This is a genomic window from Rhizobium sp. KNZ2-6A (assembly GCF_056755475.1).
Genome location: NZ_JBNDIC010000002.1, coordinates 57,672 through 172,316, shown reverse-complemented (window position 1 = coordinate 172,316; position 114,645 = coordinate 57,672). Strand labels below are relative to the sequence as shown.

The 114,645-nt window shown below is 60.6% G+C and carries 105 protein-coding genes and 1 pseudogene (2 of these 106 running past the window's edge); 72 read left to right on the top strand and 34 right to left on the bottom strand.

The annotated features are described in order from the left end of the window. The 5 genes from ACPYOP_RS02275 to ACPYOP_RS02255 all read right to left on the bottom strand — a co-directional run. Positions 1–255 carry the 5' end (the start) of a class I SAM-dependent methyltransferase gene (locus tag ACPYOP_RS02275; protein ID WP_481408762.1) on the bottom strand. Its footprint begins 339 nt before the window's first position, so 255 of the gene's 594 nt are visible here — the first part of the coding sequence; it begins with the start codon at positions 253–255; its stop codon lies beyond the left edge, outside the window. A gap of 55 nt (positions 256–310) precedes the next feature. Beyond that, positions 311–1,660 (bottom strand): c-type cytochrome, encoded by a 1,350-nt coding sequence (locus ACPYOP_RS02270; RefSeq protein ID WP_481408761.1) that lies wholly within the window; start codon positions 1,658–1,660, stop codon positions 311–313. A 125-nt stretch (positions 1,661–1,785) separates the two neighbouring features. Beyond that, positions 1,786–4,050, bottom strand: a complete 2,265-nt coding sequence (locus tag ACPYOP_RS02265; RefSeq protein WP_481408760.1) for a xanthine dehydrogenase family protein molybdopterin-binding subunit — start codon at positions 4,048–4,050, stop codon at positions 1,786–1,788. Next, positions 4,047–4,508, bottom strand: coding sequence for a (2Fe-2S)-binding protein (locus tag ACPYOP_RS02260; protein ID WP_112342471.1), 462 nt, complete (start codon positions 4,506–4,508; stop codon positions 4,047–4,049). The genes ACPYOP_RS02265 and ACPYOP_RS02260 overlap by 4 nt, the downstream gene beginning before the upstream one ends. Positions 4,509–4,778: 270 nt before the next feature. After that, positions 4,779–5,498 (bottom strand): CDP-diacylglycerol diphosphatase, encoded by a 720-nt coding sequence (locus tag ACPYOP_RS02255; RefSeq protein ID WP_481408759.1) that lies wholly within the window; start codon positions 5,496–5,498, stop codon positions 4,779–4,781. A gap of 273 nt (positions 5,499–5,771) precedes the next feature. On the opposite strand from ACPYOP_RS02255, the gene ACPYOP_RS02250 reads away from it, so the two are divergent. From ACPYOP_RS02250 to ACPYOP_RS02240, 3 genes are read left to right on the top strand one after another with little or no spacing between them, the layout of a single operon-like run. Next, positions 5,772–6,245 (top strand): (2Fe-2S)-binding protein, encoded by a 474-nt coding sequence (locus ACPYOP_RS02250; RefSeq protein WP_481408758.1) that lies wholly within the window; start codon positions 5,772–5,774, stop codon positions 6,243–6,245. Further along, entirely contained in the window at positions 6,245–7,228 is a 984-nt protein-coding gene (locus ACPYOP_RS02245) for an FAD binding domain-containing protein (RefSeq protein ID WP_481408862.1), read from the top strand. The genes ACPYOP_RS02250 and ACPYOP_RS02245 overlap by 1 nt, the downstream gene beginning before the upstream one ends. Further along, the gene (locus ACPYOP_RS02240; RefSeq protein WP_481408757.1) at positions 7,225–9,513 is read left to right on the top strand and encodes a xanthine dehydrogenase family protein molybdopterin-binding subunit; all 2,289 of its coding nucleotides are present in this window, start codon (positions 7,225–7,227) and stop codon (positions 9,511–9,513) included. Before ACPYOP_RS02245 ends, ACPYOP_RS02240 begins: the two co-directional genes overlap by 4 nt. A gap of 61 nt (positions 9,514–9,574) precedes the next feature. Here ACPYOP_RS02240 and ACPYOP_RS02235 read toward each other — a convergent pair whose 3' ends face one another. Next, positions 9,575–10,663 (bottom strand): DJ-1/PfpI family protein, encoded by a 1,089-nt coding sequence (locus tag ACPYOP_RS02235; protein WP_481408756.1) that lies wholly within the window; start codon positions 10,661–10,663, stop codon positions 9,575–9,577. 89 nt (positions 10,664–10,752) lie between these two features. Here ACPYOP_RS02235 and ACPYOP_RS02230 point away from each other — a divergent pair, with 89 nt between their 5' ends. Then, positions 10,753–11,751, top strand: a complete 999-nt coding sequence (locus tag ACPYOP_RS02230; protein WP_481408755.1) for a GlxA family transcriptional regulator — start codon at positions 10,753–10,755, stop codon at positions 11,749–11,751. A gap of 165 nt (positions 11,752–11,916) precedes the next feature. Then, entirely contained in the window at positions 11,917–12,960 is a 1,044-nt protein-coding gene (gene mgrA / locus ACPYOP_RS02225; protein WP_481408754.1) for an L-glyceraldehyde 3-phosphate reductase, read from the top strand. A 62-nt stretch (positions 12,961–13,022) separates the two neighbouring features. On the opposite strand, the gene ACPYOP_RS02220 is transcribed toward mgrA, so the two are convergent. The 7 genes from ACPYOP_RS02220 to ACPYOP_RS02190 form a co-directional block, all read right to left on the bottom strand. Continuing rightward, positions 13,023–14,276, bottom strand: coding sequence for an LVIVD repeat-containing protein (locus tag ACPYOP_RS02220; RefSeq protein WP_481408753.1), 1,254 nt, complete (start codon positions 14,274–14,276; stop codon positions 13,023–13,025). Positions 14,277–14,349: 73 nt separating this feature from the next. Continuing rightward, the gene (locus ACPYOP_RS02215) at positions 14,350–15,393 is read right to left on the bottom strand and encodes a substrate-binding domain-containing protein (protein ID WP_481408752.1); all 1,044 of its coding nucleotides are present in this window, start codon (positions 15,391–15,393) and stop codon (positions 14,350–14,352) included. A 40-nt stretch (positions 15,394–15,433) separates the two neighbouring features. Continuing rightward, on the bottom strand, positions 15,434–16,465 hold the full coding sequence (locus ACPYOP_RS02210) for an ABC transporter permease (protein ID WP_481408751.1): 1,032 nt from the start codon (positions 16,463–16,465) through the stop codon (positions 15,434–15,436). Further along, a complete protein-coding gene (locus ACPYOP_RS02205) occupies positions 16,465–17,946 on the bottom strand; it encodes a sugar ABC transporter ATP-binding protein (protein WP_481408861.1) in 1,482 nt (493 codons plus the stop codon). The genes ACPYOP_RS02210 and ACPYOP_RS02205 overlap by 1 nt, the downstream gene beginning before the upstream one ends. Before the next feature lie 564 nt (positions 17,947–18,510). Continuing rightward, positions 18,511–20,394, bottom strand: a complete 1,884-nt coding sequence (locus tag ACPYOP_RS02200; RefSeq protein WP_481408750.1) for an MFS transporter — start codon at positions 20,392–20,394, stop codon at positions 18,511–18,513. A 385-nt stretch (positions 20,395–20,779) separates the two neighbouring features. Then, the gene (locus ACPYOP_RS02195; protein WP_481408749.1) at positions 20,780–21,979 is read right to left on the bottom strand and encodes an MFS transporter; all 1,200 of its coding nucleotides are present in this window, start codon (positions 21,977–21,979) and stop codon (positions 20,780–20,782) included. Between the two features lie 50 nt (positions 21,980–22,029). Continuing rightward, on the bottom strand, positions 22,030–22,311 hold the full coding sequence (locus ACPYOP_RS02190) for a hypothetical protein (RefSeq protein WP_481408748.1): 282 nt from the start codon (positions 22,309–22,311) through the stop codon (positions 22,030–22,032). Here ACPYOP_RS02190 and ACPYOP_RS02185 point away from each other — a divergent pair. The 6 genes from ACPYOP_RS02185 (at position 22,311) to ACPYOP_RS02160 (ending at position 28,249) form a co-directional block, all read left to right on the top strand. Beyond that, positions 22,311–23,870, top strand: a complete 1,560-nt coding sequence (locus tag ACPYOP_RS02185; protein WP_481408747.1) for a B12-binding domain-containing radical SAM protein — start codon at positions 22,311–22,313, stop codon at positions 23,868–23,870. The two genes, ACPYOP_RS02190 and ACPYOP_RS02185, sit on opposite strands and share 1 nt — an antisense overlap. A gap of 456 nt (positions 23,871–24,326) precedes the next feature. Further along, positions 24,327–24,569: a YjiS-like domain-containing protein gene (locus tag ACPYOP_RS02180; RefSeq protein ID WP_481408746.1), complete on the top strand. Its 243-nt coding sequence runs from the start codon at positions 24,327–24,329 to the stop codon at positions 24,567–24,569. 352 nt (positions 24,570–24,921) lie between these two features. Further along, complete coding sequence (locus tag ACPYOP_RS02175; RefSeq protein ID WP_481408745.1) at positions 24,922–25,596, top strand: response regulator transcription factor; 675 nt, start codon at positions 24,922–24,924, stop codon at positions 25,594–25,596. Next, a complete protein-coding gene (locus tag ACPYOP_RS02170; RefSeq protein ID WP_481408744.1) occupies positions 25,593–26,951 on the top strand; it encodes a sensor histidine kinase in 1,359 nt (452 codons plus the stop codon). The genes ACPYOP_RS02175 and ACPYOP_RS02170 overlap by 4 nt, the downstream gene beginning before the upstream one ends. Positions 26,952–27,041: 90 nt before the next feature. Then, on the top strand, positions 27,042–27,632 hold the full coding sequence (locus ACPYOP_RS02165) for a class I SAM-dependent methyltransferase (protein ID WP_481408743.1): 591 nt from the start codon (positions 27,042–27,044) through the stop codon (positions 27,630–27,632). Next, entirely contained in the window at positions 27,629–28,249 is a 621-nt protein-coding gene (locus ACPYOP_RS02160; protein ID WP_481408742.1) for a DedA family protein, read from the top strand. The genes ACPYOP_RS02165 and ACPYOP_RS02160 overlap by 4 nt, the downstream gene beginning before the upstream one ends. Positions 28,250–28,271: 22 nt before the next feature. Here ACPYOP_RS02160 and ACPYOP_RS02155 read toward each other — a convergent pair whose 3' ends face one another. Next, positions 28,272–29,303, bottom strand: a complete 1,032-nt coding sequence (locus ACPYOP_RS02155; RefSeq protein WP_481408741.1) for a class I SAM-dependent methyltransferase — start codon at positions 29,301–29,303, stop codon at positions 28,272–28,274. A 256-nt stretch (positions 29,304–29,559) separates the two neighbouring features. Here ACPYOP_RS02155 and ACPYOP_RS02150 point away from each other — a divergent pair, with 256 nt between their 5' ends. Then, positions 29,560–31,500, top strand: coding sequence for a putative bifunctional diguanylate cyclase/phosphodiesterase (locus ACPYOP_RS02150; protein ID WP_481408740.1), 1,941 nt, complete (start codon positions 29,560–29,562; stop codon positions 31,498–31,500). 43 nt (positions 31,501–31,543) lie between these two features. After that, positions 31,544–31,948, top strand: a complete 405-nt coding sequence (locus ACPYOP_RS02145; protein WP_481408860.1) for an ester cyclase — start codon at positions 31,544–31,546, stop codon at positions 31,946–31,948. Between the two features lie 207 nt (positions 31,949–32,155). Here the strand turns inward: ACPYOP_RS02145 and ACPYOP_RS02140 are convergent. The 4 genes and pseudogenes from ACPYOP_RS02140 to ACPYOP_RS02125 all read right to left on the bottom strand — a co-directional run. Then, positions 32,156–32,560 (bottom strand): annotated as a pseudogene (locus tag ACPYOP_RS02140) (cation:proton antiporter domain-containing protein); the annotation flags it as partial. 369 nt (positions 32,561–32,929) lie between these two features. Beyond that, positions 32,930–34,135, bottom strand: a complete 1,206-nt coding sequence (gene pcaF, locus ACPYOP_RS02135) for a 3-oxoadipyl-CoA thiolase (RefSeq protein WP_481408739.1) — start codon at positions 34,133–34,135, stop codon at positions 32,930–32,932. Between the two features lie 93 nt (positions 34,136–34,228). Next, the gene (locus ACPYOP_RS02130; protein ID WP_481408738.1) at positions 34,229–34,918 is read right to left on the bottom strand and encodes a CoA transferase subunit B; all 690 of its coding nucleotides are present in this window, start codon (positions 34,916–34,918) and stop codon (positions 34,229–34,231) included. After that, positions 34,915–35,622, bottom strand: a complete 708-nt coding sequence (locus tag ACPYOP_RS02125) for a 3-oxoacid CoA-transferase subunit A (RefSeq protein ID WP_481408737.1) — start codon at positions 35,620–35,622, stop codon at positions 34,915–34,917. The genes ACPYOP_RS02130 and ACPYOP_RS02125 overlap by 4 nt, the downstream gene beginning before the upstream one ends. Before the next feature lie 144 nt (positions 35,623–35,766). On the opposite strand from ACPYOP_RS02125, the gene ACPYOP_RS02120 reads away from it, so the two are divergent. Beyond that, positions 35,767–36,522, top strand: coding sequence for an IclR family transcriptional regulator (locus tag ACPYOP_RS02120; RefSeq protein ID WP_481408736.1), 756 nt, complete (start codon positions 35,767–35,769; stop codon positions 36,520–36,522). Positions 36,523–36,737: 215 nt separating this feature from the next. Here ACPYOP_RS02120 and ACPYOP_RS02115 read toward each other — a convergent pair whose 3' ends face one another. Then, on the bottom strand, positions 36,738–37,625 hold the full coding sequence (locus ACPYOP_RS02115) for a helix-turn-helix domain-containing protein (protein ID WP_481408735.1): 888 nt from the start codon (positions 37,623–37,625) through the stop codon (positions 36,738–36,740). A 113-nt stretch (positions 37,626–37,738) separates the two neighbouring features. Between ACPYOP_RS02115 and pobA the strand changes: the two genes are divergently transcribed. Then, positions 37,739–38,911 (top strand): 4-hydroxybenzoate 3-monooxygenase, encoded by a 1,173-nt coding sequence (gene pobA / locus ACPYOP_RS02110; RefSeq protein ID WP_481408734.1) that lies wholly within the window; start codon positions 37,739–37,741, stop codon positions 38,909–38,911. A gap of 222 nt (positions 38,912–39,133) precedes the next feature. On the opposite strand, the gene pcaQ is transcribed toward pobA, so the two are convergent. Further along, a complete protein-coding gene (gene pcaQ, locus ACPYOP_RS02105; protein ID WP_481408859.1) occupies positions 39,134–40,060 on the bottom strand; it encodes a pca operon transcription factor PcaQ in 927 nt (308 codons plus the stop codon). A gap of 94 nt (positions 40,061–40,154) precedes the next feature. On the opposite strand from pcaQ, the gene pcaD reads away from it, so the two are divergent. The 13 genes from pcaD (at position 40,155) to ACPYOP_RS02040 (ending at position 53,439) form a co-directional block, all read left to right on the top strand. Then, positions 40,155–40,961 (top strand): 3-oxoadipate enol-lactonase, encoded by an 807-nt coding sequence (gene pcaD, locus ACPYOP_RS02100; RefSeq protein WP_481408733.1) that lies wholly within the window; start codon positions 40,155–40,157, stop codon positions 40,959–40,961. Then, complete coding sequence (gene pcaC, locus ACPYOP_RS02095) at positions 40,961–41,365, top strand: 4-carboxymuconolactone decarboxylase (RefSeq protein ID WP_120669032.1); 405 nt, start codon at positions 40,961–40,963, stop codon at positions 41,363–41,365. Before pcaD ends, pcaC begins: the two co-directional genes overlap by 1 nt. 12 nt (positions 41,366–41,377) lie before the next feature. Next, positions 41,378–42,127, top strand: coding sequence for a protocatechuate 3,4-dioxygenase subunit beta (gene pcaH, locus ACPYOP_RS02090; RefSeq protein WP_481408732.1), 750 nt, complete (start codon positions 41,378–41,380; stop codon positions 42,125–42,127). Next, entirely contained in the window at positions 42,127–42,741 is a 615-nt protein-coding gene (gene pcaG, locus ACPYOP_RS02085) for a protocatechuate 3,4-dioxygenase subunit alpha (protein WP_481408731.1), read from the top strand. Before pcaH ends, pcaG begins: the two co-directional genes overlap by 1 nt. Positions 42,742–42,744: 3 nt before the next feature. After that, positions 42,745–43,797 (top strand): 3-carboxy-cis,cis-muconate cycloisomerase, encoded by a 1,053-nt coding sequence (locus ACPYOP_RS02080; RefSeq protein ID WP_481408730.1) that lies wholly within the window; start codon positions 42,745–42,747, stop codon positions 43,795–43,797. Between the two features lie 144 nt (positions 43,798–43,941). After that, positions 43,942–45,114, top strand: coding sequence for an ABC transporter substrate-binding protein (locus ACPYOP_RS02075; protein WP_481408729.1), 1,173 nt, complete (start codon positions 43,942–43,944; stop codon positions 45,112–45,114). 92 nt (positions 45,115–45,206) lie between these two features. After that, entirely contained in the window at positions 45,207–46,070 is an 864-nt protein-coding gene (locus tag ACPYOP_RS02070; RefSeq protein WP_481408728.1) for a branched-chain amino acid ABC transporter permease, read from the top strand. A gap of 1 nt (position 46,071) precedes the next feature. Beyond that, a complete protein-coding gene (locus ACPYOP_RS02065; RefSeq protein WP_481408727.1) occupies positions 46,072–47,076 on the top strand; it encodes a branched-chain amino acid ABC transporter permease in 1,005 nt (334 codons plus the stop codon). Further along, positions 47,073–47,837 carry an ABC transporter ATP-binding protein gene (locus tag ACPYOP_RS02060; protein ID WP_481408726.1) on the top strand — a complete coding sequence of 255 codons (765 nt, stop codon included), beginning with the start codon at positions 47,073–47,075 and terminating at the stop codon, positions 47,835–47,837. Before ACPYOP_RS02065 ends, ACPYOP_RS02060 begins: the two co-directional genes overlap by 4 nt. Next, positions 47,818–48,534, top strand: coding sequence for an ABC transporter ATP-binding protein (locus tag ACPYOP_RS02055; protein WP_481408725.1), 717 nt, complete (start codon positions 47,818–47,820; stop codon positions 48,532–48,534). Before ACPYOP_RS02060 ends, ACPYOP_RS02055 begins: the two co-directional genes overlap by 20 nt. A 138-nt stretch (positions 48,535–48,672) precedes the next feature. Continuing rightward, complete coding sequence (locus ACPYOP_RS02050) at positions 48,673–49,065, top strand: GFA family protein (RefSeq protein ID WP_481408724.1); 393 nt, start codon at positions 48,673–48,675, stop codon at positions 49,063–49,065. A 136-nt stretch (positions 49,066–49,201) separates the two neighbouring features. Further along, positions 49,202–52,828, top strand: coding sequence for a hydantoinase B/oxoprolinase family protein (locus ACPYOP_RS02045; RefSeq protein WP_481408723.1), 3,627 nt, complete (start codon positions 49,202–49,204; stop codon positions 52,826–52,828). Positions 52,829–52,911: 83 nt separating this feature from the next. Continuing rightward, entirely contained in the window at positions 52,912–53,439 is a 528-nt protein-coding gene (locus ACPYOP_RS02040) for a winged helix DNA-binding protein (protein WP_481408722.1), read from the top strand. A gap of 48 nt (positions 53,440–53,487) precedes the next feature. Here ACPYOP_RS02040 and ACPYOP_RS02035 read toward each other — a convergent pair whose 3' ends face one another. Then, positions 53,488–53,979: a GFA family protein gene (locus tag ACPYOP_RS02035; RefSeq protein ID WP_481408721.1), complete on the bottom strand. Its 492-nt coding sequence runs from the start codon at positions 53,977–53,979 to the stop codon at positions 53,488–53,490. Positions 53,980–54,233: 254 nt separating this feature from the next. Here ACPYOP_RS02035 and ACPYOP_RS02030 point away from each other — a divergent pair, with 254 nt between their 5' ends. After that, the gene (locus ACPYOP_RS02030) at positions 54,234–55,064 is read left to right on the top strand and encodes an MBL fold metallo-hydrolase (RefSeq protein WP_481408720.1); all 831 of its coding nucleotides are present in this window, start codon (positions 54,234–54,236) and stop codon (positions 55,062–55,064) included. 138 nt (positions 55,065–55,202) lie between these two features. Here the strand turns inward: ACPYOP_RS02030 and ACPYOP_RS02025 are convergent, their stop codons facing one another. After that, a complete protein-coding gene (locus tag ACPYOP_RS02025; RefSeq protein WP_481408719.1) occupies positions 55,203–55,949 on the bottom strand; it encodes a polysaccharide deacetylase family protein in 747 nt (248 codons plus the stop codon). After that, positions 55,939–57,036, bottom strand: a complete 1,098-nt coding sequence (locus tag ACPYOP_RS02020; RefSeq protein ID WP_481408718.1) for a glycosyltransferase family 4 protein — start codon at positions 57,034–57,036, stop codon at positions 55,939–55,941. The genes ACPYOP_RS02025 and ACPYOP_RS02020 overlap by 11 nt, the downstream gene beginning before the upstream one ends. A gap of 201 nt (positions 57,037–57,237) precedes the next feature. Here ACPYOP_RS02020 and ACPYOP_RS02015 point away from each other — a divergent pair, with 201 nt between their 5' ends. Together ACPYOP_RS02015 and ACPYOP_RS02010 are read left to right on the top strand one after the other, a co-directional pair. Continuing rightward, a complete protein-coding gene (locus ACPYOP_RS02015) occupies positions 57,238–58,962 on the top strand; it encodes an adenylate/guanylate cyclase domain-containing protein (RefSeq protein WP_481408858.1) in 1,725 nt (574 codons plus the stop codon). Between the two features lie 81 nt (positions 58,963–59,043). After that, the gene (locus tag ACPYOP_RS02010) at positions 59,044–59,922 is read left to right on the top strand and encodes an FkbM family methyltransferase (RefSeq protein WP_481408717.1); all 879 of its coding nucleotides are present in this window, start codon (positions 59,044–59,046) and stop codon (positions 59,920–59,922) included. A 33-nt stretch (positions 59,923–59,955) separates the two neighbouring features. Here ACPYOP_RS02010 and ACPYOP_RS02005 read toward each other — a convergent pair whose 3' ends face one another. Beyond that, a complete protein-coding gene (locus tag ACPYOP_RS02005) occupies positions 59,956–60,435 on the bottom strand; it encodes a class I SAM-dependent methyltransferase (protein WP_481408716.1) in 480 nt (159 codons plus the stop codon). 145 nt (positions 60,436–60,580) lie between these two features. Between ACPYOP_RS02005 and ACPYOP_RS02000 the strand changes: the two genes are divergently transcribed. The 21 genes from ACPYOP_RS02000 to ACPYOP_RS01900 all read left to right on the top strand — a co-directional run bounded on the left by ACPYOP_RS02000 (position 60,581) and on the right by ACPYOP_RS01900 (position 86,671). Next, positions 60,581–61,756, top strand: coding sequence for a DUF3095 domain-containing protein (locus ACPYOP_RS02000; protein ID WP_481408715.1), 1,176 nt, complete (start codon positions 60,581–60,583; stop codon positions 61,754–61,756). Between the two features lie 351 nt (positions 61,757–62,107). Then, positions 62,108–63,445 (top strand): adenylate/guanylate cyclase domain-containing protein, encoded by a 1,338-nt coding sequence (locus tag ACPYOP_RS01995; protein ID WP_481408714.1) that lies wholly within the window; start codon positions 62,108–62,110, stop codon positions 63,443–63,445. 160 nt (positions 63,446–63,605) lie between these two features. Beyond that, positions 63,606–65,516 (top strand): ABC transporter ATP-binding protein, encoded by a 1,911-nt coding sequence (locus tag ACPYOP_RS01990; protein WP_481408713.1) that lies wholly within the window; start codon positions 63,606–63,608, stop codon positions 65,514–65,516. Continuing rightward, positions 65,510–67,432: an ABC transporter substrate-binding protein gene (locus tag ACPYOP_RS01985; RefSeq protein WP_481408712.1), complete on the top strand. Its 1,923-nt coding sequence runs from the start codon at positions 65,510–65,512 to the stop codon at positions 67,430–67,432. The genes ACPYOP_RS01990 and ACPYOP_RS01985 overlap by 7 nt, the downstream gene beginning before the upstream one ends. Next, the gene (locus ACPYOP_RS01980) at positions 67,425–68,423 is read left to right on the top strand and encodes an ABC transporter permease (RefSeq protein WP_481408711.1); all 999 of its coding nucleotides are present in this window, start codon (positions 67,425–67,427) and stop codon (positions 68,421–68,423) included. Before ACPYOP_RS01985 ends, ACPYOP_RS01980 begins: the two co-directional genes overlap by 8 nt. Beyond that, entirely contained in the window at positions 68,420–69,595 is a 1,176-nt protein-coding gene (locus tag ACPYOP_RS01975) for an ABC transporter permease (protein ID WP_481408710.1), read from the top strand. Before ACPYOP_RS01980 ends, ACPYOP_RS01975 begins: the two co-directional genes overlap by 4 nt. 100 nt (positions 69,596–69,695) lie before the next feature. After that, entirely contained in the window at positions 69,696–70,910 is a 1,215-nt protein-coding gene (locus ACPYOP_RS01970; RefSeq protein WP_481408709.1) for a glycosyltransferase family protein, read from the top strand. A 17-nt stretch (positions 70,911–70,927) separates the two neighbouring features. Then, on the top strand, positions 70,928–72,187 hold the full coding sequence (locus ACPYOP_RS01965; protein ID WP_481408708.1) for a glycosyltransferase family 4 protein: 1,260 nt from the start codon (positions 70,928–70,930) through the stop codon (positions 72,185–72,187). Further along, positions 72,169–73,329, top strand: coding sequence for a glycosyltransferase family protein (locus ACPYOP_RS01960; RefSeq protein WP_481408707.1), 1,161 nt, complete (start codon positions 72,169–72,171; stop codon positions 73,327–73,329). The genes ACPYOP_RS01965 and ACPYOP_RS01960 overlap by 19 nt, the downstream gene beginning before the upstream one ends. A gap of 236 nt (positions 73,330–73,565) precedes the next feature. Beyond that, positions 73,566–76,280 (top strand): ABC transporter transmembrane domain-containing protein, encoded by a 2,715-nt coding sequence (locus ACPYOP_RS01955; RefSeq protein ID WP_481408706.1) that lies wholly within the window; start codon positions 73,566–73,568, stop codon positions 76,278–76,280. A 53-nt stretch (positions 76,281–76,333) separates the two neighbouring features. After that, complete coding sequence (locus tag ACPYOP_RS01950; RefSeq protein ID WP_112342423.1) at positions 76,334–76,810, top strand: cyclic nucleotide-binding domain-containing protein; 477 nt, start codon at positions 76,334–76,336, stop codon at positions 76,808–76,810. 501 nt (positions 76,811–77,311) lie between these two features. Continuing rightward, positions 77,312–78,130, top strand: coding sequence for an SDR family NAD(P)-dependent oxidoreductase (locus ACPYOP_RS01945; RefSeq protein WP_481408705.1), 819 nt, complete (start codon positions 77,312–77,314; stop codon positions 78,128–78,130). An 81-nt stretch (positions 78,131–78,211) separates the two neighbouring features. Then, positions 78,212–79,507, top strand: a complete 1,296-nt coding sequence (locus ACPYOP_RS01940; RefSeq protein ID WP_481408704.1) for an ABC transporter substrate-binding protein — start codon at positions 78,212–78,214, stop codon at positions 79,505–79,507. 101 nt (positions 79,508–79,608) lie between these two features. Then, a complete protein-coding gene (locus ACPYOP_RS01935; protein WP_481408703.1) occupies positions 79,609–80,334 on the top strand; it encodes an ABC transporter ATP-binding protein in 726 nt (241 codons plus the stop codon). A 5-nt stretch (positions 80,335–80,339) separates the two neighbouring features. Further along, positions 80,340–81,062 carry an ABC transporter ATP-binding protein gene (locus ACPYOP_RS01930; protein WP_481408857.1) on the top strand — a complete coding sequence of 241 codons (723 nt, stop codon included), beginning with the start codon at positions 80,340–80,342 and terminating at the stop codon, positions 81,060–81,062. Continuing rightward, positions 81,049–81,906: a branched-chain amino acid ABC transporter permease gene (locus tag ACPYOP_RS01925; RefSeq protein WP_481408702.1), complete on the top strand. Its 858-nt coding sequence runs from the start codon at positions 81,049–81,051 to the stop codon at positions 81,904–81,906. The genes ACPYOP_RS01930 and ACPYOP_RS01925 overlap by 14 nt, the downstream gene beginning before the upstream one ends. A 4-nt stretch (positions 81,907–81,910) precedes the next feature. Beyond that, entirely contained in the window at positions 81,911–82,960 is a 1,050-nt protein-coding gene (locus tag ACPYOP_RS01920; RefSeq protein ID WP_481408701.1) for a branched-chain amino acid ABC transporter permease, read from the top strand. After that, positions 82,957–83,970 carry a zinc-dependent alcohol dehydrogenase gene (locus ACPYOP_RS01915; RefSeq protein ID WP_481408700.1) on the top strand — a complete coding sequence of 338 codons (1,014 nt, stop codon included), beginning with the start codon at positions 82,957–82,959 and terminating at the stop codon, positions 83,968–83,970. Before ACPYOP_RS01920 ends, ACPYOP_RS01915 begins: the two co-directional genes overlap by 4 nt. Before the next feature lie 24 nt (positions 83,971–83,994). Further along, complete coding sequence (locus ACPYOP_RS01910) at positions 83,995–84,774, top strand: alpha/beta fold hydrolase (protein WP_481408699.1); 780 nt, start codon at positions 83,995–83,997, stop codon at positions 84,772–84,774. A 59-nt stretch (positions 84,775–84,833) separates the two neighbouring features. Further along, positions 84,834–86,060 (top strand): acyl-CoA dehydrogenase family protein, encoded by a 1,227-nt coding sequence (locus ACPYOP_RS01905; protein WP_481408698.1) that lies wholly within the window; start codon positions 84,834–84,836, stop codon positions 86,058–86,060. Continuing rightward, the gene (locus tag ACPYOP_RS01900) at positions 86,057–86,671 is read left to right on the top strand and encodes a flavin reductase family protein (RefSeq protein WP_481408697.1); all 615 of its coding nucleotides are present in this window, start codon (positions 86,057–86,059) and stop codon (positions 86,669–86,671) included. The genes ACPYOP_RS01905 and ACPYOP_RS01900 overlap by 4 nt, the downstream gene beginning before the upstream one ends. A 33-nt stretch (positions 86,672–86,704) precedes the next feature. On the opposite strand, the gene ACPYOP_RS01895 is transcribed toward ACPYOP_RS01900, so the two are convergent. Continuing rightward, entirely contained in the window at positions 86,705–87,655 is a 951-nt protein-coding gene (locus ACPYOP_RS01895) for a LysR family transcriptional regulator (RefSeq protein ID WP_481408696.1), read from the bottom strand. Positions 87,656–87,735: 80 nt separating this feature from the next. Here ACPYOP_RS01895 and ACPYOP_RS01890 point away from each other — a divergent pair, with 80 nt between their 5' ends. From ACPYOP_RS01890 to ACPYOP_RS01850, 9 genes are all read left to right on the top strand, one after another. Further along, the gene (locus ACPYOP_RS01890; protein ID WP_481408695.1) at positions 87,736–88,596 is read left to right on the top strand and encodes a dioxygenase family protein; all 861 of its coding nucleotides are present in this window, start codon (positions 87,736–87,738) and stop codon (positions 88,594–88,596) included. Further along, positions 88,593–89,657, top strand: coding sequence for a maleylacetate reductase (locus ACPYOP_RS01885; protein WP_481408694.1), 1,065 nt, complete (start codon positions 88,593–88,595; stop codon positions 89,655–89,657). The genes ACPYOP_RS01890 and ACPYOP_RS01885 overlap by 4 nt, the downstream gene beginning before the upstream one ends. A 24-nt stretch (positions 89,658–89,681) precedes the next feature. Then, positions 89,682–90,959: an ABC transporter substrate-binding protein gene (locus tag ACPYOP_RS01880; protein ID WP_481408693.1), complete on the top strand. Its 1,278-nt coding sequence runs from the start codon at positions 89,682–89,684 to the stop codon at positions 90,957–90,959. 172 nt (positions 90,960–91,131) lie between these two features. Next, on the top strand, positions 91,132–91,851 hold the full coding sequence (locus tag ACPYOP_RS01875; RefSeq protein ID WP_481408692.1) for an ABC transporter ATP-binding protein: 720 nt from the start codon (positions 91,132–91,134) through the stop codon (positions 91,849–91,851). After that, entirely contained in the window at positions 91,851–92,561 is a 711-nt protein-coding gene (locus ACPYOP_RS01870) for an ABC transporter ATP-binding protein (protein WP_481408691.1), read from the top strand. Before ACPYOP_RS01875 ends, ACPYOP_RS01870 begins: the two co-directional genes overlap by 1 nt. Continuing rightward, positions 92,558–93,421 (top strand): branched-chain amino acid ABC transporter permease, encoded by an 864-nt coding sequence (locus ACPYOP_RS01865; RefSeq protein ID WP_481408690.1) that lies wholly within the window; start codon positions 92,558–92,560, stop codon positions 93,419–93,421. Before ACPYOP_RS01870 ends, ACPYOP_RS01865 begins: the two co-directional genes overlap by 4 nt. 1 nt (position 93,422) lies before the next feature. Next, positions 93,423–94,532, top strand: coding sequence for a branched-chain amino acid ABC transporter permease (locus ACPYOP_RS01860; protein WP_481408689.1), 1,110 nt, complete (start codon positions 93,423–93,425; stop codon positions 94,530–94,532). Then, positions 94,505–96,259, top strand: coding sequence for an FAD-dependent oxidoreductase (locus ACPYOP_RS01855; protein ID WP_481408688.1), 1,755 nt, complete (start codon positions 94,505–94,507; stop codon positions 96,257–96,259). Before ACPYOP_RS01860 ends, ACPYOP_RS01855 begins: the two co-directional genes overlap by 28 nt. Before the next feature lie 7 nt (positions 96,260–96,266). Next, positions 96,267–97,154 carry an intradiol ring-cleavage dioxygenase gene (locus ACPYOP_RS01850; RefSeq protein WP_481408687.1) on the top strand — a complete coding sequence of 296 codons (888 nt, stop codon included), beginning with the start codon at positions 96,267–96,269 and terminating at the stop codon, positions 97,152–97,154. A gap of 9 nt (positions 97,155–97,163) precedes the next feature. Here ACPYOP_RS01850 and ACPYOP_RS01845 read toward each other — a convergent pair whose 3' ends face one another. Then, the gene (locus ACPYOP_RS01845; protein WP_481408686.1) at positions 97,164–98,159 is read right to left on the bottom strand and encodes a LysR family transcriptional regulator; all 996 of its coding nucleotides are present in this window, start codon (positions 98,157–98,159) and stop codon (positions 97,164–97,166) included. A 168-nt stretch (positions 98,160–98,327) separates the two neighbouring features. Here ACPYOP_RS01845 and ACPYOP_RS01840 point away from each other — a divergent pair, with 168 nt between their 5' ends. Together ACPYOP_RS01840 and ACPYOP_RS01835 are read left to right on the top strand one after the other, a co-directional pair. Next, the gene (locus ACPYOP_RS01840; protein WP_481408685.1) at positions 98,328–99,284 is read left to right on the top strand and encodes a VOC family protein; all 957 of its coding nucleotides are present in this window, start codon (positions 98,328–98,330) and stop codon (positions 99,282–99,284) included. A 9-nt stretch (positions 99,285–99,293) separates the two neighbouring features. Next, complete coding sequence (locus ACPYOP_RS01835; protein ID WP_481408684.1) at positions 99,294–99,938, top strand: alpha/beta hydrolase; 645 nt, start codon at positions 99,294–99,296, stop codon at positions 99,936–99,938. 204 nt (positions 99,939–100,142) lie between these two features. Here the strand turns inward: ACPYOP_RS01835 and ACPYOP_RS01830 are convergent, their stop codons facing one another. From ACPYOP_RS01830 to ACPYOP_RS01800, 7 genes are all read right to left on the bottom strand, one after another. Beyond that, positions 100,143–100,475: a cytochrome C oxidase subunit IV family protein gene (locus ACPYOP_RS01830; protein ID WP_481408683.1), complete on the bottom strand. Its 333-nt coding sequence runs from the start codon at positions 100,473–100,475 to the stop codon at positions 100,143–100,145. Positions 100,476–100,485: 10 nt separating this feature from the next. Then, the gene (locus tag ACPYOP_RS01825; RefSeq protein WP_481408682.1) at positions 100,486–101,208 is read right to left on the bottom strand and encodes a heme-copper oxidase subunit III family protein; all 723 of its coding nucleotides are present in this window, start codon (positions 101,206–101,208) and stop codon (positions 100,486–100,488) included. Between the two features lie 12 nt (positions 101,209–101,220). Beyond that, positions 101,221–101,925, bottom strand: a complete 705-nt coding sequence (locus tag ACPYOP_RS01820) for a cytochrome c oxidase subunit 3 (protein ID WP_481408681.1) — start codon at positions 101,923–101,925, stop codon at positions 101,221–101,223. Then, positions 101,922–103,700, bottom strand: a complete 1,779-nt coding sequence (locus ACPYOP_RS01815; RefSeq protein WP_481408680.1) for a cbb3-type cytochrome c oxidase subunit I — start codon at positions 103,698–103,700, stop codon at positions 101,922–101,924. Before ACPYOP_RS01815 ends, ACPYOP_RS01820 begins: the two co-directional genes overlap by 4 nt. 56 nt (positions 103,701–103,756) lie before the next feature. After that, positions 103,757–104,560, bottom strand: a complete 804-nt coding sequence (locus ACPYOP_RS01810; RefSeq protein ID WP_481408679.1) for a cytochrome c oxidase subunit II — start codon at positions 104,558–104,560, stop codon at positions 103,757–103,759. Between the two features lie 161 nt (positions 104,561–104,721). Then, positions 104,722–105,108, bottom strand: coding sequence for a c-type cytochrome (locus ACPYOP_RS01805; protein WP_481408678.1), 387 nt, complete (start codon positions 105,106–105,108; stop codon positions 104,722–104,724). Positions 105,109–105,557: 449 nt separating this feature from the next. Then, a complete protein-coding gene (locus tag ACPYOP_RS01800) occupies positions 105,558–105,917 on the bottom strand; it encodes an SPW repeat protein (RefSeq protein ID WP_481408677.1) in 360 nt (119 codons plus the stop codon). A 461-nt stretch (positions 105,918–106,378) separates the two neighbouring features. On the opposite strand from ACPYOP_RS01800, the gene ACPYOP_RS01795 reads away from it, so the two are divergent. From ACPYOP_RS01795 to ACPYOP_RS01785, 3 genes are all read left to right on the top strand, one after another. Continuing rightward, positions 106,379–106,816 carry a curlin gene (locus tag ACPYOP_RS01795; protein WP_481408676.1) on the top strand — a complete coding sequence of 146 codons (438 nt, stop codon included), beginning with the start codon at positions 106,379–106,381 and terminating at the stop codon, positions 106,814–106,816. Between the two features lie 68 nt (positions 106,817–106,884). Further along, the gene (gene csgH, locus ACPYOP_RS01790; protein WP_481408675.1) at positions 106,885–107,289 is read left to right on the top strand and encodes a curli-like amyloid fiber formation chaperone CsgH; all 405 of its coding nucleotides are present in this window, start codon (positions 106,885–106,887) and stop codon (positions 107,287–107,289) included. Positions 107,290–107,563: 274 nt separating this feature from the next. Beyond that, positions 107,564–107,980 carry a curlin gene (locus tag ACPYOP_RS01785; protein ID WP_481408674.1) on the top strand — a complete coding sequence of 139 codons (417 nt, stop codon included), beginning with the start codon at positions 107,564–107,566 and terminating at the stop codon, positions 107,978–107,980. Between the two features lie 93 nt (positions 107,981–108,073). Here ACPYOP_RS01785 and ACPYOP_RS01780 read toward each other — a convergent pair whose 3' ends face one another. After that, the gene (locus ACPYOP_RS01780; RefSeq protein ID WP_481408673.1) at positions 108,074–110,080 is read right to left on the bottom strand and encodes an ABC transporter ATP-binding protein/permease; all 2,007 of its coding nucleotides are present in this window, start codon (positions 110,078–110,080) and stop codon (positions 108,074–108,076) included. 136 nt (positions 110,081–110,216) lie between these two features. Between ACPYOP_RS01780 and ACPYOP_RS01775 the strand changes: the two genes are divergently transcribed. The 6 genes from ACPYOP_RS01775 to ACPYOP_RS01750 all read left to right on the top strand — a co-directional run. Continuing rightward, entirely contained in the window at positions 110,217–110,507 is a 291-nt protein-coding gene (locus tag ACPYOP_RS01775) for a hypothetical protein (RefSeq protein WP_481408672.1), read from the top strand. 315 nt (positions 110,508–110,822) lie between these two features. After that, positions 110,823–111,260 carry a helix-turn-helix domain-containing protein gene (locus tag ACPYOP_RS01770; RefSeq protein ID WP_481408671.1) on the top strand — a complete coding sequence of 146 codons (438 nt, stop codon included), beginning with the start codon at positions 110,823–110,825 and terminating at the stop codon, positions 111,258–111,260. A gap of 69 nt (positions 111,261–111,329) precedes the next feature. Further along, positions 111,330–113,078: a hypothetical protein gene (locus ACPYOP_RS01765; RefSeq protein ID WP_481408670.1), complete on the top strand. Its 1,749-nt coding sequence runs from the start codon at positions 111,330–111,332 to the stop codon at positions 113,076–113,078. 12 nt (positions 113,079–113,090) lie between these two features. Further along, positions 113,091–113,309 (top strand): hypothetical protein, encoded by a 219-nt coding sequence (locus ACPYOP_RS01760; protein ID WP_149635211.1) that lies wholly within the window; start codon positions 113,091–113,093, stop codon positions 113,307–113,309. A 14-nt stretch (positions 113,310–113,323) separates the two neighbouring features. After that, entirely contained in the window at positions 113,324–114,496 is a 1,173-nt protein-coding gene (locus ACPYOP_RS01755; RefSeq protein ID WP_481408669.1) for a YcaO-like family protein, read from the top strand. Continuing rightward, on the top strand, positions 114,493–114,645 hold the start of the coding sequence (locus tag ACPYOP_RS01750; protein WP_481408668.1) for a TfuA-like protein. Its footprint extends 552 nt past the window's final position; 153 of the gene's 705 nt are visible here — the first part of the coding sequence; it begins with the start codon at positions 114,493–114,495; the stop codon falls past the right edge of the window. The genes ACPYOP_RS01755 and ACPYOP_RS01750 overlap by 4 nt, the downstream gene beginning before the upstream one ends.

Here is a 114,645-nt window from a genome sequence, read left to right as displayed (position 1 = left end):
CCGCACGGATACCCGTTGTCGCGCGGCTTCTGCTCTCGCCATCTCGATCATGCTTTCATCCAGATCGAGCGCATAGACCTTTCCTTCGACGAGTTTTGCCAGCGGCGCCGTAAAATATCCATCGCCGCAACACAGATCGAGGACAGTCATGCCAGGCGTGATGCCGAGCGCTTGAAGCATGCCGTGCGGATCGGGCCAGAGTGCCGACCACCAGTCGCGGTCGGGCATCGATGTGGCGGGAAATGCTTCACCCATGACCGGCCTCCGCAAGGCTTCAGTTGGCCGCAATCGGCCGGCTTGCAACATGAAACTACCGCATCTGCAATATGATGGGGCTGCTGCTTGCCGGATCGGTATGCTCGCGCAGGGATTTTACGTCAACAGGCGCGACCGCCCCTCCGTGATTTCCCCAGGAGGAGCGCACGAATGTCAGGACATCGGCGATCTGCTGGTCCGAAAGCTGCTGCCTGAATGGCGGCATGCGATAGGCGTCCGGAACGCCGTTCGCCACCACGCGGCTGGAGCCGTTCAGCGTCACGTTGATTTGAGAGGCGTTTTCCTTTGCGAGCGATGCGGCGGAGCCGGCCAGCGGCGGGATCCATTGTTCCTTTCCGCGACCATCGACGCCATGGCAGAAGCTGCACTTAGCGACGAATGTCTGGGCGCCGGGTATTTGCTGACGGGCGGGCAGGGCGACGTTCTTCGCCGTGGCCTCGTCATATTGCCAGGGGGTGCCGTCGCGTGCTGGGTCGCCGGGCAGCGACTTCAGATAATGGCTCATCGCCCTGAGATCATCATCGCTCATGAACTGGGTCGAATTGTTGAAGGCATCCGCCATGGAGCCGAAGACGACGGCATGGCCGTTTCGGCCGTTCTTGAGGAAGGCGTATATGTCCTCCTCGCTCCATCGGCCGAGGCCGGTATTGGCGTCGCCGCGCAGGCTTGGGGCATACCATCCGTCGAGAAGAGCGCCGGAGAGATAGAGCGGGCTGCTTTCATCGAGCGCTTTTTCCGCCATGGTGATGGCGCGCGGCGTGTGACAGCTGCCGCAATGGCCCAGTCCCTGGACGAGATAGGCGCCTCGGTTCCACTGATCATCGCCAGCGGTTTTGGACTGATACGTTCCGCTTTCGGTGAAGACCGCGTTCCAGAGTGCCAAAGGCCAGCGCATGTTCATCGGCCATTTGATATCGGAAGGCTTGTTCGCCTGCTGGACGGGCTCGACCCTGCTCGTGAAATAAGCATAGAGCGCGCGGATATCGTCGTCGCTCATTTTCACATAGGAGGGGTAGGGCATTGCCGGATAGAGGCGATGTCCGTCGCGTGCAACGCCCTGGCGGACGGCGCGGTCGAAATCGGCCAACGTATAGTTGCCGATGCCGGTTTCCTTGTCCGGCGTTATGTTGGTCGCGAAGATGGCGCCGAGCGGCGTCCCCATCTCCAGCCCTCCGGCAAAGGGTGCGCTCTTCGGCGTGCTGTGACAGGCAACGCAGTCCCCCAGACGCGCGACATATTCGCCACGTTGGAGCAGTTCCTCAGAAGGTGTCTGCGCCGGGGCGACGCTATCGAAGGGAGATGCCGGCTTGCGCGTTACGAACCACGCTACAGCGCCGGCCACAAGCACGACAATCAAAAGAAGAACCAGAAGAAATCTCTTCAAGGATGTGCCCTCATGTCTTTGCTTCGGGATTTCGGACTCGGCTATTGAAGGAGGCAGCCACGCCGGCTCTCGATCCGGGATGGACCGAGAGCCGGAGCTGTGCCCGGCGCAGCGTTTGCCGCGCCTCAGCTTTCAAAGGTGTAGTTGGAGAGAGGCATGCTGCGTATCCGCTTGCCGGTCAGCGTGGACACCGCATTGGCGACCGCTGGCGGGATAGCCGGCAGTCCCGGCTCGCCGATGCCACCCATCTCGGCTCCGCTTTCGACGATACGGACATGGACCCGGGCCATGCGATCCGGCGGCAGGATCGGATAGAGGTCGTAGTTGCGGGCGACGGGCTCGCCGTTCTTGTAGACGGCTTCCTCCATCAGCACCTGCGACATTCCGAGCGCGGTTGCCGATTTGACCTGTGCCTCGATGATCGCCGGATTGACGATGCTGCCGGGGTCGATCGCTTCCCAGACATCGTGCACGACGACCTGGCCGCTGCGGATCGACACTTCGGCGATCGCTGCCGTATGGCTGCCGAAGGGAGAGGCCATGGCGACGCCCCGCGCTCGCCGCGAGCCATCCTCCGCTGTGAATGGACCCCGCTTCCAGCCGCCCGAGAGATCGCCGGCGGCTTTCAGCAGGTTGCTCAGCCGCTCGTTCTTCTGCAGCAGTTTGAGGCGCATCTCATAGGGATCTTGCCCGCCCTTGTCGGCCAGCTCGTCCAGGAACGTCTCATAAAAGAAGTCGTTCATGGAGTTGCCGACCGAACGCCAGTAGGCGAGCATCGTCGGGTTTTTCACATAGATCTGGGCGATGCGGTAGTTCGGGATGCCGTAGGACTTGCCGGTCAGGCCCTCGAGAGCCGTCGGATCGAGCGAATCCTCCTTATGACCGTAAACGCCTTCCGTCGGACCCTCGCAAGCGCTGATGGCCTCGAGTGCCACCGGCATGCCGCTGGCGTCGAGTGCGCCACGGAAGCGCACCGCCGCCATCGGACGCATCGGATCGCGCAGAAACTCCTCCTCGCGGCTCCAGATGAGCTTGACCGGCCGCCCGACTTCCTTTGCAAGCTGGATGGCCTGCGGATAGGGATTGGCGGATGGATAGAGGAAGTGCCGTCCGAAGAAGCCGCCGAGGATGGGACTGTGCACCGTTACCCTCGACGGATCGAGCCCGGTCAGCTTGGCAATGTCAGCCTGGAATTGTTCGGGCGCCTGGTTGGGCATCCAGACTTCCAGACCGCCGTCCGGATTGAACCGGGCCAAAGTCGATGGCGGCTCCAGCTGCGCATGATGCAGATACTGGCTCTTGTAGGTGGCGGAAACGACGGTCTTGGCACCGTCGAATGCTTTGGCAATATCACCGACATTCTCCGCCTCCTTGCCGTTACCGGGCTCGTTGGCGAGCTGATCGTTGAAGGCTGCGGTCGAGAAATCGGCGGGCATATAGCGGAAGGCGGGATTGGCGTCCGGGCCGGGTTCGCGCCAATCGACCTGCGCTGCCTCGGCCGCGCGCTTGGCATTCCACCAACGCTCGGCGACGACGGCGACGGCGCCCGGCAGGCTGTGGACCGAATGAACGCCCCGCATCGCCTTGAGCTGGTCTTCGTTGCGGATCTTGCCGATGGTGAGGCCAAGGCGCGGTGCGTGCTGGACGGCGGCATGCAGCATGCCGTCAACCTTGCAGTCTATTGCGTAGATTGCCTTGCCCGTCGACTTGTCGTGCATATCCAGCCGCTCGACCGGCTTGCCGATCCAGCGGAACTTGCGCGGGTCTCGAAGCGTCACGCTCTCAGGGGCGGGAACCGGCAGATCCAGTGCCTCGGCAGCGACGTCGCCATAGGCAAGGCTGCGTCCCGATGTGGCGTGGATCACGCGGCCCGGCTCGGTGGTCAGCTCGGCAATGGGCGCATCCAGGCGCTTGGCGGCGGCCTGCAGGATCATGTTGCGCGCCAGAGCGCCGAGCCGGCGCATGGTCTCGTAACTCGTGCGCACCGACATGCTGCCGCCGGTGATGCGCATCTTGCCATGGATGACCAGGTAATCGCTGCCCGTCGGCGCATTGTCGACGATGAAGCTTTTCGGGTCGGCATCGAGTTCCTCGCCGACGATCTGGGCCATTGCGGTGAAGACACCCTGGCCGCCTTCGACGAAGGGGCTCATCAAGCGGATGGTATTGTCTGGACGGATTTCCAGAAATGCGGGAACGCGGGTGCCCGGAGGCATGGCGCCGGCCGCCTGCTGGGCCCGTGCGGGGACGACCGGAACGCCGAAGCCGAGCACGAAGGCACCGGCTGCGGCCCCGGCGGAGGTCAGGAGAAAATGCCGGCGCGAGATGTTGACCGGAGATCCGGTCGGAAATTCATCTTCGGGAACAAGATTGCGGCTGGTCTCGGTCATAGCGTTTCTCCTTCTTTCGAGGAGAGGTCTTTGACCGCCGCTTCGATCGCGTTGTAGGTTCCGCATCGACAGAGATTGATCATCGCCGCGGCAATCTCGTCATCGGAAGGATTGGGTGTCTGCTTAAGGAGCGCGGTCGCCGCGACGACCTGCCCCGATTGACAGTAGCCGCATTGCGGAACCTGATGCTTGACCCAGGCAGCGACCACCCGCTTGCCGACGGGATCCGTTTCGATCGCCTCGATCGTGGTGATCTGGCGCCCGACAACGCTGTCGAGCGGCGTCACGCATGAGCGCACCACTTCGCCATCGACAAGGACCGAACAGGCGCCGCATTGCGCCAGCCCGCAGCCATATTTCGTGCCGGTCATGCCCAGCTCGTCACGGATGATCCAAAGGAGCGGCGTGTCTCCGTCCGAGTTGACCTGATAGGACTGGCTGTTGATCTGAAGATTCATGAGGCGCCTCCTGGGGCTTTCGATCGTGAACCTTCCATGCCAGGCGCCGCGCGATGATCTGAATGCTCAACAAGCGGATGACGCAGTGACTCAGGCTCACAACCCGGGACTATAACATTGAATTCGTTTCCCCTAAAAGATTGGTGCGTGAATCGTGATAGCTGTTAGAGGCTGGGTTCATAAATCGGCCGCTCGCTCCCGATCGGTAAGGGAGCGGTCTCTCATCGGCGAGCCCGGGTCTGCGGCCTTAAAGGTGGCATCTCTTTGTTTTTAATACATGATCGCGCAGCTGTGATCCTGCACGTCCTCACCGCCCATGCCGGGCAAAGCCACATCCGTCAACACGACAAAGCCGGGGCCATCGGCGAAATTGGCGCCTGCGACCACGAGATTGTGATCGCCCATTTCCTTTGCCGGATCCTTCAACGTTTTGGCGAGAGCCAGGAACGGATTGAAGTCGCCCAGCGCCTCGCCCTTGACGCGGATCGCCGCGAACCTGTGGCCGGCAATGGCATCGGGAAGCGGCGCCCAGGCCGGTCCGATCTTGTCGGCGTTCGCCTTCAGGACGGCCCGCGCATCGGCGCTCAGGCAATCGACATGGATATGCAGTTGGTTCTGCGAGCGGGCCTGCAGCGCGTTGACGGCAAGGCTCATGCCGTCGCGCGGGACCGCATGCGGCAGGCGGGCATCGACATCGCCTTGTTCGGCCCAGGCATCGGCGAAGAAATTAGGCGTTGCCGGATCGAGAAGCGTCGGGCTTTCCATACCGGTGATCTTGTCGGTGGGGATCAGGAGAAATTGCGCAGCGCCTCGCAGATCCTTCAGCATCGCATAATGCTCGGCCGTATTCACCGAAATGCAGGGCGCAGTCTGCACGACACATTTGTCATGCACGATCTTCCACAGCACGTCGGAATCGGCAAAAGCCGGTGCGACAAGCAGGGGAAGAAATGATGCGGCAAGAGCCGTAACGCGGCGAGAGAATGTCATCGCATGAAATTTCCCTGGTTCAGACAATTCTGGCTCCGCCTCTCATTCTCATCTCAGGGTCAGGGCTTGACGAAAACAAACGAGGCGGTAATTTAAACGGAGGCGCCTCCGCTTATCGGCGCGCGCCTCACATCCAATTTCGATCAGCCGGCTATTGTGAGGACATGCCGGCGGTTCGCCTTCCTGAAAAATCATATAGCAACCGGTAGACCGACGAATAGACGCTACTAGATTTCGTAGGTCTCATTTTCGTGACGATGGCAGGAGCTTATCATGACACGAACCATCCATATCGCGCTTGACATCAATGGAGAGCGTCGCGAACTCGATCTCGAGCCGCGCGTGACACTGCTCGATGCGCTGCGCGAGCATCTCTCCCTCCCAGGCACCAAAAAGGGCTGTGATCAGGGCCAGTGCGGCGCCTGTACCTGCCATGTCGACGGCAAGCGCGTGCTCTCCTGTCTGACGCTTGCCGCGCAGGTCGAGGGCCGCGAGATCACGACGATCGAAGGACTGGCCGGAGACGCCGGCGACCTGCATCCGGTGCAGGCCGCGTTCATCGAACACGACGCCTTCCAATGCGGCTATTGCACGCCAGGCCAGATCATGTCGGCGGTCGCCTGCATTCGCGAGGGACATGCCGGCTCGGACGCGGAGATCCGCGAATACATGTCCGGTAATCTCTGTCGGTGCGGGGCGTATAATAGCATCGTTGCGGCGGTGCGCCAGGCAGCGGAGGTGGCATGATGCGAAACTTTTCCTATCTGTGCGCCACATCCACGGCCGAAGCCGGTCAGGCGGCCCAACAGGCCGGTGCGATGATCCTTGCCGGCGGCACGACGCTGCTCGATCTCGCCAAATGCGGGGTGAGCGAACCGGACACGGTCGTCGATATTACCCATCTTTCCGGCATGAGCGGCATCGCGGTCGATGCAGCCGGCGCCAGGATAGGCGCGCTTGCCAGGATGAGCGAGGTGGCCGACCACGAGGATATCCAAATGGCCTTCCCGGCGGTTTCAGAATCGCTGGCACTGGCTGCGTCCGCTCAGCTTCGCAACATGGCAACGATCGGCGGCAATCTCCTGCAACGGACGCGCTGCCCCTATTTCCGCGATCCGGGTACCTTTTCGGCTTGCAACAAGCGCAATCCCGGTTCCGGCTGCGCGGCGATCGGCGGCGTCACCCGCAATCACGCCGTGCTTGGAACGAGCGAGGCCTGCATCGCCTCGTATCCCGGCGATCTGGCGGTTGCTCTGGTCGCGTTCGACGCCATCGTGGAGACGGATAGCCGCAAGGTGACCGTCGACGATTTCTTCCTTGCGCCCGGCGATACGCCGGACAAGGAAACCGTCTTGCAGCGCGGCGAAATCATCACCACCATCACTATCCCTGCTTCCGCTGCTGCGCGGAACTCGACCTATATCAAGATCCGCGACCGGCAGTCCTATGAATTCGCCGCAGCAAGCGCCGCCGTTGGCCTGGAGCTCGAAGCCGACGGCAGGACCGTGCGCGATATCCGCGTGGCGATCGGCGGCGTCGCCACCAGGCCCTGGCGGGCACAAGCCGTCGAGCAGGTGCTCGTCGGCAAAGTTCTCGATGCTGAACTCGTGGAGAAGGCCAGCCGTCTCGCTCTGGAGGGTGCCGTCGCGCATGGCGGCAACCGCTACAAGATCGAACTTGCGCCGCGCGTTATCGCCCGCGCCATTCTGAAAATGGGAGGCCTTGCATGACCATGATGGAACCCCGCAAGCATGGCGATGCTTCCGACGGCACGGTCGGTGGCCGTCAATCGCGCTTCGAAGGCAATATGAAGGTGACGGGCACGGCGACCTATGCGCTGGAATATCCGGTCGAAAACCTCGCTTACGCCGTCCTCGTCCAGAGCACGATCCCGGCTGGCCGTGTCGTAACGGTCGACACATCGGCAGCGCTCGCAATGCCGGGCGTGCTGCTGGTGTTGACGCCGGAGGACGATCTCGGTCTCAAGCTCGGTGCCGACTGGGGCGGCAACAAGCCCGCCGAGGGACCCTATTATCCGCTGCCGCGCGAGGTGCAGTTCAATGGCCAGTCGATCGCCGCCGTCGTGGCCGGAAGCCGCGAGCAGGCGACGGAGGCGGCGGGACTGGTACGCATCACCTATGAAGAGAGCAAGCATGTCGCCGATCTCAAAGATCCAAATGCCGGAGAAGGCAAACTCATGGAACCGCTTTCGATTGTCTGGGGAGATGCCGAGGCTGCACTTGCCGCTTCCCCGGTGCGGATCGAAGCGGAATATTCGACACCGCGCGAATATCATGTCGCGATGGAGCCGCATGGGCTGACGGCGAGGTGGGACGGCGACCAGCTAACGATCTGGGAACCCAGCCAGTGGTCGCATGGCATGGCGCGCATGTATTCCGAATGGTTCGACATGCCCTATGAGAATGTCCGCATCATCTCACCGTTCATCGGCGGCGGTTTCGGCTCCAAGGGGCAGCCGCTCGCTTATGGTGCCGTCGCGATTGCGGCGGCCAGAAAGCTTGGCCGGCCGGTGAAGCTTGCGGTCACCCGGCCGCAGAATTTCACGAGCTATGGCGGGCGCGCCGGGACCAGACAGAAGATCGCGCTTGGCGCGACGGAGGATGGCATCCTGCAGGCGATCGTTCATCGCGGCGCCAGCGAAACCTCGCTCGAAGCGGACTGGCCGGAACAGACCGGGGCGGCAACGTCAATCCTCTATAAGGTCGAGAATTTCTCCTCGCAGCATCGCGTCGTGCCGGTCAATAGCGTGACGCCCGGCGCCTTGCGCGGCCCGGGCAAAAACCCGAGTGCATACGGTATCGAATGTGCGATCGAGGAACTGGCCTACAAGCTTGGCATGGACCCGCTCGAACTCAGGCTGAAGAACTATGCCGACCACGACTATCAGTCCGGCAAGCCATGGTCGACACGCCGGCTGCGCGAAGCCTTGACCGAAGGCGCTGAAGCCTTCGGCTGGTCGCGGCGCAGCCACGCGCCGCGTTCGATGCGCGACGGCAAGACCCTGATCGGTTGGGGCATCGGCTGCGGCACTTTCCCGGTCATTCGGGCGCCGAGCGAGGCGATGATCCGCATTCTCGTGAACGGCAGGGTCGAGGTCGTCAGCGGCGCGATCGACATGGGGCAGGGGACCTATACCATCCTTGCCCAGAGTGCCGCTGAGGTCTTCGGTATTCCGGTGGATCAGGTCGAAGTCCATCTCGGCGATTCACGCCTGCCGGGCTCGGCGATCGCCGGCGGCTCGATGCTGGCCGGATCGATCATGGGTGCCGTCCATAAGGCTGCGGTCGCGGCCCGCGACGAGCTTATCGGCCTTGCGCTCAGCGATGCCAACTCGCCGTTCCGCGATACGGGCGCGAATACGCTGAATTTCGCCGGGGGGCGCATCGCAGCACCGCGCGGTGAAACGCCTTCGCTGACGCTGTCCGAACTGATGTCCGCACTCAAGCGCGAGGAGATCGAAGTCCGGCGCAATACGCTGCCTGACGGTGCGAACGCCCAGGAGCAGCTCCAGGCCTGGACCACCATGGCGAGGGTTCAAGGGCCGACCATGGGTGATTATTCGATGCACAGCTGGTGCGCCCATTTCGCCGAAGTTCGGGTCGATGAGGACTTTGGCACGGTGCGTGTCTCCCGCATGGTCTCCGCCTTCGATTGCGGCCGCCTCTATAATCCCAAGCTGGTCGAGAGCCAGTGGCGCGGCGGCATCATCATGGGCATCGGCCAGGCGCTTCTCGAGGAAGGATTGGTCGATCCTCGCAACGGGCGAACCGTCAACAACAATGTCGGCGATTACCTCGTGCCGACGAATTCCGACATTCCGGATATCCAGGTGATCTCCGTCGGCGTGCCGGATTTCAACGCTTCGGCGCTCGGCGGCAAGGGCGTCGGCGAAGTCGGCATCGTCGGCGTGGCGCCGGCGATCGCCAACGCCGTATTCCATGCGACCGGCAAGCGCGTCCGCGACCTGCCGATCACCTTGGAGAAGCTGTTGTAGAGCTGTTTTGTCCGAGCCGCAGCGGCTGCCATGATCTTCACTGAGCCAACGAGCGGTCGGCTCAGTGTTTTGCCGGATATTCGAGCTGCAGTTTGACGATGTCCGAGGTGCGAACACCGTAACGGGCAGCGATTTGAGCGAGGGCATGATCAAGCGCTTGGGCTGCGGGAAGCGCTGGTACTTCCAGAACCGAGGCACCGGTGTCGAACGATAGGTCCGGCACGAGAACCAGACCATTGCGCGAACGGATGGATTTAGCCGTTTCCGCAACGATCGCTCGTGAGCGATAGGTTCTCGACCATGCGTCCGCGGTCAGCGCCAGGGCAATCTCATCAAAGCCATCCTGAGCGGGCAGACGAATGGTTTCATGGTTCCAGAAGGCAAGGTAGTTGCCGGCGAAACGCCATAGGCGGCCTGTCGTCATATGAAACAGCGATGAGTCATGTACGCTGCTCCAATCATCGACGCCCATGTGGGTGGCGATGGAGCGCGCCTTTTGCGAGCCGGCAATAGCCTCCACGAGCGCCAGCGAGGTGGGGATAGAGGCGGTGACGCCGGTGGTACTGACGACGTTGCCGTCGGCAACATAGCGTTGATCATGGACCCAGCTGGTTTTCGGAAAGGCATCGCGCATCTTGTCGAAGGCATACCAATGCGTCGTGGCGCGCCTGCCGTCAAATACGCCGGCCCGTGCTGCAAGCCATGCACCTTCACAGATCGAGACGATCTTTGCACCCTTTGAGGATTGCTTGCGGATCCAGGCGATGATGTCGCGGTTCCTGTCGTCATGCATGGCGGGAACGATGACGATATCGGCGCCTTCGGGATGGTTGCGGTCAAAGTCCGATATTGTCGCATCGGGCTTGATTGTCAGCGCTGGCATCAGGTTCACGATACCGGCCTGTGTCGAAACAATCGCCACATCGGCAACGCCGGCGCTGCGTATGATGCCATAGGGGATAATGAGATCAGTCGTCTCCGTGCCTTGGTTGTCAGCGGCAATGGCGATCAGGGGGCGTGTTCGTCCGGCTTTCGGCCGAGTGAGCTGAATGGTGTTTTCGGCTGCTGTCGCAGCTCCTTCGAGAAAGAAAATCGCAAGGGTAAGTGTGAGCAGCGAAAGAAGCAGAGTTCTGAGATCGAAGTGATACATGGCGCGTGTCCGGCATTGTGATGTCACGCCTTCAAAAATATCGGTCGGCCCATCTGGCGGAAATGTCAAAGATATCGCATTTTCCGCCAATGCCGGATTTTGCACTTTCACCCCGGCGCATCGCCGTCATTGGTTATGATGGTGTACAGGCGCTCGATATCGTCGGACCGATGGAGGTCTTCGCGATGGCGAACTTGCATGTGCCGGAGGGTGTGGTGCCCTATGAGGTTCTGCTTGCCTCTCCGGCGGGCGGGACCGTCAAGAGCAGTTCGGCCGGCGGGCTGATGTTCGGCGAGAGCCAACGCCTGGAGCGGCTGCCTGATGATCTCGATACCGTCCTCATCGCCGGCGGAAGCGAAGAGGGGCTTCGCGAGGTCATATTTCGGACTGATCTGATCGCCTGGCTGCACTCCAGGACAAAATCCCTTAGACGGATGGCGAGTGTCTGTACCGGTGCGTTCATACTTGCGGCCGGCGGTTTCCTCGATGGCAAGCGCGCCACCACCCATTGGAATTCCTGTGCTCTGTTGAAGGAGCTGCGCCCGCAAATCGATGTCGAGCCGGACGCTATCTTCGTTGCGGAGCCACCCGTCTTCACTTCGGCCGGAATTACGGCTGGTATCGATCTGTGCCTGGCGCTTGTCGAGGCCGATTGTGGCTCAAAGACAGCCCTGGCTGTCGCGCGGCAAATGGTGCTGTTCATGCGCCGGCCGGGCGGACAATCACAGTTCGGTGCGGGCCTGGCCCTTCAGGCAAATGCAACGCCCCCAATACGAAAGCTTCTGAACGAGATCATCGATGATCCGACAGGGGATCTTTCAGTGGGTGCTCTTGCCAGCCGGGTCGGGATGAGCGAACGCACATTTTTGCGCAACTTCCGCAGGGAGACTGGAACGACGCCGGCGCAATTCGTCGAAGCCGCACGGGTCGACCGGGCAAAGGCATTGCTCGAAAGTTCCGACTGGCCATTGGCCCGCATTGCGGAGCGCTCGGGCTTTGCAAGCCTCGATACCCTGCACAGGGCATTTATCAAGCATCTTGCCGTGACCCCCGGCTTTTACCGGGCACGTTTCGGTACAGGCGCCTGACGACAAGGTCAGCCTCGTCACCCACATGTCGCCTCATGCCGTTCTGGAAAAAACTTCTCCTCTCTGGTCGATAAAAAATATGGATTGGCTTCTCATCGAATGCCTCTCTGCCATTCTGTGCCCGTATCGTCACCCCGCATAATTTGACCGACAGGAACACAATTCATGACCTACCGCCCCGATCCGGAACGCTATGACTCGGCCCATTTCCGCCGCGTCGGTCGAAGCGGCCTCAAATTGCCTGCCATCTCTTTCGGCCTCTGGCACAATTTCGGCGATACGACGCCTCTCGATACGCAAAGGTCGATCCTCTTCAAGGCGTTCGATCTCGGCATCACGCATTTCGACCTTGCCAACAATTACGGTCCGCCGGCCGGAAGCGCCGAGATCAATTTCGGGCATATCCTGAAACAGGATCTGGCCGCTTATCGCGACGAGCTGATCATCTCGTCCAAGGCGGGTTGGGATATGTGGCCGGGTCCCTATGGGCGCGGCGGCGGATCGAAAAAGGCGCTGCTTTCCAGCCTTGACCAGAGCCTCACCCGGCTCGGCGTCGATTATGTCGATATCTTCTATTCCCATCGCTTCGATGCGGAGACGCCTCTGGAAGAAACGGCCGATGCGCTTGCTCAGGCGGTCCGACAGGGCAAGGCGCTTTATGTCGGTGTATCGTCCTATTCCGGCAACAAGACGCGCGAAATCGCAGCGCTTCTGAGGGAGCGACAGGTGCCGCTTCTGATCAATCAGCCGGCCTATAATCTCTTCAATCGCTGGGTCGAGAAGGATTTGCTTGCCGCGACGGACGAAGTCGGAGCCGGTATCATCGCCTTCACGCCGCTCGCCCAGGGCCTGCTCACCAACAAGTATCTCAACGGCGTTCCGCAGGATGCCCGCGTCAACCGGCCGGGCGGGGACTTCCTGCGTCCGGAGCATTTGAAAGAGGAAAACATCGATCGCGCCCGGGCGCTCAACGAGATCGCCAAGCGTCGCGGCCAGTCGCTCGCCCAGCTTGCCATCGCCTGGGTTCTTAGGGATCCGCGCGTGACGTCGGCCTTGATCGGTGCAAGCTCGGCGCGTCAGGTCGAGGAAAACGTGGCGGCCCTGAACGACCTCACATTCAGCCCCGAGGAACTCGCCGAGATCGATCGTTATGCCGTCGAAGGCGGTATCAATCTTTGGGAAAAGCCCTCGCATGACGAGGCCGTCTGATACGATTGACGGATCTGCCCGAAATGTCGGGCAGATCTCCTTTGCGGGAGCTAAGCTCGCTGTCAGCCGCCATATTCTATGATCTCAAGTCCGGCATTGTAATCCGTCGCATAGATCAGACCCCTGGCATCCACAAAGACGTCGGCGGACTGGATGACTTTCGGACGGCCGGGACGGCGGTCGGTCATGACAGCCGGCCCCGCGGGCACGAGAGCGCCCGTTTCGACCGGGCGATAGGGGTCGGAAATATCGAAGGCGCGAATGCCGGCATTCTGCCAAGTCGCAAAGATCAGCGTCTCGGAGACGAACGAGCCGGGCCGGTTTTCGTGCAGATTATGCGGGCCGAAATGGCCGCCCTTCTTCGTATAGTCGATCTCGGCGGGAATAGGGAAGGTCGAGATGCTAATCGGATTTTCGGGCACGCGGATGTCGAAGATCCAGGTATGTTTCCGGCCGTCTTCCTCATTGTCCAGCACGGCTTCATCCGCCACGACAAGAAGATCGCGGCCGGGAAGCGGCAGCGGCGAATGCGTGCCGCCGCCATAGGGCGGGCACCAGTTATGATGCTTGATGAGCTTGGGTGCGGCATGGTCCTTGATATCGAGAAGCGTCAGGCCGCCATCGCGCCAGCAGGCATAGGCGGTGTCGCCGTGAACCAGCGCATGGTGCAGGGCGTAACGCTTGCCGTCGCCCCAATCAGGCGTTTCTCCCGCCGCCCGGTTCATGCCGGGAAGCCACCATTGGCCGACAAGCGCCGGCCTGGTCGGGTCGGCCATGTCGATGGTGACGAAGATATAGTCGGTAAAGCCGTCGAGCAGCGCCGAGGCATAGGCATAGCGGCCGCCGACATACCAGAGACGATGCAAGCCGACGCCCTCGACATCCAGCTTGCCGATCCTGCGCGGCCTGTCCGGAATGGAAATATCGAACACGCTCATACCGGCCGTCCAGGCGCGCTCGCGCTTTCTGGAGGCGACCGTCTCGCCGACGGATTGCGTATAGTAAGCCTTCTCGTCCGTGAATGTTTCCACATCTGCGAAAAGGTCGAGTGCGTTGATGACCAGCAGCAGGTCGTCATGCGTTTGCAGATGGATGTTCCAAGTATTGGCCGGCGCCGGCACGTAATTGACTGTCTTCGGGTTCTTCGCGTCGCGTACGTCAACGATCGAGAAGCCCTGCGACCAGGGATGGGCGACATAGGCGTAGCCGCGATGAACCATCAATTGCAGTCCATCGCCGCGGCCGCCAATATCGCTGTGGCCGACCAGCGTCATGTTGCGGGCAAAATCGGGTTTGGGCAGGTCGATCGATGCCATGGGTCTTCTCACGCATAGGGGAACGAAAAGGGCCGCCCTTGCGGGCGGCGCCTGCGAAAGCGGTCGGTAAGGCTCAGTTCTTGGCAGCCGGAATCCAGGAAGCAGTTGCGGCATCGCGCTTCAGGAAGGCCGGGAATTTCTGCTGCAGCTCCTCGATTGTGCCGATCTTGTTGCTGACGAGATCGTCGCGGGTGATGAGCGTCGGCTGAAGGAGAACCGAACGGCCCGGGGACTGGCCGGCAATGGCAAGCGAAACGGCGCGGACGGAAACTTCGCCGACGACGGCCGCGTTCGTGGCAGCGGTCGCGACCCAGGCGCTGTCCGGCTCGACCATCAACTGGATATCGGCGGTCGAGGTGTCGACGCCATAGATCTTCACCTGGCTGGAAAGGCCGAGTTCGTCGATCGCGAGCTTCGCGCCTTTTGCGAATTCGTCCCATGGCGTGAAGATCACCGAAATATCCGGATTGGCGCGCAGCACCGCCTTGGTCTGGTCGGCGACGGAGGCGGGAACGGTGTCATTGACCACGCCCCATACGGCCTTTTCCTTCAGATTGTGCTTGACGATGAAATCCTTCCACACCGCATAGCGGCGGTCGAGCGGCGCGAAGCCGGCGACATAGACGGCACCGCCGGTGAACCCATCACCCTTGTCCTTGACCGCCTGGTTGAGCACGAGCTTGGCCATATCCCTGTCGCTCTGCTCGATCTGCGGGATTTGCGGATTGTCGAGATTGACGTCATAAGCGACGACCTTGATGCCCTTGTCGAGCGCCTTCTGCGCGACATCCTTCAAGACTTCCGGTCGGCCATTGTTGATGATGATGCCGTCGACGCCGAGATTGATCGCTTGCTCGACAAGATTGCGCTGCGTGTCGTTGTCGTTGCGAGCCTGTGAAACGGTGAGGTTCACGCCGAGTGCATCGGCCTGCCGTTTGACGCCGGCTTCGAAGGCCTGCAGCCAGTCACCGCTACCGAGGAAGCTGATGACGGCGATATTGACCGTTCTCTTATCGAAGGGAACAGGCGCGCCGCTGAGGCCCGCCGCCGACGCCGCGGTCACGAAGAGAGAGCCGGCGACAACAGCCGAAGCGATGGTTTTGAATAATTTGATCATTGAAAATCCATGGAATGTTAGGTTGGGATGAGTGGCGGGATCACGCCTTGCCGCGGCTGATCCCATAGGTAAGCGCAAGCGCACCGACGAGAACGGCGCCCTTGATGAAGTCCTGCGTGTAATAGGGCGCGTTCAGCATCGTCAGGCCGTTCAGAAGCACGCCGACAAAGACGGCACCGATCGTGGTGCCGAGAACGTTCGGACGGCGTAATCCGAGCACGGCAAAGCCGATGAGCGAGGCTGCCACCGAATCCATCAAGAGCGAGCCGCCGGAGGAGACGTCGCCACGGCCGACGCGGGCAGCGACGATGATGCCGCCGAGCGAGGCAAGAGTGCCTGAAAGCACATAGGCAAAGGTCTTCAGGCGAGCGATATTGGCGCCGGCGAGCCTGGTCGCAGCTTCATTGCCGCCGGTCGCGTAGAGAAGGCGGCCAAGGCGTGTGCGTTCGGTGAGAACAAAGAGAACGAAGGCTACGATCAGCATGAGAATGACCGGGAAGGGGATGGCGCCGAACAGGCTCGATCGTCCGATCGTCAGGAAGGCAGGATCGACCTTGCCCGTCGCCGTCGTGCCATCCGGAAGGATGAGGCCCACCGAGATCGAGCGCCCCGCCGTCGGGATCAGTTGCAGCCCGGTCAACAGGAACATGGTCGCGAGCGTGGCGAGCAGATCCGGCACCTTCAGCCGAACGATCAGCAAGGCATTGACGAGCCCGACGATCGCGCCGAAGGCAAGCACCAGTGGCACGGTCTCATAGGCGTTGAGATTGAGGACGATCATGGCATAGCTGGCGGCCATGACGCTCGAGGCCGCCACCGCGCCGACGGAAAGATCGAAACCGCCGATAGCAAGCGTCACGGTAACGCCCGCGCCGATGATGGCGACGACCGAAACCGCCTGCAGGATGCTCATCAGATTGCTGATGTTGATGAAGGCCGGCTGGGCGAAACTGAAGATGATGACGAGAGCAAGGAGGAGGAAAAATACCGCTCCCCGCCGCACGAATTCCCGCGCCGATATCGCGCTATCGACTGCCTTCTGCTTGGGGATTTGGACGGTTCCTTCACTCATCAGGCATATTCCTCATTCTGTCGATCGCCGGCACTCGCATGAGCGACTTCTTTCAGTGTGTGGTGCTCCATCAGCAGCACCCGGTCGGCGACTTCGAGCGCCTCTTCCGGATCGGATGTCGCGATCAGGGTGGCGCGCTCGGTATGGGCGCGGATGGCGGTGATAATGTCCTGGCGGGCGCCGACATCGACGCCCTGGAAAGGTTCGTCGAGCAGCAGCAGGCGGCTCGGCTCCGCCTCCCAGCGCGCAAGCACGACCTTTTGCTGATTGCCGCCCGACAGGGACCAGACGGATGCGTCCGGGCCAGACGCCTTGATGCCGAGGCGGCGAATGGCCTTTTCGCCTTCACGGGCCTCTCGTCCGGAAAACAGGAAGCCGGATGGATACCATTGTTTCAGGTGCGGCAGGCTGATCGTGGCCGCAATGCTCTCGCCCGGCCAGTCCCGCGGCATGAGGGAGGAGCGATGTCGATCGGTGGCTGCCATGACGACGCCGCGCGCGATTGCCTCCGCCGGCGAGGCGGGCTCAAAGGGGGCGCCATCGAGAAGAGCGTTGCCGGCGGCGAAGCGTTCGAGGCCGAAAAGGGCAGAGAGAAGCCGGCTCTTGCCCGCGCCGAGAACGCCGGTAATCGCCACGACCTCGCCGGCATGAAGCTTGAGATCGATCGGCGGGCTGCCAGCAAGCAGCCGCACGCCCTGAAGCTCCAGCACCGTCCGGTCGAACTGCTCGCGCCGGTGCGGGCGGGCGGCCGTCATCGATCGTCCGATCATGGTTTCGATGGCAGCATTGAAATCGACGGGGCGCGTGAAGGCGCCGACATTGCGGCCGCCGCGCAGAATCTCGACGCGATCGGCGAGAGCATCGAGATCGGCTGTTCGATGCGAGATGTAGAGAATGCCGAGGCCGCGCGCTTTCAGCTGACGGACGATGTCGTAAAGGCGGCCCGTCTCGCGCGCGGAAAGGCTTGCCGTCGGTTCGTCCAGGATCAGCAGCTGCGCCTTGTTCGACAGGGCGCGGGCAATGGCAACCATCTGCCGGTCCGCCGTGCCGAGGTCGCCGAAATCACGATCGAGCGGCAGGTCGAAACCGGCTTCCGACAGGATGGCCTCAGCCTTTCGTCGTACCGAGCGCTTCGACAGGAAGAAGGGCTGTCGCCCGTCGACGAATTGATTGAGCAGAAGGGCATCCGCCACCGAAAGGCCCGCCACCCCGACGACGTCGGTGGATTGGTGCACGGTGACGATGCCTTGGGCTACAGCCTCGGCTGGGCTAGCGGCTTGATAATCATTGCCGTTCCATAAGATCCTGCCTGAATCGGCGTGGTGAATGCCCGACAGGATCTTTACCAAAGTCGATTTTCCAGCGCCGTTGGCCCCCATCAGCGCGACGATTTCGCCGCGGTCGATGGTCAGCGACGCGCCCGCCAAGGCTTGTGTCGAGCCGAAGGCAAGCGAGAGATTTTGGATATTCAGCAAGGGCATGCGTGCAGGCTCGATGATTGTCTGCGACACTCGTAAGCCACTGCCGCCCAATCACAAGGATCGGCCTTGCTTTGTTGATTTATTCTATAGAATAAATTTTCATTCGGTTTTTGTTTGGCTTTATTCGCGATCTCAGTCGTTTGGCGAGGAGATCAATCGGGCAATATGTGCCCTGCGGCGCGTGAGTTTAATTTATCCGAAATGCCAGGAGAGCCGAAAAACTCTTCCTTTAGTCTACTAATTTTGTAGACAATATAAAGGCTCAGATATCGCGGATTTCCGCAATCGTGACGGCATTCGTTTCGCCCATTCGGATATATGCGCCAGGAGTCTTTATGGACACAGTTCTTTACCTTGCATCCCTTGCAACCCGACCGAGTCTCACCGCAAGCCGACGCGTCTGGTCGATCCTGCAACACGTCCTGGCCGGCCTTATGGTGCTCTTTTCCTTCTTGGTATTGCTGCACGCTCTTTGCGGGGCCTGAACACGCGTCAATCAAGCCCTCTAAGGCAAGTGAAGAAAAGCCCGGCCTGCAACATAGCGCAGGCCGGGCTTTCCAGCGATTACTTGATGGCGTTGAGATCGACGCCCTTGGTTTCGCGAACGAAGATAAGGCCGATGACGAGCGTCATCGCAGCGATCGCGATCGGATACCAGAGACCGTAGTAGATATCGCCCGTGGCGGCACTCATGGCGAAGACCGTTGCCGGCAGCAGGCCGCCGAACCAGCCGTTGCCGATATGATAGGGCAGCGACATGCCGGTATAGCGGATGCGGGTCGGGAACATCTCCACCAGGATGGCGGCAATCGGGCCATAGACCATCGTCACATAGATGACGAGGATCGTCAGGATGAGGATGGTCAAAGGCCAATTGATGGCCGAGGGATCGGCGACCATCTTGAAGGCGCCGCCCTTGGCGACGGTATAGACCGGCATCTCGGTTGCGCCGCCGGCCTGATCCGCCGTCAGCAGTTTCGCCTTTACGAGATCGGCAACGGGCGTCACCGTCTTGTCGCCTGCGCGCACGGTTGCGGCATTCAACCCAAGTTCCGGGTTGGCGGCGATGAAGGCGTCGAGCTTGGCATCCGGAACCTTGGCGGCATCGCGGGCGAGCGGGAAGCCCACCTTTTGCAAAGCGAGGTTCATGTCATGCGTGAAGACGGCGCTCTTGGCCGCGGCACCTGCGGCGGCGGCCGTGGCGTCATAGGACGTTACGGTTGCGTCACCGACCTTGACGGTTGCCGGTTGGCCGGCAGGACCTTCGACAACCGTATAGGGTACGGACGACTTCGACAGGAACGACGTGGCGATGTCGCACGAATTGTTGAACTTGGCGGTTCCCACAGGATTAAACTGGAATGTGCAATCGCCAGGCGCGGCCGTCACCGTGGCGCGGATCGTCTGCTCCGCCTGGGCGAGTGCCGGATTTGCCGCATGGGTCAACGCCTTGAACAGCGGGAAATAGGTCAGGATCGCCAGCGCGAGACCCGCCATGATGATCGGCTTGCGGCCGATCTTGTCGGAAAGCCAGCCGAAGAATACGAAGAAGCCGCTGCCGATCAGAAGCGCGATCGCGATCATGATATTGACCGATTGGCCGTCGACCTTCAACACGTTCTGCAGGAAGAACAGCGAGTAGAACTGGCCGGCATACCAGACGACCGCCTGACCGGCGGTGAGGCCGAGCAGGGCGATGAGGGCGATCTTTGCATTCTTCCATTGGCCAAAGGCCTCGGAGAGCGGCGCCTTGGAGCCTCTGCCTTCTTCTTTCATTTTCTTGAAGGCCGGCGATTCACTGAGCGACAACCGGATCCAGACGGAGATGGCGAGCAATAGGCAGGACAGTAGGAAGGGAATACGCCAGCCCCAGGCGGCAAAGGCTTCCTTGCCGAGGGCGTTCTGGACGATCAGGATGACGATCAGCGACAGGAACAGGCCGAGCGTTGCCGTCGTCTGGATCCAGGACGTATAGTAGCCACGCTTGTTGTCGGGCGCATGCTCGGCGACATAGGTGGCGGCGCCACCATATTCACCGCCAAGCGCCAGGCCCTGCAGCAGGCGCAGGATGATCAGGATGACAGGGGCGGCGATGCCCCAGCTTGCCGCACCCGGAAGAATGCCGACCAGAAAGGTCGAGAGGCCCATGATCAGGATCGTGACGAGGAAGGTATATTTGCGTCCCACGAGGTCGCCGATGCGTCCGAAGACCAGGGCGCCGAATGGCCTGACGAGAAAGCCCGCGGCGAAGGCCAGGAGGGCAAAGAGATTGCGGGTCGCCTCCGGATAGTCGCTGAAGAAGGCCGCACCGATGAAAGCGGCCAGCGACCCATAGAGATAGAAGTCGTACCATTCGAACACTGTACCGAGCGAAGAGGCGAAGATGACCTTCTTCTCTTCCCGGGTCATGCCTCGACCGTTCGTCTCGGCCACGGACGTGGTTGCCATAAATTAATCCTCCCAATTGCACCAGGGACATGGTCAAAAGACCGGTGTCTTGTCCCCCATAATGACATTACGCGGGACTTTCCTGCCGATGGGCGCGGAAAGTCGCGCCAGTGGTGCTCTCCCGATTTCCTCCGCCGGGAGATCACGCACCTGATGCATCTGCGAGTGTTGGCTAAAAATTGAAAATTGCAATGCCTGCAACCACTGTCGTTTATGGAAAACTGTGCGTAAAGCATCAAGAAATACGAATATATCGCTGTCCGTCGCTATCGCGGCGGACTCGTGTCACGAGGCTGGCGCCAGGAAGACTGGCATCAGCCGTATTTGAAATGTGCCGTGCGTACCCGAGGTCGCAGGCCCGTCTCTGTGCTGCTCTGGGCCTATTTCACGCCGGCTGCAGCCGCAAGCGCCGCATCGGCGGGAAGGCAAGGGCGATACCGGCGGCTCCAAGCCCGACCATGGACGAGCCGATGAACAGCCATGAGTAATTGGCGAAACTATCGAAGATCCAGCCGCCGACCAGAGGCCCGGCCGCCATGCCGATGCTTGAGAGCATCGATACCGCGCCGAAGACGGTGCCGATGACGCGCGGCCCGAAATATTCGCGCGCAAGCACAGCATAAAGCGGCATGACGCCGCCATAGGCGCTCCCGAAGACGACCGCCAGCGCATAGAACTCGCCGAGTTCGCTGACGAGCAGATAGGTGGCAAGCGCCGCCGCCTGTACCAGCAGGCCGGCGATCAGCACCGGTTTGACGCCGAGCCTGTCGGCAAGCGTGCCGTAGAGCAGGCGGCCGCCGAGGCCGGCAAGGCCCTCGACGCTATAGATGCTGACCGCAGCCATCGGGCCCACGCCGCAGATGGTGGCATAGCTGACCATATGGAAGATCGGTCCGGAATGGGCCGCGCAGCAGGCAAAGAAGGTAGCGCCAAGGACGATGAATTGCGGCGAGCGGAAGATCTGGCCAAGCGGCAGGCTCTTCTCCTCCGCCTGCCCACCCAGGCCGGACGTCTCTGCCAGAACGGGCGCCCGCCGAACCAGCAGTGCCGCCGGGATAAGAAGGACCCACGCCATGATACCGATGACAAGCATGGCGAAGCGCCAGTCATAGGCTGAGATGAGGTAGCGGGCGAAAGGCGATACTGTCATCGGCGCGACGGCCATGCCGGCCGACACCAGCGATACCGCCAGGCCTCTTCCCTTGTCGAACCAGGCGGTTGTTGCCGCGATCATCGGCGCGAAGAAGGCGCTAGCCGCAAGGCCGACGAGAATGCCGTAGGTCAGCTGGAATTGCAGAAGCGAGCCGGCCCGGCTCGCCAGGACCAGTGCAAGCCCGAGCAGCAGCGCTCCGATCATCACCACGATGCGGATGCCGAAACGGTCGCTTGCCGCGCCCCAGGCGAAGGCACCCAAACCCATGACGAGAAAGTTCAGCGTCATGGCGGCGGCGATGCCGGCATGCGACCAGCCCGTGTCGGTGGCAATGGGCACCTGAAAGATCGCCAAGGAAAACATCGCGCCAAGCGCCACACAGGTCATCAGCGCACCGGCACCGACAATCACCCAACGATAGGACGAGTTCATTTCGCAGCTCCTTTCAGCCAGCTCGATCAGCGCGGGGAAGACCAGGGAATTCATCTCACGCAACGCGCCTGCAATAAAGACGATCGCCTTCCGTCGATTTCGACATCGCCGTCGGAAAAATTTTCCGGTGCTTCGGCGGCATCGGGAATACGCACGAGTTCGGCCTTCCGCTCACAGGCCGGGCGAAATTTAATGCTGAGCTCATATATGGCTGCTAAGACGGCCTTCTCGATGCCAAGTTTCGCCGCCGAAGGGTGGGCGCAGGCGGAACGAGATAGAAGCTTAGCGCAATACCGAACCAGATCTGCAAAGTCATGGAGCGGCATATTCAATGGCTCATATCGTCATCATCAATCCGCGCTTCGAAACCTCCTACTGGGGCATGGAACACGCGCTGCCGCTGTTCGATGTGAAAGCCAATCTTCCGGTCGCCTGTCTGCCGCTGCTTGCGGCGCTAACGCCTGCGGAGCACAGCATTACCCTCGTGGACGAGAATATCGAACCGATAGACTACGATCTCTGCGAGAGAGCCGATATCGTTGCGCTGACAGGCATGATCGTCCAGCGCTTCCGGATGACGGAGATCCTGACCGAGCTCAAACGACGCAATTGCTTTACCGTCGTCGGCGGACCTTGGGTTACGGTTAAGGAGGACTATTTCGGCAATCTTGTGGATGTCTCCTTCATCGGCGAGGCGGAAGAAACCTGGCCGAAATTCCTGAATGAATGGCAGCAAGGCAATCATGCGCGGCGCTACGAGCAGTCCGACAAGACGGATATGAGCAAGGTGCCGGTGCCGCGCTTCGATCTCCTGAAGATGGACGAATATGCGGTCGGCAGCATCCAGTTCTCGCGCGGCTGTCCCTTCACCTGCGATTTCTGCGATATCATCGTGGTTTTCGGCCGCAAGCCGCGCATCAAGGCCAGCGTGCAGGTCATCGCCGAGATGGAGGCCTTGCTGGCCGCGGGAATGGATACGGCTTTCATCGTCGACGACAATCTGATCGGCAACAAGAAGGCGATCAAGGAGGTCTTGCGCGATGTCGTCGCCTGGCAGGAGAGACATCACTATCCGATGACGTTTCTGACGGAGGCGTCGATCGATCTGGCTGACGATGCGGAGCTGATGCAGCTGATGGTCGACGCCAATATCCGCGTCGTCTTCATCGGCATCGAGACGCCGAACGAGGCGGCGCTGCGCGAAACCAAGAAGCTGCAGAACCTGCGCAAGGGCGGCACGATGCTGGAAAAGATCCACGCGATCCAGCAGACTGGCATGGAGGTCTGGTGCGGTATGATCCTCGGCTTCGACAGCGACGATGCGACCATCTTCGATGCGCAACGCGTCTTCATCAGGGATGCGCGCATCGTCAATGCCATGATCGGCATGCTGGCGGCGATCCCGAAGACGCCGCTCTATACGCGTCTCGCCGAGGAAGGCCGCCTCGATCACGATGATCCGCCCGCCTTCGGCACCAACGTCATTCCCCTTAATCTTTCGCGGGAAACACTGCGCGATGGATATCTTTCCGTCTTGAGCGATCTGCATCAGCCGGCAGCCTATTTCGACCGGCTGGATGCGCTCTATATCGATGCCCGCATCGAACCGGAAAGCACCCGCTTACGCCATCTTCGTCGCCATCCCTTGCGTTTGCTGGCTCTCAATGCAACATGGGTGCTGGAGGCGGCTGGTATTTTCGTTCGCTTGATGCGCCTCGTGAAGGAGGCGGATCTGCGCGCCGTCTATCGCCGGCGGCTTCTCAACCTCTTGCGGCATCGCCGCTCCCCGATCGTCCTGCAAATCTACGCGATCAAGTGCGCCATGCACTACCATGCGCATATCATGGTCCAGCAGATGCGCACCGGCGGCGGCATCGTCAATTCGTTCTAGCGGCCCTTGGCGAAGAGCTTCGTTGCAAACGAAAGTCTTTGCTAACCTATTCTCCCGTGTCCCCGGTGCTACGCGCTGGAATATGCTGTTGCATCCACGCAACACCACACCCGGGATTGCTGCAATTCGAAATTGTGGGGTTGCCGATCCCTTGATCTCGCGTATTATATGCTCATCCGCAAATCAGACAGAGGAGGCGTGACATGCATCATACACAAATGTTTACATACGTCTCCGGCGGAATGCTCGTTACTGGATTGGTATGCACCATGCCAAACACGCGACGAGCATTTATTTAAAGCTGATAAAAGCTTTATCTACGGCCGTTTAGGCACTTTTCCAATAATCACACTATGACTTGCCGAGGGAATGAATCCGCGCTTGTTTTGCGCGCTTGCTCCTGAAGCCGGTCAAGCTTCAAGAGGACCTGGCTGCGTAATTGCGCCAGGAAGGACAATGACGCATTCACAATTTTTAGTTGCTGAAAGTTTGACGGCAACGGTCGATGAACTGTGCCAAAAATTCGGTGTTTGGAGGACCGCACGCGCTCTGCTGCTCGTCATCTGGAGGCAGCGGCAAACGCGCGCGCGGGTATCGGAACTCTCGAATCATCAGCTTCGTGACATTGGTCTGCCGGAACGGGAGGACACTCCGAGCCCTCTCAATCCCTTGGCGTTGCATCTGCGCCGCTTCGGTTAGGTCGGAACGGATGGGCACGAGAGATGCATCCTATTCCGCCGATCGATACCGGCTCGGAAAGACCCTTGGCCGACAGCATCCGGGGTATAAAAGCATGATCGGCGGCGCAGACCTGAATGGTTCTGTGCGCCGCCGGTTACCAATAAAATGGTTTCGCCGCCATTAGTGCAGGCGAGAGCGACAGATGTTCTCCCCTGCCGTGGCGCGGACGATGATCGTTGACCACATCGCTCTGCCCGACGGCAGACGGAGTGCGGTCTCTGCAGCCGTAACGCTGACACACAAGATTGTCGCCGCAATGTTCTCGCAATCCGCCTAATACAATACAGTTGTCCGATGAGAGAGGTGGCCATTGCGGATTTTGTTGCTTGAGGACGAGCCGGAAATGGCATCGGCGCTGAGTGCCGCCTTGCAAGCTCGCGACGCCGTCGTCGATCATGTATCGCTGCTGGCCGATGCCGAGGAAGCCGCGAGAAATCTCCCCTATGATGTCATCCTTCTCGACCGCCAGGTTCCGGACGGAGATGGCCTATCGATCGTTCCGAGGTTGCGGGCGGCCGGGGTCGGGACGCCAGTGATCGTGCTGACGGCGCGCGGCGAACTCGAAGACCGCATCGGTGGTCTCGATACCGGCGCCGACGACTACCTCGTCAAACCTTTTGCCGTGGAAGAGCTGCTGGCGCGATTGCGTGCCATCATGCGCCGTCCCGGTGATGTGCGAAGTGAAGTGGTGAGCTTCGGCAGGCTATCTTATGATTTCGGCTGCCATGATGTGCTGATCGATGGCGAGCGGTGTGAACTGCCACGTCGGGAACTGCTCGTCTTCGAAGCGCTTGCGCGCCGCATCGGGCGCACCGTGTCGCGCCATGCACTGGAGGAGGCCGTTTATGGCTTTGCGGACGATATCCAGTCCAACACGCTGGATGCACATGTCTCCCGCTTGCGCCGCAAGCTTGCTTCCCTGGAATCCGGTCTGGAAATTCATCCGGTTCGCGGCATAGGCTATCTCATGAGAAAGACGTCATGAGCGCCAGCCAGCCTTCCTTGCGATGGCGCCTCGTTTCGCGCCTGTCCATCCTGCAGGCGATTTTTCTGACTGTTCTTGCGGTCCTCATCATTGCTGCCCTCTGGATGACCGGCAGCTTCATCTCCCTTCAGCCGGAAGACGAAACCATCGATGCCATCGCGCAGTCGATCGCCCGGGATCAAGACGGTACGCTAATGGTGAAGGAGACGCCGGCGCTCGCGGCACGACGCACCGATTTGCCGGGGCTCTGGTTCGTCGTGCGGGATCGCGGCGGTGCCATAGTAGCCAATGGCAGCGTTCCGCCGGCCTATACGAATATCGGCGGTTCGCTCGACGGCATCGGGCAGGCCCGTTTCGGCAGCAATCTCGGCGGAAGCACCGTGCCTGCCGCACGGCTGCAATGGGTAGGATCTCCGGCGGGCGAGGTGCAGGTGCTCACGGGTGTAGACGGCAGCGTATCGACCGTTCGTATCGTCACGGCCGTCGGTATCGTATTCTTCAGCGCCCTCCTGCCGCTTCTCATCGTAACGGCGATCGCGACGTTCCTCGCAGCGCCGTTGGTCGTCCGTCGCGCCTTTTCCTCGCTCGATTCAGCCGTTGCCCGCGCCGGGCAGATCGACATCAATCGTCAGGGCACGCGGCTGCCGGTGGACGATGTTCCGCGAGAGATCCTGCCGCTTGTCGAAGCCGTCAACGATGCACTCGGCCGGTTGGATGAAGGCTATGAGCGACAGAAACGCCTTTTCGCCCATCTTGCCCATGAATGGCGGACCCCTGTCGCGATCCTGCAGACGCGTCTTGATGGGTTGCCACCCGGCCCGCTGAAGGAGCGGATCTTCGAGGATACGGTACGCCTTGCGACCTTGGCAGAACAATTCCTCGATCTTCAGCGTCTCAATCACCGTTTCGAGCCGGCGGTGATCAATCTCGTCGACGTCGCGCAGCATGTGGTTTCCGAGCTGGCGCCGCTCGCCATTGCCGCCAACTACGAGCCATGTTTCAGCAAGGATGAGGATGTGGTTGAAATTCTCGGCGATCGCGCCGCGCTTGAGCGAGCCGTTGCCAACCTCGTGCAGAATGCGATCCAGCATGGCGGCCGCGGCGGCCGGATAACGGTCCATGTCGCTCGTGCGACCGGCATTACGGTCGCCGACGAAGGCCGCGGCATTCCCGCGGAGGAGCGAAACCGCATCTTCGAGCCGTTCTATCGCCTCCAGGGACACGGCAAGGGGTTCGGTCTTGGGCTCAACCTCGTCCAGGAAATTGCCAGACTTCACGGCGGACGGGTTGTGGTCCTGGAGGGACCGACTGGCGGGGCGGCTTTCCGGCTGAGCTTCCCTTCCGTAGATGGGTGATGTCGCCTACCTTCCGGTGCAATGTTCTCGCAATCGGTTCCACCTAGGAAAGGCCTGCCGCGCAGGCGAATCTTTCATAGGCGGAAACACATGTCGAACACGTCGCTATTTCTGCGAACTCTGCTGACCAATCCACGAATGGTGGGTGCGATAGCTCCTTCCGGCACGATACTGGCCAAACTTATCACCAGCGAAGTCGATCCTTCAGCCGGACCCGTTCTCGAGCTTGGTCCCGGAACGGGGGTCTTCACGGAAGCCCTGCTTGCGCGCGGCGTCTGCGAAAGGGATCTGACGCTGGTGGAGTATGCCGATAATTTCGCCGGCATGCTTCGGCGGCGGTTCCCCGCCGCCAGGGTTGTCTGCGCCGATGCAGCCCGGCTGGGTGCTCAAGACTTGCCGGAGGATGTGCTGTTCGGCTCTGCGATCAGCGGTCTGCCGTTGCTGAACATGTCGCCGAAGACAGCCATGGCCATTCTGACCGGTGTCCTAGCGAGGCTGCGCGAAGGCGGTGCACTCTACCAGTTCACCTATGGCCTTCGCTGTCCCGTGCCGTCTCGGCTGCTCGACCGGTTCGGTTTCAAGGCAACGCTGCATGGCCAAGTGCTGCGCAACTTCCCGCCCGCCAGGGTCTACAAGATCGTCCGGCGCAAGCCTCTTTATTATTCGGCTGCCGGCAGATGAGCGATCCATCCGATCTATTGGGCATCGTGCCGCATCTGGCCTCATGGGGATTGCTTGGTCTTGCGCTGTGTTCGACGATCGAGAAACTTCTACCGATCATACCCTCCATCGGCATGTTCATCATGCTTGGCATGTTGAGCATTACCAGTTCGGGCGATCTGCCCGCTGCAATTGCCATTACGGCTATCGGTTCGACGGCAGGCTCGTTGGTCTGGTATGGAATGGGTCGATGGTTGGGGCCTGCACGTGGAGATGCCTTCGTAATGAAGATGGGCGGGCGTCTGGATATCAAAGACGAGTGGTACTGGCGGCTGAAGAACCATTGCCGTCGCCATCGGATATGGGTGGCGTTTGTCGGTCAGCTCATTCCGGTGATCAGGGCCTATATGGCGTTTCCTGCAGGTGTGCTTGCCATACCAGTACCTGGCTTTGCTATCGCGACATTCCTTGGTGCGGCTGTTTGGAATGGGCCGTTTCTGGCGTCGGGCTATATGCTGCGCAAGCAGGTCTTCGCGCAGGATACAGCGACATCCGCCGCTTTTGCAGCCCTCATCCTGGTCTATCTTCTGCTCTTTGTTTTATTCCGTCTTTGCCGGCCAAGCCGCAACGCGGCTTAGCCGATTGCATTGCTTTCGCGGCCTACACGGTCAGGACCGCGTAGATGACGCCGCCGTTTTCACCGCGCGTGAGCGAAACATCCGTGACCGGGTGCTTGACCTTGTCGATGATCGACTGCACGTCCTCGTCCGTTCGCCAGATCAACGGCCAGTTCATGAAGGTTTCCATGTAGCCTTCGACGCCGATATCCTTTGCGAAATTCGCGAGAAGGAACTTGCCGCCTGGCTTTAGCATCTGCAGGCAGCGCTCCGTCAACCGAACGGCGACGCTTTCGGCAAGATAGTCGTAAAGACCGGCCGCATAGATGAAATCGAACGTACCAAGCTTCTGCGCGCGCCCCAGGATGGTGCGGACGGAGCCGTTGATCGCTTCGATGCAGCTGCCATGGAAGGCCGAACTCACGGTCCCGACACTGACGGGATCCTGATCGAGCGCGATCCAGCGCTTGAGCCTGCCGCTTTGCAGAGCCTGGGAACGCTCCGCTTCACGAAGGTGGCCGGCCGCAATCGCCAGGATTTCGGCCTTGTCGTTCTTCTCGGCCACCGCATCGACATGCGATGCCAGAAGATCACGCCTCTCCCGCACGGCAACGGCGGACGCAGCTTGCCTGGTGAAATCGTAAACTTCGGCGCCGAGCGCCGAGGCTTCCTCCACCTGTGCTGCAACAGATGGATGTTCGTAAATGAAGTCCAGCAGATAGGCGTCGCCGCTATAACCGCGCGGCTTTTCGAAGGACCATCGGGTCAGAGGGTCCTGAAGCAGGAAGGATGAAACAGGATGCGTCTGCGCAATGGAGGCAAGATGCGTCCAAGTGAGGGGCGTCACCTTGTTCTTCAAAACCTGCAGGCGCTCCGTCAAGGCTTTCATGATGCCTTGAACCGGCGCGCTCGCTTCAAATGCCTGCTGTGTCAATGAGAGAATAAGGGCGAGTTCGGCTTCGCCCTCTTTAATTTGTTCGGTTGTAAGATTGTTACCCGATGATCTCGCATGTTCCGAGATGGATTGCGCGGTAACGAGGCTATAGCCATCAAGAGCAGTTTGAAATTGTTTCAATTTTAAACGAGTCCGTGAACACTCCGCAAACCATATCTCAGATAAAAAATGAGCGCTATGGTTTTGTTAATGTCACTGCGGCAACGCTGTCGTTATCAAACGGATCAAATTAGCCGCCTTGGTGAACCGAGTGATTTATTCAGTCGAGCGACGCAAAGGTAACGTGGTGGACATGAAGTCTCGGCTAACTTGGGTGATGATGAGTATGCGTCGATTGTCGGGAGAAAGCGGTCTTGGCTGGAGGGAGGCTCGCTTGATGAGCAATCCAGGCGAGCTTCGTGCGCTCTACAAGGACTACGGCAACGAGGCGCGTCGTACCCTGGCTCGCAGTGGCCTGTGGCTTGCTGTGCCGGTCTATCTTCTTTTCCTGGTGACCGACCTGATATTCACTCCCGACGTCTCTCATGTGACGATCCCGGCGCGTTTTTTCATCGGCGGCGTCTCGCTCCTTATTCTGGAGATCCAGTTTGCGCGCCAGCGTCGCGCGGGAGAGCTTGAGACGACATGCGCGGGAGCCGTGGTCTTCGGATATGTCGTGTGGCTGGTGCCGACGCTGCAGACCGTCAATGCCGAGGCCTTTTCCTATTATGCTGCCTTCGGCGCCATTTTCATGATGGGCGTCAACCTGTTCTTCAGTCTCGAATTCGCTCTGGCCGTCGCGTCATCGGGGCTGATCTTCGCCATCTTTCTGCTGTCGCTTGCCGAGTTTCACTATAGCCCGGCCTATTGCCTGGCCTTTACGACCTTTTATCTCTGCTGTTTCGTTTTCACTTCCTATGTGAACTGGAAATTGAACAAGGAGCGTTTCAACGTCTTCCTCAATGCCAGAGAGGCCGAACTGCAGCAGCGCCAGGCGACGGAACGCGGGGAGGCGCTTCTGCGCCTGTCCATTACGGATCCTCTTACCGGAATGGAAAACCGGCGGGCGGCCGATATAAGGCTGAAGCAGTTCTGGGAGCGCTGGCGCGAGGATGGCGTGGCATTTGCGGTCCTGTTGGTCGATGTCGATTTCTTCAAAAAGTACAATGACTATTACGGGCATCAGGAAGGCGACCATTGCCTCATCACCGTCGCCAATGCCCTGTCTGATATTGTGGCCCCCCTGGGTGCGACCGTCGGACGATACGGCGGCGAAGAGTTCATCGTCATACTCGATCTGGAGCACGGATCGGACGCGCTGGCGCTGGCGGAAGCCATTTGCCAGGGGATCGAGGCGCTCGATATCGTTCATGCCCAGCGGCTCGACGGCTCCCGGCATGTCACCGTCAGCGTCGGGGCGACCGTCACGAGGGACACGGCTGGCACGAAGCTGGAAAACGTCATCAACGAAGCCGACCGCGCCCTTTATTCCGCAAAGGCGAGCGGGCGCAACTGCGCCAGAATATTCGATCCGAACGAGCTTCCGGGCGGGGATGCGAGCGAGACTATCGCGGCCATATTGAAGATCGCCATCCAGCAGAACCTCGTCTCTCTGGTCTATCAGCCGATCCAGTATCTCGAGACGGGAGAAATAGGCGCCTACGAGGCCCTGATGCGTCTGCAATTGCTCGATGGCTCGAGTTCTTCGCCTGCGATCTTTATTCCGATAGCGGAGCGAACGGGAGCCATCATCGAATTGGGTTACTGGGCGATCAGGCGTGCGTGCTGCGAGCTGCTGTCCCGCGACGTCGTTGAAACGGTCAGCGTCAACGTTTCTCCGATCCAATTGCGGGCTCCCGGCTTTGCGGCACAGGTGGCTGCCATCCTCGCCGAAACCGGCGTTTCCGGGCATAGGCTTGCGTTCGAGATCACCGAGGGTGTCGACATGGAAATACGCCCCGACGTGCTCGACAGCGTTCAGGATCTCAAGAGGCTCGGCATCAAATTCTGGCTGGACGATTTCGGCACGGGCTTCGCCGGCCTATCCTGGCTTCGCCTGATGGAATTCGAAACCGTGAAGATCGACAAATCGTTTCTTCATGACGCGGCAAACAGCGACGGTGCCAAGATCCTTCTTGAAGATATCATCGGCCTGGTGCGCAATCGCGGGCATCGCATTCTTGTCGAAGGTGTCGAGAACGAAGAACAGCTCGATCTTGTCAAATCCTTTGGCATCGATGCCGTTCAAGGATACCATATCGGCCGGCCCGCGCCGCCGCTCAAGCATCCGATTGCGGTCAGGCATGCGGGACGTCGGCGCTGGCAGGCATCGGCCTGAGCGCCTGTGCCGGTCTCGGCGTCACCGCAAAGGCAGCAACGCGATGAGCGTCAACCTCTCTGAGATCTACCGAAACTATATCGCCTGCCTGAACCGGCAGGACTGGCCGAGCCTTGGCGGGTTTGTCGATGAGGACGTTCACTACAACGGCGCCCATGTCGGATTGTCCGGCTATCGCAATATGCTCGAGGGCGATTTCCTGGCAATTCCCGACCTTCATTTCGACATCCGCCTGCTGATTTGCGAGCCGCCGCATGTCGCCAGCCGCCTCCAGTTCGATTGCACACCAAAGGGGGCGCTGTTCGGCATGCCGGTGAACGGCAGGAGGGTTCAGTTTTCGGAAAACGTTTTCTACGTGTTTCTGGACGGCCGAATCCGGAGCGTCTGGTCTATCATCGACAAGGCTGCCATTGCAGCTCAGCTGTCCGGCCCGGGCGCAGTTGCCTGAACGGAAAAAGGTTAGCACGGAATCGGCTTTTCCTAGTTCGTGACGATCGGGGCGCTTGCCAGATCGGCTTCGATGAAAATGCATGACCTGTCGGCGGTCTGCAGGAGTGTATCCGCGACGCCGCCGTAGGAGAGGCTGCCCGAAGGTGATGGCGATGATCACCCAGCCGATCGTATCGTCGATGATGGCGGAGGCGACGATCAGCTGGCCGATATTCCGGCGCATGAAGTCCATCTCGCGTACCACGGAGGCGACGATCTTCACGGAGGAGATGGAAAGCGCCGTACCCAGAAAGAGAGATGTGACCAGCCGTTTTTCGGGATCGGGAAGCAAGGCGTCGGGAATGAGCTCGCCAAGCGAAAAGCCGGCAACGAACGGAATGAGGATGTCCGTCAGCGAGACACCGGCCGCCGATTTGCGCAGGCGCTTTGCCGGGCCGAGATCGGTTTCCATGCCAGCCAGCAGCAGAAGGAAGAGGATGCCGAGCTGACCGATCGCATCGGTCATATTTTTCTGGCCTGGGTCCGGTGGAAAGAGGCTTGCCTGCACATGCGGAAACACCAGGCCGAAAAGGGAGGGACCAAGAATGATGCCGGCGATGATCTGGCCCATGATCGACGGCTGGCCGATGCGCACCATCCATTCGGCGAGCAACCTGCCCGACACGACAAGCAGAACGATCTGCACTAGAAACAGCCCTTCGGAGGCGTGGCTGGCCTTTTGCCCTTCGGCTGCGAAGGCGATTTGCGCGATCGATAGCGACAGGATGAGGGCAATAGGAAGGTAAGTGCGCCTGAAGGAAGTAATTTCGAGAATTTCTGGCGTAGCGGCAAGGATCGATCCCACTGAGCAGCAGGAAAACGCGCTAGAGCCTTTGCCGTTCCAGATGGCATCGGCAATTGCCGTCTTGACTCGCCCGGCATCGGGAGCGATAGGCCGGTCCGCCGCCTTTGGAGGGACGGACCAAAACTGATTGGAAAATCAGACGCGTTCCAGCGCGACGGCAATTCCCTGGCCGACGCCGATGCACATGGTCGAGAGCGAATAGCGGCCGCCGGTTTCCTTCAGCTCCAGTGCGGCGGTGCCGGTGATGCGGGCGCCGGACATGCCAAGCGGATGGCCAAGCGCGATGGCGCCGCCATTGCGGTTGACGCGGGCGTCATCATCGGCAATGCCGAGTTCGCGCAGCACGGCCAGCCCCTGCGAGGCGAAGGCTTCGTTGAGTTCGATGACGTCGAACTGTTCCTGGCGCATGCCGAGCCGGGCCATCAGCTTGCGCGAGGCGGGAACCGGGCCGATGCCCATAATGCGGGGGGCGACACCGGCGGCGGCACCGCCGAGAATGCGGGCGATCGGCGTGAGGCCGTATTTCCTCGCTGCCGCCTCCGAGGCGATGATGAGCGCGGCAGAGCCGTCGTTAACGCCGGAGGCGTTACCGGCCGTTACCGTGCCGTCTTCCTTCTTGAAGGGCGTGCCGAGCTTGGCGAGCGCTTCCATCGTCGTGGCGCGCGGATGCTCGTCCTTGCCGACGACAACCGGATCGCCCTTGCGCTGAGGGATCGTCACCGGCGTGATCTCTTTGGCAAGCCGGCCGTTCTCCTGTGCCGCCGCAGCCTTTGCCTGCGAGCGAATGGCAAAGGCGTCCTGATCCTCGCGGCTGACCTTGTAATCTTCCGCGACGTTCTCGCCGGTCTCCGGCATGGAGTCGACGCCATACTGCTTCTTCATGACAGGATTGATGAAACGCCAGCCGATGGTCGTGTCGTAGATTTCGGCGTTGCGCGAAAAGGCGCTTTCGGCCTTGGGAATGACGAAGGGCGCGCGCGACATGCTCTCAACGCCGCCGGCGATCATCAAATCAGCCTCGCCGGCGCGGATGGCGCGGGCAGCCGCGATGACGGCATCCATGCCCGAGCCGCAAAGCCGGTTGATCGTCGTGCCGGGCACCGAAATCGGCAGGCCGGCCAGCAGGCTTGCCATGCGCGCGACGTTGCGATTGTCCTCGCCCGCCTGGTTGGCGCATCCATAGATCACGTCGTCGATGGCTTCCCAATCGACCGAGCCGTTGCGCTCGATCAGCGCCTTCAGCGGCACGGCGCCGAGATCATCGGCGCGGACGGATGAAAGCGATCCGCCGAAACGGCCGATCGGGGTGCGGATATAGTCACAGATGAAGGCTTCGGTCATGGTCTTCTCCCAACGGCATGTTGCGCAAAAGCGGCTTGCGAAATATTATAAGCTTAAAGCATCGCGCGCGAGTCTGAAAGATGGCAACCGGCTTCAGAGCTTCGGCACGACGAGGTCGGCAACGGGGCGATCGATATGGAGCGGCGCGCCGGTCATCGCCTGCAGCTCGTCCATCGTCATGGCGGCGAGCTTTTCGCGGACGACGAAGCCCTGCCTACCGATGTCGATGACCGCATGGCTCGTATAGACGCGGGTGATGCAGCCGACGCCGGTCAGCGGGAAGGTGCAGGTCTCCACCAGTTTCGGCTTGCCATCCTTGGTCACATGTTCGGTGATGACGAAAACCTGCTTGGCGCCGTGCACCAGGTCCATGGCGCCGCCGACGGCGGGCACGCCCTTCGAGCCGACGCGCCAATTGGCCAGGTCGCCATTCTGCGCCACCTGATAGGCGCCAAGGATCGCGACATCCAGATGGCCGCCGCGCACCATGGCGAAGCTATCGGCGTGATGGAAGAAGGAGGCGCCCGGCTTCAGCGTGACAGCCTTCTTGCCGGCGTTGATCAGATCCCAATCTTCCTCACCTTCCGCCGGCGGTTCGCCAAAATTCAGAATGCCGTTTTCGGTGTGGAAGATCGCCTGGCGGCCCGGAGGCTGGTAGCGGGCGACCATTTCCGGAAAGCCGATGCCGAGGTTAACATAGGCGCCATCCTGGATGTCCTGAGCTGCTCGCCAAGCGATCTGGGCGTTGGAGAGCTTGATGTCTTCGCGTGTGTCGACGGTCATACGTAGGCCACTCCGGCTCGAATGAGATTTTCTTCCTGTTGCGGATCGGCGACTTCCACGACACCGTTGACGAAGATGCCGGGGGTAACGATGCGCTCGGGATCGAGCTCGCCGGCGGCGACGATTTTCGAGACCTGCGCGATCGTCCTGGTCGCGGCCATGCACATCAGCGGATTAAAGTTGCGGCCGGCCTTGTTGTAGATGAGGTTGCCCTGCACGTCGCCGACTTCAGCTTTGACAATAGCGAAATCGGCCTTGAGCCAGCGCTCCTGAACATAGTGGCGGCCATCGAATTCCGCGATGACCTTGTCGTTGGCGAGTTCGGTCCCATAGGCGGTTGGTGTATAGAAAGCCGGAATGCCGGCGCCTCCGGCGCGGATGCGTTCGGCAAGAGTCCCCTGGGGCACCAGTTCCAGCTCGATTTCGCCGGCCAGATAACGGTCTGTGAAGGCGCGCGGATCGGAAGACCGCGGAAACGAGCAGATCATCTTCCTGACCATGCCGGCATCGATCATCGCAGCGATGCCTATGCGCCCGTTGCCGGCATTGTTGTTGATGACGGTCAGGTTCTTCGAGCCTTTGTCGATCAGCGCATGGATGAGTTCGATCGGCGCGCCGGAGCCGCCAAAGCCGCCGATCATGACGGTCGCACCATCGCCGATATCGGAGACGGCGGCCGCCGTGCTCGCGATTGTCTTATCCATGCGGAAACTCCCACTTGCCATGCGGGCGGACCAAGGCGCCCCGTCCTCTTCCTTTCGAATAGATCAGCATGGGCTGGACGGCAATCAATTTGTGCGTTATTTGATTTTTGTTCATATATCGCACAAATTTGAGTTGGAAACGTTATGCGCGAAACGGATTTCGTCAGCGGCTTTGCCAAGGGATTGAAAGTCATCGAAGCCTTCGGCGAGACGCGGCAGCGCTTGACGATTGCCGAGGCATCGAAGCTGACCGGCCTCGATCGCGCCACCGTGCGCCGTTCGCTTCTGACGCTCTCCGAGCTCGGCTATGCTGTTTATGACGGCAAATTCTTCACGCTGACGCCGAAGATCCTGAGGCTCGGTCATGCCTATCTGGCCGCGACGCCGCTGCCGACCATCATCCAGCCGCATCTCGATCTGCTTGCCGAGCGCGCCGGGCAGAATGCCTCGGCTTCGGTGCTGGACGGAACGGAAGTCGTCTATATCGCCCGTGCTTCCCAGCGCCGGGTGATGTCGATCAACCTGACACCCGGCAGCCGGCTTCCGGCCTTCTGCGCCTCGATGGGCCGCGTTTTGCTCGCCGCCTTGCCGGAAAGCGAAGCACGCTCGGTACTCGGGCGAACCGATCTCAAGGCGAATACGCGGAATACCAAGACCGATCCGGAGGAGCTGATGGCGGAATTCCGCCGGGTAAGGGAACAGGGCTATGCGGTCATCGACCAGGAGCTGGAAATCGGCCTTTGCTCGATTGCCGTGCCGGTCGAAAACGATCGCGGTCAGACCGTGGCAGCGATCAATATCGGCGCGCCTGCCGCCTATGTCGCAGCGTCCGACATGGTGGAGCGTTTTCTGCCATTGTTGAAGGAAACGCAGAAGGCGCTGCGGCTGGTACTGCCTTAATCCTCATGGTTATGGGGCCATCCTCGTGGTTCGAGACGGCCCTTTGGGCCTCCTCACCATGAGGATGGAACCGATTAACGTCTCTGTGTCGCTTGCAGTTCTTTGGCAACAGAGCCTGAAGATCAGCCCTCATGCTGAGGAGGCTCCTGAGCTTGCCGAAGGGGCCGTCTCGAAGCACGAGGGCGGGTGGCTGCCCGCGGTCCAGATTGCCTCGCTCACATCCCAAGCCTCTGCCGCTCCTCGATGCGCCAGGCGCGAGGTGTCTGGCCGGTCTGCTTGACGAAGAAGCGGGAGAAATAGGCGGGGTCGGCAAAGCCCAGGCGATAGCTGATTTCCTGCACGCTCGCGAAGGTGAAGACCAGTTCGCGCTTGGCTTCGTCCAGCAACTTGCGTGTGATCAGTTCATGAGCACCGTGCCCTGTCCGGCTGCGCACGATGCGGCTGAGATGCGCCGGCGATATGCCGAGGCTTTCGGCATAGAAGGAAGCCGGCTTGTGCGAGCGGAAGTGGCGCTGGATAAGGCCCTGCAGCATCTCCATCCGGCGCTCGCTCTCATCGACAGCGCTTGATCCTTCGTCGGCTTTCTGGGCGATCCGCGCCGTCAGCAGCAAGGCCGAGGTCAGATAAGCGTCGAGCAGATCGTTGCGGCCATTGCGGTGGTTCGCAAATTCTTCCCCCAGGCGTCTCAGCGTATTGGCGACGTGCGCCGCGTCTTCGCTGGCCATGTCGAGCAAGGTCAAATGCGGCTCGGCAAGCCATGCGCCCAGCCGGCTGCGATCGCCCGGCGCCGCCTTCAGGTGAGAAATCAGCACCGTGATGACAAAGCCGTCAATATCGCGCGAAAACCGGAAGCCGTGATTGAAGTGTGGCGGCACGGTAATGACAGCGGGCGGCGTGATGGCGTGGGGAATTCCATCAAAGATAGCGTCGCCGGATCCGGCATCTATGTACAAGATCTGAAAGAAGCTCTCATGCCGGTGCGGCCGGATTTCCCAATGATGAAGGCTGCTGCGGGAGGGGATTGTCTCGCAATGCAGCCAGAAATCCGGCTTTCGACCGGTATTTTCGCCGTAGAGCTCATAGGTCGGCACAGTCTTCGTCACGGCTCTCCTCCCTCGCCATGTTCGATTTGTGCAATTTGATGACCGAAATGTCCATTGCGGATTGAGCGTGCGCCGAAGAGACTTGAGGCAAGAAATACGCATGGGAGGAGACGATGCGCACTCAAGTCGCCATTATCGGTTCGGGGCCGTCCGGGCTGCTGCTCGGCCAGCTGCTGACGGAGGCCGGCATCGATAATGTCATTCTCGATCGTGTCGGCAAGGATTACATTCTCGGCCGCGTACGCGCCGGCGTTCTTGAAGAAGGCACCGTCCGGTTGCTGGATCAGGCGAAGGCAAGCGAACGTCTCCATGCCGAGGGATTGCCGCATGACGGCTTCTCGCTTGCCTTCGACGGCCGCGATCATCGCATCGACCTTCATGGTCTCACGGGCGGCAAGCGGGTCGTCATTTACGGTCAGACGGAGATGACCCGCGATCTGATAGCCCGTCGCGAGGAAAGCGGCGCTCCAACCATCTACAGCGCCACCAATGTCCAGCCGCACGGCTTCGATGGCGATACGCCCTATCTGACCTATGAGAAGGGCGGCGCTTCCCATCGCATCGATTGCGATTTCATCGCCGGCTGCGACGGCTTTCATGGCGTCAGCCGCAAATCGGTTCCGGAGAGAGCGATCCGCAGCTTCGAGAAGGTCTATCCCTTCGGCTGGCTCGGCGTGCTGGCCGAAGTGGCGCCCGTCAATCATGAGCTGATCTATGCCAATCATCCCCGCGGTTTTGCACTCTGCTCAATGCGCTCGACGACCCGCAGCCGCTATTACATCCAGTGCCCGCTTGAGGAGAAGGTCGAGGACTGGAGCGACGACCGTTTCTGGGATGAGCTGCGCCGTCGGCTGCCGGTACATCACGCCGAGGCTCTGGTCACCGCGCCATCCTTCGAGAAATCGATCGCGCCGCTGCGTTCCTTCGTCGCCGAACCCATGCGCTTCGGCCGTCTCTTCCTCGTCGGCGACGCCGCCCATATCGTGCCACCAACCGGCGCCAAGGGCCTCAATCTGGCGGCGAGCGACGTGCATTACCTGCTTTCCGGTCTCGTCGAACATTATCAGGATCGATCCAATGCCGGATTGGAAGCCTATTCCACGCGTGCGCTTGCCCGCGTCTGGAAGGCGGTGCGCTTCTCCTGGTGGATGACGACGATGATGCATCGCTTTCCCGATACCAGCGATTTCGATCAGAAGATTCAGGAAGCCGAGCTCGATTATCTCACCCATTCGCGCGCCGCGTCGACCGCACTCGCCGAAAACTATGTCGGACTTCCGTTCTGAAGCGGGGCAATCGCATATGGATAGGCAAGCCCCTCATCCGTCCTCTCACAGTTCGCTTCGCTTGACTGTTCGAGTCCACCTTCTCCCCGCTCTTTCGACAAACTCAAGACGGGGCGAAGGGGTTTGGCGAGGTCGCTCCCTCGCCCCGTCAAAACGGGGAGAGAGCTGGGGTGAGGGGCACTTTTTATTTCATATGCAACCGCCCGGCCTTTTGAGCCGGCCTCAAAGCTTCCGAGTGACCTCGCTTGCCGCTTCCCGGATCGTCTGCATCAGGATCGACAGGGGAAGGGTGGGGATGGCGTCGGTGCGCATGGTGAGTCCCACGGGTCCCTTCGTTTCGCTGGTGTCGATCGGCAGCAGTGCCAGCAGTCCGTCATCGACATCGCCGGCAACGACACCTGCCGAGATGATCCAGATGGCGTCGCTCGAGCGCACGAAAGCGCGGCCGAAGGAATCGGAAACGGTTTCGATCTGATTGGGCAGTCCGCCGGCGCCGTTGGCGATCAGGAAGCTTTCGACGAAAGGCCGGATGATCGAGCCGCGCGTCGGCATGAGGATCGTGTAGCGGTTGAGATCGGCAAACAGCGATTGCCCGCCGGACAGCAGCGGGTGGCCCGCCCTGACGGCAAAGACAACTTGCTCGGAGTAAAGATGCTCGAAGGAAAAACCGGTCATCTTGTCTGGGCTTGCCAATCGACCGACGACGAGATCGAGATCGCCGATGCGCAATTGCTCCAGAAGCACGGCGTTCTCGCCGGTCACGATCTTGATGCGGCTCCAGGTCTCCTCTTTCAGAAACAAGTCCATCGCCCGCGGCATGATCCGTGTCGAAACCGTCGGCAGCGCGCCGACGCGGATCGGCGGTGCTTCGCCGGAACGCTCTTGCGAGACGGAATCAAGCCCCTGCCGGAGTGCGGTCAGCGCAGCACCGGCATGGCGGAGAAAGACTTCGCCATAGCGGGTGATGCGGATGCCGCGCCCGTCGCGTTCGAAGACCGCGACGCCGAGCGCCTCTTCCAGCTCGCGGATCGTCTTGGTCACCGCCGGCTGGCTGATATTCAGCAGTCCGGCCGCCTTGATCACGCTTTTCTGGCGGGCAACCTCGACAAAGGTCTGCAGATGGCGGAACTTGATGCGCGCGTCGAGCATGCTCACTCATAACCCTGGAGTTATCGTAGAGCAAAGAAATATCATTTTACCTAACCAGATTATACATCCAATCTCATGGCCGAGGAGATTTCCAGTGCAATTTGCCCGCATCAACGACGTCACGATCCACTATCAGATCATCGGTGGTCCCGCTGACAAGCCAGTGCTTGTCTTTGCCAATTCGCTCGGCACCGATTTCCGGATCTGGCGGGATGTGATCGTGCGCCTCGCCGGCGATTTTCCCATCGTGCTCTACGACAAGCGCGGCCATGGCCTCTCCGATCTCGGCCAGATGCCCTATGCCATCGAGGATCATGCCACCGACCTTGCCGGCCTGCTCGATTTTCTCTCGGTCGAGAATGCCATTATCTGCGGCCTGTCGGTCGGCGGGCTGGTCGCCCAGTCGCTTTATCAGCGCCGCCCGGATCTGGTGCGGGCGCTGATCCTTTGCGACACCGCCCACAAGATCGGCACGGCCGAGAGCTGGAATGCCCGCATCGCGCAGGTCGAGGCTGATGGCATCGAATCCATCGTCGATGCCATCATGGAACGCTGGTTCACGCCCGCCTTCCGCCGTCCGGAAAACATTGCCTTCGCCGGCTATTGCAACATGCTGATCCGCCAACCGGTCGCAGGTTACGTCGCCACCTGCGCGGCTCTTCGCGATGCCGATCTGACCGAAGCTGCGGCTAGGATTGCAGTGCCCACCATCTGCATCGTCGGCGATCAGGATGGCTCCACGCCGCCGGAGCTGGTGCTATCGATGGCAAAGCTCATTCCCAATGCGCGCTATGAAGTTATCAAGGACGCCGGCCATATCCCTTGCGTCGAACAACCTGAGGCGTTGACCGAAGTCATCCGTGCCTTCATCGACGTCGTACTGCGTGGAGAACAAGCCTGATGAATGACCCCACCATGCCGTCCGAGCGTTATCTGCAGGGCATGGCGACACGCCGTGCCGTGCTCGGCGACAGCCATGTCGATCGCGCCCAGCAGGGGTCGACCGAGTTCGATCAACCCTTTCAGGAGCTGATCACCGAAGCGGCCTGGGGGCATGTCTGGTCGCGCCCGACGCTGAGCCTGCGTGAACGGTCCATCGTAACGATTGCCCTGCTCGCCGCGCTCGGTCAGGATGATGAGGTGGCCATGCATGTGCGCGCCACGCGCAACACCGGCGCGACGCGCGACGATATCTGCGAGGCGCTTCTGCATGTGGCGATCTATGCCGGTGTGCCGGCCGCCAACCACGCGATCAAGATCGCCAAGCAGGTTTTCGAACAGATGGACGCCGAACAGGCGGCATGAAGCGAGGCAGACATGTCCAAGGGAAGCAACAGCAAGCCTGAAACCGGCGCCTTTTTCGCCAGGGACCGCGCCTGGCATCCGCCGGCTTTTGCGCCGGGATACAAGACCTCCGTGCTGCGCTCGCCGCAGCGCGCATTGCTCTCTCTCGACGGCACGATTTCCGAAATCACGGGGCCGGTCTTCGGTCACTCCATATTGAACGAGCTCGACAACGACCTGATCCATAATTTCGCCAAGCCGGGCGAGAGCGCGATCGGCGAGCGGATCATTGTCCATGGCCGTGTGCTCGACGAGCGCGGACGGCCGGTGCCGGGCGTGCTGCTCGAATTTTGGCAGGCCAATGCCGGCGGGCGCTATCGCCACAAGAAGGAAACCTATCTCGCCGCCATCGACCCGAATTTCGGCGGCTGCGGCCGCGCCATCAGCGATGACGACGGGCACTACGCCTTCCGCACCATCCGTCCCGGCGCCTATCCCTGGCCGAACGGCGTCAACGACTGGCGCCCGGCGCATATTCACTTCTCCGTCTTTGGTCATGGCTTCGCGCAGCGGCTGATCACGCAAATGTATTTCGAGGGCGACCCGATGATCTGGAAATGTCCGATCGTCGGCACGATCCCCGACAAACAGGCAATCGAGCAGCTGATCGCGCCGCTCGACTGGGGCAACACGATCCCGATGGATGCCCGCGCCTATAAATTCGATATCGTGCTGCGCGGTCGCCGGTCGACCCTGTTCGAAAACCGGCTGGAGGGCAATTGATGGTACAGGATCTCGACTACCTCAAGGAAACGCCGTCGCAGACGGCCGGCCCTTACGTCCATATCGGCTTAACGCCGAACTACAGCGAGATCGGCGGCGTCTACGAAACCGATCTCGGCTCCGTCATGGTCAACGACAAGACGCTCGGCGAGCACATCACGGTGACGGGAAGAGTGATCGATGGTGCGGGAGCGCCGGTCAAGGATGCCGTGCTCGAAATCTGGCAGGCCGACAGCGCCGGGCTTTATAACAGCCCGTCGGAACTGCGCGGCACCGCCGATCCGAATTTTACCGGCTGGGGGCGTTGCCCGACCAGTTCGACCGACGGCGTTTTCCGTTTCGGGACGATCAAGCCCGGTCGTGTCCCCTTCAAGGACGGTCGCAAGATGGCGCCGCACATCACCTTCTGGATCGTGGCGCGTGGCATCAATATCGGTCTGCACACGCGCATGTATTTCCCGGAAGAGACCGAGGCCAACGCCGAGGATCCCTTGCTTGCGCGCATCGAACACAGGGATCGCCTCGCAACGCTGATTGCCGCGAAGGAAGGCTCCGTCTACACCTTCGATATCCATTTGCAGGGCGACAAGGAAACGGTTTTCCTCGATATATAGGCCATGAGCGTTTCTCCCTTCGACCATCCGTTCCTGTCCGGTCTCCTCGGTGACGAGGAGATTGCAGGATATTTCTCCGCCAAGGCCGATATTCGCGCCATGCTCTCTTTCAAAGCTGCTCTTGCCAAGGTCGAGGCGCAGTATGGGGTAATCCCGCTGGATGCAGCAGCGCATATCGCCGAACTCTGCGCCGGCTTCGAGCCCGATCTGCAGAGCCTGAAGGCGGCAACGGCGTCGGATGGCGTCGTCGTGCCGGATCTTGTCCGGCAGCTGCGCAAGGCGGTCGGCGAGGATGCAGCCAAGCATGTTCACTTCGGCGCCACCAGCCAGGACGTCATCGACACCAGCTTGATGCTGCGGCTGAAGGCAGCGGCCTTTATCCTCGGTGGCCGTCTCTTTGCCGTGTCGTCCGCGCTGACTAAACTGGAAGCGCGTTTCGGCTCGAACAGACTGATGGGCCGCACCCGGATGCAGGCGGCGATCGCGATCACCGTGTCCGATCGGCTGCGGGCATGGCGCCATCCGCTCGATCAATATCGCGACCGGCTGACGCAGGAGACTTTTCCGCTGCAATTCGGCGGTGCCGCCGGCACGCTGGAAAAATTCGGGCCGAAGGCGGCCGAAATCAGGAGTTCGCTGGCACAGACACTGGGCCTGACGGACGAGCCGCAGTGGCAAAGCCAGCGAGGGCACATTGCCGAGCTCGCCGGGCTCTTGTCGATGATCTCTGGCAGTCTCGGCAAGATCGGCCAGGACATCGCCCTTCTGGCGCAGGCCGGCGACGAAATCGAGCTTGCCGGCGGCGGCGGTTCCTCGGCCATGCCGCACAAGCAGAACCCGGTCGCGGCCGAAACGCTGGTCACGCTTGCCCGCTTCAATGCCGTGCAGCTTTCGGGCATTCACCAGTCGCTCGTACACGAGCAGGAGCGATCGGGCGCCGCCTGGACATTGGAATGGCTACTTTTGCCGCCTATGGTCGTGGCGACGGCGGCATCGCTGCGCCACGCATTGCAAGTGGTTGGTTCGATCAAGCGCTTGGGAACGACAAACGAGTAGGATATTCGTCGCTATCCATAACCGAATCGATATGGAAGCAAGGTTTTATTTCATTTTACATCACCATTTCCCGTGAGAAATTGGCGGTGATCGAAATTTGAACGATCAAGGGCGGCACAAGAAACGGCTGCCGGGAGGAGAAAAATGAAACGGTTTGTCTTGGCCGCCATCGCGGCCGTTGCTCTTGGCGGCGCTGCCTATGCCGATACCATCAAGGTCGGTGTCATCGGTCCGTTTTCAGGCCCGTTCGCGCTGCAGGGCAAGAATTTCAAGGCGGGCATCGACGCCTATATGGCGGTCAATGGTAAGAAGGTCGGCAATGACGAGGTGGAGGTGATCTACCGCGATTTGCCGGCGGCCGATCCGGCCCAATCGAAGTCGCTCGCCCAGGAGCTCGTCGTCAAGGAGAAGGTCCAGTATCTCGCCGGCTTCTACTTCACGCCGGATGCGATGGCGGTGACGCCGATCCTCAAGCAGGCCAATGTGCCGATGGTGATCTTCAATGCCGCGACCTCGGCGATCGTCACCAAGAGCCCGCTCGTCGTGCGCACCTCCTTCACCACCTGGCAGACTTCGACGCCGATCGCCAAGGTCGCCTTTGATGCTGGCGTGAAGAAGGTCATCTCCGTCGTCAGCGATTACGGTCCGGGCGTCGATGCCGAAAACGCCTTCAAGGCCGGTTTTGAGAAGCAAGGCGGCCAAGTCGTCCAGGCGATCCGTATGCCGCTGTCGACCAACGACTTCAGCCCGATCATGCAGCGTATCAAGGATTCTGGCGCGCAGGGCGTCTTCGCTTTCCTGCCGTCCGGCCCGACGACGCTCGGTTTCGTCAAGGCCTATAACGAGAATGGCCTGAGGTCAGCCGGCATCAAGCTGTTTGCACCCGGCGACCTGACGCAGGAATCCGATCTGCCGGCGCTTGGCGATGCGGCGCTCGGCATGCAGACGACCTTCCACTATGCGATTTCGCATGACTCGCCCGAAAACAAGGCTTTCGTCGCGGCCGCCGGCAAGGCGATCGGCAATCCTGCCGAATTGACCTTCCCGGCCGTCGGCGCTTTCGACGGCATGCATGTCATCTACAAGATGATCGAGGCGACCGGCGGCAAGCAGGATGCGCAGAAGGCGGTCGATGCCGTCAAGGGCCTGTCCTGGGTCAGCCCACGCGGCCCGGTCACCATCGATGCGGAAAGCCGGCATATCACGCAGAACATCTATCTGCGTGAGGTCGCCAAGGGTGACGACGGCAAGTACTACAACAAGGAAATCCAGACCTTCGAGAAGCAGGGCGATCCAGGCCTTGCCGCCGCGAAGTAAGCGCTTCAGACCCTGAATACCCCTGATCGGACGCCTCCGTTCAGGGGTATGACAGCAGCCATCGCGCTACAACAACCGGACCAGCGATTTCAATGCAAACCGTGCTCAGCATAGCAGTCGATGCCCTCGCTTACGGCATGGTGCTGTTCGTCATCTCCATCGGGCTTTCCGTCACGATGGGGCTGATGCGCGTCGTCAATCTGGCCCATGGCGCCTTTGCCATGATCGGCGGCTATATCGCCTCCTACGCCGCGCGCGATCTGGGGCTTGGCTATGGCGCCGCGGTCTTGCTGGCCGTGGTGGGCACCGTCATCATTTCCATCCCGATCGAACGGCTGCTCTACCGGCGCATCTACGGTGCACCGGAACTGACGCAGGTGTTGATGACGATCGGCATCACTTTCTGCATCATCGGCATCGCCAATTATGTCTTCGGCCCGACATTGAAGACCATCCCCTTGCCGGGGACCTTGCAAGGCTCGGTCGACCTCGGCTTCCGTACCATCGGCACGCATCGCATCTTTGCGATCGTCTGCGGTCTCATCGTCGCTCTGGCTCTATGGTACACGATCGAGAAGACCTCCTTCGGCGTGAAGCTGCGCGCCTCCGTCGACAACGCCGCGATGGCCGCCGCGCTCGGCGTTAGGACGGAAGTGGTCTATGCGGTGAGTTTTGCCGTTGCCGTCGGGCTTGCAGCCTTTGGCGGCGTCGTGGGCGCTGAGCTGCTGCCGGTCGAGCCCTATTATGCGCTCCGCTACATGGTGACCTTCCTCGTCGTCGTTTCCGTCGGCGGTGCCGGCTCGATCTCGGGTGCGCTGCTCGCCTGCCTCATCCTTGGCTGCATCGATACGACTGGCCGTTACCTCATGCCGGAATATGGGGAATTCTTCTTCTATCTGGCCGTCATTGCCATCATCTGCGTCTTCCCGCGCGGCTTTGCCGGGAGAATGAAGTAACATGGCTTTGACCCTTGAAAGAGAGGCTGCACCGATCGTGACCAGACATCGTACATTCGGGCAGGATCTGATCGCGGTTGCGGTTGTCGTCGTCGTGGCCGCCGCCGGCTATCTGCTGTTTCCGGACAATCTCGCGCTCCTGACCCGGCTGATCGCGATCGCGCTTCTCGTGCTCTCGCTCGATCTCGTCACCGGCTATTGCGGCGTGGCGACCCTCGGTCATGCGGCGCTGTTTGGCGCGGGAGCTTATGCTGCCGGCATTGCATCCGCCCATTACGGCATCAACGATCCGCTGCTGATGACGCTCGCCGGCGTTGTTGGTGGTGCTATCGCCGGGCTCGTGTGCGGCATCGTCATCTTGAGAGCGCATGGACTGCCGCAACTCGTGCTCTCGATCGCGCTGGTCTATCTCTTCCACGAATTCGCCAACAAGGCATCGAGCTGGACAGGTGGCAGCGATGGATTGTCGGGCATATCGGCCGATCCGCTGTTCGGCATGTTCGAGTTCGATCTTTATGGACATACGGCCTACTTTTATGGTGTGGCGCTGCTGCTGATCGTGCTTGTGCTGCTGCGCTTTCTCGTCCGTTCTCCCTTCGGCATGCTCTGCCGCGGTATCCGCCAGGATCCCTTGCGTATCCGCGCCATGGGGGCTTCGCCGAAGGCGGCGCTGATCAAGATGTATGTGATTTCCGGCGCCGTTGCCGGCGTCGGCGGCGCCTTGAACGCGATTTCGACGCAGGTCGTCGGCCTCGACAGCCTGTCTTTCACGCAATCGGCCGAGGCGCTGGTCATGCTCGTCCTTGGCGGCACCGGATCACTGTTCGGCGCGCTTGTCGGCACGTTGATCTTCATGCTCTTCGAGGATTACGTCTCCGCCGCCAATCCCTTCCATTGGCTGACGATCGTCGGCGCGCTCCTGATCCTCGTCGTGCTCTTCGCGCCCAAGGGTATCTACGGCACGGCCGCCGCCTATGTGGCCCGCCGCAGGGAGGCGCGGACATGAGCGCGATTTTCGAGGTCAGCAATTTGAAGAAGGCGTTCGGCGGCCTGACGGTGACGAATAATGTCAGCCTGTCGATGGCGCCGGGAGATCGTGTGGCTCTCATCGGCCCGAACGGAGCCGGCAAGACCAGTTTCGTCAACCTCGTCACGGGCAATCTGCAGGCGGATTCCGGTGAGGTGCGCATCGCCGGTCAGAATGTCAACAAGGTCGATGCCATCGGCCGTGTGCGGCGCGGGCTGGTGCGTTCATTCCAGGTGACGCGGCTGTTTCAGGACATGACGCCGGCCGAGCATGTCGGCATGGCTATCCTGCAGCGGACAGGCCGTTCCGGCCGCATGTTCGGCAATTTCCTGTCGATGCACGATGTCATGGCCGAGACCGAGGAGTTGCTCGGCACGCTCGGCCTTGTCGCTCTCATGCATCGCAAGGTCAGCGAGATCGCTTATGGCCAGCAGCGGCTTTTGGAAATTGCCGTAGCCATGGCCCTGGAGCCGAAAGTGCTGCTGCTCGACGAGCCCGCCGCTGGCGTACCGCAGAGCGATACCTGCCGCATCGAGCAGGCGCTCGCCGATCTGCCCGCCGACCTCGCCGTGCTGATGATCGAGCATGACATGGACCTCGTCTTCCGCTTCGCCAAGCGCGTGGTGGTGCTCGCCGCCGGCACGATCATCTTCGACGGGTCGCCGAAAGACGTGACGCAGAATGCGCGTGTGCGCGAAGCCTATCTTGGGAGCTACGCCAATGCCGGCCACGCCGCTTGAAGTGGAAAATCTGTCGGCCGGCTATGGTCCGACGCGGGTGCTGGAAGCGGTTTCCTTTTCCGTGCCGGCGGGTGGCCGGCTGGCCGTGCTTGGCCGCAACGGCATGGGCAAGAGCACGCTGCTTGCCACGCTCGCCGGGCAGACCCGGCGCTATGATGGCCGCATCCGGCTGGGCTCGGCCGATATTGCCGGCCTGCCGAGCGCTAAGCGCGCCCATCAGGGTCTCGGCTATGTGCCGCAGACGCGCGACGTCTTTCCGACGCTGACAGTGGAGGAAAATCTCTCCGTCGGGCTGAAGGGACGGCCGAAAAGCGCCCTGCAGGAAGCCTATGACATGTTTCCGCGCTTGAAGGAGCGTCGCAGAAATTTAGGCAGCCAGCTTTCCGGCGGCGAGCAGCAGATGCTGTCGACGGCCCGCACCATCCTCGGCCGACCCTCCGTCCTGCTGCTGGACGAGCCGCTGGAAGGGCTTGCGCCCGTCATCTGCGAGGAGCTGATGGCGGCCTTCGCCAAGCTCGCCAAGTCAGGCGACATGACGATCCTGCTGGTGGAGCAGCGCATTCAAAGCGCGTTGGATTTCGCAAGCGATGTCATCATTCTCGAGCGCGGCCGGCTTGCCTGGAAAGGGACGCCCGAGGCTCTGGCTGCCGATCATGGTGCGGTCGAACGCCTGCTCGGCGTCGGTGGATTGCATTAGCGTATCCACTCCCGGCAATGCTCCAATGGAGCGCGGCCTTATAATGAAACCCTATGCTTCTACTAGCCGCCTGCCGTTGCGGCGACTGTTCCGTTTGTCCTAAACTTTCCGCTGGCTTGATTATGGAGGAGGTGTGACATGGACCGTTTCACCGGCGGCTGCCTGTGCGGCAAGGTAAGAATGGCGGCATCGGGGCGCCCTTATCGGGTCGGCATCTGCCATTGTCTCGACTGCCGCAAGCATCACGGCGCGCTTTTCCATGCCTCCGCGATCTTTCCCGAGGATGCGGTGACGATCGAAGGCGAAACCCGAGACTATGCCGGCCGGTTTTTCTGCCCTCACTGCGGTTCGTCCGTTTTCTCGCGAAGCGCGGACGAAATCGAAGTCAATCTCGGGTCTCTCGATGCCCCTGATCAGCTAAGGCCGACCTACGAACTCTGGACCGTCCGCCGCGAATCCTGGCTGCCGCCGTTTCCGCTCGCGAGACGATATGACCACAATCGCGAGGGAACGAGCCGCTTCGAGGATTAGGTGGGGCTCGCCGCAAGCGTTATGCTGACAAAACTATTCATGGCGATCGGTATCGGCGATTCATGTTGACGACAAAACGTTGACGATTTATCGATATATTATCATTGTTATTGGCGTCATTCTGCTGGAGGCGGGTTTGTCGGAGAACATTTCGGGTCGTTGGGATTTCTGGATCGATCGCGGCGGTACCTTCACCGACGTTGTCGGGCGCGATCCGTCTGGCGCACTCCATGCCCGCAAGGTCCTCTCGGAAAATCCCGAGGCCTATCGCGACGCGGCCGTTCACGGCATTCGTCTCCATCTTGGTCTCGGCAAGGGCGAGCCGGTTCCCGAAGGCGCGATCGGTGAAGTCCGCATGGGTACCACCGTCGCCACCAATGCGCTGCTAGAGCGCAAGGGCGAACACCTTGCGCTGGTGACGACGAAGGGTTTCCGCGATGCGCTGCGCATCGGCTATCAGGAGCGCAAGAAGATCTTCGCGACCGAGATCATCAAACCGGAAGCGCTTTATGAAGATGTCGTCGAAATCGAGGAGCGGGTGCTTGCCGACGGCACCGTCGAGCTCGCTCTCGATGAAAAAGCGGCTGAAGCGGCGCTGCGCGATCTTCTCGCTAGGGGTTATCGCTCTGTCGCCATTGTCTTCATGCATGCCTACAAGTTCCCGGCGCATGAGGCTGCCGTTGCCAGGATCGCCAGATCGCTCGGTTTCGAGCAGGTCTCCGTCAGCCATGAGGTCTCGCCGCTGATCAAACTCGTCGGCCGTGGCGATACGGCCGTCATCGACGCTTATCTGTCGCCGGTGCTCGGCCGCTATATAAGCCAGGTTTGCGATGAGCTCGATGTCGGGCGCACCGGTGCGCGCGTCATGTTCATGATGTCGTCGGGCGGATTGACGGCGGCCGATATGTTCCAGGGCAAGGATGCCATCCTCTCAGGTCCGGCCGGCGGCGTGGTCGGGCTTGCAAAGACCGGCGAACAGGCGGGTTTTGCCAATGTTATCGGCTTCGATATGGGGGGCACCTCGACGGACGTGGCGCATTTCGATGGCGAATATGAGCGCGCTTTTGAGACGGAAGTGGCCGGCGTCCGCGTGCGCGCGCCGATGATGCTGATCCACACCGTGGCCGCAGGCGGCGGCTCGATCCTGCATTTCGACGGCGATCGCTTCCGCGTCGGCCCGGATTCCGCCGGCGCCTTTCCAGGTCCTGCCTGCTATCGCAACGGCGGCCCGCTTGCCGTCACCGACGCCAATGTCATGGCCGGCAAGCTTCTGCCGGAATTCTTCCCCTCCATCTTCGGACCTAACCAGGACCAGCCGCTCGACGTCGAGACGGTGCGGGCTAAGTTCGCAGCACTCGCGGTTGAAATCGGTGATGGCCGCAGCTCGGAAGACGTCGCCGACGGCTTTATCCGCATCGCGGTCGCCAATATGGTCGAGGCGATCAAGAAAATCTCCGTGCAGCGCGGTTATGATGTGACGCGTTATGCGCTCAACTGCTTCGGCGGTGCCGGTGGGCAGCATGCCTGCCTGGTGGCCGATGCGCTTGGCATGAAGAGCATCCTTCTACATCCGATGTCCGGCCTTCTTTCCGCCTATGGCATGGGGCTTGCCGATATCAGGGCAACGCGCCAGAAGGCACTCGGCGTTTCTCTCGATGGTGCCGCCCCAGCCGCTGTCGCAACACTTGGCAGCGAATTGCGCAGCGAATGCGTGCCCGAGCTGGAAGCGCAGGGTGTCCCAGCAAGCGAAATCAAGACGGTCCAGCGCGCCCATATCCGCTATGCCGGCACCGATACGCTGCTGGCGGTCGAGACGACCTTCCCAGAGATCGACGACCCCGCGCGGCTGCGCAGCCAGTTCGAGACGCTGCACAAGCGCCGCTTCGGTTTCGTTGCCGAAGACAAGCCTCTAGTCGTCGAGGCCGTCGAGATCGAAACGATCGGCGGCGCGGCTGCCGATATCGCTGTCGAGCTGGAAGCGGCTGCCGAAGGTGAGGCTGAGGCCGCGAAGGGCACCGCCTTCTACTCGAACGGCGAAAGACACGATGCGGCCGTCGTTCTGCGCCAGGCGATCAAGCCCGGCCAGACCGTGACCGGCCCGGCCATCGTCATCGAACCGAACCAGACGATCGTCATCGAGGACGGCTGGCAGGCGCAGCTGACGGTCAAGGATCACATCGTCCTCAAGCGCATCAAGGCGCTGCCCGAACGCAATGCCATCGGCACCAAGGCCGATCCGGTCATGCTGGAGATCTTCAACAATCTCTTCATGTCGATCGCCGAGCAGATGGGCATGACGCTGCAGAACACGGCCTATTCGGTCAATATCAAGGAACGGCTGGATTTCTCCTGTGCCGTCTTCGATGCGGAAGGTAATCTGGTCGCCAACGCGCCGCATATGCCGGTTCATCTGGGCTCGATGGATGCATCCGTCGCAACCGCAATCCGCGAAAACACCGTCATCCATCCGGGCGACGTCTTCCTGATCAATGCGCCCTATAATGGCGGAACGCATCTGCCCGATCTCACTGTCTGTACCCCGGTCTTTGACGATGCGGGTGAGAAGATCCGCTTCTGGGTCGCGAGCCGCGGTCACCATGCCGATATTGGCGGCATTTCGCCGGGCTCCATGTCGCCGCTCGCTACCCATATCGAGGAGGAAGGCGTCTATATCGACAATTTCAAGCTGCTCGATCGCGGCCGCTTCTGTGAAGCGGAGCTTACCAAGTTGCTGACGGGCGCCCGCTATCCGGTGCGCACGCTGGCGCAGAATATCAACGATCTCAAGGCCCAGGTCGCCGCCAACGAGAAGGGTGTGGCCGAGCTGAAGAAGATGATCGTCCACTTCGGCGAAGATGTCGTCGACGCTTATATGGGCCACGTTCAGGATAATGCCGCCGAAAGCGTGCGCCGTGTCCTCGACCGTCTGTCGGATGGTACGTTCACTTACGAAATGGATCAAGGTTGCAAGATCGTCGTCAGGATATCGATCGACAAGGACAAGCGCGAGGCAACGGTCGATTTCACCGGTACGTCGGCGCAGCGCCCGGATAATTTCAACGCGCCGCAGCCGGTAACGCGGGCAGCCGTGCTTTATGTTTTCCGCGTGCTCGTCGAGGCCGATATTCCGATGAATGCCGGCTGCCTCAGGCCAATCCGCATCATCATTCCTGAGGGAACGATGCTGACGCCGGAATATCCGGCCGCCGTCGTCGCCGGCAATGTCGAGGTCAGCCAGGCCGTGACCAACTGCCTGTTCGGTGCTGTCGAGGCGCTGGCAGCCGCGCAAGGGACGATGAACAATCTGACTTTCGGCAATGACGCCTATCAATATTACGAGACGATCTGCTCCGGCGCGCCGGCAGGGCCGGGCTTCAACGGCGCCGATGCCGTGCACACGCATATGACCAATTCACGCCTGACCGATCCCGAAATCCTCGAGACGCGCTTCCCGGTCGTGCTGGAGGATTTCCACATTCGTCCGAATTCCGGCGGCCGCGGCAAGTGGAATGCCGGCAATGGCACCCAGCGCACCATTCGCACCCGCGAGAAGCTGGAATTCGCCATTCTGTCTGGGCATCGGCGCATCGCACCCTTCGGCGTCAAGGGCGGCGAAGCCGGACAGACCGGCCGCAACTATGTCCGTCGCAACGATGGCAGGATCGAAGAGCTGATCGGTTCCGCCCATACCGTGCTTGAGGCAGGTGAGGCCTTTACGGTCGTCACCCCCACCGGCGGCGGCTATGGAAAGCGGGATGGATAGCAATGTGATGCCGGATCGAGCGGCATTGATTGCTCGGCCCGTCGGATTTGCAGGACCTTGATCGGGTTCGAAGGAGATTTCAGGTGACGTCTGAGGAAAAGACCGAGCGACGCGAATTGATCGTATCGTCAGCCCATCTTGCGGGCGGCAGTTCGCCGGCCCTGTCGGAGCTGGAATACGGGTCGATCCTCTTTTCCCATGCCTTCAATCGTTGGCTGGTGCGCTGTATGGCGGCGGCCGGCGTGCCCGGCCTTTCGCCGGTCGAGATCCTGATCATTCATTCCGTGCGGCATCGCGACCGGCCGAAAACGCTCGCCGACCTCTGCCTCGTCCTCGATATCGAGGACACGCATGTCGCCAATTACGCCATCAAGAAACTGGAGGCGGCGGGGCTCGTCAAAAGCGGCAAGGCCGGCAAGGAAAAGACGATCCGGGTCACCGACAAGGGCCTGGACGCATTGAAGCGCTATACCGAAATTCGCGAGCGCCTGCTGGTGGAGGCGACCAAAGTGTCCGGCCTGTCGCAGGATGGCCTGTCCGATATCGCGTCGCATCTCAGGGCATTGTCCGGCTATTACGAACAGGCCGCGCGGTCGGCCGCGACGCTGTAATATCAGGATGGGCCGTCGAGCCCAGCGCAGATCTTCTCAGCGATCGGTCTAATTGCGCGGTTTTCGCTGGTCAGGAAAGCCGGTCTCCGGATTCCGGCTTCGGCTATATCGGTCGACACGCGGCAAATCGTCGGCAAACGTCACCCACGGCAATCTCATCGACCAGAAGGCGTGGACAGTCGGCGCGAAGCGCTCTGGGTGGTCCATAAAGCCAATGGTGAGCCAGCATTCATCCGGTAGCCCCCCATCGGCATAGCCGATGGACGAACCGCAGTTTTCGCAGAAGGTGCGATGGACGCCCGCCGTCTTGCTGAAGGTCTTGGGCCTGCCGCTTATGAAGTTGATCTGATGCTGCCTGTACCCGATCCAGACGGTCAAAGGACCGCCAATCGCCTTCCGGCAGTCATCATCGTGATCAGAATTGATCCAGAATGGCTCGCCGCGCGCTTCCAGCACAATCTGGCCGCAAAAGCACGAACCACGCTCTATTCGAAGTCGATTGGGCATTCCCAAACCTAGCATGGCTCCGATCGTCGTCACACTATAATCTCGGCTTCGGCCGAGTGCCGACCGCGAGCCAGCGCGCGAATCTCCGGATCTTATCTATTTTGCCACGCCACACCTATATTAGGATCTGTGCGATCCGTTGGCGGTGTTCGTTCGTCCAACGATCTGTATCGGCCGAACGATGAGATCCAGTTTTTACCACCGCGCTACTTTTGGAAATTGCTGGCTTCGCACGATAGCAAAAGTGTGCTTTTTTTGACCGAAAGGGGAATGGTGTAAAAACTTCCATGAACAACGATAGTTTCGAGCTGAAATTTTGGGGCGTGCGGGGAAGCATCCCTGTATCGGGACCGGAATTTGAGCGGTACGGCGGCAATACGTCGTGCATTGAGTTACGGCATGATGGCAGGCATATCTTATTCGACGCCGGGACGGGGTTGCGCGAAGCGGCGGCCTATCTGGCCAAGGAAGGGGTCCGCGATATCGATCTCTTCTTCACGCATTCGCACTACGACCACATCATCGGCCTGCCCTTCTTCAATGCTATTTATGATCCGAGAGTCAGCGTCGATCTCTGGTCTGGCCATCTTGCCGGCAAGACGACAACCCGGCAGTTGATCGGCCAGTTCATGCGGCCGCCATGGTTCCCCGTCGAACCCGATATCTGTCGCGCCGAGATGGGTTTTCGCGATTTCGCCGCCGGCGATACGCTGAAGCCGCATCCAGGAATCGTGATGCACACGGCCAGGCTGAACCATCCAGGCGGCTGCATCGGCTATCGCATCGAATGGTCGGGCCGGGTCATCGCCTTGGTCTACGATACCGAGCATATAGCCGGTAAACTCGATGAGGCCGCGCTGGCCCTGATGGCCGATGCCGATCTCGTCATATATGACGCGACCTATCTCGAAGCCGAGATGCCCAAATATCTGGGCTTCGGCCATTCCACCTGGCAAGAGGGCATCAAGCTCGCCAAGAAGGCCGGCGCAAAGCAGCTGGCCCTGTTTCACCATGCTCCCGGCCGCACCGACCGCGAGCTGGACGAGATGCAGCGCGATGCGCAGCAGAGCTTCCCCGGCGCATTCGTCGCCTTTGACGGGCAGTCGCTGCAGCTCTGAAACCTGCCGCGACGGCTGAGCTCGCTGGAATTGCGTTAGAGCATTTCCGCTTTTCTTCGAATAGCGAAAACGCTCTATCTTCTTGTTTCGCTACGCATTCCGGAGGGAAAACCGCTGCGCACTTTTCCTAGAATTGCTCTAATGGATGAAATTGCCGACCGGCCGCCATTCGATGGCGGCATGGCCGGCCGTTTCCGCAAACAATGTCTCGACGAAATCCCAGGCGAGATCATCGTGGGCGAGATGGTGGGTCATCACGCCGATCGGTTCGTCATTGCCGTCGAAGCGGTTCTGAAGCTCCTCCACGAGGCGCCCGATCACTTCGGCATGCGGTAAGCCGCCACGCACGTCATGCCATCGCATGATGTCGACATGCGTGTTGACCAGGCTGATAGGCGCCTGCCCGGCCTGCCCGAAGACCGAGACGGCGCGATAGCCGAAGGGTTCGAGATGCGGCAGCAGCCCGTCATCGATCCGGTTCCACGGCGGCACCAGAAGCGGGACGAACTGCGCGGGATATAGGGCTTGCAGCTTGTCGAAGCCGCGATGAAGCTCATCGAGCACGACAGCTTTTGGCCGATGCAGGCCGAGCTCCTGCTTCTTGGTATCATCGGGAGCATAGTTCTGATGCGTCCAGCCATGCACGGTCGCTGTGATGCGGCTTTCGCCCGCCAGCCGTTCGGCCAGAGGCTTGCCCGTCGGCCCCGGAATGATCGCGAGTGCCATGGGCACCTCGAAGCGATTGGAAAGAGACAGCAGTCGGTCTAGGGCAGGGGTCGGCTCGATGGCGTCGTCGTCGCGGAACCATAGCTTCGCCTTTCGCCCGGCCGCGCTCCAGCGCCGCAACTCGTCGCGCAAGGGCCGCCACTCGGCTCTATCGTTCATAATGCGTGTCTCCCAGATAGTTTCGAAGAATGGTTTCGAGCCGCTTCGATGCGGCGCTCAAGGAACGTTCCTGATGAACGAAGCGGTAGGCTGCGTCCGCCATGGCTTGTCGCTGATGCTGATCGCCGAGAAGCTGCGAAATCGCATTGGCATAGGCCGCCACATCGCCCTCCGGCGTCAGCAATCCGGTCTTGCCGGCCATCACCACTTCCGGCACGCCGGCCGTCGCCTGCGCGATCACGGGAAGGCCTGCCGCCTGTGCCTCGAGATAGGCAAGGCCGTAGGCTTCGTTGCAACCGGGCCAGACATAGAGGCCGGCGGCCGCAAGCTCCTCTACGATCTCCGGAGTGGAGCATTCCCCACGCCACTCTATCCGTCGCTCGTCGAAAGTGGAAAACAGCGACTTTACCTCGGCCCGCATCGGCCCATCGCCGATGATGGTCAGGGTCCAATCCTGATCGCGGATGAGATCAAGCGCTTTGGCCAGCATGGTGTAGCTATCGAACTTATCGCCCTTGCGCAGCATCGCCACGGTGATCAGCCGCCGCGGATCCGGGGACGAGCGAGCAAAGGGCGCGGTATCGATGAAGGGCCGGAAACGCTCGTAGCGGCCGTCCGGGATCGCATCCTGAAGGCCGATCTGGTCCCTTTCGGTAAAGCACAGATTGACGGCGGCAAGCCTTACGGCGTCGGCGATGAGACGCTGGTTTTCGCCCCAGCCGTTTTCATCATGGCGGCGGGAATAGGATGCCTCCGCCGTGACATAGGGAATGCCGAGCCTTCTCGCGATCGATGGGCCGATGAGATCGGGGGTTTTGTAGTAAGGGTGGTAAGTGAACCACAGGTCCGGCGCTGTCTCATCCCGACAGCGCGCGAGCAGGCGATCCACTTCGCCTTCCGCCTGCCGGGCGATCTCCATGCGTGGACCGGCTTCCGGCGTCGGCGTGAAGCTTCGCAATTCGGAAGCGACGTCGACCTGATGCCCTGCCATTTCCAACGCCGCGATGATCTGGCGCGCCATCAGCCGATCGCCTGAAGGGACCGGGTGGCCAGGAGATTTCAAGGGGGCGTAAAAGGCGATCTTCATACTGCCGGCACATGGTTGACGATTAAGTGATGGTACGAGCCCGAATTGTGAGAGGATTGCCCGAATTCCGACCGGTTGCGTGACAATAAGGTCCCTGCTTCGAAAAGCCGCATCCTCGACAGTGTGCGGTCTTGCGGCTAGATGAATAGGCGATAGCGGTTTTCCCACCTGTTGTGAACGGGCAAATATACATTGGGTTTGATGACCATCGAGGCAAGAAAGCCAATCATGTCCGATCGCCTTGTGCGAAAGCTGCGCCTTGGCTCCGGTTTGATCGTATTCGCCTTTGTGATCATGCATCTGGCCAATCACGCCCTCGGGCTGATTTCGCTCGGCGTGGCCGAACACGCGCAGCACTGGTTCATGGTCGTCTGGCGCAATCCCGTAGGAACCGTGCTTCTTTATGGAGCGCTGATCGTCCATATTCTGCTCGTGCTGTGGATGCTTTACAGGCGCCGCACGCTCGTCATGCCCGCCGGCGAGGCCTTCCAGATCGTCACGGGCCTGCTGGTGCCGTTGCTCTTGATCGATCACATCGTCGGCACCCGCATCGTGCACGAGATTTACGGCTATCACGACACCTACCGCGCGATCGTGCACGGCCTTTGGGTGACGTCGCCGGTGAACGGCGTGCGCCAGTCGCTGGTGCTTCTGATTGTCTGGCTTCATGGCTGCATCGGTGTTCATTTCTGGCTGCGCTATCGTGCCTGGTACATGGCGATCGCGCCCGTGATGCTGTCGCTCGCCATCGTTCTGCCGGTTCTCGCCCTTCTCGGCTTTGCTGCAATGGGCAAGACCGTGACCCACGAGATTGCCCAGGAAGACGAGCGCGGCTACAAAGGCGGCTACTACAGCGACATGCGAAGCTATGGCGAGACGGGGTCGGTGCCGGGCAGCCAGATGGCCGAGACCTTATGGCCCTATCGCGCCGGCTTCTATGGTGCCTTCAGCCTGTCGATCGTCACCCTCTTCGGATTTCGCGCGCATCGCAGATTGCGTGAGCGTCAATATCAGGTCGCCATCCGCTATGCGGGCGGCGAGGTCGTGCACGCGCCGCGGGGCTTCAGCGTGCTCGAGGCAAGCCGCCTTGGCGGTATCCCCCATTACTCGGTTTGCGGCGGCAAGGGCCAGTGCTCCACCTGCCGCGTCCAGATCATCGAGGGCGCCGAAAACCTGCCACCGGCTGAGCCTCTGGAGCAGAAGACCTTGAACCGGATCGGCGCCACGCCGGATATCAGGCTTGCCTGCCAGCTGCGCCCCACCGGCAATGTCAGTGTCATCCCGCTCCTGACGCCGATGGCCGAAGCGACGATCCCCGTCTATAGCCAGACCGCCAGCCCCGGCCGCGAGCGCGAGATTGTCGTCTTCTTCTGCGATCTGCGCCATTTTACCTCGCTGACGGAATCGCGACTGCCCTTCGACATCGTCTTTCTGCTCAACCGTTATTTCGCCATCGTCGGCCGCATCATCGAGGAGAATGGCGGCCGTATGGACAAGTTCATCGGCGACGGCGCCATGGCGCTCTTCGGTCTGCGTACCACACCGAAGGAGGCAAACCGGCAGGCATTGAAGGCCGCGGCCGCGATCATACGGGAGATCGACAAGCTCAGCGCGGAACTGGCCGACGAACTGGCCGCTCCACTTGAAATCGCCATCGGCCTTCACAGCGGCTCGGCCGTGGTCGGCTCGATGGGGTACGGCAGCGTCAAGAATGTGACGGCGATCGGCGACACGGTTAATGTCGCTAGCCGCCTGGAAAGCGCCGCCAAGGAATTCAACAACGTGCTCGTCTTTTCCGAGCCGGTGGCCCGGCTTTCGGAGGTCGATATGGAAGGCGTCGAAAGCCGCGAGATTGCCGTGCGCGGCCGTGGCGAACCGCTGCGAGTCTATATCGTTTCGAAGGAAACGAGCAGCCGCTTTGCCTGATGTCCCGGACAGAGCGCAGGCAGCGCGGTAACCGATCTTCTCGGTTTGCAACGGGACGGCCCTGGTGTAGGGATGCTCGGCATGTTCGACCGCAAGATGCTGACAAGAAAATACTGGCGCCGCGCTCTTCGCAGGAAACGGGATGCGATCGCCAGCCGCCTGCTCGACACGCGCCTGGGTCGGGACATTCTCGTCAGCGCGCTCGGCCCGCGCGTCAAGACGATGACGGTGGACTGCGGCGACCATGTCCTGAGCTTCTCGCCGGCCGACTACATCGGCCGCAAGGTGTTTCGCAAAGGGCATTTCGAGCGCGATCATGTCGACCGGCTGCTGAGCGTGCTGCGCGAGCGCGGCCTGGTGCGCAAGGGCTCCGTTCTTCTGGAACTCGGCGGTAATATCGGTACGCAAACCTGCTATTTTGCCTTGAGTGGCGCCTATGACCGTATTGTCAGCGTCGAGCCGGACCCGCGCAATTTCCGGCTGCTGGCGATCAACATTGCCGATAATGGCCTGCAGCAGATGGTAACGGCGGTCAATTGCGCCGCCGGCGATCACGGCGGACAGCTCGACTTCTACCTCAATCACAAGAATCACGGCAAAAGCAGTGCGTTGCGCCAGAGCGCAACCGACGAAAAAATCTCGGTTCCCGTCCTGGCCGTTCCCGATATTCTGCAGCAGGCCGGCATCGATCCCGCCGATATCGGCCTGATCTGGATGGATATCGAAGGTTACGAGCCGGTCGCATGCCGGTCGATGCAGGCTCTGATGGCGCGCAAGGTGCCGCTTTATATGGAATTTACCCCTGCCTTCTACGGCAAGGATCAGGCCAAGGCTTTCATTGCCGATCTCGCCAGGCACTATAACGAATGCCTCGCATTTTTCGAAGATGGCGTGCAGACCATGAAAGTCGGCGAACTGCCCAGCGAAGGCGAGCAGTTCGACGTTCTGTTTCTGCGCTGAAACCAGAGCGGTTCGCTTCTCCTGGGAAATGCCTTAGCAACGCCGATAGATGAAATAACGGCCTTCCTTGACGGCTTCGGGCAGGGGCAATGCCTGAAGATCCGGATGATCAAGGGGAAGGCCGCTGACGGCGATCCCGCCTGAAGCGAGCACGCCGGCCATGATCCCGGGCAGCCAGGTCAACGTCACCGCATCCTTGTCCTCGTAGCCGGTGCCGATATCGGCATGGGCAAGCGAGGCCCTCGCGCCGACGAAGTCCCTGGCCGTATCCTTGATTTCACCAAGGATGAGGTTGTCGGCCGACGGCATGGACGGGCCATAGGCATTGGCCGCCCGATCGAATGCGACGATGCGGCGATCGGGGAAAAGTTCGCGCAGATGGTCGAAGGTGCGGCCATTGCCGAGCCCGAGTTCCAGCACGGGACCGTCAATCGTTCTGACCTCGTCGGCAACGGCGTTGAGGATATCGCGCTGTGCGCTCAGGCGGCGAATGAAACTATCCAGGCGGCTCATCGTATTTCAAATATCCTTGGCGTCTTGTGCCTCTCCCTTGACCGGAGTAGCACGGCCTGCGTCACGGCGTCGACCGCCCGCTGGTTTTTCGACGCGTTTGCTGTAGGGATAGATTGTCGCGGCGCGCACTGAAGGGGGAAATATCATGGTCGAGCCATCAAAAGACGATTTCTTCCATAAACTCACGGGCTTCACCCGTTTCGAGGGCGTGACCGACAGCGCCAATTATCAGCCGCTGCCGGACGACTGGTTGATTGCCATCGCCGATATCGTCAGCTCGACGAAGGCGATCGCCGCCGGCCACTACAAATCCGTCAACATGGCGGGCGCCAGCGTGATTTCCGCCGTGCTCAACGCATTGGAGAGAGGCGATTATCCCTTCGCTTTCGGAGGCGACGGCGCATTGGTGGCGATCCCGCCGTCGGGGGAGGAGCGGGTGCGCCATGCGCTGGCGGCCGTCCGGGCCTGGGTGATGGAGGAATTGCAGCTCGACTTGCGTACGGCGCTGGTGCCGATGACGGTGATTCGCGGCGAGGGTCTGGACGTGCGGGTCGCCCGCTTCAACCCGAGCAGCTACGTTTCCTATGCCATGTTTTCCGGCGGCGGAACGAGCTGGGCGGAAAGGCAGATGAAAGCAGGGAACTTCGTCGTCGAGGCGCTGCCGACAAAGGCGGAGCCGGATCTGACCGGTCTTTCCTGTCGCTGGAACCCGATCGAGGCGCAAAATGGCGAGATCGTCTCCATCATCGCCATTCCCGGCGAGGCTGGGAACGACGCAAAGTTTCAGCGGCTGGTCGCCGATATCATTGCCATTTCCGCCGAGCAGAACCGCGACGGCCATCCGGTGCCTGTCGAAGGCCCGACGCCTGCATTGAGCTTCGGCGGCGCGGATATCGAAGCGCGCGCCGTGGCCGCCCCCGCCGATCGCTGGTGGCGGAAGCTGGCCATCGACGCGCAGATCGTCCTTATCTGGATTCTCGACAAGTTCGGCGTAAGAGCTGCGACCTTCGACGCCAAGATCTATCGGCGGGACCTTGCCGCAAATTCCGATTTCCGCAAATTCGACGATGGGCTGAAAATGACCATCGACGTCGATGCCGCGCATCTCAAGCGCATCGAGGCACGCCTGTTGCAGGCCGAGGCCGAAGGTGTCTGCCGCTTCGGGCTGCACCGGCAGGACAGCGCCCTGATGACCTGCTTCGTGCCGACCCCGCTCATGCGCGACCATATGCATTTCATCGACGGTGCGAGCGGCGGCTATGCAATGGCGGCGATGGCCTTGCGGGAAAAGGGGCCGCCGGCGCTCGCCGTGGGCGAGTGATTTTCGCGCGATGGAGCGGTGATGCGGCTGACGCGTTCAGGTTGCGGTTGCGATTTTTATCGATGCGCTTCGTTTTTACCCATTGTTTCAGCGTCATATGCGCCTTATCTCAAAGAGAACAAAACGAGAGTCGTCGCTTGCGGCGATTGTCTTTTGCTGCATTTCATATGCGGGGCGCGGGAGAGATGCAGCCGAATTTTCTGGCGTCGACATGACCTGACGAAGGAAAGCATCGACGCTGTCGCATGATGATTTTGTCCGACCTCAAGCCGATAGGCCGGGGTTGCGGAGATGGCGGCTTTCCATGGCCGGGATGGAGCATCAGGCATTTCAAGATGGGCCGCGGGGAAAATGACTATTCATTCGAGTGTTTCCGATATTCTTCTCGACAAAGTGGCGGAATGGCTGACGCAGGCGGCGCTGACGGGCGAAAACCTGGAAACCATCGTGCGCGGCTTCTGCGAGCGCATGGCGGCGACGGGAATGCCGCTTATCCGCGTGCATCTGACCTTTTCCATGCTGCATCCGCTTTATGACGCTCTCGGCTTTACCTGGCGGCGCGCTGGCGGTTTGACGATCGAAGGCTATCGCCATGTGAACGATAAGCCGGAACGCTTCATGCAGAGCCCCTATTATTACCTTCTGTCCAATAATCTTCTGCATCTGCGCCGTCGGATCGATGTGGACGGAGCCGTGGAGTTTCCGATTTTCGAGGACCTGCGCAAGGAGAAGGTGACCGACTACCTGGCCTTCGTGCAGACCTTCGGGGCCGGCTCGGTCCAGGGCATGATGGGCTCCTGGTCCACCGATAGCCTTGGCGGTTTCAGCGAGGAGATGATCGGAGCGCTGATGCGCATGCAGAACCATCTCGCCATGGCGGCCAAGATGGCGGTTCTGGGTAAGCTTGCCAATAACATGCTGACCACCTATCTCGGCGGCGATGCCGGCAACCGCGTTCTGAACGGGCAGGTCCGCCGCGGCGACGGCGAGACGATCCGTGCGGCGCTGGTCATGGGCGATATGCGGCAATCCACCGTCTATGCCGAGAAGGAAGGGCGACAGGCCTATATCGATACGCTGAACGAGTTCTTCGATGCCATCGCAGCGCCCTTCAACCGCAATGGCGGCGAAATCATGAGCTTTCTCGGCGATGGATTCCTTGCGGTCTATCCCTGTGGCCGGCACAAGGATCCGTCCAAGGTGGCCTGCGAGGCGGCACTATCGGCCGTCTTCGAGGCGCAGCGCCGCGTTGCCGCCCTCAACAAGGATCGTCAGTCGCGCAGCCTCAGCAAAGTGCGTTACGGAATAGGCCTGCATGTCGGCAACGTCATGTTCGGCAATGTCGGATTGAAGGATCGGTTGACGTTCTCAGCCTTCGGCGCTGCCGTCAACGAGGTGGAGCGGCTGCAGTCCCTGACCAAGAAATACGGAACGGAGGTTGTCGCAAGCCAGGCCTTTTCCGGCTATACCGACTGCGAATGGGGGACGCTCGGCGAGGAAAAACTCCGCGGAGTGCGCCAGCGCTTTACCGTGGTCTCTCCGATGGCAGCAGCCATTGCCAATGGTATCGCGGAGGTTTTCCACGACACTGCGGCGGATGGGCTCTCCGAGGCCGAGCAGGTTATCCTCCTGCATAGGGACGCCAAGAAGTTCGAAGGCCGCGTTCAAGTCGAAAACCTGACCCAGTGACCTCTGCCGCCGCCTGGTTCAGCATCGGCCGATATATCACTGGAAAGACGACAGAATTTTTACAGTCTTTGCACCGCTTTGACCAGCTAGACACCCGTTATGCCCTACGTTAGTGTGCCGCATAAGGCCACAAAGGTCATGTGAGCGGGAAGTAATATGTATGGCGTCAGGGACTGATCTACTGCGTATTGAGAACCTCGACGTCTCGTTTTCCCTTTACGGGGACAATCTGCGTGTCGTCAAAAACGCCGGTTTGAGGGTGCTTCCCGGCAAGGTCACGGCGCTGGTCGGCGAATCCGGCTCCGGCAAATCCATTATCAGCCAGTCGATCATGGGCATCCTGCCGACGCCGGCGACGGCGACGGGGCGGATTCTTTTTACCGACCCGCTCGACGGCGAGACCACCGATCTTCTCCAACTGCCGCGTGACGGCGCCGCCATGCGCAGGCTGCGCGGCGCGCGCATGGCCAAGATCTTCCAGGAGCCAATGACGTCACTGTCGCCGCTGCATACGGTGGGCAACCAGATCAGCGAAGTGCTCCGCATTCACAGCCCCGGCAGCAGCAGGGCGGAGCAGCGCGAGAAGACCGAGGAAATGCTGAGTCTCGTCGGCTTTCAGGATCCCTACCATACCTTCGACATGTATCCTTTCGAGCTCTCCGGCGGCATGCGCCAGCGCGCGATGATCGCCATGGCGCTGATCTGCAATCCGGCGCTTCTGATCGCCGATGAACCGACGACAGCGCTTGACGTCACCATCCAGGCGCAAATTCTCGGGCTGCTGCGCAACCTCCAGCAGACCCTCAACATGGCGATGCTCCTGATCACCCACGATCTCGGTGTTGTCGCCAACATGGCCGACGAGGTCGTCGTCATCTATCACGGCGAAATCATGGAGGCCGGGCCGGTCGAAACGATCTTCCGTCAGCCGCAGCACCGCTATTTGAAGGCCCTGATGTCGGCGGTGCCGCATTTTGATATGAAACCGGGCGAACGGTTGAAGTCCTTGCGGGATGTTCCCGTCAATCTCGGTACCTTCTCCGGCAAGAAGAAGCTGATCGGCCACGGCGTACCCGCCGCCGGCACGGCACCCGATGTCCTGCTCAGCGTGCGCAACCTGACCAAGACCTATACATCGAAGGCCGGTGGCCTGTTCGGCAGGCGGGATAGCACGAAGTTCCGCGCGGTCGATAATGTCAGCTTCGATATCCGCCGCGGCGAATGTCTTGGCCTGGTCGGGGAAAGCGGCTGCGGCAAGACGACGGTGAGCAAGATCCTCATGCGCGGCATCACGGCCGACAGCGGTTCCGTCAGCTTCGACGACGGCAGCGGCAAGATCGACGTGCTGTCCGTCAAGGGCGACGAATTGATGGATCTGCGTACGAAGATACAGATGGTCTTCCAGGATCCGGTTTCCTCCCTTTCTCCGCGCATGACGATCCGTAATATCCTGAGCGAGCCCCTGGAGATCCATGGCCATGGCGACGGCGCCGAGCGCAAGGAGAAGGTCGAGGCGCTGATGCAGGCGATCGGCCTCGACAAGCATTTTCTCAGCCGCTACCCGCACAGCTTTTCCGGCGGCCAGCGCCAGCGCATCGGCATTGCGCGCGCCTTGGCACTTGGGCCGAAGCTTCTCATCCTGGATGAGCCGGTCTCGGCGCTCGATGTGTCCGTTCAGGCGCAAATCCTGAACCTCCTCAAGGACTTGCAAAAGGAACTCGGCCTGACCTACCTGTTCATCTCGCACAATCTCGCCGTGGTCGATTACATGGCCGACAGGATCGCCGTCATGGCGCGGGGGCGCATCGTCGAAATCGCGCCGCGCGAAATCATCCTGCGCGATCCCGTTCATCCCTATACGCGCTCGTTGCTTGCCGCAGTCCCGTTCCCCGATCTCGACCGGCCTCTGGATTTCTCCGCCCTGAACAGCGAGGGGCCGGCCGCCAAACAGAAATGGGGGCCGCAATTCTCGGAAGGAGCGGACGGAGAGCTTGCCTATGCGGATCTGGGGGGCGGCCATTTCGTTCGCGCCCGCCGGGGCGTCGAAGCCCAGGAGCTGCGCAAATGGTAACGCGGCGAACCTTTCTCGGCCTGCTGGCTTCCACCATGCTGCCGCCGCCTCTTGCCGCGGCGGAGGTCGACAACGAGCCGGACTATCTCGCCGATTGGCTGCGGGCCGGTCAGATGCCGCATCTAGCGAAGCGGCTGCCGAAATTTCCGCGCGTCGTCAATGTCGCCGCCATGGGGCGCACGCCGGGCCGCTATGGCGGCTCCGTCCGCACCATCATCGGCAGCCAGAACGATATTCGTCTCATGACGATCTACGGCTATGCGCGCCTCGTCGGTTATGATCGCACGCTGACACTGCAGCCGGATATTCTGGAATCCTTTTCCGCCGTCAACGATACGGTCTTCACCTTCAAGTTGCGTGAAGGGCACAAATGGTCTGACGGACATCCGTTTACCGCCAACGACTTCCGCTACTGGTGGGAGGATGTCATTCTCAATAAGGAGCTGACACCAGGCGGCGGCGCGCTTGAATTGCGTCCGCACGGAAGCCTGCCGAATTTCGAGATGCTCGACGAGCTGACGGTGCGTTACACCTGGGATGATCCCAATCCGAATTTCCTGCCGATTCTCGCCGCCCCGCAGCCGCTCGTCATTGCCGGGCCGGCCCACTATCTCAAGCAGTTCCACAAGAAATACCAGGACAAGATTCGTCTTTCCTCGCTGATGCAGGAAAACAGGGCGAAGAAATGGCAGGATCTGCATATCAAGATGGGCCGTTCGTATCGTCCGGAAAATCCCAATCTGCCGGTGCTCGATCCCTGGAAAAACACGACGCCGCCGCCGGCCGAGCAGTTCGTGTTCGAGCGCAATCCCTATTTTCATCGCGTCGACGAGAACGGCCGGCAACTGCCCTATATCGATCGCTTGATCCTGGACATCAGCTCGTCATCGATCATCCCGGCTAAGACCGGCGCGGGAGAAAGCGAACTGCAGGCAACCGGCATAGACTTCAACGACTATACCTTCCTGAAGGAGGCGGAGAAACGCGATCCCAGCAAGATCAAGGTCAGTCTTTGGAAAGCGGCGCGCGGATCGCGTGTCGCCCTCTACCCCAATCTGAACAGCGCCGACGCCGTCTGGCGCGACCTCTTGCGCGATATTCGGGTGCGCAGAGCGCTGTCGCTTGCGATCGATCGTCATGAAATCAATATGGCTGTCTTCTACGGTCTCGGGACCGCAAGCGCCAACACGGTGTTGCCCGACAGCCCGCTTTTCAAACCTGAATATGCCTCTGCCTGGATCGAGCACGATCCGGATCAGGCCAACGCTCTTCTGGACGCTGTCGGTCTGGGCAAGCGGGATGAAGACGACGTCCGCTTGTTGCCGGATGGTCGGCGCATGGAAATCACGGTCGAGACGCCGGGCGAAAGCACGCTCGACACGGACGTCTTGGAATTGATTACCGATCATTGGCGCAAGGTCGGCGTCGCACTTTTCACGCGCGTATCGCAACGTGATATTTTCCGCAGCCGCGCCATGGGCGGCCGCATTCTGATGTCGCTGTGGTACGGCCTCGACAATGGCGTGGCAACGGCCGACATGAATCCGGGTGAATTGGCACCGACGACCAGTGACCAGATGCAATGGCCGCTTTGGGGCATGTACTATCTGTCGCGCCAGACGCAAGGCGTGGCTCCGGACGTGCCTGAGGCAGCCGAGCTGATCAAGCTGCTCGGCGAATGGGAGGAGGCTGCCTCCTCCTTCGAGCGGGCCGAGGTCTGGCACAAGATGCTGAAGATCTATACGGACCAGGTTTTCTCCATCGGTCTGATCAACGGCACTTTCCAGCCGATCGTGCATTCGGCTCGTATGCAGAACGTGCCGGAAAAGGCGCTCTACGGCTTCGACCCGACCTGTCTGCTCGGCGTCTACATGCCGGACACCTTCTGGATGAAGGAGGATCGTCCGAATGCTTAGATATATTCTCTGGCGCGTTGCGGTGATGCTCCCGACCCTGATCGTCATCTCCATGCTGGTCTTTACGATCATCCAGCTGCCGCCTGGCGACTTCTTCGATAGCCAGATCGCGGAACTGCGTGCTCAGGGCGATACCGCGAATCTTCAGGACATGGAGAATCTTCGCCACGAATACGGGCTCGACAGGCCGTTGCCGCTTCAATATCTGCACTGGGCCGGAGGTATGCTGCATGGCGATTTCGGCTATTCCTTCGAATATCAGCTGCCGGTCTCGGAAGTCGTCGGCGACCGGCTCTGGCTGACCATCCTCGTGTCGATGACGACGATCCTTCTGACCTGGTTGATCGCCTTCCCGATCGGCATCTATTCCGCTACCCATCAATATAGCTGGAGCGATTACGGGCTGACCTTCCTCGGGCTGCTCGGCATAGCCATTCCGAACTTCATGCTGGCGCTGATCCTGATGTATTTCGCCAATGTCTGGTTCGGCATATCGATCGGCCATTTGATGGATCAAAAATATCTGTCGCAGCCGATGAGCTGGGAAAAAGCGCGCTCGATCCTGTCGCACTTATGGATTCCGGTCATCATCGTCGGTACGGCCGGGACGGCGGGCATGATCCGCCGCCTTCGCGCCAATCTGCTCGACGAGATGCAGAAGCAATATGTCGTCACTGCGCGCGCCAAGGGGCTGCATCCGTTGAGGGTGCTGGTGAAATATCCGTTGCGCATGGCGCTGAATTTCTTCGTCGCCGATATCGGATCGATCCTGCCGTCGATCATATCCGGCGCAGAGATCACCGCCATCGTGCTGTCTCTGGAGACGACCGGCCCGATGCTGATCCGGGCCTTGCAGAGCCAGGACATGTATCTCGCCGGCTCTTTCCTGATGTTCCTGGCCTTCCTCAACGTTATCGGCGTGCTGATCTCCGATATCGCCCTTGGCTTTCTCGATCCCCGCATCCGCTTGCAAGGCAGGAGCACAAAGTGAGCGTATCCCTGCCAAAACCCGGTGCCCCTTTGGAGCACTATGTCTCGAATGCGAATTTCGATCCCGATCAGTTCGAAGCCATGTCCGCGGGCCAGCAACGCTACTATATGGCGTCGCAAAAGAAGCTGATGTGGTGGAAGTTCAAGAAGCACAAACTTGCGCTTGCGTCCGGCATTTTTCTGCTGCTGGCCTATGGCATGATCGTAATTGCCGAGTTCCTGGCGCCCTACGGGCTGCATACCCGCAATGTCGACTATATTCATTCGCCGCCGCAGATGATCCACCTCTTCGACAAGGGCAATTTCGTCGGGCCGTTCGTCTACGGCCGCAAGATGACGCTCGATATCGATACGCTGCGCCGGATCTACACCGACAATCCCTCCGACGTGCAGCCGATCCGCTTCTTTTGCCGGGGTGACGCCTATCGTTTCTGGGGACTGGTGGATTCGAACGTTCATGTGGTTTGCCCGGCCGTCGGCGGCCAGATGTATCTGCTCGGCACCGACCGGCTGGGTCGTGACGTCTTGTCGCGCATCATCTATGGCGCGCGCATATCCCTGACGATCGGTCTGATCGGCATCTCAATCAGTTTTGCGCTCGGCATCGTCATCGGCGGTCTCGCCGGCTATCGCGGCGGCCTTTTCGATCTTCTCGTGCAACGTGTGATCGAGGTGCTGCAGTCGCTGCCGAGCCTTCCCTTGTGGATGGCGCTCGCCGCGATCATGCCGGTGAGCTGGAGCCCTATCATCGTCTACTTCGGCATCACCATCATCCTCGGCATCCTGGACTGGACCGGGCTTGCCCGCGCCGTGCGCTCCAAGCTTCTATCCTTGCGCGAGGAGGACTATGTGCTTGCCGCGCAACTCATGGGTGCAAGCACGCCGCGCATCATCGGCCGCCACCTCGTCCCCGGCTTCATGTCGCATCTGATCGCCACCGCGACGATTTCGGTTCCGAGCATGATTCTCGGCGAAACTGCCCTAAGTTTCCTCGGATTGGGCCTTCGTCCGCCGATCACGAGCTGGGGCATCCTGTTGACCGAGGCCAAGAACGTCAGCGTGATCGCCTTTTATCCATGGCTTCTTTTTCCGATGATCCCCGTGATATTGGTTATTCTGGCGTTCAACTTTTTAGGAGACGGGTTGCGCGATGCCGCCGATCCCTACAAATAGCAGGGTGAATGGCGAAGACAGGATTGCAATTCGACGAGCGGTCGCGGATGTCGTTTGCCGACAAACCGCGTTATGACTTTTACCCCCAGAGGTTTTGCCAATGAAGCGGCGCTTAGAAGATGCTCGAATCCTCATGTACAGCCACGATACGTTCGGTCTTGGCCACCTGCGGCGATGCCGGACGATCGCGCATGCGCTTGTTGAGGATTATCGCGGGCTGAACGTGCTGATTATCTCCGGCGCGACGATTGCCGGGGCGTTCGATTATCGCTCTCGCGTGGATTTCGTCAAAGTGCCGAGCGTCATCAAGCTGCGTGATGGCGAATATACGTCGATGGCGAGCCATGTCGCGCTTCAGGAAACGCTGAAGATGCGGCAATCGATCATCCGCCATACGGCGGAAACCTTTCAGCCGGATGTCTTCATCGTCGACAAGGAGCCGCTGGGTCTCAAGGGCGAGGTCGAGGAGACGCTGACCTATCTCAAGGCGCGCGGCACGACGCTCGTTCTGGGGATGCGCGATGTCATGGACGCGCCGCATCTGCTGGAGGCGGAATGGAAGAAAAACAACGTGCTGCAGAAGATCGACCAATTCTATGATCGTGTTTGGGTCTACGGTCCGCCGGATTTCCATGACCCGCTTATCGGCCTCGACGTACCCGCGGGCGTGCGCCGGAAAATGGAGTTCGTCGGCTTCCTGCAGCGCAGCGTTTCCACTTTGGGCACCAAGTCCGAACACGTGCCAGACGAGGACTATATCCTGGTGACGACAGGCGGCGGCGGCGACGGCGCCGATCTGGTCAGCGATGTTGTCGGCGCTTTCGAGCAGGATAGCGCCCTGACGCAGAAGACGCTGATCGTCCTCGGCCCCTATATGCCGGCCAAGGAGCGCGGCCAGCTCTTGGAGCGCGCCAGCAAGATCGACTGTCTGCAGGTGATCGAGTTCGACAACAAGATGGAAGAGCTGATCGCCGGCGCCAAGGCCGTGGTTGCCATGGGCGGTTACAACACTTATTGCGAGATCCTGTCTTTCGACAAGCCGGCGCTGATCATTCCGCGCACCCGGCCGCGCGAGGAGCAGTTGATCCGCGCTCAGCGCGCCAGCGAGCTTGGCCTCGTCGACATGCTGCTGCCGGAGGAATCCGCCGATCCGAAGCAGCTTGCCGCCGCCTTGAAGCGCCTGTCGAACCGCGCGCCGCCTTCGGCGAGCAGCAGCAACATGCGCCTTGAAGGGCTGGTGCATATTTCGCGCACCATCGGCGAGTGGTTCGATGACCGCGAGCGCTACACGCCGCTGTCGATCGTTGCCGAATAGATTATCGGAAGCTATCGATGCGGAAGAAAATACTGGTGGTCCTCAAGGGCTATCCTCGCCTGTCGGAAACCTTCATTGCGCAGGAGCTGCTTGGCCTGGAAAAGGCCGGCTTCGACCTGACGCTGATTTCGATGCGCAAGCCGACGGACAAGAAGCGCCATCCCGTCCATGACGAGATCAAGGCGCGGGTCGTCTATCTGCCGGAATATCTGCATAATGAACCGCTGAGGGTGCTGCGGGCCTTTCTGGCGGGCATCGGCAAGCCGGGCTTCAGGCCGCTCGTGAAGCAATTCTGGGCCGACCTGAAGCGGGATATTACCCCAAATCGCGTGCGGCGCTTCGGCCAGGCATTGGTTCTGGCGCATGAATGGCCCGATGGCGGCGAATGGCTGCATGCGCATTTCATCCACACGCCGGCTTCCGTGACCTCCTATGCCAGCATCATGACCGGTGTTCCCTGGACCTGCTCGGCGCATGCCAAGGATATCTGGACGTCGCCGGACTGGGAACTCTCGGAAAAGCTCGGTCGCGCCCGCTGGACGGTGACCTGCACGCGCACCGGCTTCGAGCACATGCGCGATCTGATCCAGACGGATGACAAGGTGTATCTGAGCTATCACGGCCTGGATCTCGATCGCTTCGCCCCCTTTGCCGGCGAACATTCCGATCGGGATGGCACGGACGCTTCCGACCCCGCCTTCATTCTCAGCGTCGGGCGCGCGGTGGAGAAGAAGGGATACGACGTGTTATTGAAGGCGCTGGCGCTGTTGCCTGGCGATCTCAACTGGCGCTTTACCCATATCGGCGGCGGCGATGGGCTGGCAAAGCTGAAGCCGCTGGCCGACGCACTCGGCATTGCCGACCACATCACCTGGAAGGGAGCGCTGGCACAGGAGGATGTGCTTGCCCATTATCGTCAAGCCGATATCTTCGCGCTTGCTTGCCGCGTGGCGGCCGACGGCGATCGCGATGGCCTGCCGAATGTGCTCGTGGAAGCATCGAGCCAGCGTCTCGTCTGTGTTTCCACCAATGTCTCCGGCGTTCCCGAACTGCTCGAGGATGGTGAGAATGGTCTTGTCGTTCCATCCGAGGACCCGCAAGCGCTCGCCGTGGCGCTGGAAGCGGCCATTCGCAATCCGGCGCTGCGCCATAGGCTCGCAGACGCGGGCGAAAGGCGGGTGCGCGAGCAATTCGATTATCATGCCAGTATCCGGCAGTTGACGCAGTTGTTCGAGGAGCAGTGGCAAAGGGAAGATCAATGGCGGAAATCCGCGTGACGGCCTCGCATTCTCAGCCCTTGCGCGTTTTCTTCTACGTTCAGCATCTGCTCGGCGTCGGTCATCTGGCGCGCGCGAGCCGCATTGCCAGTGCCTTGGCAAAGGATGGCTGCCAGGTAACTGTTGTCACTGGCGGCATACCGGTGAGTGGCTTCCCCGGGGCGGATGTCACCTCGGTCACATTGCCTGCCGTCGTTGCCAGCAGCGCCGGGTTTTCCGGCCTGGCCGATCAGGCTGGCAATCCCGTCGGCGAGGATTTTCTGTCGCGTCGCCGCGATCTGCTGCTGAATGCGTTCCGGCAGGCTGCCCCCGATGTCGTCATCATCGAAGCCTTTCCCTTCGGCCGCAGACAGATGCGTTTCGAGCTTTTGCCGCTGCTCGATGCCATCGCGCAGGCCAATCCAAAGCCGAGGCTTTACACCTCGGTGCGCGATATTCTGCAGCAACAGAAAAAGCCGGGCCGTGACGAGGAGACGGTAAGCCTGCTTCGCGATCACTTCGATGGCGTGCTCGTTCACGGCGACCCGCATTTTGTCCGGCTGGAGGAAACCTTTCCCTTGACCGAGGCGATCGCTGATAAGATCGCCTATACCGGCCTTGTCGCGCCCGCCTTGCCGCCGGAGCCTGCCGAAACCTTCGATATCGTCGTATCGGCCGGCGGCGGCGCCGTCGGGCGCGATCTCATCCGGGCATCGCTGGAAGCGGCAAGCCGCGTGGCGGCGGATCGCCGCTGGCTTTTGATCGCCGGGCCCAACCTGCCCGAACAGGACTATGCCGATCTCGCCGGACACGCGTCCGGCAATGTCGAGCTCGTTCGCTTCCGCAAGGATTTTCCATCTCTGCTGCGGCGGGCGGAGCTGTCGATCTCGCAAGCCGGCTACAATACCGTCGGCGATCTACTCGTCGCCGGTTGTCGCGCCATTCTGGTTCCCTTCACGGCCGGCGGCGAAACCGAGCAGTCCGTCAGGGCCGAGCGGCTGGAAAGACTGGGCTTGGCATTGGCCCTGCCGGAGGCGGGATTGACGACCGAATTGCTGGCCGCAGCCGTGAACACCGCGTTGTCGCGGCCCAAGCCGAGCAACCCGGACATCGATCTCGGCGGTGCTGCCAGAACCTCGGCTATCCTGCGCCAAATCATATAGAGAAAGCCGCGGCTGATATCGGAGACATCCTGTCGTTTTATCCTCCTGGATTCCTGCAATCTTGTGATATAAATCGAAAAATCGATGAATCGGGAGGAGCGTGGACGAAGGACCGGGCGGTTCCCCTTTTCACAATGGGGCCACGTATCCGCAACGAAATCTTCCCGCATCTCTGTAACATCGGTGCCGGCATCAGGCCGGCGCTGGGCATTGAATCTGAAAGCCTGCAGTAAGCAATGGAAAAAAGCCTAGCGCGTTACATTTGGTCGAACACCCGGCTGGAGCAGATCTGGATACTGCTGGTCGTTGCGGCGTCGATGATCCCGTATTTTCTGTCCTTCGACCTGCCCAAGCAGATCGTCAACGGGCCGATCCAGGGCAAGGGTTTCGAGCATCCCGGCGATACCCAGACCTTTATGCACATAGCCTTCAACGCGCCGCTGATCGGTCATATCGAAGTCTTTCAGGGCGTCCAGCTGACCCGCATGTGGATGCTCGTTGCGCTGAGCATGGTGTTTCTGGCGCTTGTCGTGCTCAACGGTCTCTTCAAGCTCTATATCAATACCTATAAGGGGCGGCTGGGCGAGCGCATGCTGCGACGCATCCGCTTCGAGCTGATCGATCGCGTGCTGCGGTTCCCCCCGATCCATTTCAAGAGGGTGAAGCCGGCCGAAATCGCCACCATGATCAAGGACGAGGTGGAGCCGATGGGTGGCTTCACCGGCGATGCCTTCGTGCAGCCCGCCCTTCTCGGCGGCCAGGCGGTGACGGCGCTCGTCTTCATCATCATGCAGAATTTCTGGCTCGGCATGATCGCCGCCGCCATCGTCGCCGTGCAGGCGATCGTCATTCCCCGCATGCGCAAGCGGCTTCTGGAGCTTGGCCGCCAGCGCCAGCTGACGGCGCGCGAGCTTTCCGGCCGCGTCGGCGAGATCGTCGACGGCATCGGCACGATCCACGCCAACGACACCACGAACTTGGAGCGCGCCGATATCGCCCATCGGCTCGGATTGATCTTTTCGATCCGCTACGATCTCTACCAGTGGAAGTTCTTGGTGAAATTCATCAATAATTTCCTCGCGCAGGTCACGCCCTTCCTGTTCTATCTGATCGGCGGTTTCCTGGCCTTGCAGGGTCGATTGGATATCGGTCAGCTCGTCGCCGTCATCAATGCCTATAAGGATCTGCCCGGACCGCTGAAGGAGCTGATCGACTGGGACCAGTCGCGTCAGGACGTTCAGGTCAAGTACAATCAGGTGGTCGAGCAGTTCAGCGTCGACCATTTGATCGATCCGAAAATCCAGGTCGTCTCGCATGCGCCGGCAGGGCGCATCACGCATGCCCTCGTTGCCACTAATGTGACTGTCCTCGATGATAGCGGCGCGCGCGTGCTGGATCACGTCTCGGTCGAAATCCATCCCGGGGAAAGAGTGGCGATCGTTGGCGACAGCGGCGCGGGCGGTGAATATCTCGCCGAGGCATTCGGGCGCCTGACCTGGCCGGACAGCGGCCGCATTTCGATCGATGGTCGCGATATCCTGGAATTGCCGGAATCGATAACCGGGCGACGCATCGCTTACGCTTCCTCCGAAACCTTCTTCTTCCATGGCACCTTGCGCAGTAATCTGCTCTATGGCCTCAAGCATGCGCCGTTCATTGCTCCCGTCTATACCGACGATGAGGCGACCAAGGCCAAATGGCGCGTGACGGAAGCGCGGCGCGCGGCCAATCCGGAATTCGATCTCAACAGCGACTGGGTCGATTATGCGGCTGCGGGTGCCACCGGGCCGGATGATATTTATTCGGTGATCCGTCCGGTTCTCGATGCCGTTGCCATGTCCCAGGATATCTTCGACATGGCGCTGCGCTCGAATGTCGATGCGGCTGCGCACGAGGATCTGACGTCGCGCATCGTCGAGCTGCGGCAGGCATTGCGGTCGCGGCTTGAGGAAGAAAAGCTCGAGGACCTCGTCGTTCCCTTCCAGTTCGATGCCTATAACCTGCAGGCAACGGTCGGCGAAAATCTGCTGTTCGGCACATTGAAGCGGCCGCAGATGACCAATCGCAAGCTCGCTGCGCATCCTTATTTCCGGCAGATATTCGCCGAAACCGGGCTCGTGTCCGACCTTTACGACATGGGCCTGGAGATCGCCGAAAACGCGGTCGAGCTTTTCACCGATCTGCCGCCGGACCATCCGTTTTTCCAGCAGCTGACCTTCATGACGGCGGAGGATATTCCGACCTACGAGGCACTGCTGCAGAAGCTGAACGGCAAGGGATATGAGGCGGCGACCGACGACGAACGCGCGGCCATCATCCGCCTGAGCTTCTCCTATATCGAACCGCGTCACCGCTTCGGCCTTCTGACCCAGATGCTGATGGAAAAGATCGTCGAGGCGCGGGCGAAATTCTACGAGAACATACCGGCCGATCTCACCAAGGTCATCGAGCGCTATGATCCGGAACGCTTTACCGCGTCGGCGACCTTGATGGACAATGTGCTGTTCGGCCGCATCGCCCATCAGCAGGCCAATGCCCCGGAGCAGATCCACCAGATCATGTATGATGTCTTCGGCCGCCTTGGCATGCATGACAGCGTCCTGTCGATCGGCCTGGATTTCGATGTCGGTTCGGGTGGCAAGCGCTTGACGAATGTGCAGCGCCAGAAGCTCAATCTCGGCCGCGCGCTGTTGAAGCGTGCGGATTACATCATCTGCAACCGTCCGCTGCCCGCGCTCGATCATCGCGTTCAGGACCAGATTGCGAGAGCTATCCTGGGCCAACTCGACAGCGACGGATACGCGCCGGCAATCATCTGGGTATTGTCCAATCCGAGCTTTGCCGAGTTGTTCGACCGTGTTCTGGTCTTCGACCATGGGAGTCTTGTCGAAAGCGGATCAAGTACCGATCTTTTAGAGAAAAACGGTATGTTCAAAGAACTGTTATCGTAATATCCTATCTCGACAGTGGCGTCTGGGGCCGAACACTGGGGGTACCGAAGCTCATGCTTCTGAAAGACGAAGTTGAAATGCTGAAGCGAGTGCCGATTTTTTCGCGCATCGCGCCCGCGAAATTGAAACTCTTGGCGTTTACGTCCGATCGCGTCAGCTATAATGCTGGCCAAACCCTGTTTCATCAGGGTGATCAGGGAGATGCCGCCTATGTTGTTCTTTCCGGAACCGCTGATATTCTCGTCGATAGCCCGGCCGGCGAGATCAAGGTTGCCGAAGTCGATGTGAATTCCATCGTCGGCGAAATCGCGATCCTCTGCGACGTTTCTCGTACCGCCACGGTAAAGGCCACGTCCAGGCTTGAAGCGTTGAAGATCAGCAAGGAGCATTTCCTGAAGCTGCTCAGCGATTTTCCGGAAATGGCCGTCGAGATCATGCGCGTGCTTGCAGACCGCCTCAACCATACGACCTCGGAACTGACCGCCGTCCGCAGCCGCCTCAACCAGCCGCAGTCGATGGCCACCCATTGAGATCGAGATGTTGAGCGGCTCGACCTATGGCGTCGCGCCCTTGACGAGACTTTCGGTCTTCCGCTTGTCTGTAGCTTGCGCCATGGCTTGCCCGACCTCATCATGATGATCGCGGCCTTGTCTCCGCTTAATCCCAGTCCAGTGCCGCTATCCCGAACGCAACATGCGAGTTCCTCACCTGGTCAACGGCCTCATATGCAATCGCCGAGTGGCATCAGGGATCAAGAGCGGCCGTTGCTGGCGCGGCAGGTGGTGGAATGGCGTCACGCTGGTCAGGAACGTCGCCGAAGCTGTCGAGCTGGTCGAGAGGCTTAGTCCAGGCCATTTGGTTCGGCATCCACGTTACGGCCATGGGGAGTAGCTGTCGGTAGTTGCATTTCGGGAAAACGTCCCGTTATTTGCGGTCCATCGCATATAACGTTTCGACATATTAAATTCGAAAGAAATTATCAACAGAGCCGTTGCTGCCTGCTAGCTTTCTCTCTATCGGGGAGAGAGAGAATGGCGACATTGAAAGAAATGTTCGATGTTCGCGGCAAGTCGGTCATCGTCACCGGCGGCGCCAGCGGCATCGGCCGTGCCTATGCCGAGGTGATGGCGGATAACGGCGCGCGAGTCTGCATTTTCGATCTGAATGCGGCAACGCTCGATACCGTGGTGGCCGAAATCAAGGCCAATGGCGGCGAGGTTTGGGGCCAGGTCGTCGACGTGTCCGACCGCGCGGGAATGAAAGCTGCCTTTGACGCGGTGGCCGAGCGGCATGGCAGAATCGATGTGGTCTTTGCCAATGCGGGTATCGATGCCGGACCGGGTTTCCTGTCGACCACGGGCGAGCGCATTTCCGAAGGCGCGATCGATGTTCTCGACGATCATCACTGGGACCGGGTCATCGAGGTCAATCTCACCTCAGTCTACACGACAGTGAAGCACGCAGCGCGCCATATGAAGGCGACCGGCGGAGGCCGCATCGTCGTCACATCTTCGATTGCGGGCCAGATCAACGAGGCCATCGTTGGTACGCCCTACATGCCGGCCAAGGCGGGAGTCGATCATTTCGTGCGCCAGATGGCGATGGAACTCGGCATGTTCGGTATTCTCATCAACTGCATCTCGCCCGGTCCTTTCATGACCAACATCGCCGGCGGCCGACTGAAGATCCCCGAAGATCGCAGAGCCTTCGAGCAACAGTCGCTGATCGGGCGGATTGGCGACACTGACGACATAAAGGGCCTTGCACTTTACCTGGCTTCGCCGTGCTCGTCCTACGTTACTGGCAGCCAGATCGTGATCGATGGCGGCGCGATGAACCGCATCAGGTGATGTGACCGCCGGCCAGGGAGGAACGGTCGGCAGTCACGAAGATGCGTGCAAGCCACATCACACCAGAGGGAGGAGACCAAGGTGCGCCTGAACACGAAATTTGTACAACCATCACGCCGGACCGTGCTGAAGGGCATCGGTGCCGGATTGGCCGCATCGGCACTCGGCGCGCCGATGGTCGCCCGAGCGCAATCGGCCGGCACGATCAAGATCGGCTTCGTAACGCCGGCGACCGGGCCGCTCGCCCTGTTCGGCGAGACCGACGGCTGGGCTGCCGACAAGGTCAAGGCGCTGCTGAAGGATGGGCTGAAGACCGCCGTTGGCAAGTTCGATGTCGAAATCCTGATCCGCGATAGTCAGTCCGATCCCAACCGCGCCGCGGAAGTGGCGGGCGACCTCATCCTAAACGACGGCGTGCATCTCTTGTTGCCGGCATCGACCACCGACACCGTTAGCCCGTCGGCCGACCAGGCGGAGCTGAATGAATGCCCCTGCCTTTCGACCGGTGCGCCGTGGCAGGCGGTCATCTTCCCGCGTGGCGGCCAGAAGAAGCCGTTCAACTGGACCTATCACTTCTTCTGGGGTCTCGACGAGGCGCTCAACACCTTCGTCGGCCTGTGGAACACGATTGATACCAACCGCAAGGTCGGCATGCTTTTCCCACAGAACGCCGACGGCGAGACCTGGGGCAACAATGACTACGGCTTGCCGGCACCGACGCAGAAAGCTGGCTTCGAAATCATTGTGCCGGGCTTCTTCCAGCCGCGCACCAATGACTATTCGGCACAGATCGCCGCCTTCAAAAATGCCGGTTGCGAGATCGTTGGCGGCATCACCTATCCCGATGACCTCAAGACGTTCATCAACCAGTGCGCCCAGCAAGGCTACAAGCCCAAGGCCGTCACGGTGGCAGCGGCACTGCTGTTCCCCGGTGGCGTTCAGGCGCTCGGCCCGCTCGGTGACGGGATGTCGTCCGAGGTGTGGTGGACGCCGGCCTTCCCCTTCAAGTCGACACTGACCGGGCAGGTCAGCCGCGACATCGCTAATCAGTGGGAGAGCGAGACCAAGAAGCAATGGACGCAGCCGCTCGGTTACAGTCACGCGATCTGGGAGGTGGCGCTCGACATTCTCAAGCGTTCGACCAATCCGCTCGACCGCACGGCCAATCGCGACGCCATGGTGGCGACCAAGATCGACACGCTGATCGGCAAGGTCGACTTCTCCAACGGCCCGCACAAGAACGTCTCCACGGCGCCGATCTTCGGCGGCCAGTGGGTCAAGGGTGAAAAATGGCCCTATGACCTGAAGATCGTCGACAACACGGTCAACAAGCTGTTCGAGCCCGAGCAGAAAATGAAGGTGCTCAACTGGGCCTGAGTGGCGCCGAACACCGGGCCGACCCGTGCTTTCGCATGGGAATGTGAACGGGACGGGCGGGCGCAATGCGTCGCCTGCCCCTGTCTTGAGTGGAGGTCTTATTGGACGGCGTATTGCTCGAAGCGAGAGGATTGAGCAAATCCTTCGGCGCCCTGCACGTTCTGCAGGATATCAGTTTCGATGTCCGGAGCGGCGAGGTGCTGGGCATTCTCGGCCCGAACGGGGCAGGTAAGACCACGCTCTTCAACCTCATCAGCGGCGATCTGAGGAATGATGCCGGCGAGCTTGTGTTTGCCGGTCAGCGTCTCGTCGGCCAGCCGCCCTATTCAAGGTGCAAGATCGGCATTGGCCGCACCTACCAGATTCCGCGTCCCTATGTCGGCATGTCGACATTCGAAAATCTGCTCGTCGCCGCAACCTTCGGCGGCGGGCGTTCCGAAGCCCAGAGCTACGCGCTCTGCGCTCAGATCCTGCGCGATTGCGAACTGACCGACAGGGCCAATCGCTCGGCGGGGTCTCTGACGCTGCTTGATCGCAAGCGGCTGGAACTCGCCCGTGCACTGGCCTCGGGGCCGAGCCTGCTGCTGCTTGACGAAATCGCCGGCGGACTGACCGATGAGGAGGGCAAGGCGCTCGTTCAGCTGATCCGCCGCATCCGCGACCGCGGCGTGACCATCGTCTGGATAGAGCATGTGCTCCACGCTCTGCTTGCCGTGGCCGACCGGATCATGGTGCTGAATTTCGGCGAGAAGATCGCCGAAGGCCTGCCGGACGATATCATCAAGAATCCGGAGGTGCGACGCGTCTATATGGGGATCGAGGCATGACGAGCATGGTGCTTCTCTCCACGCATGAGCTCAAGGCGCGCTATGGTGATTTCCAGGCGCTCTACGGCATCGATTTCGAGATCGCGGCGGGCGAGGTCGTGGCCCTGATCGGTGCGAACGGGGCCGGAAAATCCACGCTCCTGAAATCGATCATGGGACTGCTGCGAGTGGCCTCCGATATGGTGCGCCTTGACGGCCAGCCGGTCGGCGGCAGCCAGCCGCACCGCATGGTGGCCCGGGGCGTGGCGATCGTACCCGAAGGACGCCGGCTCTTTGCCGGAATGTCCGTTGTCGACAATCTCCGCGTGGCGGTCGACCACGCCGCGCCCGGTCGTGGTGACGCCTGGACGATCGAGCGTATCTTCGCGCTGTTTCCAATCCTTGAGGAAAAGCAGTCAGCGCCAGTGCAGTCGCTATCCGGCGGACAGCAGCAGATGGTGGCGATCGGCCGTGCTCTGCTCAATCAGCCGCGGCTCCTGCTTTGCGACGAGATCAGTCTGGGCCTCGCCCCGAAGGTGGTGCGTGAAATCTATCAATCGATCCCCTCGATCTCGAAGAGCGGCACCGCTGTCGTGCTCGTCGAGCAGGATGTGGGATTGGCCAAGTCCGCCTCGGACCGGCTCTACTGCATGCTGGAGGGTCGCGTGACGCTGACGGGCCGCTCGGTCGAGATGTCTCGCGAGGCGATCGGCGAAGCCTATTTCGGAGTGTCCCATGCAGTGGCTTGACGGACTGATCCAGGGCATTTTGCTCGGCGGCCTCTATGCCCAATATGCGCTCGGCATGGCGCTGATGTTCGGTGTGATGCGGGTCGTCAACATCACCCATGGCGACCTGATGATCCTGCTGGCCCTGATCGGCATCAGCCTCGCCTCGACCTTCGGCCTCGGCCCGTGGTCGGTTCTGGTGGTTCTGGTTGCGCTCGGCGGCATCATCGGCGTCATCCTGCAGCGACTGATTCTCAATCGGGTTGTCGGTGCCGATCCGCTGCCGTCGCTGATCGCGACCTTCGGACTTTCGATTGCGCTGCAGAATGCGATGTTGCAGGTATGGTCCGCGGATACGCGGTCACTGCCGAGCGGTGGTATCGCGCAGGCCTCTTTCCAGGTCGGGCCGCTTTTCGTTGGCGTGCTGCCGGTGATCGTGCTGATTACCGCCACGGTTTTGACCGCGGGACTGGCAACGACGATGCAATATACCCGCTTTGGCCGCTCACTGCGCGCCGCCTCCGCCGATGTCGAGGCCGCAGCCATGACGGGCGTGAACCCCAAGACCGTCTATGCTGGCGCAACAGCGCTGGCGGTGGGCATTCTGGGCTTTGCGGCCGTCTTCCAGTCGATGCGCTCGACGGTGTCGCCGGCCGACGGTGCCTTCCAGCTGATCTATGCCTTCGAAGCGGTGATCATCGGTGGCATGGGCTCGATCTGGGGTGCCTTCTTGGGCGCCATGGTGCTCGGCATTAGCCAGTCGGTCGGTTTTCGCATCGATCCCGGCTTCGGCATCCTCGCCGGCCATCTTGTCTTCCTCATGATTCTTGCGCTGCGGCCGCAAGGCCTTCTCGGAAAGGATTGAGACCGTGACCGAAGCGCCCACAGCTGCGCACGCCGCCAGTCCTGCCGACACCATGGACCTCCCATCTGTCCGCGTCCAGCGCCAGACCATGTCCGGTGCAGTCGCAATGACCCTCGCCGTCGCCGTGCTCTTTGCCGTCGCCTCGATGCCGCTCTGGGCCAGCCAGGGCCTTATCCGGGACGTGGTCGAACTTTGCTGCTACATCGCGGTCGCGCAGATGTGGAACCTGCTCGCAGGCTATGCCGGCGTGGTCTCGGTGGGTCAGCAGGCCTTTGTCGGCATAGCTGCTTATATGATGTTCGTGATGGCGCAGCTCTGGGGCATCAATCCCTTCGTCGCCGTGATGCTCGCGCTGATCGCGCCGGCGCTGCTCGCCATCCCCACCTATGGTCTGTTGCATCGCCTCGACGGGCCTTATTTTGCGATCGGCACGTGGGTCGCGGCCGAGGTGATGCGCCTCGCCACCTCGGTCTTCGGCTATGTCAATGCCGGCGCCGGCATGAGCCTGCGCGTTATGACCAGCTATTCTCCTATGGAACGCGCCGTGGGCGTCTCGGCTCTCTGTGCGCTGATGCTGCTGGTAACGGTCGGCGGCAGCTATCTGCTGCTGCGCTCGCGCTACGGCCTGGCGCTGATCGCCATGCGCGACAACCCGGTGGCGGCGGCGAGCCAGGGGGTCAATGTCGGGCGCCTGCGCTTTCTGATCTGGATCGCGGCAGCCGTGGGGACAGGCCTCGCGGGCGCCATCTACTTCATGGCCCAACTCCGCATCACGCCGCCTTCGGCCTATGACCCGAATTGGGCCAACATCGCGATCTTCATCGTCATGGTTGGTGGGCTGGGATCGCTGGAAGGTGTGCTGATCGGCGCCCTCATCTACTTTTTCGCGGAGCGCTGGTTTGGCCAGTTCGGCGCAACCTATCTCGTGGTGCTCGGCCTGATGACCCTTTTCATGGCGCTCTTCGCCCGCGGCGGCATCTGGGGGCTGATCTGCAAGGTGGTGGATGCGCCGTGGTTTCCGACACGACGAAAGCTGATGGAGAAGCGGATATGAAAGCCGTAATTTTCGATGGTGTCGGATTGCCGCTGATAACAGGCGAACGCCCTGTGCCCGAGCCTGTGGAAGACGAGGTCCTGCTCAGGATTGCCGCCTGCGGCATCTGCGGCTCCGACCTGCACATGACCGAGGATCCCAAGACCTTCGGCCTCAAGCAATATGATGTACTCGGCCATGAATTTGCCGGAGAGGTGGTGGGCTGTGGCGGCGGCGTGACCGAGCTTAAGCCGGGCGATCGGGTCGCGGTGGCACCGATGCGGGGCTGCGGCCATTGCGACAGCTGCATGCGGGGCGAGCCCGCCTGGTGCGCAGAGATGCGGCTGATCGGCGGCGGTTATGCGGAGTTTACCACCGTCGCGGCGCGGCAATGCCGTGTCCTTCCCGACGATTTGCCGACAGCCGAGGGGGCGCTTGCCGAGCCGGTTGCGGTGGCGCTGCACTGCGTGATGCGATCCGGCTTGAAGCCGGGCAGCCGCGTGCTGATCCTGGGCGCGGGGCCGATCGGCCTGCTGGTCGCCTTCTGGGCACGCCGGCATGGTGCCCGCGACGTCATTGTCGCCGACATCAATCGGCATCAGGAAGAACGCGCGGCTGCGATCGGTGCGACCGGTTTTGCCCTGTCCGGCCCCGGCCTGGCGGACGAGTTTCGTGCCAAAGCTGGCGGCGAGCCCGACATCGTCTTCGAATGCGTCGGAAAGCGCGGTCTCATCAACTTCGCCTGCAAGATGGTGCGAAGGCATGGAACTGTGGTCGGCGTCGGCCTCTGCGTCGGCGGCGATGACTGGGACCCGTTTAAGGCGTTGTCCAAGGAAATCCAGCTGATCTTCGCTGTGTTCTTCAACATGGCCGAATTTGAAACGGCACTCGATGCACTCGGGCCTGGCCGATATCGCCCGCAGGCGTTGATCACCGGCCGGATCTGCTTTGGCGACGTGCCGGAGACCTTTGAGGGGCTTCGGCGCCGGACGACGCAATGCAAGGTGCTGATCGCGGCCGAGTCCGCGTGACGGATTGTTCGAGGAGGATATTCAATGGAATTTGAAACTCTGATCCATGACATCGATGGCATCCGCTCCGTCGTCAAGGCGATTGGCCGCGGTCCAGCGGTGTTTGCGCTGCACGGCGCGGCGACGATCGAGGGCCATGACTGGGCGCGCGGGCTGGCGGATCGCTTCCGTGTCTATCTGCCGTTCCATCCCGGCTTCGGCGAAAGCGCCGAGGCGCCACATATCACCGGAATGCAGGACCTGATCGTTCATAACCTCCGCCTCGTCAAAGCCCTCGGCATCGAGCGGCCGCATCTGGTCGGGCATTCCATGGGCGGCTGGATGGCTGCGGAGATTGCCGCAGTCGCCGGTGAGCGGTTCGGAAAACTGGTGCTGAATGCGCCGGCCGGCCTCAATCATCCCGATCATCTCGGCGCCGATCTAAGCCAGATTCCACCCGAGGAATTCCCGGCCTATCTCGCGCACAATGTCGGGATCGCCGCCCGCTATTTTCCCGGCGGCTCGGAATGTACGTCGGTGGAGGCATTCATGGCAGCCCGCGAGAAGGAAGGCCCGGCACTCGGCAACATCCTCAAGGTTCACGGCATGGGCCATCCCAATCTCGGCCGCTGGTTAAGCCGGATTCCCAACGAAACGCTGATCGTCTGGGGCGACAAGGACCGCATGCTGCCCGCCTCACAGGCACCGCTCTGGCAGGAGCGCATCCCTAATGCAAGGACGATGATCATGAAAGATGTCGGCCATTTTACCATGCAGGAAGATCCGCGCACCGTCACTGCCATCGGCGACTTCCTCGCCAGGTGAAACCGTAAACGCGGCGCTCACGGGCGGCCGCACGATCAGGCTATCAAGGAGGAATTGTCATGAACGCACCAATCAAGCACGCCTCTGGCTACTGGGGCACGAAGACGGACTTCGCGTCCCTCATGGCCCATGTCGAGAAGATCGCCCCGATCCTCGACGGGAACTCCGAGGAGAATGAGAAGCTCGGCCGCCTCAACGAGGAGACTTTCGAGGCCCTGAAGCCGCTACGCATGAGCCACGTCTTTGCCGGCGAGGATATCGGCGGCGCGCAGCTCTCGCCGACGCAGGGATTGCAGCTCATCGAGGCGATCACCTATCAGAGTGGCGCTGCCGGCTGGGTGTCCATGGTCCATACCTGCATTGGCGCAATGTCGGCCGCCTTCCTGCCCGACACCGCGATCGGCCGCCTGTTCGACGGCAAGACCGACAACCGCTTCTCGGGTCAGGGCACGCCGACAGGCATGCTGAAGAAGGTCGACGGCGGGTATCGCCTGAACGGCCGCTGGTCCTATGCGAGCGGCATCTATCACGCGACTTACACACATACCGCAGCCCTGCTTGATGATGGCAACGGCCAGCCCGCCAAGGACGAGAAAGGCAACGTGATCGTGCTCTGCGCCCATGCTCCGGTCGGAGATCACGATCTGCTCGGCAACTGGAACGTTCTCGGCCTGCAGGCCACGGGCAGTATCGACTATGCCGCCAAGGACGTCTTCATCCCGGACGACATGGTGTTTCCAATCCTGACCGCCGAGCCGCAGCGCATGAAGGAATTCTTCAGCCTCGGTGTCGTTGGTCTTGCCGCCATCGGCCATTCCGGCTGGGCAATCGGTGCTTCGCGCCGCATGCTTGACGAAGTCGCGAAATATGCCCGGACCAAGACCGGCCGCGCCGGCCTGCTCGGGGAAAGCGACAAGTTCTGGTTCGATTTTGGCCGGGCCGAAGCCCGTGTCCGCGCCGCCCGCGCCTTCCTGTTCGAGGTTTGGCGCGAGGTCGAGAGCTCGATCGAGGCCGGTAACCGCATGACGACGCGCCAGATCAGCCTCGTGCATCTCGCCAAGTCGGAAGTGCATGAAGCCGGCGTCGATGCCTGCCATTTCGTCTATCGCGCGGTCGGCGGCGCTTCGCTGCGCTACGGCGTGATGCAGCGGATCTATCGTGAGATGCTGACGGCGGCGAACCACTTCACGATCAACCCGAATATCGTCGCCGCGGCGGGCCGCGACATTGCCGGGGTGTGGAGCGATCGCGCCTGGCAGTTCTACGACCTGATCGAAAAGAAATGAGCGCCCCCGCGAAAGGAATGCCGGACAAGCTGGCGGCGCCCGAAACGGGCGCTGCGTCGGCCGGCTCCGGAATGACGGAAGCGTTCCTTGCGGCGTTCCGGCACCACCCGTCGGGTGTGGCGATCATCACGGCGGATGCCGGAGAGGGGCCGGTAGCGTTGACGGTGAGTTCGCTGATCTCGATCAGTGCAGCGCCGCCCATGGTGGCGTTCTCGCTCTCGGCCTCGTCATCGAGCGCCCGGGCGGTCGAGCGCGCGACATCTGTCGTTGTCCATTTCGTTCGGCGCGCCGACATGCAACTCGCCCGCCTGTGTGCGACATCGGGCAAGGAGCGCTTTGGGCCGGATGTGCGGTGGGCTCGCCTCGAAAACGGGGAGCCCTATTATCCGCAGGTCGAGCTCTGGTTCCGGGCCGAACTGCGCGGCCGTCTGGAGACGCCGGGCGCCTGCCTGGTGACGGCGGAACTGACATCGGTCTCGCCCGGTGCACATGCGACACGGCAGGCAGAGGCGCTGGTCTATTCCAACCGTGCCTGGCACGGCCTCGGACCGGTGGTCGACACCGTTTCGGCGCCGGTGCTGCTCTGGCCGGACGACTCCGCAACGTTCTGACAATGCCCTTGGCGGCTTCTGCCGCCGGGGGCATTACATTCCCCAGATCACGGACTGCTCGTGACGCTTGATCAAATGTCTCAGGTTCTCAAAACTCTTGCGAATATGGGCGGAGAATGCCTCGATCGCCGGCGCGCCCAGGTCGCCTGCCCGTCGCAGCAGGCCCAGCGCCCGCTCCGGATGGGGAATGTTCACCGGCAGTGCTGTGATTGTCTTGTCGTTGCGATAGGCGAAGACCACGCTGTGGGGAAGGATGGTCAGGGCATCGCTTTCCTTCATGTAGTTGATGGCGCTGGTCAGCGAACCACCGGCGTAACGGATCTTGGTCTCCGTCGCGCCGAGCGAGAGCACCAGGCTGCGCAGGTCCGCAAGCAGCGGGCTGCCGGGCGGCGGCGCAATCCAGGGATAGTCGAGCAGTTCCGGACCCGCGAGCTTGCGCTTGAGCAGCAGCGGGTGCGTGACGCGGCAGGCGACCACATTCCGGCCCGGCAGGAGTTCCTGGAAATGCATGCCGGATCCCTCGTCGAGCATGTCGATCGGGCAGATGGCGAGATCGATGCGGTCCGCGACGATCGCAGCACGCAATTCGGGGAGGTAGCCGTAACTTTGTTCGATACGGACGTCGGGAAAGGCGTTCTGGAAGCCGGCAACCATGCCGGCAATCAGCGCATCCATGAAGAAGGGTGTGCCGCCGACGCGGACAAGCCCGGTACGGCCATGCCGGAAACCTTCAACCAGGGCCGAAGCCTTGCGCGATGCGGTCAGCATCGCCTGTCCGTAATCGGCCAGTGCCCGGCCGAGCGGCGTGGGCTGCAGCGGCCGACGACCTTTGATGAACAGGGGCTCGCCAAGGCGCTTTTCCAGCATGGCAAGCGTACGGGAAACTCCCGGCTGGCTGAGTCCAAGCATGGTTGCGCCTTCGGTTACGCCTCCCGCCTGGACGACCGCCGCGAGCTGTACGAGGTGCCTTTCATCGATCTTCATAACAATTATGCATATAAACCGCGCGAAAAATTATCAAGCATTCGTTTCCGGCCTGCTAAGTTACCGTCATGGGAGGTATCATGACAGATATAACGTTCAGCGAGCGCAATTCTGCGCAGCTTGTGGCCGAGCGGCTCGACAAGCATGCGGAGGGGCCTCTGCCAGCCTTCATGGTTCCTTTCATCGAGCATCTGCACAAGCTGATCCGCGAGACGCGACCGACGCATGCGGACTGGCGGCGCACGGTGGAGTTCCTGACGGAGGTTGGCCATGCCAGTGATGGACGACGGCAGGAATGGGTGCTGCTGTCCGATCTCCTGGGCGTGACGGCATTGATCGAAGAGATCAATACGCGCCGGCCCAAGGGTGCCACGCCGAACACGGTTCGCGGCCCTTTCTACCGGGCAGATGCACCTCGGCTGCCGCTGGATGCGAATATTTCACTCGATGGTGCCGGCCAGCCCGTGGCCGTGAACTGCCGCGTGCTGGATCTCGACGGAGAACCGATCGCCGGCGCGACCATCGAAACCTGGCAGGCCAATGGTGAAGGCTTCTATGAGAACCAGCAGCCGGACCAGCAGCCCGAATTTAATCTGCGCGGCGTGTTCACCGCCGATGCCAAGGGAAACATCCGCTACAGGACGGTGCGGCCGGGCGGCTATACCGTGCCTTGTGACGGCCCGGTCGGCCAGATGCTCGGCGGCCTCGGTTTTTCACTCAGGCGCCCCGCGCATTTGCATTTCATGATCAAAGCTGACGGCTTCGAGACGATCAGCACGCATGTCTATGATGGCAGCGATCCGCATCTCGGCCAGGATGCCTTGTTCGGCGTCAAGGAAGAACTGATCGGCGAGTTCAAGCCATCGGGAAAGGGCGAGGGATCCACGCTTGATTTCACCTTCGTGATGGTGAGGGCCAAGAAGGGACGCGGATCGTCATGACACTGGCATTCACCTATCAGGGCAGCGCCGCGCGCATCGTCTTCGGTAACGGGGCGAGCGCCAATGTCGGCAAGTGCGTCGAAACGCTGGAATGCCGGCGCGCGCTGGTGCTGTCGACACCGCATCAGGCGGCGGATGCCGAAGCCCTGTCGAAGCGGCTGGGATCGCTGGCGGTCGGTATCTTCACCGATGCGACAATGCACACGCCTGTCGAGGTCACCGAACGTGCCGTCGCCCGCGCGGCCGAACTCGGCGCCGATTGCGTCGTGTCGGTTGGCGGCGGCTCCACCACCGGGCTCGGCAAGGCCATGGCCTACCGCACGGATATTCCCCAGATCGTCGTGCCCACCACCTACGCCGGTTCCGAGGTGACGCCGATTCTCGGCCAGACGGAAAACGGTGCGAAAACGACGCTGCGCAGCCCGAAGGTTACGCCGGAAGTCGTCATCTATGATCCTGAACTCACCCTCGGCCTGCCGGTCGGCATGAGCGTGACCAGCGGGCTGAACGCGATCGCGCATGCCGCCGAAGGGCTTTATGCGCCGGATCGCAACCCCATCACGACGATGATGGCCGTCGACGGCATGCGGGCGCTCAAGGAGGCGCTGCCTGTCATCATCGAGAGCCCGCGCGACAGTGCGGCGCGTGGAAAGGCGCTCTACGGCGCATGGCTCTGCGGCACGGTACTTGGCCAGATCGCCATGTCGCTGCATCACAAGATCTGCCATACGCTGGGCGGCAGCTTCGACACGCCGCATGCCGAGACGCATTCGATCATGCTACCGCACACAATCGGGTTCAACGCATCCGCGGTGCCGGAGTTGATGACGCCGATCTCCGATATTTTCGGCGGCGGTACGCCCGGACAGGCACTTTACGACTTCGCCAAATCGATCGGGTCGCCGATGGCTCTGAGCGATTTCGGTCTCAGCGAGGCCGATCTCGACCGGGCGGCCGAGATCGCGACCAGCAATCCCTATTCGAACCCGCGTCCGATCGATCGCATATCGATCCGCGCGCTTTTGCAGGATGCGTGGAGCGGGGAGCGGCCGCCATATTGAATTCCTTTGGGAGGAGGAAGGCATATGATTACGAGACGTGAATTGTTGAAGTCAGCAGCCGCCACAGGCGCGCTCGCCGCGACTTCGGGTTTGGCCATGCCGGCCATCGCGCAGGGCGCCTCAATCAAGCTCGGCTATGTCAGCCCGCAGTCTGGTCCGCTTGCCGCTTTCGCTGAAGCCGACAAATTCATCATCGACGGCTTCATGGCGGCCACCAAGGCGGCCGGCCTGAATTACGAAGTCGTGGTGAAGGACAGCCAGTCCAACCCGAACCGTGCCGCCGAGGTCGCCAAGGAACTCATCGTCGATGACAAGGTGAACATGGTGCTGGTCGCCTCGACCCCGGAGACGACCAATCCGGTGGCGACGACCTGCGAAGCCGAGGAGGTGCCCTGTATCTCGACCGCGGCGCCCTGGCAGCCATGGTTCATCGGACAGCAGGCCAATCCGGGCGATCCCGCGTCGTGGAAGCCGTTCAACAGCGCCTTCCACTTCTTCTGGGGCTTGGAAGACGTCATCGCGGTCTACACCAACATGTGGGGTCAGGTGGAGACCAACAGACATGTCGGTGGCCTGTTCCCCAATGATGGCGACGGCAATGCCTGGGGCGACAGGCAGGTTGGCTTCCCGCCGGTGCTCGACAAGCTCGGCTATACCCTTAAGGATCCGGGCCGCTACCAGAACCTGACCGACGATTTTTCCGCGCAGATCAACGCCTTCAAGTCGGACGGCAGCGAAGTCATCACCGGCGTGATGATCCCGCCGGACTTCACGACGTTCTGGAACCAGGCCCAGCAGCAGGGTTTCAAGCCGAAGGTCGCTTCCATCGGCAAGGCGATCCTGTTCCCGCAGGCTGTCGAGGCACTTGGCAAGGGCGGCCATAACCTGTCCTGCGAAGTCTGGTGGTCGGCGAGCCATCCGTTCAAGTCGTCGCTGACCGGCCAGAGCGCCAAGGAGCTCGCGGCAGGCTTTACGGCGGCCACAGGCCGGCCCTGGACACAGCCGATCGGCTTCGTCCATGCCCTGTTCGAGGTGGCGGTCGACGTGATGAAGCGCGCCGACCCAACGGACAGCACGGCCGTCATCTCCGCCATCGCGGCCTCGAAACTCGAGACAATTGTCGGCAAGGTGGCCTGGGACGGCACCAATGTTCCGCCTTTCGCCGCCAGGAACATCGCCAAGACACCGCTGGTCGGCGGCCAGTGGCGCCTCAAGGATGGCGGTGGCTACGATCTGGTCATCGTCGATAACCAGACCGCACCGAACATTCCGACCGGCGGTAAAATGGAGGCCATCGCCTGAGCCATTGCTCAGGCGGCGGCAAGCGCGCGAAACGCAGGGTTGCGCTTAAGGAATTTGCCCCTCATCCGGCTACGGCCACCTTCTGTCCTTCGGAAAGAGGAGAAGGTCAGACTGAGGGGCAAGATGTCACGCAATTCCACATGCGATAGCCCTGTCCGAAACCGAGATACCGATGCCCATACTTACCCTTGACCAACTATCGAAGAGCTTTGGCGCCCTGAAGGTGGCCGACCAGATCTCGTTCGGGTTGGAACGAGGCGAAGCACTCGGCGTGATCGGCCCAAACGGCGCCGGCAAGTCGACGCTGTTCAACCTGATTACCGGGAATATCCGCGTCGATGCCGGTGCCATCCTGTTCGACGGCGCCGACGTGACGCGGCAACCGCCCATGGCGCGCTGTCTCGCAGGCATCGGCCGGACATTCCAGATTCCGCAACCCTTCGAAAGGCTGACGGTCTTCGAAAACCTGCTGGTCGCTGCTGCTTTCGGTTCCAGCAAGACGGAGCGCGAAGTCAGCGATCGGTGTGCTGACATTCTCGTCGAGACCGGGCTCTACCCGAAGGCCAACCAGCCAGCCGGGACGCTTGGTCTTCTGCAGCGTAAGCGTCTCGAGCTTGCCCGCGCACTCGCCACCGACCCAAAAATACTTCTGCTCGACGAGATCGCCGGCGGCTTGACTGAAGGCGAATGCCGGGAGCTGGTGGAGACGATCCGGGCAATTCATCGCCGGGGCGTCTCGATCATCTGGGTCGAGCATGTGCTGCATGCCGTGACCTCCATCGTCAGCCGCCTCGTCGTGCTGCATTTCGGCCGGGTGATCGGTATCGGTGATCCCGATACGATCATGGCGTCGAAGGAAGTGCGCGAAATCTATCTTGGGATCGAGGTCTGATGGCGCTGCTCGAAACCCATAGCCTGACGGCCTTCTATGGCGACCTCCAGGCGCTGTTCGGCATCGACATGAGCCTCGACGAGGGCGAGACTGTCGCCGTGATCGGGGCCAACGGGGCTGGTAAGTCGACGCTGCTGCGTTCAATCTCCGGCTTGATCCGCAACGCGCCCGGCCATATCCGCTTCGACGGTGGGGAGATCGGCGCCCTGTCCGCGCCCGATGTCGTGCAGCTTGGTATCGCCATGGTGCCGGAGGGCAGGCACCTGTTTCCATCGTTGTCGGTCGAGGAGAATCTGCTGATCGGTAAATATGGCCGCAGCGGTAATGGAGCCTGGACGCTCGATACCGTCTACGATCTCTTTCCCGTGCTGAAGGAGCGGCGGCACAATCCCGGCATGTCACTGTCGGGCGGGCAGCAGCAGATGGTGGCAATCGGCCGGGGGCTGATGTCCAATCCGCGCGTGCTGCTCTGTGACGAGGTCAGCCTCGGGCTTGCTCCCGTTGTGGTCAGGGACATTTATTCGGCCTTCCCGAAGATCCGTGCGACCGGTGCCTCCATCGTCATCATCGAGCAGGATATCGGCCAGGCACTGAAGGTGGCCGACCGCGTCTATTGCATGATGGAGGGACGGGTGACGCTGACGGGAACGCCGGCAGTGCTCAGCCGTGAGGACATCCACGCCGCCTATTTCGGAGCGCATAAGCGATGAGCTGGCTCGACACCATCGTCCAGGGCATCCTGCTCGGCGGTCTCTACGCCCTCTTCGCGGCCGGGCTGAGCCTCGTCTTCGGCATCATGCGGCTGGTCAATCTCGCTCATGGCGACCTGATCGTTCTCGCCGCCTTCCTGATACTACTTCTGGTTACTGCGCTCGGCCTCAATCCGTTCCTTGCCGCGCTCGTCGCGCTGCCCGTCATGTTCGCGCTTGGCTGGGCGCTGCAATATGTCGTGCTCAACCGCACGCTCGGCGACGATATCCTGCCGCCGCTGCTGGTCACCTTCGGCCTCTCGGTCGTCATCCAGAATGGCCTGCTCGAAGGTTTTTCCGCCGATAGTCGCCGCATCTCAGCCGGCATGCTGGAGACGGCCTCGCTGCAGATCGGCCCGGTCAGCATCGGCACGATGCCGCTATTGACTTTCGCCTCGGCCGTCGGCGTCATCGTCGCCCTCAATCTGCTGTTCTACCGCACGTCGCTCGGCCGCGCCTTTCGCGCCACATCTGACGACAGCGCCACGGCCGGGCTGATGGGCATCCGCGCCGAGCGCATCTTTGCCACGGCGACCGGGCTTGCCATGATGGTGGTGACGATCGCCGCGCTCTATCTCGGCACGCGGGCCAATTTCGATCCGACCATCGGGCCGGCACGCCTGATCTATGCCTTCGAAGCCGTCATCATCGGTGGGCTCGGTTCCTTCTGGGGCACTCTGGCCGGCGGCATCATCATCGGCGTGGCGCAGACGGCGGGTGCCGCGATCAATCCGGAATGGCAAATCCTTGCCGGCCATATCGCTTTCCTTCTGGTCCTGATCGTTCGCCCCCGCGGTCTTTTCCCTCGTGCGGTGGATTGAGATGACAGATCACGTTTCCTCCAACTGGACCGTCTCGACCCGCACGCGCAGTTCGTCGTTGTCGATGCTGCTGGTCTTCACCGTTGTCATTCTCGCCTTCGCGACGCCGCTCATCGCCTCGCGCGCCGTGATCCAGGACCTGTTCTTCATCCTCACCATGCTGGTGCTGGCGCAATGCTGGAACCTGCTCGCCGGCTATGCCGGCCTCGTCTCTGTGGGGCAGCAGGTCTTTGTCGGCTTCGGCGCCTATGCGATGTTCGCCGGCGTCAGCCTGCTCGGTATGGATCCGATGGCGGCAATAGTGCTCGGCGGACTTGCAGCGCTGGCGCTGTCGGTCCCGACCGCCTTCTTCGTCTTCCGCCTTCAGGGCGCTTATTTCGCGATCGGCACATGGGTCATCGCCGAGGTCGTGCGGCTCGCGCTCGCGCAATGGAAGGCGCTGGGCGGCGGCACGGGGACCTCGCTGCCCTCGGGCGCCACGCGCGACATGTTCGGCATCCGCTTCGTTGCCGATCTGCTCGGCGTTCGCGGTCCACAGGCAACCGATATCGTCTGCTACTGGCTGGCGCTGCTGCTCGCCGTCGCCGCGATCGGTTCGACCTACAAGCTGCTGCGATCCAAGCAGGGGCTCGGCCTTGCCGCGGTGCGCGACAACCGCGAGGCGGCGCGTTCGGTCGGCGTCGATCCGCTCCGGACCAGATGCTTCGTCTATCTGGTCGCGGCGCTGGCCACGGGCCTGACGGGCGCGCTGATCTATGTGCAGAAGGCGCGCATCTCGCCCGACGCCGCTTTCTCGGTTCCCGACTGGACAGCCTATGTGATCTTCATCGTCGTGATCGGTGGCATCGGTACGATCGAAGGGCCGATCGTCGGTGTGATCGTGTTCTATATCCTGCGGAACCTTATGGCCGATTACGGCTCCTGGTATCTGCTGATCCTCGGCCTGATCGGCATCCTGATCATGCTGCTTGCGCCGCGCGGCCTTTGGGGCCTGTTCACCGACCGCACCGGAATCCAGCTCTTTCCGGTCCGCCGTATCCTGGCGGACCGGACCAAAACCAAAGACGTCCGAGGGAGTGACCGATGGCTGATATCGAAACCAACGTATTGATTATTGGAACCGGCCCGGCGGGCTCTGCGACCGCGGCACTGCTTGCCACCTACGGCGTCGAGAACATGGTGATCAACCGCTACCGCTGGCTCGCCAACACGCCGCGTGCCCACATCACCAACCAGCGCGCCATGGAAGTGTTGCGCGATCTCGGCCGCGAGGTCGAGGCCGAAGCCTATCTCCACTGCAGTCCGCAGGAGATCATGGGCGAGAACGTGTTCTGCACCGCGATCGCCGGCGAGGAACTCGGACGGCTCAAGACCTGGGGCAATCATCCGAAGTCCAAGGCGGAGCATCTCCTGTCCTCGCCGACCGAGATGAACGACCTGCCGCAGACCTTCATGGAGCCGCTGCTGTTCAAGACCGCCTGTTCGCGCGGCACGCAGGCCAGGATGTCGACGGAATATGTGAGCCATGTGCAGGATGCCGAGGGTGTGACCACGACCTGCCGTGACCGGTTGACGGGCAAGGATTTCACCGTGCGCTCGAAATATCTGGTCGGCGCCGATGGCGGCAACTCGATGGTGGCGCAGCATATCGGCCTGCCTTTCGAGGGCAAGATGGGCGTGGCCGGCTCCATGAATATCCTGTTCAAAGCCGATCTTGCCCGCTATGTGGCCCATCGCCCCTCGGTGCTCTACTGGGTGCTGCAGCCCGGCTCGAATGTCGGCGGCATCGGCATGGGCCTGGTGCGGATGATCCGGCCCTGGAACGAGTGGCTGATCAACTGGGGTTACGACATCACTCAAGGCGTGCCGGATGTCGACAACGCCTTTGCAGAGGGCGTGGCCCGCGACCTGATCGGCGATTCCGATATCGACATCGAGGTCACTTCGGTCTCGACCTGGACGGTCAACAATTGTTACGCGGTGCGCGCCCACAAGGGAAGGGTGTTCTGCATGGGCGATGCGATCCACCGCCATCCGCCGTCGAATGGTCTCGGCTCCAATACCTCGATTCAGGACGGATTCAACCTCGCCTGGAAGCTCGCCATGGTCGTCAAGGGCCAGGCCGGTCCCGGCCTGCTCGAGACCTATACCGAGGAGCGCGCGCCGATCGCCAGGCAGATCGTCACGCGTGCCAACCAGTCGATCGAGGAATTCGGCCCAATCTTCGGCGCGCTCGGCCTGCTTGATTCCATCGATCCGGTGAAGATGCAGGAGAATATGGATCGCCGCTGCGACGACACGCCGACCGCCGAGAACCAGCGCGCGGCGCTGCGCGCGGCGATCGCCTTCAAGGTCTACGAGTTCGACGCCCATGGCGTCGAGATGAACCATCGCTACAAGTCGGCGGCGGTTGCAAGCGATGGCCGGCCCGAGCCCGCCTTTACGCAGGATCCGGAGCTGCATTTCGATCAGACGACCTGGCCCGGCGCCCGCCTGCCGCATGCCTGGCTGTTCGGCAACGGCGACAAGAAGGCCTCGACGCTCGATCTTTGCGGTCATGGCAAGTTCACCATCCTGACCGGCATCGGCGGCCGGGCCTGGGTCGATGCGGCCGAGACCCTGTCGGCCGAACTCGCTCTGCCGATCGCCACCCATATCATCGGGCCGCGGCAACAATGGCAGGACCATTACGGCGATTGGGCGCGAGCTCGCGAAGTCGGCGATGCCGGCGTCGTCCTGGTACGGCCCGACCATCACGTCGCCTGGCGCTCGGAAAGCCTGGCGGCCGATCCTGCCGGCGAACTCCGCCGCGTGTTGAAAACCATCCTGAACCGATGAGGTGAACATGGAAGCGCATGAGAAAGGCTATTTCACCGAGGAGAACTCGATCGAGGTCGTGACCGGCCGCAATGCCGGCGCCAAGGACGAGCGGCTGAAGCAGGTGATGGACGTCATCACCCGCAAGCTGCACGAGGCGGTGAAGGAACTGGAGCCGACGCAGGACGAATGGATGCAGGCCATCCTATTCCTCACCCGCACCGGCCAGATGTGCAACGAATGGCGGCAGGAATTCATCCTGCTGTCGGACGTGCTCGGCGTCTCGATGCTGGTCGATGCGATCAACAACCGCAAGCCCTCGGGTGCATCCGAGAGCACGGTGCTTGGACCTTTCCATGTCGCCGATGCGCCGGAACTACCGATGGGTGCCAATATCTGCCTGGACAGCAAGGGCGAGGACATGGTGATCAAGGGCCATATCCTCGACACCGAAGGCAAGCCGATCGCCAATGCGGTGATCGACGTATGGCAGGCCAATGACGAAGGATTTTATGACGTGCAGCAAAAGGGAATTCAGCCCGACTTCAACCTGCGCGGCATTTTCAGGACTGGCTCGGACGGCCACTATTGGTTCCGTGCCGTGAAGCCGAAATATTATCCGATCCCCGACGACGGCCCGGTCGGTCAGCTGCTCGGCAATCTCGGCCGCCATCCCTACCGCCCGGCGCATCTGCACTACATTATCAGCGCGGATGGTTTCGAGACGTTGACGACGCATATCTTCGATCCCGACGATCCCTACATCCATTCCGATGCCGTGTTCGGCGTCAAGGAAAGCCTGCTGGCGAAGTTCGACAAAGTGAACGACCCGGCGCGTGCCAGGTCCTACCAGTTCGCGGACGACTTCTGGGACGTGACGCACGATTTCGTATTGGCGCGGCGCAAAGGCACGTAAGAAGAAGCTTTAGCCCGGCCTCTCCGCTGCAGACTTGCGGTCGCCCATGAACGGTCCCCGTACCCATTGGATCGCCTTCTCGTGCTTCTCGACGGCGCGGCGAAGCTCCGAGAACTCTCGGCGCAAGTGGCCAAGAAACTTGCGGCCGGCGGGGTTCGAATAGGGCTTCTTCCGGGTCATGATACCCAGCACCCGTTCCGGCTGTGGAATATCGAGCGGGATGATGGTGATCTTGTTCTCGCCACGGATGGCATAGGCGACCGAGTGGGGTAGGATGGTGAGCGCATTGGTTCCCGCCAGATAATTCACCACGCTAAGCAGCGATCCGCCGGCATAACGCAGGCTCACTTCCTCGAGCCCCAGGGTCAGCAGGATATTGTGCAGGTCGAGCACCAGCGGCGAGCCGGGGAGGGGCGCGATCCAGGGATAGTTGATAATGTCCTCCGTCGCGACGCTGCGCTTGCGCACCAGGGGATGACCAGCACCGCAGGCCAGCACGTTGCGCGCAGGCAGGATCGGCTCGAAATGCAGGTCGGCGCGAAGATCGACGGAGCCGGTCGGCGTTACGGCAAGGTCGATCTGACCGGAATCCAGCTCACCGACGAGATCGGGATAGTTGCCATAGGACTGATGCACCATGATGCCTGGCTCGTCCCGCTGGAACGAGGCGATCATCTGCGAGACCACGGCATCCATGAAAAAGGGGACGCCGCCAATCCGGACCCTGCCCGACGATCCCGATTTGAAGCTCCGGATGATCTCTACGGCCTTGCGAGAGGAGGAGAGGATCGACTTGCCCTGCTGGCCGAGCTGCTCGCCGAGCGGAGTCGGCTGCATGGGTCGGCGGCCGGACGCGAAGAGTGGTTCGCCGATGCGTTTTTCCAGGACAGAGATGGTACGCGACACCGCCGACTGCGTCATTCCGAGCATGGCGGCGGCTTCGGTGACGCCGCCGGTTTCGATGACAGCGGCGAGTTGAACGAGGTGAGCTTCCACGATCTTCATAGCAATTTGCTATAGCCTGTATGAACAATGTCAATCAACAGGCAACTGGATCGGCTATAATCATGACGATCACGCGACGTCTGCCAAAAGCGCGTCCAGTGTGGCTTCGGATGAGAACGGCGGGGGAACCGCATCCGGATTGCTGGATTGATTTTGAGGGAGGACAACATGGCTCTTGTCAGCGGCTATCACCATCTGACGCTCTGCACCGACGGCGTGCAGGAGGATTACGATTTCTACACGAAGGTGCTGGGTCTCCATTCGGTCAAGCGAACCGTCTTGTTCGACGGCACGATCCCGGTTTATCATCTCTATTACGGCTCGCGGAACGGCGACGCCTCGACCATCATCACCACCTTTCCCTTCCGCAAGCCGGCTGTTTATGGTCGCCGCGGCACCAACCAATCCAAGATCATCCAGCAGGCCATTCCAGTCGGCTCGGCCAGCTACTGGGTTGACCGATTGAACGGCAAGGGCGTCGACGCCCAAAAGATTTCCCGCTTCGGCATCACCCGCATCGCTTTCAAGCACCCTTGCGGCATTCCACATGAACTGGTCGAGAGCCCCGCGGACAACCGCCCGTCGATCGTCAACGAAGCGCAGGGCGTTTCGGCCGCCCATGGGATCAAGGGTATCTATGGTGCCGCGATCGCCGTCTTCGACCGCACGTCGATGGACGACTTTCTCGGCGTCGGCATGTCGATGAAGAAGGAAGCCGATAGCGACGAGGGTCTGATGTTCTCCGTCCCGAATGCCGGCGGGCCGAACAGCATTGTCGAGGTACTGCAGGAGTCCACTGGCCCGCAGGGGACCTGGACGCTGGCGGGCGGCACGATCCACCATCTTGCGCTGAACACCGGCAACGAGGAAAACCAGCTCAAGCTCAAGGCCCATCTCGAAGGCCTCGGCTTTACGGATGTTTCCGACCAGAAGGACCGCAACTATTTCAAGTCCTGCTACGTCCGGTCGCCCGGCGGCGCGCTCTTCGAGATCGCATGGTCGGTTGAAGGTGGTTGGGCGCTCGATGAGCCGGCGGATAAAATCGGCACGACACTGGTCTTCCCGCCCTGGTTCGAAGACCGCAAGCAGGAACTTATCGCCGCCCTGGAACCTGCCAATTTCTGAGTTGGATCAATGTCGACCCACAACGCGCCACTCCTCCTCGGCGCGAACCCCGAGGAGGCCCTGGTTCATTGCATTTTCATCCATGGGCGAACACAGACGCCTGAGGACATGCAGGAACAGGTGATCTCAAAGCTCAAGACCAGGGGTGTGGCCTTCGTGCTGCCGCGCGCGCGCGGCAGCAGCTGGTATGACGCCCGCGCCACGGACGTTCTGACAGCCACGACCCGGAGCCAGGTCGAGCAATCCGTCGCTGAGGTCAGGGCGCTGGTTACCCGCCTTTCCGGCAGCAGGGATTATCCGAAGCCACTCATGATCGGCGGTTTCAGCCAAGGCGCCTGTCTGACCCTGGAATATGCCATGCAGCATGGACCGTGGAATGGTGCGATGGCGAACCTGACCGGCTGCCGCGTTGGCACGGCGAACTGCGATCGGCCTTTCGCCGATCTCGATCGCATGCCGACTTATCTGACTGGGTCCGACAAGGACCCATGGATCCCCATCGACGCCTTTGCCGATGCGGCCGCTACCTTGGCCCGGGCGCGTAGCCGGCTCAGCTGCGCCGTCATTCCCGACAGGGCTCACGAAGTGTCCCCATGCGAGATCGCAACGCTGGAGCAGATGCTTCTCGATCTTACCAGGCGGGAGTGGTGGTAGCATTCCGCATCGCGGAAGAGCCGTAGGCGATGCCGTCTATCAGAACATTAACAGTAACGCAATCTTGTCCGGATTTGGGATGAGCGCGAGACCAGAATGAGGTCGACGGACGCTCGAATCGACATGAAGGCAATGGATGCTCATCCAGTCCAACCAAAGTTGACCTTGTTCCAAGGATGACGGACGACCAGATATTGCCGGGTGCTACGGGCCGGCGCCGAAAAAGGCGAGCCGGGTCAGCGCCGTATAGTGCGATTCCGACACCATCAGAGCGACGAAGACAAGCACCAGAACCGGCGGAACCAGGATGGCGTAAATCAACGCCAGCCGTTCCCAGGCCATGTGCATGAAAACGGCGACGATCAGCCCCGCTTTCAGGATCATGAACAGCAGGATCAGAAACCATCTGAGATAACCCTGAATGCCGAGATAGTCGACGAGGTAGGAGAAGGTGCTGAGGACGAAAAGCAGTCCCCAAACCACCATGTAAAGCTTTATCGGATGCTGCTGCCCGGAATGTGCCTGCGCCTGTGCCATGATGCCATCCTCACCACAGATAGAAGAATGCAAAGATGAATACCCAGACCAGATCGACGAAGTGCCAGTACAGTCCCGTGATCTCGACGATCTCATAATTGCCCTTGCGGCTGGTGAAGAACCCCCGCCTTTCCTGATCGAAATCTCCCCGCCACACCTTGCGTGCCATGATCAGAAGAAAGAGGACTCCGATCGAGACATGGGTGCCGTGGAAGCCGGTGATCATGAAAAAGGACGAGCCGAATTGCGCCGCACCCCATGGGTTTTCCCAGGGGCGGACGCCTTCGGTGATCAGCTTGGTCCATTCGAATGCCTGCATGCCGACGAATGTCGCGCCGAGAGCCGCCGTCGCCAACATCAGTGCCGCGGTCTTGCGGCGGTCATGGCGGTATCCGAAGTTGACGGCCATGGCCATTGTGCCGCTGCTGCTGATGAGGACGAAGGTCATGATGGCGATCAGGATCAGCGGGATTTCCTGGCCCCCGATCTTAAGCGCGAAAACCTCGCTGGGATTGGGCCAGGGGACGTTGGTCGACATGCGCGCCGTCATATAGGCCAGCAAAAAACAGCCGAAAATGAAAGTATCGCTCAGGAGGAAGATCCACATCATCGCCTTGCCCCAGGAGACGTTCTTGAACGCCCGCTGGTCCGACGACAGGTCAGCCGCGACGCCGCGCAGTCCCACGGGCCGCAGGAGTGGATCGTGTACCGGTCTTTCGATGGATTCGGTCATCATCGAGGCTCCTCAACTGACCAATTGACGGCAGAGATCGACGAAACTATTTGCCCAGCCCGCGAAGAGCGAAAAAAGGATCAGCCAGACAACGAGCATGAAATGCCAATAGATGGCGCAGAGATCGACGCTCAGGCGGACTCTCGCCAGTGCGGGACTTGTCCGGGCGCGGATCGTCGTCCGTCCGAGCACGAAAAGCCCGCCCAGAATATGCAGGCCGTGCAGTCCGGTGATCATGTAGAAGAAGCTGTTCGATGGGTTGTCGGCGAGTACATAGCCTGCCGCGACCAGTTGCCGCCACGCGAGAACCTGTCCAGCCAGAAAGAGAACGCCCAGCGCGAGTGCCACTGTGAGAGCCGTGTTCAGCATCTCGCTGTGGTCGAGACGGGCTTCGGTTTTTGCCCATTGCAGCGCGACGCTGCTGGCGGCAAGGGCGGCCGTATTCACCCAAAGCAGCCGAGGTATCGGAATGCTCCACCAGTCGGCGCCGCCAAGGCGCGTAAGATAGGCGCTGATGAGGAGCGCGAACAAGGCGCCGACGACGGCGAGAAAAATGCCGAGACCGACTTTTGCCGTGGTCGCCGATGACCCCCGCATCTCCGGCGCATCGCCTGCAAGGCCCGCTTCCAGCCAAGGCTTCGAGGTCAGCCGCTGCCGCGCCATCCACCAGGCGATGATGCCGGCGATCCCAGCCATGAAAATGAGAATGGCGCTCATGACAACGCCCTTTCGGACGGTCCGCTTGAGGCCGGCTGGTTCTGCGGCAGGAAGTCCTGATCCGCTCCGGGGACACTGTAATCATACGGCCAGCGGTAGACGATCGGCAGCTCCTTGCCCCAATTTCCGTGAACTGGCGGCGTTTGCGGCGTCTGCCATTCCAATGTCGTTGCCCGCCATGGATTGCCGCCCGCCTGCCGGCCCCAGCGAAGGCTCCAGGCGAGATTGAACAGGAACAGAAGCTGCGCGACACCGACGACCAGCGCGGCAACGGTGATGAACATGTTCAGCGTATGCGCCGACGGTGGAATGAAGGCCGTTTCGCCCAGCTCGTAATAGCGGCGCGGAACGCCCATCAGGCCAAGGTAGTGCATCGGGAAGAAGATCGCATAGGCGCCGAGAAAGGTGATCCAGAAGTGGATTTGGCCCATGGTCACGTTCAGCATGCGCCCCGTGACCTTCGGATACCAATGGTGGATCGCGCCGAAGATCACCAGGATCGGCGCGACCCCCATCACCATGTGGAAATGGGCAACCACGAACATGGTGTCGGACAGCGGCACGTCGACAACGACGTTACCGAGAAAGAGGCCGGTCAGCCCGCCATTGATGAAGGTGACGATGAAGGCCAGGGCAAACAGCATCGGCAATGTCAGATGGATATCGCCGCGCCAAAGCGTCAGCACCCAGTTGTAGACCTTGATCGCTGTCGGGATGGCGATGATCAACGTCGTGGTCGCGAAAAAGAACCCGAAATTCGGGTTCATGCCGCTGACATACATATGATGCGCCCACACGACGAAGCTTAAGGCCGCAATGATGACGATCGCCCAGACCATCATCCGGTAACCGAAGATGTTCTTGCGCGCATGGGTGCTGATCAGATCCGAGACGATGCCGAAGGCAGGAAGAGCGACGATATAGACCTCCGGATGGCCGAAGAACCAGAACAGATGCTGGAAAAGGATGGGGCTGCCGCCTCCTTGCTGCAACTGCTGGCCCATCTCGACGATGGCGGGCATGAAGAAGCTGGTGCCGAGCAAACGGTCGAACAGCATCATGACGGCGGCGACGAAAAGTGCCGGGAAGGCAAGCAGCGCCATGACGGTTGCGGTAAATATGCCCCATACAGTCAAGGGCATTCGCATCAGCGTCATCCCACGTGTGCGTCCCTGCAGCACCGTGACGACGTAGTTCAGCCCGCCCATGGTAAAGCCGATGATGAACAGGATCAGCGATGACAGCATCAGGATGATGCCCCAGTCGCGCCCTCCCGGCGTACCCGACAGAAGAGCCTGCGGCGGATAGAGCGTCCAGCCGGCGCCCGTCGGCCCGCCCGGCGCGAAGAAGCCGACGACCAGCACGATGACCGCAAGCAGATAAAGCCAGTAGCTCAGCATGTTCGCATAGGGAAACACCATGTCGCGCGCGCCGAGCATCAGGGGGATCAGATAGTTGCCGAAACCGCCGAGGAACAGCGCCGTCAAGAGGTAGATCACCATGATCATGCCATGCATGGTGATGAACTGATAATAATGTTCCGCGTCGATGAAGGAGAAATAGCCGGGAAAGCCGAGTTGTAGCCGCATCAGCCAGGACAGCACCAACGCCACCATGCCGATCGAGATGGCGGTTAGAGAATATTGGATGGCGATGATCTTGGCATCCTGGCTGAAGACATATCTCGTCCACCAGCTTTTCGGGTGATAAAGCTCCATATCCTCGACTTCAGCAGGCCGCATGACCTGCTCGGTGCCGGAACCAATCTCGACCATATTCCTTCCTCCCTGTTCCCTGCGATGCGGCCTTCCTCCTCAGCTGCGCATGGCACTTACTTTTGCGCCGACGCCACCGATTTCGAGAACGTCGGCTGTTGCTGCAGCCAGGCTTGATAGGCAGTCTCGGTATCGACGATGACGGTACCGCGCATCTGCGGATGGCCGACGCCGCATAATTCCGCGCACAGAACTTCGAAGGTTCCCGTCCGTGTCGGCGTGAACCAATAATAAGTCACCGTGCCGGGAATCATGTCCATCTTGGCCCGAAATTCCGGTACGTAGAAATCATGCAGAACGTCGATCGAGCGCAGAAGCATTTTGACCGGCTTGCCGGCGGGTATATGCAACTCGCCACCTTCGATGATGACATCGTCCAATCCGGCGGGATCGTCCTTGATCAAACCGAGCGGATTATCCGGGGCCACATCGCGCGTATTCGCCCGCCCGAGCCGCCCGTCTGCTCCCGGCAGCCGGAAGCTCCATTGCCATTGCTGAGCGACGACTTCGACCTGGCTCGCATCGGGCGGCACTGTGACGAATTGTTTCCACACGAAGAGGCCCGGCGCGAGCATCGCCGCCACACCGATTGCGGTTCCGCCGGCAAGCCACCATTCCAGCCGCTTGTTTTCGGGCTGGTAGGCCGCCTGGTTCCCAGGGCGATGCCTGAAGCGGAGGACGCAATAGGCGATGAACAATACGACCGCAGTGAAAACCACGCCGGTGATCCAGAACGTGATGGTGATCGTGTTGTCGATATAGCTCCAATTCGACGCAATCGGCGTCCACCACCATGGGCTGAGCAGGTGGAATGCGATCGATCCCACCACCAGCAGAACGAGAATCAATACGACAGCCATCGTCTCCTCCTGACCAGGCCGCGAACGTTTCTACAATCTCATCGCGAAACGTTTTAGTATTATCTCATGAACAAATCACCCGGGCAATTGCGGCAAAAGTAGTGGTTCATCCAGCGCAACCGCATGAAGTACACCAATGCCGCGGCCCGATGGGCATCTCGCTATTTGGAGTATTGCTTCAAATAGGCGATCAGATTGGTAATCTCGGTATCGTCCTTCAGTCCGACGAAGGTCATTTTCGTGCCCTTCACCTTCGCCTTGGGGTCGTGCAGATAGTCGCGAAGCGACGTCTCGTTCCAAACGAGGCCGCCCTTGCCCGCCTCCTGCATGGCCGGGGAATAGGCAAAATTCGGGTGTGTTCCGGCCGTTCTGCCGAAAAGACCGTTCAGCGAGGGGCCGATCTTGTTCTGATCCGTTTCGGCCACATGGCAGATGGCGCATTTCTTGAAAACGGTGGCCCCTGCCGTGACGTCACCTTCCTGTGCAAAGGCGACAAGCGGTAAAGCAACGGCGGGAAGCAGACAGATCGGAAGAAAACGGTAAGGCATGGCAATCCTCTTTCTCTCCATCGCTATTCCAATCTATACGTGAAACCGCAACCGATGGTCATAAATCTACCAAATCTTGTTGCCCTTGTCGCCTATTCCTTAAATTAGGCATTCGTCATTCCTCGCGTCCGAGCAATCGGCGATTTTCGACCCGGACATCTTGAAAACTATGCCCGCCCATGGCGATGGAGTCTTGCCATCGAGCGTCGCGTTGTCGGTTTTGATTGAGGAACACCGAACCGGGGCTTCCAAGCAGTCTGGAGTGCTTAGAAGCGGACATAGAGGTCTGAGCCGCCAGCATTGATTCACATGAATGCCAGCAGCGCTCACGATCCAGTATCACTCATGACCAAGCCTATTCCAAAGCTTGGACTGACGCCAGTTGGACAGTTGCTAGATACCGCCGCCGGATGCGGCGGTTCTAGCTGATATCGGGTTCGTGTCCGTACCTAAGCGTTGGCGTGTGGATGATGAACATCCCAGACTACCCACAGTGATGCAGCCGCAACGAGCACGCCGAGAACGGTGTCCGTCCACATCGCGCTTGCATTGGTAGCAAAACCGAGCAGCCAGGGAGATGCAATCAGCCACAGACCGAGTGCCAGATTGACCCATTCCTCCCATTCAGCAAATACTGAAAGCGCCGCGACCGCAAACACGCCCAATAGGGCGGCGACGATCCATGCGTTCCAGCTGGGCATCATCTCAGCCGTGAAACCGAAGATCCACGGGGAGACAAACAAGCACGCCGCAAGGAGCAGATTTACCCCATCCAGCGTTCTTTTTCTTTCCATCAGAGTGATTGCCATAACAACCTCCTCCCAATAAGAAGCCTAACGATGGCTACATCCAGCGTGAACTTCACGCCTAAGTATATAGGTAGTTACTATAGTTTCTAATTCAAGATAACGCGTGAGCGATGCTTCCGTCGTTATGTCTAAAATTTCCGCTGGTAATGAATGATGTTGTCTTCCAGCTCTGCTTTCAGGGAGCGAAAAGATTTCCAATCCATCGCCAGGCGATCGATTTCTCGGATGGTCAGATCCGGATGGCAAATATGGAGATGTGGAGCAATCAGCCGCTTTGCCGACGATGAGATGCCGAGAAAGGCTCGATGGATGAAGCGGCAAGAGACCATAGATTTAGCCGCTCTGGATGATGCTGATCGCTGAATTTTGGATGAACACCATCTTCAGCATCCGTTCTGGACACGAGGCCTAGAAAGGAGCCGTTCAACCGCGGTCACATCCGCATCGAAGGAGGGGTCAAAATGATCCGCACGTCCATTATCCGCACTCTTCTTGCCGCCGCCGTCGGCGCTATTGTCATTACCCCGGCAATGGCCAACGATGTACGCATCGAACAGTTTGGCTGGCAGAACTCTGCCGGCGGCGCGCAGAACGGCCATAAGAACCGCGTTCGATTTTATCAGGATGGACGCTACAATACCGCCACCGGCCAGCAATACGGCAATCGCAACCTGTCGGCCGTCGGGCAAGAGGGCAGCAACAACTACGGAGCCACCTATCAGTACGGCAGCCGCAATGTGGCCGGCATCGGACAGTTCGGCTCAAATCACACCGCTATTCTAACGCAGGATGGCAACGGCAACATCGCGGCGGGCGTCCAGGTCGGGCGCGGTTGCAACGCCGATGTGAGCCAAGGCGGCAGCGGGAATGTCGCCGCGTTCGTCCAGACCTGCCCTTGACCTTTGCGCGACGGGCCGGGGCCTTATGGTTCCCGGCCTCGATCTTTGCCACGACAAGGAGGCAATACATGGTTAACTCGGGCAGACGCTTTCCCATCACTGTAGCGATGACGCTCGCCGGACTGATCGCCGCCGGCGCGAGTGCGGCCGTTCTCGACGCCGGTAGCTCCGGCACGGCGCCAATTCGCTGTGAAATTCGCGACAAGGTTCAAGGCGATACAATAGTCTTGGAGCCGCTTGTGCATTCCGACAGGGAAATAAGCGGCACCTACAGTATCAGCGTATCCGGCGGAGGCGAGGGAGGTTCATCGAACGTCCAGCAGGGCGGTGAATTTTCAGCGATGGCTGGCCGCACGACGTCGCTCGGTCGAATAAGTGTCAGTGCGGGCGGTGCCCTTTACGATGTGAAGCTCAAGGTGACGGCGGATGGCGCGAACGTCAGCTGCACCAAACAGGTGGCAGGCACGTTCTAAAAGATATTCTAGGAAAGGTGCGTAAGCGGCTTTCCCGTCCGGAATTGCGCGAGAACAAACGATAGAGCCATTCAGCGATTTCCTGAACCGCTGAACGGCTCTTTTTGTCTGGTTGCTGCCATCGAAACCCAAGCCCGTGGATGGCTTTGGCTCCTTCCTTCTTCCTTTATCCGCGGAGTTAAATGGCTGCTGAACAACGTCTTCTGACCTGGTTCAGCTTGGTTTTGCCAGAGTGGCGCATCGGCTGACGAAAGCCGGATCAGGAGAGGCAATCATGAATAGCAAGCTCGCCAACACTCTAGGAATCGCCACCATCGCTGTCTTGCTTGGCGTTTCGGCGCAGGCAAATTCTGCCATGGCTGGCGGCTCGATCGCATTTTACCTTTCGCCTCGGACGACGCAGGATGCCGAGGTGGTGGACTTCGGTTTGCGGGCCTATTCGCTCTACAACGGGCTGCGTGGGGGCGCTCACATTCGTCAGCTCGGCCGAAACAATCTTGCCGGCATCGGGCAGAACGGACGAGACAATCTCGGTATCGTGCGCCAGGAAGGCAATGGCCATTCCGCGACCCTGCGGCAGAATGGCAATGACAACTCCTATGGCATCTTCCAGTTTGGAAGGAATACCGACACGCAAGTCGTGCAGAACGGCGACGGGCAAAGCGGAGCAGCACTGCTGTTTGGTTGGTAGAATCTCGCCGATGAACTGCTCTTGTCCCGAACCCCGAGACACGACGTCTCACAAGGGCTTTCCAAGCGCTTCCAAAACCCTGCTAGGCCGACATCAATTTCTATTCTGGCGCCGTGGCGCTTTATTCTGCGTCACGCTGTGTTTCGGTAGAGAACGCCGGTCTTTCAGGAGATGCAAAAATAGATTCCGTTTCCCCCCGCGCTGGACGAGATCAATGTCACTGACAAGCTTCGCGCCACCCGCGCGTCGCTCCAGGGTGATCTTGCGGCTATGGAAGGCTTCCAGCTCGGCGCGATGCGCCACGCTTATGATGGTGATCTTCGGCAATTCATGGATCACCATCTCCATCATCTTGTCCTGGCTCTTCTCATCGAGTGCTGAGGTTGCTTCATCGAGCACGATGATATCGGGATCATGCAGCAGGAGACGCGCAAATGCGAGCCGCTGCTTTTCACCGCCCGACAATGTCTGGTCCCATGGGGCATCTTCCTCGATCTTGTCGTTCAGATAATCGAGCGCCACCTTGTCGAGGGCCGCCTTGATTTCATCCAGCGTCCAGCTGTCAGCGGCCCGGGGATAGGCGACTGCCCGGCGAAGTGTCCCGGAAGGAATGTAAGGCCGTTGCGGCAACATGAACAATCGTCTGTCGGTGTGGAAATTGACGCTGCCGCCACCCCACGGCCAAAGACCTGCGATGGCCCGCACCAGCGTGCTCTTTCCCGTGCCGGATTCTCCGGCGACGAGCACCCGCTCTCCGGGTTCGATCACGACCTGGGTTTCCTTGACCACGGCGGTGCCATCATCCAACGACACGGAGAGATCGTTCAGGCTGAGCATGGCATCGCCTTCGGCGTCACCATGCTTGATGCGGCCCAGCGTGTCGCTCTTTTCCGCGCGCTCAAGCCCGTCGAGCGACATCATCAGCGAAGCAACGCGCCGCGCGCAAGCGTTCCAATCGGCGAGCCGGGGGTAATTGTCGACCAGCCATCCGAATGCGCTTTGAACGATGGCGAAGGCAGAAGCTGCCTGCATGACCTGTCCGAGCGTCATGCTGCCTTCGAGAAATTTAGGCGCGCAAAGCAAAATCGGCACAACGGGTGCAAACAGGCTCGATCCCTGCGACACAAGCGTCGTGCGCATATGTTGGTGCGCAAGGAGCGCCCATTGCCTGAGCACGTTGGCGAACGTCTTGTCGAGGTCGTTCCGCTCCTCCTCTTCGCCGCCGAGCAATGCGATGCTCTCGCCGTTTTCGCGCACATGCGTCAGCGTGTAGCGAAATTCGGCTTCCGCCTGATTTTTGATTTCGGAGACATGAACGAAATGGCGGCCGATGACCGCCATCGAGCTGGAGGTGATCGCGGCATAGAGCACCGCGGTGATGACGAGGAAGCCGGGAATGGTGATTGTCGAACCGGCAATCTCCAGGGTCAGGGCGCCGCCGATCGTCCAGAGCACCACGATGAAGGTCGAGGCCGACAGAAAGGCGGAAATGACACCAGCGATGAAATCTACCGGCGCTTCCGTGGCAATCCGCAAATCCTCCGCGATGCGCGCCTCCGGGTTCTTATGGTCGCCACCGATGAGGTTCAACTGATAGTAACGGCCGTTTGCCAGCCAGCGCGCGATGAGCGCAGTGGTAAGCCAGGAACGCCAGCGGCGCTGAATTGCCATGCGCAACGAGACTTGGACAACGACAAGAGCCACACTCCCGAGCACGAGGGGCAGGAATATAGCACTTAGAAAATATACGATATGGGCATTGCGTTGCTCAATGGCGTCAAAAATAGCGCGATTCCAGATGTTGATCCCATACTGGAAGCAGACATTGGTGCCGATCAAGATCAATAGGCCGATTGAACACGGCCATGCCGGTCCATCGCCGCCGTGGCCCCAATAACCGCGCGCGCTGATCCAGAAGCGCCTCAGCAAATACCGTTTGCGCGCCTGCTCTGCTTCTTCGGGTGTCAACTCCGGATCGGATTCAACGAAACTTGGCGGGGGCTCGACCTCGACAGTCGATGCCTTGCGTTGGCGCGACCTCTTGGCACCATGCGGTTTGGTGCCATCGACCGATTTCTGTTTGGATTTAGCGTCGGTCATAAGCACGAGAACGGCTAAAAAATCAAAAAGTTTCATGATGCCAGTGTTGGACATGGCGTCGGAGGGTTCGCCCGCAGGCTGTCACGCAAAATGATGACGCGGCTGTTCGGCAGCCTTGAGGAACTGTCCATCGCAAATGGCGTTTCAGTATCAGGAGGAATTCATCATGTGCCCGCAAAAGCCAATGACTGCAGCGGTCTGCCCGCCCGGATTTGGGTTGCCAAACCCCATACAATATTACCCCCAGCAATTGCCTCCCCTTGCCGCTTCAGAAAGCGAGAAAGAGGCGTATGAACAGGGAATCAAAGCCGGAAAGCGTGAGGCGGAAAACACAGAGAACCCCTATCCCGCCGGCAGCGAACAGGCCAAAGCCTATGAGCATGGCTACCTAGATGGTCAGAAAATCCGATTCGCAGATTTACTTTAGCGATGGACGATTTAGGGGGCTGCACCTAAGGTGAGCAAGCAACGGGCATGGCGGCACATCTCTGCCGACATTGCCCGCCGTTCGAGGCTTGATCGTCGCCCGAATTGGGCAGCCATCCGGGAATTCGAATCCGCCAAAGTAGTGCTGGGCGCTCACAGACACGCTTTGCGGCCTCAAAACTATTTTTATCGGTACCTGTCGCGTGTCGCCGTGCTATCAATCATCTTAATCAGGGATTTTACTGGCTTTTCAAATAGCAATTGGAAACCTTTTAACACAGTGCAAAGTCGACTTTGAATACTCTGCTGGAAGGTTGTGAATTTCACTAAAAGCTGCGAACATAAAAGCGGTTTCTCTTCTGACGGTTTCTTGATGGACAAAAGGCCGGATGCGCTCGATGTGGACGTTGGATCACGCATTCGACTGCGCCGGGAAGAATTGTCAATTGCGCAGGGCGTATTGGCCGAAAAGCTTTGCATAAGCCCGCAGCAGCTTGAGACATACGAATGCGGCACCGAAACAATCGGTGCTGGTCGCCTTCTGCGCATTTCTGAAATCCTCGGTGTTCCGGTCATGTTTTTCTTCAGAAGCACGTCTGACGACCTTCCTTCCACGGAGCGACTAGCTGATTTTCAATTTACTAGACATCATGAGGCCGCTTTGCAGACAGCTTTATCAGCGCTTGAAGACAAGCGGTTGCGGGCTAGGGTCCTCGCTTTTGTGCATTCAACCGAACCTGACAACGAGCGCTGATCTGGCAAGATGACATTTCATTTAACGACACTCGGCAGTTGCGCTCTTTATGATGAGAAGGGTGATCGCATGAATGTGCCAAAACAGGCGCTGCTCATGCTTGCCTATCTCTATGATTGTCGGCGATCGATGCCACGGAAGGATCTCGCGGCTTTTCTCTGGCCCGGTAATCTTCAGGCCGCCGGCGCCAATTTGAGGTCGACGCTTTTGCGTTTGGCGACTGCGACGTCCAAATCATCCAGGCCGCTGATCAGCGGTACCGTGACGAGCCTCGCATTGAACTTCGATGCAGTGCGGTGCGATCTGGATACTGCCGAAAATACGTCCGGCCTTGCCAGGCTCAGCGCGCTCGCCGACGCCGTTGCCAAGAATTTTCTGCCCGCTTACGGCAGCGGCGCCGGATCCCTGGCTGTCTGGGTGCGCGATGTCCGGGCACGGCTCGCAGGGGAGCTGCGGGCGGAATTCTTCAAAACAATAAGCCAACCCTCCTGGTCCCAAAATCGCGGCGAACTGAAGCGTGCGGCCGTGCTTCTGCTGGACTGGGACCAGACCGATGAAGAGGTCAGGGTGGCGCTCGGCGAGAAAATCACGTCTTACAGTCAGTTGATTGGCGGAACGAAAGATCCGAATTCAAGCCATCCGGCTCAAGATATGATTCCGGCTGCCGCCGAGAACCTAGTGCCGCGTATCGCGCTGCTTCCGCCTGAGACGCTGGAGGATTCGGAGCGAGCCGGATCTGTCGCCAATGCCGTTATCGAAGACTTGACGATCAGTCTTTGCATTGACCGAAGCGTCTCCGTCGTCGCTCCCTATACCGCCGAACAGATCCGCTCCTCAAACGACAAGGCTGGACTCCTCAAGCAACATAATGTGGTCTATGCGCTTGATACGAAGAGGACCGGCGACAGCCTTTTCGCGCAGCTGATTTTCATGCCGCGGGATGAAATCGTCTGGGCAACGCGCGTCCAGCTGGATAGCGCGGCCATAACGGAACATCGCAACGCGATCGCCACGGCCATCCAGAATTCCATCATCGAGCGTGTTGGCGCCTTCCACCACATAGTTTCCGACTTCAGCTGCAAGCCTGAGGCCTATTTTGCCTATCTCGAGGGCGTGCAATGCCTGTCCCGCTTGGGCCTTCAGAATGTCCGCCGCGCGCGCAAGCATTTCAAGCAGGCGCTCGAACACGAGCGGGGTTTTGCGGCGGCACTTGCAGGCATTGCAAGAACATTGACGATGGAATGGGTTCTGACGGCTCGCGGCGATGGCGATCTCTTGCATCAAGCGGAGAAAATGGCGGCGGACGCAATCCGTGATGACAGCCAGTTCGCCGGAGGCTTCAAGGAAATCGGCGTTGCCCGGCTCTATCGAGGGAATATCGACGGCAGCCTCGAGGCCTTGTCGAATGCCGAGGACCTCAGCCCGCATTATGCGGATGTGATTTGCAGCCACGCCGACAGTCTCACCCATGGCGCCAATCCGAAAGCGGCATTGGCGAAGGTTGCAACCGCGCTTGATCTCAATCCGCTTGCCCCGGACTATTATTATTGGACTGCGGCAGGAGCCAGCTATTTCCTTGGGGAATATGCAGAAGCATTGGCATATCTGGACAGGATGAGAGATCCGGGGCCAGCAAGCAGGCTCGCGGCGGCAAGCTGGGCAATGCAGGGGGATCTTGCCAAGGCGAAGATCTATCGACTGCGCGCTTTGCGCGACAACCCGAATTTCGATCTTGAGGCATGGCTGTCCATGATTCCAAACAAGGAAAAGTGGCAGACAGAGCATTACAGGGAGGGCCTGTTGAAGGCCGGCTTTTAAAAGGAAGAAATTATGGCAGGTGCAGTTCTGATTGGGATTAAAGGCGAAAAAGGGCTCTGGCTGGTTGACCTCGAAAAAGGGACTGCCGTTCGATACACGCGGCGGCTGTCGGGTGATCTGGCGAAGGCTGAATCCTGGCGGGCCAAAGGGGTCAGAGTGGAGAAAGATGTCGACTTCGCCGTGGCGTTAAGGTCGGCAAGCTCCGCAGCCTCAGGCCTTTATGAGGGTTAGGCGCTTATTGATCGGTGTCAAACAGCTTTAGAGCGTGCCCTCCTGAAGAAACGCTTTCGAGGGTCTGGCCCTATCTGGGCCGGCTTGGCATAACCCGTGTCGGCCGCCAGACCGACCTCGATCGAATAGGCATTCCCGTTTGGTGTGCCTATGCTCCGAATTCAAGGGCGATCGTTATTGCTCAGGGCAAAGGTCTTGACGATATCTCCGCGAAGACATCCGCGGTGATGGAAGCGGTCGAGCGATCGGTCGCGACCCAGCCCTACTGTTCAACGTTGACGGCAAGTCAAGATGAGCTTGCCGCAAGCGACCATCCGATGGATTGCCTGGATGACCTGCTGGCGATGGGCGCGCAACCGGTAGAGACCACTGAACGGATCAGATGGTCTCAAGCCCGCGATCTGGCGAAGAACGCCTCCATATTCGTCCCTTTCGAGGCCATTCATCTTGACCGAACGCATGTCAGTCCACGCTTTTGGGTCTCATCGGACGGACTGGCCTCGGGGAACAATTGGCACGAGGCCGTCCTGCACGGGCTGCTGGAGCGGATAGAGCGGGATGCTTGTGCCCTCTGGAATGTTGGCGAGCCGGCGTATCGGTATGCACGCCGGATAGATCCGCACAGCATCGAAGACGATGTTATTCGCGAGATGCTGGAGAAGATTTTCTCGGCGGACTTCGATCTCGCCCTTTTCGATGTGACGAGTGATCTAGCCGTTGCCTCCGTCGTCGCGTTGCTGCGGCCGAAAGGGGATGACGGCGCGCTCAGATATGTCGACTTGACCATGGGGGCAGGCGCATCCTTGTCTCCCGATGTGGCCGCTGCCCGGGCGATTTCCGAGGCCGTGCAATCTCGGATGACGTTCATCGCCGGTGCCAGGGACGATCTTGTGCCGGAACTGTTTTCACACCGCGCCGACCCCGCCCACCTGCGGTCGTTTCGGGTTCGATGCACGACGAACCTGAACGATCTGCCGACGATACCGGCCGGGTCTGCGCAAGGCGCGCTCGCCCATCTTGTCAAAACGCTGTCGGGATGCGGTATCGACCAGCTTTATGCAATCGAGCTCGCACCAGAATGGCTGCCGGCATCGGTCGTGAAGGTTTTCGCGCCGCAGCTCGAGCATCCGGATGGGGATCGCCGAATTCGTTTCGGCAGCCGCGCACTGTCAAAGGGGTTTCCGTGAAAGTGATCTTCGTAGGCCCGAGCCTGCCCGATGCCAAGGTGCATGCTGACAGCACGATGGTCATACGACCGCCGGCATGCCAGGGCGACGTTGTGAGAGCCCTTGAGGATGGTGCGGCCGCTATCGGCCTTATCGACGGGCAGTTCGAG

What these genes read in the sequence shown, in the direction of transcription:
- ACPYOP_RS02235 (WP_481408756.1), bottom strand. Translation starts at nt 10,663, where the DNA reads ATGTATCACTTCGATCTCAGAACTCTGCTTCTTTCGCTGCTCACACTT.
- ACPYOP_RS02060 (WP_481408726.1), top strand. Translation starts at nt 47,073, where the DNA reads ATGAGCGCGATTTTCGAGGTCAGCAATTTGAAGAAGGCGTTCGGCGGC.
- ACPYOP_RS01875 (WP_481408692.1), top strand. Translation starts at nt 91,132, where the DNA reads ATGCCCATACTTACCCTTGACCAACTATCGAAGAGCTTTGGCGCCCTG.
- ACPYOP_RS01945 (WP_481408705.1), top strand. Translation starts at nt 77,312, where the DNA reads ATGGCGACATTGAAAGAAATGTTCGATGTTCGCGGCAAGTCGGTCATC.
- ACPYOP_RS01830 (WP_481408683.1), bottom strand. Translation starts at nt 100,475, where the DNA reads ATGGCACAGGCGCAGGCACATTCCGGGCAGCAGCATCCGATAAAGCTT.
- ACPYOP_RS01960 (WP_481408707.1), top strand. Translation starts at nt 72,169, where the DNA reads ATGGCGGAAATCCGCGTGACGGCCTCGCATTCTCAGCCCTTGCGCGTT.
- pcaF (WP_481408739.1), bottom strand. Translation starts at nt 34,135, where the DNA reads ATGACCGAAGCCTTCATCTGTGACTATATCCGCACCCCGATCGGCCGT.
- ACPYOP_RS02205 (WP_481408861.1), bottom strand. Translation starts at nt 17,946, where the DNA reads ATGCCCTTGCTGAATATCCAAAATCTCTCGCTTGCCTTCGGCTCGACA.
- ACPYOP_RS02210 (WP_481408751.1), bottom strand. Translation starts at nt 16,465, where the DNA reads ATGAGTGAAGGAACCGTCCAAATCCCCAAGCAGAAGGCAGTCGATAGC.
- ACPYOP_RS02230 (WP_481408755.1), top strand. Translation starts at nt 10,753, where the DNA reads ATGCCGGATTTTGCACTTTCACCCCGGCGCATCGCCGTCATTGGTTAT.
- ACPYOP_RS01820 (WP_481408681.1), bottom strand. Translation starts at nt 101,925, where the DNA reads ATGAGCGCCATTCTCATTTTCATGGCTGGGATCGCCGGCATCATCGCC.
- ACPYOP_RS02050 (WP_481408724.1), top strand. Translation starts at nt 48,673, where the DNA reads ATGGACCGTTTCACCGGCGGCTGCCTGTGCGGCAAGGTAAGAATGGCG.
- ACPYOP_RS02055 (WP_481408725.1), top strand. Translation starts at nt 47,818, where the DNA reads ATGCCGGCCACGCCGCTTGAAGTGGAAAATCTGTCGGCCGGCTATGGT.
- ACPYOP_RS02005 (WP_481408716.1), bottom strand. Translation starts at nt 60,435, where the DNA reads ATGAGCCGCCTGGATAGTTTCATTCGCCGCCTGAGCGCACAGCGCGAT.
- ACPYOP_RS01800 (WP_481408677.1), bottom strand. Translation starts at nt 105,917, where the DNA reads ATGGCAATCACTCTGATGGAAAGAAAAAGAACGCTGGATGGGGTAAAT.
- ACPYOP_RS02185 (WP_481408747.1), top strand. Translation starts at nt 22,311, where the DNA reads ATGGCTCATATCGTCATCATCAATCCGCGCTTCGAAACCTCCTACTGG.
- ACPYOP_RS02080 (WP_481408730.1), top strand. Translation starts at nt 42,745, where the DNA reads ATGAGCGTTTCTCCCTTCGACCATCCGTTCCTGTCCGGTCTCCTCGGT.
- pcaC (WP_120669032.1), top strand. Translation starts at nt 40,961, where the DNA reads ATGAATGACCCCACCATGCCGTCCGAGCGTTATCTGCAGGGCATGGCG.
- ACPYOP_RS01870 (WP_481408691.1), top strand. Translation starts at nt 91,851, where the DNA reads ATGGCGCTGCTCGAAACCCATAGCCTGACGGCCTTCTATGGCGACCTC.
- ACPYOP_RS02245 (WP_481408862.1), top strand. Translation starts at nt 6,245, where the DNA reads ATGCGAAACTTTTCCTATCTGTGCGCCACATCCACGGCCGAAGCCGGT.
- ACPYOP_RS01900 (WP_481408697.1), top strand. Translation starts at nt 86,057, where the DNA reads ATGAGCGCCCCCGCGAAAGGAATGCCGGACAAGCTGGCGGCGCCCGAA.
- ACPYOP_RS01970 (WP_481408709.1), top strand. Translation starts at nt 69,696, where the DNA reads ATGAAGCGGCGCTTAGAAGATGCTCGAATCCTCATGTACAGCCACGAT.
- ACPYOP_RS01980 (WP_481408711.1), top strand. Translation starts at nt 67,425, where the DNA reads ATGCTTAGATATATTCTCTGGCGCGTTGCGGTGATGCTCCCGACCCTG.
- ACPYOP_RS02030 (WP_481408720.1), top strand. Translation starts at nt 54,234, where the DNA reads ATGAACAACGATAGTTTCGAGCTGAAATTTTGGGGCGTGCGGGGAAGC.
- ACPYOP_RS01925 (WP_481408702.1), top strand. Translation starts at nt 81,049, where the DNA reads ATGCAGTGGCTTGACGGACTGATCCAGGGCATTTTGCTCGGCGGCCTC.
- ACPYOP_RS01985 (WP_481408712.1), top strand. Translation starts at nt 65,510, where the DNA reads ATGGTAACGCGGCGAACCTTTCTCGGCCTGCTGGCTTCCACCATGCTG.
- ACPYOP_RS01995 (WP_481408714.1), top strand. Translation starts at nt 62,108, where the DNA reads ATGACTATTCATTCGAGTGTTTCCGATATTCTTCTCGACAAAGTGGCG.
- ACPYOP_RS02015 (WP_481408858.1), top strand. Translation starts at nt 57,238, where the DNA reads ATGACCATCGAGGCAAGAAAGCCAATCATGTCCGATCGCCTTGTGCGA.
- ACPYOP_RS01785 (WP_481408674.1), top strand. Translation starts at nt 107,564, where the DNA reads ATGAATAGCAAGCTCGCCAACACTCTAGGAATCGCCACCATCGCTGTC.
- ACPYOP_RS01855 (WP_481408688.1), top strand. Translation starts at nt 94,505, where the DNA reads ATGGCTGATATCGAAACCAACGTATTGATTATTGGAACCGGCCCGGCG.
- ACPYOP_RS01780 (WP_481408673.1), bottom strand. Translation starts at nt 110,080, where the DNA reads ATGACCGACGCTAAATCCAAACAGAAATCGGTCGATGGCACCAAACCG.
- ACPYOP_RS02260 (WP_112342471.1), bottom strand. Translation starts at nt 4,508, where the DNA reads ATGAATCTTCAGATCAACAGCCAGTCCTATCAGGTCAACTCGGACGGA.
- ACPYOP_RS02120 (WP_481408736.1), top strand. Translation starts at nt 35,767, where the DNA reads ATGCGCGAAACGGATTTCGTCAGCGGCTTTGCCAAGGGATTGAAAGTC.
- pcaQ (WP_481408859.1), bottom strand. Translation starts at nt 40,060, where the DNA reads ATGCTCGACGCGCGCATCAAGTTCCGCCATCTGCAGACCTTTGTCGAG.
- ACPYOP_RS01990 (WP_481408713.1), top strand. Translation starts at nt 63,606, where the DNA reads ATGGCGTCAGGGACTGATCTACTGCGTATTGAGAACCTCGACGTCTCG.
- ACPYOP_RS02215 (WP_481408752.1), bottom strand. Translation starts at nt 15,393, where the DNA reads ATGATCAAATTATTCAAAACCATCGCTTCGGCTGTTGTCGCCGGCTCT.
- ACPYOP_RS01805 (WP_481408678.1), bottom strand. Translation starts at nt 105,108, where the DNA reads ATGCCTTACCGTTTTCTTCCGATCTGTCTGCTTCCCGCCGTTGCTTTA.
- ACPYOP_RS01815 (WP_481408680.1), bottom strand. Translation starts at nt 103,700, where the DNA reads ATGGTCGAGATTGGTTCCGGCACCGAGCAGGTCATGCGGCCTGCTGAA.
- csgH (WP_481408675.1), top strand. Translation starts at nt 106,885, where the DNA reads ATGGTTAACTCGGGCAGACGCTTTCCCATCACTGTAGCGATGACGCTC.
- ACPYOP_RS01835 (WP_481408684.1), top strand. Translation starts at nt 99,294, where the DNA reads ATGTCGACCCACAACGCGCCACTCCTCCTCGGCGCGAACCCCGAGGAG.
- ACPYOP_RS01760 (WP_149635211.1), top strand. Translation starts at nt 113,091, where the DNA reads ATGGCAGGTGCAGTTCTGATTGGGATTAAAGGCGAAAAAGGGCTCTGG.
- ACPYOP_RS02150 (WP_481408740.1), top strand. Translation starts at nt 29,560, where the DNA reads ATGAGCAATCCAGGCGAGCTTCGTGCGCTCTACAAGGACTACGGCAAC.
- ACPYOP_RS01910 (WP_481408699.1), top strand. Translation starts at nt 83,995, where the DNA reads ATGGAATTTGAAACTCTGATCCATGACATCGATGGCATCCGCTCCGTC.
- ACPYOP_RS01915 (WP_481408700.1), top strand. Translation starts at nt 82,957, where the DNA reads ATGAAAGCCGTAATTTTCGATGGTGTCGGATTGCCGCTGATAACAGGC.
- ACPYOP_RS02180 (WP_481408746.1), top strand. Translation starts at nt 24,327, where the DNA reads ATGACGCATTCACAATTTTTAGTTGCTGAAAGTTTGACGGCAACGGTC.
- ACPYOP_RS01860 (WP_481408689.1), top strand. Translation starts at nt 93,423, where the DNA reads ATGACAGATCACGTTTCCTCCAACTGGACCGTCTCGACCCGCACGCGC.
- ACPYOP_RS02125 (WP_481408737.1), bottom strand. Translation starts at nt 35,622, where the DNA reads ATGGATAAGACAATCGCGAGCACGGCGGCCGCCGTCTCCGATATCGGC.
- ACPYOP_RS01890 (WP_481408695.1), top strand. Translation starts at nt 87,736, where the DNA reads ATGACAGATATAACGTTCAGCGAGCGCAATTCTGCGCAGCTTGTGGCC.
- ACPYOP_RS02065 (WP_481408727.1), top strand. Translation starts at nt 46,072, where the DNA reads ATGGCTTTGACCCTTGAAAGAGAGGCTGCACCGATCGTGACCAGACAT.
- ACPYOP_RS02200 (WP_481408750.1), bottom strand. Translation starts at nt 20,394, where the DNA reads ATGGCAACCACGTCCGTGGCCGAGACGAACGGTCGAGGCATGACCCGG.
- ACPYOP_RS01765 (WP_481408670.1), top strand. Translation starts at nt 111,330, where the DNA reads ATGAATGTGCCAAAACAGGCGCTGCTCATGCTTGCCTATCTCTATGAT.
- ACPYOP_RS01930 (WP_481408857.1), top strand. Translation starts at nt 80,340, where the DNA reads ATGGTGCTTCTCTCCACGCATGAGCTCAAGGCGCGCTATGGTGATTTC.
- ACPYOP_RS02265 (WP_481408760.1), bottom strand. Translation starts at nt 4,050, where the DNA reads ATGACCGAGACCAGCCGCAATCTTGTTCCCGAAGATGAATTTCCGACC.
- mgrA (WP_481408754.1), top strand. Translation starts at nt 11,917, where the DNA reads ATGACCTACCGCCCCGATCCGGAACGCTATGACTCGGCCCATTTCCGC.
- ACPYOP_RS02255 (WP_481408759.1), bottom strand. Translation starts at nt 5,498, where the DNA reads ATGACATTCTCTCGCCGCGTTACGGCTCTTGCCGCATCATTTCTTCCC.
- ACPYOP_RS02020 (WP_481408718.1), bottom strand. Translation starts at nt 57,036, where the DNA reads ATGAAGATCGCCTTTTACGCCCCCTTGAAATCTCCTGGCCACCCGGTC.
- ACPYOP_RS01895 (WP_481408696.1), bottom strand. Translation starts at nt 87,655, where the DNA reads ATGAAGATCGATGAAAGGCACCTCGTACAGCTCGCGGCGGTCGTCCAG.
- ACPYOP_RS02160 (WP_481408742.1), top strand. Translation starts at nt 27,629, where the DNA reads ATGAGCGATCCATCCGATCTATTGGGCATCGTGCCGCATCTGGCCTCA.
- ACPYOP_RS02075 (WP_481408729.1), top strand. Translation starts at nt 43,942, where the DNA reads ATGAAACGGTTTGTCTTGGCCGCCATCGCGGCCGTTGCTCTTGGCGGC.
- ACPYOP_RS02195 (WP_481408749.1), bottom strand. Translation starts at nt 21,979, where the DNA reads ATGAACTCGTCCTATCGTTGGGTGATTGTCGGTGCCGGTGCGCTGATG.
- ACPYOP_RS01775 (WP_481408672.1), top strand. Translation starts at nt 110,217, where the DNA reads ATGGCGTTTCAGTATCAGGAGGAATTCATCATGTGCCCGCAAAAGCCA.
- pcaH (WP_481408732.1), top strand. Translation starts at nt 41,378, where the DNA reads ATGTCCAAGGGAAGCAACAGCAAGCCTGAAACCGGCGCCTTTTTCGCC.
- ACPYOP_RS01795 (WP_481408676.1), top strand. Translation starts at nt 106,379, where the DNA reads ATGATCCGCACGTCCATTATCCGCACTCTTCTTGCCGCCGCCGTCGGC.
- ACPYOP_RS01840 (WP_481408685.1), top strand. Translation starts at nt 98,328, where the DNA reads ATGGCTCTTGTCAGCGGCTATCACCATCTGACGCTCTGCACCGACGGC.
- ACPYOP_RS01885 (WP_481408694.1), top strand. Translation starts at nt 88,593, where the DNA reads ATGACACTGGCATTCACCTATCAGGGCAGCGCCGCGCGCATCGTCTTC.
- ACPYOP_RS02025 (WP_481408719.1), bottom strand. Translation starts at nt 55,949, where the DNA reads ATGAACGATAGAGCCGAGTGGCGGCCCTTGCGCGACGAGTTGCGGCGC.
- pobA (WP_481408734.1), top strand. Translation starts at nt 37,739, where the DNA reads ATGCGCACTCAAGTCGCCATTATCGGTTCGGGGCCGTCCGGGCTGCTG.
- ACPYOP_RS02070 (WP_481408728.1), top strand. Translation starts at nt 45,207, where the DNA reads ATGCAAACCGTGCTCAGCATAGCAGTCGATGCCCTCGCTTACGGCATG.
- ACPYOP_RS01850 (WP_481408687.1), top strand. Translation starts at nt 96,267, where the DNA reads ATGGAAGCGCATGAGAAAGGCTATTTCACCGAGGAGAACTCGATCGAG.
- ACPYOP_RS02165 (WP_481408743.1), top strand. Translation starts at nt 27,042, where the DNA reads ATGTCGAACACGTCGCTATTTCTGCGAACTCTGCTGACCAATCCACGA.
- ACPYOP_RS01825 (WP_481408682.1), bottom strand. Translation starts at nt 101,208, where the DNA reads ATGACCGAATCCATCGAAAGACCGGTACACGATCCACTCCTGCGGCCC.
- ACPYOP_RS01905 (WP_481408698.1), top strand. Translation starts at nt 84,834, where the DNA reads ATGAACGCACCAATCAAGCACGCCTCTGGCTACTGGGGCACGAAGACG.
- pcaG (WP_481408731.1), top strand. Translation starts at nt 42,127, where the DNA reads ATGGTACAGGATCTCGACTACCTCAAGGAAACGCCGTCGCAGACGGCC.
- ACPYOP_RS01880 (WP_481408693.1), top strand. Translation starts at nt 89,682, where the DNA reads ATGATTACGAGACGTGAATTGTTGAAGTCAGCAGCCGCCACAGGCGCG.
- ACPYOP_RS01865 (WP_481408690.1), top strand. Translation starts at nt 92,558, where the DNA reads ATGAGCTGGCTCGACACCATCGTCCAGGGCATCCTGCTCGGCGGTCTC.
- ACPYOP_RS02250 (WP_481408758.1), top strand. Translation starts at nt 5,772, where the DNA reads ATGACACGAACCATCCATATCGCGCTTGACATCAATGGAGAGCGTCGC.
- ACPYOP_RS01965 (WP_481408708.1), top strand. Translation starts at nt 70,928, where the DNA reads ATGCGGAAGAAAATACTGGTGGTCCTCAAGGGCTATCCTCGCCTGTCG.
- ACPYOP_RS02010 (WP_481408717.1), top strand. Translation starts at nt 59,044, where the DNA reads ATGTTCGACCGCAAGATGCTGACAAGAAAATACTGGCGCCGCGCTCTT.
- ACPYOP_RS01845 (WP_481408686.1), bottom strand. Translation starts at nt 98,159, where the DNA reads ATGAAGATCGTGGAAGCTCACCTCGTTCAACTCGCCGCTGTCATCGAA.
- ACPYOP_RS01950 (WP_112342423.1), top strand. Translation starts at nt 76,334, where the DNA reads ATGCTTCTGAAAGACGAAGTTGAAATGCTGAAGCGAGTGCCGATTTTT.
- ACPYOP_RS02130 (WP_481408738.1), bottom strand. Translation starts at nt 34,918, where the DNA reads ATGACCGTCGACACACGCGAAGACATCAAGCTCTCCAACGCCCAGATC.
- ACPYOP_RS02145 (WP_481408860.1), top strand. Translation starts at nt 31,544, where the DNA reads ATGAGCGTCAACCTCTCTGAGATCTACCGAAACTATATCGCCTGCCTG.
- ACPYOP_RS02000 (WP_481408715.1), top strand. Translation starts at nt 60,581, where the DNA reads ATGGTCGAGCCATCAAAAGACGATTTCTTCCATAAACTCACGGGCTTC.
- ACPYOP_RS02170 (WP_481408744.1), top strand. Translation starts at nt 25,593, where the DNA reads ATGAGCGCCAGCCAGCCTTCCTTGCGATGGCGCCTCGTTTCGCGCCTG.
- ACPYOP_RS02220 (WP_481408753.1), bottom strand. Translation starts at nt 14,276, where the DNA reads ATGGCATCGATCGACCTGCCCAAACCCGATTTTGCCCGCAACATGACG.
- ACPYOP_RS02240 (WP_481408757.1), top strand. Translation starts at nt 7,225, where the DNA reads ATGACCATGATGGAACCCCGCAAGCATGGCGATGCTTCCGACGGCACG.
- ACPYOP_RS01955 (WP_481408706.1), top strand. Translation starts at nt 73,566, where the DNA reads ATGGAAAAAAGCCTAGCGCGTTACATTTGGTCGAACACCCGGCTGGAG.
- ACPYOP_RS01810 (WP_481408679.1), bottom strand. Translation starts at nt 104,560, where the DNA reads ATGGCTGTCGTATTGATTCTCGTTCTGCTGGTGGTGGGATCGATCGCA.